Origin of the sequence: Schaalia vaccimaxillae DSM 15804 (assembly GCF_000420425.1) — a bacterium.
GTDB classification, from domain to species: Bacteria; Actinomycetota; Actinomycetes; order Actinomycetales; family Actinomycetaceae; genus Pauljensenia; species Pauljensenia vaccimaxillae.
This window is the reverse complement of sequence record NZ_ATUX01000006.1, coordinates 288,357-403,699: the sequence shown is the minus strand read 5'-3', so window position 1 is coordinate 403,699 and position 115,343 is coordinate 288,357. Positions and strand designations below refer to the sequence as shown.

Sequence of the window (115,343 nt, the reverse complement as noted above, 5' to 3'; positions counted from 1 at the left end):
GGCCCTCGTCGCTCGATTCAGAAAATCAAGGAACTCGTGTCTGATCGGAACAATGTCTTTGTGGCAGGGGGTAGACGTTGTGGGGGATGCCTGCAGGTTGGTGGTTATTGATCGGATTCCCTTCCCGCACCCCGATAATCCGGTTGCCAAAGCTCGTGCCATTGATGCCAATCGTCGAGGCTTTTCAGGATTCCAAGCCGTCTCGCTCACCCACGCTGCGTTACTCATGGCGCAGGGTGCTGGTCGTTTACTCCGGTCCAGTCAAGACAGGGGAGTGGTGGCTGTCCTGGATCGCAGACTGTTGACGAAAAGCTATGGTGCCTACATTCGGTCGTCCATGCCGAGTCTGTGGCCGACGACGGATCCTCAGGTGGTCAGAGATGCTTTGGGACGGCTGTCCCAAGATTGTTAACAATTTTGGTTTTGAGGGATCAATCCGCACATCTGTGGTGCACAATCCCTCGAAATGTTGCTCGGTTACTGTCACAATCGCCTGTGGGAGAACTTCTCAGAAGGAGGTTGCACAATGGAACCCGAGGTCAAAACCCTGTATCCGACTAAGTCAACAGGTCGGCCATCGAAGATTGCGATTGTGGGCGCCGGCGCTGTTGGAACAGCAGTGGCATATGCCTGCGCAATGCGAGGGGACGCGCGCTCAATCGTTTTGCAAGACATTAATAAGGCGAAGGTTGAGGCAGAAGCCCTGGATATCGCCCACGGCATCCAATTCACACCGTGCCAGTCAGTAGAAGGTTCAGACGATGTTGAGATTGTTCGCGGTGCTGACCTGGTCATCGTGACCGCCGGAGCAAAGCAAAAGCCGGGACAATCCAGGCTTGAATTGGCTGGATCCACCGTGGATCTCATGAAGAAAATTGTGCCGAACCTGCAAAACGTTGCACCCGACGCGGTTTTCATGTTCATTACTAACCCGGTTGATGTCGTCACCTATGCAGCTCTCAAAATTACAGGTTTGCCACGTAACCAGGTATTTGGTTCGGGTACCGTGCTCGACACTTCGCGTCTGCGCTACCTGGTGTCGCTTCAGACAGGTGTGACCACCCGAAATATCCATGCTTATGTTGCTGGCGAACATGGAGACTCCGAGGTCGCACTTTGGTCTTCTGCCGAAATTGGGAATGTGCCGCTCAAGCGCTGGGGGCCGACGTTGACCGGTGAGACTTTCGACTCTGCTCTGCGCAACCGTATTGCCAACGAGGTTGTCCAGTCTGCTTACAAAATCATTGATGGCAAGGGTGCAACGAACTACGCGATCGGTTTGGCAGCGTCGAATATTGCGGGGGCTGTCCTGCGCGACGAAAACCGTGTCCTGACGATTTCCACCCTCTTGGAAGACTGGGAGGGGATTTCGGATGTCTGCATGGCGGCCCCGACGATCGTTGGTCGCTCTGGTGCTGGTCGTGTCCTGAACCCGCCGCTGACGCTGGATGAACGCGATGGTCTGACCGCCTCGGCTGAACGGCTTCGCCAGGTTGCCCGCGATCTGGGGTTCTAAACGAGCAACTCAGTTCAAATAGTAGGGAGAGGGTACCGGTTTGACCGGTGCCCTCTCCTTCTTATCCGTGCAACAAGGAAGTAGGTCTAGGCGCAGTCCCTTTGGGAGTTTGGCCGCACTCCGTGTGAGCTGGTGTGAATCTACAAGGCTCGAAGGACTGTTACGACCTTGCCGAGGATGGTTGCTTCATCTCCGGGAATCGGAGCGTAGTTTTCATTGTGGGGCAGTAGCCATACATGTCCGTCTGAGTGTGAGAGTTCCTTAACGGTTGCCTCGCCGTCGATCATCGCGGCCACGAACTCTCCGTCATAAGCAGTGGATTGGGAGCGGACGACCACGAAATCTCCGTCGAAGATACCGGCATCAACCATTGACTCACCCGATACCTCAAGCATGAAAAGTGTCCCGTGTCCCGTCAGCCGAGTGGGCAGGCGAAGAACGTCTTCGACTTGCTGTTCAGCAGTGATAGGTGATCCTGCGGCAATGCGGCCCACCAGGGGGATGTCGGAGCCGTCCTCGTCGACGAGGGCGGCCGGCACCTCGATGGTGACCACCCGAGCTTGGGGATCCTCCGCCTTGGATGCGGTCAGTCCGATGGCAGCCAATCCCGTCTCGGTGAGTTCAAGCGCTCTGGGGAGTCCGGGCACGCGCTGAATGTAACCGGCCTGCTCTAAGGAATCCAGGTGGTGCTTGACGGTGGAGGGTGATGATAGGCCAACGAGTTCAGCGATCTCTCGTACCGATGGCGGAAAACCGCGAGCGTCAACTTTCGTGTGGATTACACGCAGAATCTCAATGTGGCGAGGTCGAAGCTGTGGTTCGTTCGTCATAGGTGCTCCTCGGTTGGGGGACGCAGATGCACATGGCCCCTGTTCCACTGATGCAGTCAGGTTATTCGAGATCTTGATCGATATGAAACACATGTTCGAGCGGGTCTCGACATTGGAATCGAATATTGCTATCGTACAGGTGTTCGACGAACGTGTGTGCGATTTTGGAAGAGGAGATCAACATGAGTGCCAATATCCTGGTGGTCGGTGGAAGTGATCCGCGTACAGTGCGTCGAACTCGCCTTGTGGCGGTGCCAGATGTGTCGGTCGACGATGTTCGAGACATTGCCAGCGCGCCCTCTGCTCGCCGTCGCCGCGATGCGCAGCGTCAAGAACTTCCCGCAATGCGACGTGAGCCTGCCAATCCCAAGGTGGAATCTCAGTACATGTCGATCCCTTTAGGGCGTGTTCTTCTTGGCGGCCTGGCAGTACTCGCCCTGAGCGTCGGTGGGGTTGGTGTCGGTTCCTTGCTCCAACCCTCCGCCTATGAAGGGCCGACTCGTGTCCACTCTGTTATGGCGGGGGAGTCCGTGTGGAGCCTGGCCCAGGCGGTTGAGACTGACCGGCCGCTAGAAGCCGTTGTTGCTGACATTGAGAGCCTTAATAACGTCCGCGGTGGACTTGGTGTCGGTGACAGAATCATTGTGCCGGTGGATTGATCTGAGTGTCTGATGGGGATCAGGTGACGATTGAGGCGTTGAACGTGTAGCGTTAGGGCGTGCATTGCCCCTTCTGTCATAACCCCGATTCGCGTGTTGTGGATACGCGAATCGCAGACGACGGCGCCTCCATTCGGCGGCGTCGTGAATGCACCTCCTGTAAGAAGCGATTCACAACGCTGGAAACATCGTCATTCCAAGTTGTTAAACGTTCGAGTGTTGTTGAACCCTTTTCTCGCGACAAAGTTGTCTCCGGCGTCAAAAAAGCCTGCCAGGGGCGTCCCGTCTCCGATGATGACCTTGCACTCCTAGCTCAACAAGTTGAGGAAGAACTGCGCTCATCTGGCGTTTCTAACGTCTCTTCGGACGAGGTTGGAAAAGCAATTCTGCCATTCCTTCGTGAACTCGATGAGATCGCCTACCTTCGCTTTGCTTCGGTCTACCGAGCCTTCAACTCACTTGAAGACTTCGAAGAAGCCATCACCACACTGCGCGGGCGCCAAGATGAGGCAGCGTCCCAAAATGGTGAAAGTTCTGCGCCTGGGGCTGAAACAAAAGGCGATGACGCGCCGCAGAAATCTCGGCAAAGAGCTTCTAAGACGCGAAAGTCTGCTACCCAGGAAGCGCTCACGCTTCTCGATACCTGACCTGCTCGCTTCTCAAAAATTCCAGCCCCGCACAGAAAACCTCAGTAAATGGGTTTCCATGCGGGGCTGAACCAAACGCAAGTTTAGTTTTGTTGATCGTCCTTACGATCTGTCAGACGGCGGAAAGTCTGAGCGGCACTGTCAGCTGCCTCCAGAATCTGTTCGCGAACTTTCTTTCGCATCACCTTGCCGAGCTGGCTGCGCGGCAACTCCGTCATCACGACGACTTGGCGCGGCAAGGCATAGTGGGACAGAGACTTTTCTGCCCACTGGCGAATATCTGCCAGAGTGACCGAAGCGCCGGCCTCCAAAACGATTGCAGCCACAATGTCTTCGCCCTGGGAGCCCGCCGGAATGCCGATCACCGCAACGTCGCGCACACCTGGCATGGACCTGACAGCGTCTTCGACCTGGCTGGGGTAAACATTGAACCCAGATGAGTTGATCATCTCTTTATGTCGATCAGCCATAAAGACGAAGCCATCACGAATCTGAACCAAATCGCCTGTGCGCAGCCAATCCTCGTGGAATGCCCCTTCAGTCTCATCGGGGCGCTGCCAATACCCATGGAATACCTGTGGGCCGCGAACAAGTAGCTCGCCAATTTCGCCATCTGCCACATCCTCGTGCGGATTTTCTGGATTCACGATCCGAATTTCGGTCGAGGGGAAGGGGATACCCAAAGCGCCTGGAGTGCGTTTAGGTGACAGGGGAGAGCCAAGAATAATGGGAGAGGCCTCGGTCATTCCATAGCCCTCAATCATGAGGCCGCCGGTTGCCTCCTCCCAACGTGAAGCCAGGTCTTTCGACAAAGGCATTGCACCTGACAAAGAGAAAGTCATTGATGACAGATCGGCATCTAACTGGCGTGCCGACTCCAAAAGCCGTTCATACATCGGCGGAACACCGACCATGAATGTGCAGGGGAGTCGCTTTTGGCTGGTGAGCAACATAGTCGTGTCGAACTTTGGGAAGAGGGCGATTGTTGCTCCCAAACGCAGGCCGCATAGGAAACTCACCGTGAAGCCGAAGGCGTGGAAGAGGGGTAGGACGCAGTAGAAGACCTCTGCTCCCTCGTGCAGTACGGGAACCCAAGAAATGGACTGTGCGACATTGGCCATCAGGTTGCGATGAGTGAGCGCCGCGGCCTTGGGGACGCCGGTCGTGCCACCGGTATGGATGAGTAAAGCAATGTCTTCGCTTTGCGCTGGGCAAGTGCCCTTCCATGGGGAACTGCGTTCAACCTCTCGATCCCAGGACTTGGCCCAAGCTGGTGGGTTTTCAGTCAATTCTTGCCTGCGAGTGCGGGCCTGAGAAATGGGAAGCGACAAAAGCATGCGTGTGGCCGTTGGCAGTCCTCTCGTTAAATCCATTGAGAAGACAGTGAATGTTGAATCGAGAAAATCCAGCTTGGATAAGGATTTCGACCACGCCACAACAACCTTGGCCTGGTGTCGGTCAAACTCTTGGCGAAGCTCCTCCGCGGGAGCCAGGGGGTTGTGCTCTACTGCGATTGCACCGAGCATCATTGTCGACAAAATTGCGACGACATGCTGAGGGCAGTTCGGCATGATGAGGGCAACTCTGTCCCCTTGGCGTACGCCGGCCTTTTCGAGGGCGGCTGCTCCTTGGCGTACTTGAACCAGGAGAGCCTCGTAGGTCGTCTGTGCGGAAAAGAAATCCAGTGCTGCTCGAGTCGGGTAACGCGAAGCGACTTCCGCGAGTAAATCCGACACCGTGGCGTCGGGGATATCAACGATCGGAGCAACGCCAGGGGCGTACTGTTCGCGCAGCGTAGTGGTCAGAGACATCTGGACCTCCGTAGGTTCAGTAGCATTACACCTACGGTACCGTAAGTTTGGTGATGTCGTTCAGAAGCTGAACAACATCGCGCCACTTCACAGGCGCATCACAGCACGGTTGACGTCAATCGAATCGTGTCTTTCATACTCCGGATCTGCTCAAGGGCGTCGGTTGGGAGCGGAGACGAAATATCGGTCAACACGTAACCAGAGGGGCCGCGCGTCCCAAGAATCTGGCCGATGATATTGACCCCGGCATCCGCGAAGGATTGGTTGACAGTGGCCAATACGCCAGGTGTATTGCGGTGAATGAGAGCAATCCTGAACAAGGCATCATCTGAAGCAGGTAGCTGAAGATTGGGCAGATTGACACTCATATCCGTTGAACCAGTTGTATGGAAGTCACCAATCTTGGACGCCACGAAGCGCCCAATATCGTACTGCGCTTCCTCCGTTGACCCGCCAATGTGAGGAGTCAAAATAACGTTGTCAAGCTTGGCCAAAGGAGACTCGAAAGGATCGCCATTAGCCTTGGGCTCCTCTGGGAAAACGTCCACTGCGGCACCGCCCAAATGGCCAGACACCAGAGCCTCGTGAAGAGCGTCAATATCAACGATGAAACCCCTGGACAGATTGATGAACAATGCGCCCGGCTTCATCATGGCGAACTCGCGCCGCCCAATGAGATTCGCGTTGGCGGGGTTGCCGTCAACATGGATGGAAACCAGATCGGCTTCACGCAAAACAGATTCAAGAGTCGGCATCTGCGTGGCATTGCCCAAAGCCAAACGTTCAGCAGTGTCGTAGAAGATGACGTTAAGTCCCATCGCCTCGGCGAGGACGGACAACTGGGTGCCGATATTGCCATAGCCGATGATGCCCAGGGTGTGCCCACGGACCTCGTGTGCCCCATCGGCGGACTTATCCCAGATACCGCGATGGAGTCTGGAGTTCTTCACTGTGACGCGCCTGGTCAAGTCGATAATTTCACCGATCGCCAACTCAACTACCGACCGGGTGTTGGAATACGGGGCATTGAAGATGCTAATACCGCGCGCCGTGGCCTCTGTGACATCAATTTGGTTTGTACCTATGCAGAAGGCACCAATCGCCTTGAGGGCTGGTCGAGCTTCGAGGACCTTCGCAGTCACGTCGGTCTTTGAACGAATACCAAGGTAGTCCACCCCGTCGAGGGCTTCGATCAACTCATCCTCGTCAAGAGCACCTTTGAAACGTTCGACCTCGATGCCGTACTTGGCGAAGACTTCGTCAGCAACTTGATGGGGATTTTCTAGGAGCAATGCGCGCGTCATGGCACCATCGTGCCAGACAACCCTGTCTGCAGGAACGAATAGCCGCTGTGCGGGACCACACGTCTAATCAACCCACTCCTGCATGCCAGCAGGCAACGAGCCCGAGTACACCACATGCACATCGTGAGTTGCACGCGTCAAAGCGACGAAAAGATCACCCGCGCCATCTTGAAGAATCTCCATTGGCTCGACCAGGACGACCGAATCAAACTCCAAACCCTTGGCTGCCGCCGCAGTTAAAACACTCACGCGCTCAGACAAACCAGAAGACCCAGTCCGGTCAGCATCCCACGCGAGCCCTCGTTCTTCGCCTACGATCAACGCAACCCGACCCGCGCCCACTCCAGACGTAGCGTCAAGGCGACTGGTGGCAGTATCGAGGCCGCTTAGTGCTGCAGCCCACAACGGATCCGAGTCGCGCGGTTCAGGTCCCACAGACCCGGCAGCAACAAAATGAGTTGAATAACAATCCTCCACATCGCGCACCGCTGTCATGGGATGGAGAACCGGCTGGCCCACCCGAGCCATCACACCTTGGGCCAACTCCGTCAAAGTTCGTGGAGTCCGGTAAGACACAGTCAGCGCATACTCATTTTCCAAAGCACGAGCAGCAGGACCCAACGCCCTCTGCCACGATTGGGGGCGACGATGCCCTCGGCGTTGATCCAGATCACCCACCACAGTGAAACTACGGGCAGGACAACGGCGTAGCAAACAACGCCAAGCCATCGGCGACAAATCCTGAGCCTCATCGACCACCACATGACCGTAGGTCCACTGACGATCCGACGCTGCCTTCTCAGCCAACGGCGTCCACTGGGCCTGAGCCCTCGTCGACTCAGCGAGCATCTGCGCTGTGACAATACCGCCGCCCAAACCCTGCGACTCAATCGCCTGCTGCGCCTTGGCTAATTCATCGGCATCCACGCGTGCGTCTTGCACCTTTGAACCCCCTGAAGGCAGCGGGCCCAAAAGCTCCTCCAACTCATCAAGAAGAGCCACGTCAGCAACCGTCCACGCGCTGCCCTTGGGGCGTACCAGCTCGGCAAGTTCATCTCGACGCAGGGGAGAACCGGCTCCGTGATTGGCTCGATCCAAGCGACGCGGATCAGCAAATAAACGCTCCAAGAGTGTGGCCGCAGACGTCGGCATCCACGCCAAGTTAATGGCCCTGCGCGCATCAACCGAATCGCGTACCTCTGACAACCACGCCTGTTTTTCTTCCGGTAAAGGCACTCCCGAAGAATCCACGTCCTGGGCGTCAACAGCCAGGCGAGATGCCAGGACATCCATGAGCTCTAACGCGAAAGAATCCCGAGCCTTGTTATGAAGACGATGAGACCGACGGGCCCGGCGCATCGCCTGCTCGACATCGGCGCGATGCAAAACAACGCGCCGGTTCCACACCGTGAGCACCTGATCGCCCTGTGGGACGCGTGGAATCTGACGCACAGCTTGCCGCAAAATCTTCTCCCACGCGGGTAACCCCTTAATGTGGGCTGCCTGCTCCGAATCCGTTCCCGTTGCGCGGATCCCCGGAACAATGTCGCCCATGGTCATTGACACGACGCCGGTTTCACCCAGAGACGGTAAAACCTGTTCGATATAGCGCAAGAAGATGCGCGAAGGGCCAATGAGTAAAACTCCGGAACGTTCAAGGCGCTCGCGGTCGGCATAAAGCAGATAGGCGATTCTGTGGAGAGCAACAGCGGTTTTCCCAGTGCCAGGGCCGCCTTGAACGACGATTAAGCCGCGTTCAGGTGCGCGCACAATACGATCCTGCTCCGCCTGGATTGTTGCGACAATGTCCCCCATGCGTCCGTCGCGCGCAGAATCCAGAGCAGACATGAGGGCTCCCTCGCCCTGCAGATCTAACTCGGCACTTCGGCTGCTTTGAGCATCCAGCAATTCATCTTCGAGGGCGATGACGCGTCGGTTGGCGGTGGTGATATGACGGCGTCGCACAACCCCTGCGGGAGCCACAGCTGTTGCTTGATAGAACGGCTGAGCAGCCGGAGCACGCCAATCGATCAGGAGCGGGTTTCCCGACGCCTCCGACAAGGAAGTTCGCCCAATGTGGCGCACATTGCCCGAAGCCATGTCCAGGCGGCCAAACACGAGTCGATCTTCGATGCCTTCTAAACGTGCCGCCACATCGCCTAGGTGCGATGAGATGGCGTCGCGTTCAGTCCAAGACTGCGCGTTGCCGACCCCGTGAGTTGCGTGGGCTCGGCGTTGCCTCTGGCGATACGACTCGCGTAACTCGTCAAGACGCTCATATGCAGCGTCGACGAAATCCTGTTCCGGCAGCTGACGATCAGCTTGGGAAGCCGCGGGCGACTGGGGCATGAACTCTCCCACCTTGTTGAATCGGGCGATCTATTGTGCCGCATACTTGAGTGGTTGCGCGCCTGAAAACGACTTGAAACGATGTTCTGCGAGATGCGCGACTCTTCGCCCTCGGCTCAATCGGCGGTCCCCAGCACGCCATCGGGACCGGGCACGGGTAGCGTGGAGACCAGACGATTAACGTCCTCGAGACTGCAGGGGGGAGGATCCTATGGATCGCACAGGGGATAGCCAGCTATTCGATCAAGGGCCGGCCTACGGTGCCAAAGCAAAGGTCCTAGTGGTGCACTTCGATGGAGCTATGGACGCTGGTATTTCTGGGCGCATGGCCGTCTCACAGATGCTGCGCTCGCTCCAAGTTGAACGAGTAGCGACTTTCGATTCCGACCTGCTCATCGATTACCGATCTCACCGTCCAGTGATGACCGTTGAACGCTGGGTTTCTACGCAAGTCGAAACACCCACGATCGCCCTCGACCTCGTCCACGATGACCTGGGCCATCCACTCCTGCTCCTTCACGGTCCCGAACCCGACGCCAAGTGGGAAACCTTCGCACGCGTTGTGGCAGACATTGCTCACGAAGCCGGCGTCGAAATTGCCGTTTCGCTCACGGGTATTCCATCGGGTGTTCCTCACACGCGCCCCGTTGCGATACACATGCAAGCTACCGAAGAATCTTTGCTGCCTGAACAGCCACAGATGGCAAATATCATGCAATTTCCTGCGCCAATGACTTCATTCCTCAAATACCGATTGGCTGAGAGGAAGATCGGGGGTATCTCGATTCTGGGTGCCGTGCCCTACTACATGGCCGAAGCTCCGTATCCGGCTGCGGCATCAGCCCTCCTGCGATCCCTATCTGATATTGCAGATCTGTCTTTGCCGGTGGGGGACTTGGAAAGAGGAGCCGCGAAAGATCAAGAGAATATCGACCAGCTCCTCGAAGCTAACCCCGAGATTCAGCACACCGTAGAGTCCCTTGAGGAACATTACGATGCTTGGACCGGCGGTGAGGGCGGCGCAGTGCCTTTAGGCGCAATGAATCAACACAATCGGTTAGGTTCAGAGGCCAAGGAGTCCAAAGATATCGGCGATGTGATTGAGGCCTATTTAGCAAATATTTCGCGTCAGCAGGACGAGGAATCCTCCGAAACGTCAGCCGCGGACGCCTCGCTAGATCAAGAACCTGTCGCTGATACCCTGGAAGCCGTCCTCAAACGAGTTGAGGAGCGTCGGCGAAACCCTGGTTCAGCGACGAATTCTGCCTCGCCTCGACACAGGGCTCCTAAGAAAGACAACACGCCAGACTGAGCGGGGAAGTAGGACTAGGCATGCAGCGCCGAGCACTGATCGTATGGATCTGTGCTTTGAGTGCATACATTATGGCGGTTGCTGCCAGGAGCTCTCTTGGAGTAGCCGGCGTCGAGGCGATGGATCGATTTTCTATCGACGCTTCAACTCTGGGAGTCTTTTCTGCTCTTCAGATTGGCGTCTACAGTGCAGCCCAATTTCCGATGGGGTTAGCCCTAGACCGCTTTGGCGCACGGATCCTCATGTCCAGCGGGGCTGCCCTGGTTGCGTGTGCGCAATTAGCGATGGCTTTGGCTGATTCCTACCCCCAGGCTCTTGCCGCACGGGTTCTGCTGGGAGTTGGCGACGCAACCGCCTATGTGTCGATCATGCGTCTGGTGACGTTGTGGTTCCCCGCGCGCCATATACCTCTGATGTCTCAGCTCACGTCAACATTAGGGCTGGTTGGTCAGTTGATTTCGTCATGGCCTTTCCTCTGGTTGCTCACTGGAGTCGGTTGGAATACGGCTTTCGTTTCGATGGCGGGCGTTGGACTGGGTGTGGCGCTTCTTGTGGTCGCCAAGGTTGCCGATACGCCTGATGGGCCGGTGAGTGTGTTGCGACGAGGGTGCGCACAACAACGAGGTTCAAGTCCAGCCAGAATCTCTGATGTTTTAATGTCGCCGTGGGCGTGGATGGGCTTCTTTACTCACTGGTTGGGTGCAGGGTCTACGGTCGTCATCACCCTGATTTGGGGCGTGCCATTCATGACTTTGGGCATGGGGATGAGCGCTTCGGCGGCCGCCACTGCGCTCGTGGTCTTTTCTGCAGCTTCAGTCCTTTTGAGTCCGCTTGTTGGTCAGCTGACTGCGCTACGTAAAAGTTGGCGGGTGCCTATGGTGTGCGCGTCGGTTGCAGCGATTGCGGGCGCGTGGGCCGTGATTTTAACCCGGCCTCAAGCTCCTGCCCCGTGGACTGCTTTCCTTCTTGTCACTATTTTGGCTCTCCCCAATGTCACGGCGACCATAGGTTTTGACTTCGTTGAACAGGGGATCGCACAGGAACGCATGGGTACCGCTATGTCGGTGACGAATACCGGCGGTTTCTTGGCGGGGATGATCGGTGTGCAGGCCATTGGTTTGTGTCTTGACGCGGTATCATCGACCGGAAAATACAACTGGGCTGACTTTCAGGTGTCCATGTGGATGCAGGCGATTATCTGGGTTGTCGGCGTTCTAGGGTTGATGATTGCCCTTAGTCAAGCCCGTCGAACGCCACAGTGGCGTAGGAACATCGATATCTCATAGTGGGATGCTTTACGCGACTAGCTTTCGTTCAGCTTAGGCCAGCCTATGAGCTCGTCAACGAGTGGGCGCATGCCTGCTCGCCACTGACCTAAGTCAGCTTGCCTCATGACTCGTGCCGGTAGGGGGAGCCTGCGAAGCAGACGGTCGAGTTCATCGACGTCGAGGGCGATGGCGCCGTCCTCGTTCTTCTTTGACGCGACTAGGACGACGTTGCCGCGCCGCCCAGACCTGCCCACTTTAGGATCTTGAATGGAACAGACGCTGTCGAAAGTTTCAGCTACCGCTGCCAGATCGATCCTTGCATCCGACCCCGCGCCGTGAGCGCAGTTGAGCAGATAGAGGCCGCCTGGGCGCAGGACGCGATAGGCGTGCTGAGCAGATTCGGAGGTTCTAAGATGCTCGGGCACGAGGGCGTCGGCGAATGCGTCGCGCACGATTACGTCGAAGCTACTCGGGCGGGCACCTTCCAGGACGGCTCTGGCATCCCCGATACGAATCTTGAGTTCAGGCGCGCGAGGAATAGGGAATTCTTCGCGGACGAGTTGGGCTAAAGCCGCATCAATTTCAACGGCATTTTGTCGTGAACGAGGGCGGCTGAGGGCCCATGCTGTGGCCAACGCGCACGCGGCACCGCCCAAGTGCAACGCTTTGACGGGCTGCGGTTGCGGGAAAGTCGCGTTGAGGGCGCACGTCATGTGCTGCATATATTCGAATTCCAAGCGGGTTGGATCATCGACATCTATGCAGGATGATTCCACGGAATCGAGTAGCAGAGTGGCTCGTGGACCATCCCACCGAATTTCTGCGACCCCTGAATCCACTGGGAATCGCTGGGATGAGGACCGAGATGCGCGCGCCATGAGGGACACTGTAGCTATAGAGCTCCAAGCGAGGCAGAGGAGGAGACATGTCGAACGCTCCCCGCGATGCGCGTGTCCGGCGGAACTGGGGCAGTGACGACACGGGTGCGAATATCTTGCACATTGACATGGATTCGTTCTTCGCGCAGGTTGAAATGCTTGAGGATCCCTCCTTGGTGGGACATCCGATTCTTGTTGGTGGCACCGGCATGCGTGGAGTCGTGACGTCTGCAACATACGAGGCTCGGGCGGCCGGCGTGCGAGCTGGTATGCCCATGGCTCGTGCCCGGGCTTTGTGTCCGCAAGCTCGTGTTGTTGCGGGGTCCAGGGGCGTGTACTCGCAGTATTCGCGGCGGGTCATGAATGTGCTGGCAGGCATCACTCCGCAGGTGGAAAAAGTCAGTATTGACGAAGCTTTCTTGGACGTGACGGGTGCTCTTCGGCGTCTCGGGTCTTCGGTTGAGATCGCCAAGATGATTCGTAGGCAGGTCAGACAAGAAGTAGGACTACCTGCATCCGTTGGTATTGCCTCAACAAAATCCGTTGCCAAGATTGCCTCATCGAATGCAAAACCCGATGGGTTGCTTTTGGTGCCGGCTGCATCCACAACCCAGTTTCTTCACGGGCTTCCCGTGGGAGCATTGTGGGGAGTGGGTGGAAAAACCCAGAAGATTCTTGACAGAGAAGGCGTTGTTACCATCGGGGATCTGGCTCACTTGCCAATTTCTCGCGCCGCCAGATTGTTAGGAAGTGCCCACGCCCATCAGCTACACGATCTTGCTTGGGGGATTGATCCGCGACCAGTTCGCCCCGCAGGACGTGAAAAATCTATGGGCACTGAGAAGACCTTTAGTCACGATGTGCGCTCACGTGCACACATCGAACGCTTCATTCTTGAGGCCTCCCATGAGTGCGCTCAGCGGCTGCGCACAGGTGACATGGTGGCGTGGACTGTTGGTATCAAAATGAGGGATGGAGACTTCCATACAATCACCAGGTCTGTCACGCTTTCTGTTCCCACAGATCTGGGGCGCGATATCGCGCAGGCAGCGCGTTCTCTCTTCGATAAGGAAGCGATGCCGACATCTGGGGTTCGCCTCTTTGGCGTACGCGTTGAATCTCTTCAACCTCGATCCAGCGGGGTTGCGGTGACACTGGATCAGGACGAGAAGCCGACCGAGGCCGAGCGCGCAATGGACCGAGTTGTTCGCAAGTTTGGACCTCAGGCGATTGCGCCGGCGTCTCTACTATCGGGCACTGACCAGCGTATTTCGCGGTTGGGGTCAGAATCGCACTAGACTGAGCGTGTCGACCCGACAAAAGGAGGTGCATTGTGGCTCTTTCTGAATATGAGAAACAGGTTCTCGCCCAAATGGAAGAGAACCTGCGCCAAGGCGATCCGGATTTGGCGTCAAAAATGACCTCCGCGCCAGCGTTTGAAACTCCGAAGAAGAGTGGCGTTGTATCAGTTCGCCGGATGGCTGCTGGTGGTGCGCTGGCAGTTGTGGGTTTGTTGGCTCTTGTTGGTGCGGTGAGTCTGGGTTACTCGGTCTGGTCGATCCTGATGGGAGTCGTTGCTTTCGCGCTCATGGTCGGGGGGATTCTGCTTGCGTTGACTCCTGTGAAAACGCAGCGCATCAATCGGCCGCTCCAGGCTCGATCTGGTGAAGGTGGTTCCGCTAAAAAAGAGGAATCGTCATCGTGGCGTAGCTTTATCGAGGATCAGGAACGGCGTTGGGATGAGAGGCGCCAGTCAGACTGACAGACTCTTTGTGCTGGTGATGCCACCAGTGAAATGACGGGCATGGCTTTGGGGCCGTGCCCGTTTTTGTGTCCTCAGATGGGCGAGTGCAAGTGCGTCGAATTTATGGAGGCGTGCGCTTGCCTAGTGCGACAGGGGCGGTAGATACCAGTTTGGTGGGCCGAGATGATTCTGGGCTTGCACCGTGGGTGCCACTTTGTGTTCCCCATCTTCCTCCACAGATGCGCTGATCGTTATTCGGCGGCGCCACTAGTTCATGGTTGAACGCTGTTGAGAGTGGCTTCAGTGGAACTTCGGGGCAGAGTGCTCGTGTAGAGAACTCAGTTTCTTGCGCAAATCGTGAAAAATCTCCCCACTTTCCTCCACCAGGAAAAGGCTAGTGTTAAAGCCGAAAGTTCAGAAAAATAGTCTGGTTATTTTCGGAGTTTCGCTGTAATTATGGCAATGGGTGGGTTAAAGTGGGGGAACGTGTTGAGCGGGGGAAGGCGGTGAAACATGTTCCTGGGTACCTACGAGCCAAAGCTCGATGACAAAGGGCGCATGTTCTTGCCTGCCCGATTCCGTGACGACATGGAGGGCGGCATCGTCCTCACCCGTGGCCAGGAACACTGCATTTATGCGTTCCCAGCAGCGGAGTTCGAAGGCATGACCGCAGAACTGCGTCGCGCACCCCTGTCGTCCAAGCAGGCGCGCGATTGGATCCGAGTCATGCTCTCGGGCGCCTACAAAGAGGTTCCCGACAAGCAGGGGCGTATCAGCGTCCCTGCGGACTTGAGGGCCTACGCAGGTCTCGATCGTGAGCTCACCGTCATTGGTGCGGGTTCGCGGGCTGAGATCTGGAACTCCGAATCTTGGCGCGAATACCTCGCAGTCCAAGAAGAGGTCTTCTCAAATACAGCAGACGAAATCATCCCCGGGATGTTCTGACCCGTACTGGCAGGTCTCCGCCCGCTGTTCCGACATCACTTCCCCGATGGCGGAGCACGGTTGGGGACCTGGCAAGACGGATCGCATCTCACGTGCGACAAGACAGTCAAGGAGGACGCATGGGCAACGAGCGCCACGCCGCCGATCTGCACATTCCCGTGCTCCTGGACGAATGTCTCGACATGCTTGCTCCCGCCCTCGACCGCCCCGAAGCTCTCCTCATCGACGCGACCCTAGGAATGGGAGGACACACCGAGGCGGCGCTCAAGCGATTCCCCAATACACGAGTGATTGGGATTGATCGCGACCCTGATGCGATCGCCCTAGCTGGTCAAAGACTGGCCACTTTTGGTGACCGTTTCATCGCCGTGCATACCACCTACGACCACATTGATGAGGTCGCCAGCCAATTCGGACGCGAACATAGCGTCGATGCCGTTCTCATGGACCTGGGGGTGTCCAGCCTCCAACTTGACGAGGTCGAGCGAGGATTTTCCTACGCTCATGACGCTCCGCTTGATATGCGGATGAATCCCACTGTCGGATTGAGCGCCGCTGAACTTCTTGCCAAGGCTGACGAGAAAGAACTAGCTCGGATTCTGCGCGTCTACGGAGAAGAAAAATTCGCCTCGCGTATCGCTCGAATCATTGTCCAAAGACGAGCAACCGACCCGCTCACCCGCACGGGACAACTCGTCGACATCGTCAAAGAAGCCATCCCCGCGCCCGCCCGGCGAACCGGCGGAAACCCAGCCAAGCGAACGTTCCAGGCGCTGCGTATTGCCGTCAATGACGAATTGCGCATCCTCGAAGACGCTGTACCCCGCGCATTAGCGTGCTTGCGAATTGGTGGCCGGCTTGTCATTGAGTCCTACCAATCACTGGAGGACCGCATTGTTAAAGACGTCTTCCGCCGCGCTTCTACCGACAACGCACCAGCGGGACTACCGGTGATCCCCGAAGAAATGCGCCCCAGCGTTCGCCTCTTGACCCGAGGCGCTGAGCGCGCCCACGAAGAAGAACTTGCCCACAACCCTCGATCCGCTTCCGTGCGACTGCGTGGAGCTGAACTGATCCGCCAATGGAAGGACCTCACATGAGTGCCGCATCTGCTGCTACGCGTCCGGCCTCGCGCCCCGAGCGCCTCCATGATGAAGCGCGACGCCTGCGGGTCATTGAAGGCGAAGGTCGGGCGACTCGGTCATTCCTGCCTGTCGCATTCCTTGCCATCGTTGTTGTTTTGGCAGCTGTGATTCTTTCCATGGTCCTGAACACTCGGATGGCACAAACTTCTTTCGAGATTCGCGAACAGCAGCTGATCCTCAATGAATTAGACGCCCAAGCTTGGACGATGCAGGCACAGATTGAAGAAGCTGCCTCGCCTGTCAAACTTAAGGAAGCAGCGCTCAATAACGGCATGGTCCCCGCGGGGCAGACAGGATTCATTACCCTGGGCACAGGTACCGTCGAAGGCGGCGCCCCCGCGCAGTGAATGAGGAGGATCGGTAGTGACGAGCAAAGTCAAACGCTCACGCTGGATTCTCGGGATCTTCTGCTTCGTGCTGAGCCTGTGCGCTCTGCGCCTCATTCAGATTCAGATCGTCCAAGGTCCGCAGTTGGCCGCCGAAGGTGAAGCGGTCCGCACCGACAAGTCTTTGGTCGCTGCCAAACGTGGCGCCATCACGGATGCGACGGGTGTTGTTCTGGCCGATTCGATCCTTACCTATGACATTGCGGCAAACCAGATCAACATCCGCTCCTACGTCCATTACGACGAGGACGGGGAAGTAGTTGGACGAGGGCCGGCAGAAGCCGCACGTCAACTCGCTGACCTACTTGACATGGACGAGGCCGAACTTGGCGGCGCCCTCGTAGGAGAGTCGACGTACCAATACATCGCACGCAATGTCGATGCTGTGACCTACCGAAAAATTAACGCGCTTAACATTTACGGAATCGAATGGGAGTCCGTCTATGAACGAACCTATCCCAACGGCAATGTCGCGGCTCCGGTGATCGGAACGGTCAACGCTGAAGGAGTGGGGTCGTCCGGATTGGAATCTCAGTACGAATCCCTACTCAAAGGAACTCCCGGAGAAGAAGCCTTCGAAATCTCGCCCAACGGGGCGATCATGCCCGGGGGCAAAAAAACCATCACCGAACCCCTCGACGGGGGATCCTTGGGCTTGACACTCCACGCTGACCTCCAGCATCTCGTCCAAGACCTCCTTGACGCCCGCGTCGAAAAGCACCAGGCCGAATGGGGAGCCATCGTCATCCAGGACATCTCTACGGCTCAAGTCCTGGTGATGGCGGACTCTGGATCCACGGTTCCCGATAACGCAAATCCTCAGCCGGTGGCAGCCGTCCAATACGCTTTCGAACCTGGCTCAGTGGGCAAAGTTTTGACCTTCGCCGCAGCGCTAGAAGCCGATACCATCACACCGACCACCACTTTCCAGGTCCCGTATTCTCTGGACTATCCGGATGCCGGTGGAGAAATTACAGACTTTCATGAGCATGAAGGACAAACCCTCACCGCCACTGGAATCCTCGCTGAATCCTCTAACACCGGAACCGTCTTAATCGGCCAAACCGTCAGTGACGAGCAGCGGTACAACATGTTCAAAGCCTTTGGGCTCGGCCAGAGCACGGGTATTGAACTGGCCGGCGAATCGGAGGGCTTGGTCTACGACTGGCATAACTGGGTCGGGCGAGACAGATACGTCAATATGTTTGGACAGGCCTACATGATGACCGCCCTGCAAGAAGCGTCAGTAATGGCCACGATCGGTAATGGTGGTGTCCGCCTGGATCCAACACTTATCAAGTCATGGACGAACGCGGATGGAACATACGGAGTGCCTGAAGAACGCGAGCCCGTTCAAGTGATGAGTGCAGACCATTCCAAGGCTCTTCTCAAAATGATGGAGTCGGTTGTCGAAGATGAGATCGGCACCGCAGGCACAGCTAAGGTTCCCGGATACCGGGTGGGCGTGAAGACTGGCACCGCTGACATTGTTGTCGGAAACGCCTCGGGCATTGTGTCAACCACCGCAGGTATTATTCCTGCCGATCAGCCTCGGCTCGCTATTTCCGTCGTGCTTTACAACCCGAAAGTTGCCTACATTTCATCTGACTCATCAGCGCCTCTCTTTGGCGACGTAGCGCTAGAAGCAGTGCGTAACTTGGGGATTCCGGCCTCGTCGCAAAAAGCCGACCTTTACCCGACCACGCCGTGAGGACCACCGATGCCAGGCAGAAAAGGGCGTAGCCCTGAAGGAGGAAATATGCAACGGTCGATTCAATGGATCGCCGAAGCAGTCAATGGAACCATCGTGGGACCCGACATCTGCGTCAATGGCACGGTTGTGACCGATTCCAGGCTTGCTGGCAAAGGATCGCTCTACATCGCGCGCCGTGGAGAACAATCAGACGGACATGACTACGTGCAGGCGGCACACCAATTGGGCGCAGTAGCCGCAATTGTCGAGAGAGACGTCCCTCTTCCCAACGGACAGGATTTTACTCAGATCATTGTCGACGACTCGACGCGGGCTCTAGGCGCTTTAGCCCACGCCCACCTCGAAGACCTACGTGCGCGAAACGGACTCGATGTCATTGCCGTGACAGGATCTGCAGGAAAGACGACCACCAAAGATCTTCTTTTTCAGATTCTGTCTGAAGACGCGGCAACTGTCGCGCCCAAGCTGTCTTTTAACAACGAGGTCGGGTTGCCTCTGACCGTACTCAGCGCCGATGAATCAACCCGCCACCTCGTCCTGGAAATGGGGGCGTCAGGCATAGGTCATATCGCGTACTTGACCAGTATCGCCTCGCCCGATGTTGCCATTGAATTAATGGTTGGACATGCCCACCTGGGGGGCTTTGGCTCAGTTGAAGGTATCGCGCGTGCGAAGGCCGAATTGATTGAAGGGGCAAGGCCAGGGGCTACGGTAATCCTCAATGCCGACGATCCCAATGTCGTAGCGATGGCAGACCGAGCAACCGGACCGGTGTCTTTCTTTTCCACCCAATCCTCCGGCCAAGCCGACATTCGAGCTGTCGACATCAAGCTTGATGACAAGGACCGCGCTACTTTCACCGTGGAGACCCCTGACGGTTTCGCGCAAGTGTCGTTAAAGATCGTTGGCGTCCACCACGTCCACAATGCATTAGCTGCAATCGCGGGCGCCCTCGCACTGGGGATGGATCTGACAACAATCGTGGGCGCACTCAATGACGCCCAAGCACTATCTCCGCATCGCATGGCAGTTCAAGACCTTGAACTCAACGGCCACCGAGTCACCTTGATCGACGATTCATACAACGCCAATGTTGATTCCATGAGAGCTGGGCTGGCGGCTTTAGCGTCGATTGGGCAGGGCCGTTCCAAAGTGGCGATGCTCTCTGAGATGCTCGAACTCGGTGAGGCGAGTGCCGATACCCACCGTCAGGTCGGCATAATGGCGGCCGAGGCCGGAGTTGAAACTCTTGTCGTGCTCGGACCTGACGCTCCTTACTATTTGGAGGGCGCGGGACCTCACGTCCTAGGGATTTCGGTCGACAGCGTTCAAGACGCAGTCGAAGCGGTGATCGACGCCCTCGTCGACGCCAGCGTCGTCCTCGTGAAAGGATCCTTCGGATCACGATCGTGGCAGGTTGCCGAAGCACTGCAAGAAAGGGGGATCAGCCGATGATCGGTCTGATCGCAGCCTTCGTCATCGCAATGGCCCTATCGATCCTGCTGACTCCGGTGCTCATTCGATTCCTCGTGTCCCACGAGTACGGTCAATTTATCCGTCAGGACGGGCCCACTCAGCACCTGACCAAACGAGGCACGCCCACCATGGGTGGCATCGTCATCATCTTCGCGGCAGTCGTTGCCTGGCTGATCGGATCGTGGATTGCTGGCGCGGGTCCCTCCTGGTCAGGTATCAGCCTGGCGATCCTCTTCGTCGGACTGGGATTCATTGGGCTACTGGATGACGGCATCAAGATCTTGCGCCACCGTTCTTTGGGCCTCAACCCCATTGGCAAGATCATCGGCCAGGTGGCCGTAGCGTCAGTCTTTGGCTGGGCAACCCTGTCTCGTCCCAACGAATTTGGTGTGACGCCAGGATCGATGGCGATCTCGCTGACCCGTCCCACCGGCGTGACTCTAGCTTTCGCAGGCGTCATCATTGGCGGCATTCTCTACCTGATTTGGACGAATTTCCTGGTAGCCGCATGGTCGAACGCCGTGAATCTGACGGATGGCTTAGATGGGTTGGCTACTGGCTGCTCAATCTTTGTTTTCGGCGCCTACACCTTCATTACGTACTTCCAAAGAATCCAGGCTTGCCACACGGTGACCGATAATGTGGCCGCCTGCTATCAGACGCGTGACCCCCTTGACTTAGCAGTGTTTTGCGCTGCCATCATCGGTGCCCTTGCTGGATTCTTGTGGTGGAATGCCTCGCCGGCCCGCATCTTCATGGGCGATACCGGAGCTCTCGCATTGGGCGGCGCAGTAGCGGGTCTGTCCATTTTGACGAACACCGAATTCCTCGCCGTTATCGTCGGTGGCCTCTTCGTTGTGATCACTCTGTCTGACGTCATCCAGATTTCTGTCTTCAAGATGACCCGTAAACGCGTGTTCAAGATGGCTCCGCTGCACCACCATTTTGAGTTACTGGGATGGCAAGAAACCACCATCGTCATTCGCTTCTGGCTGGTGGCTGCGATCTTTGCCGTCGCGGGTGCTGGTTTGTTCTACGCAGAATGGGTTTCGAGAATATGAGCCGCTTCGCCGTCATTGGTTGGGGGACTTCCGGACGTGCGGCTGCACGCGCCCTCGTCAAGAGGGGCCACGAGGTCGCCGCCTTTGACGCTACGCATCCTTCGCAACAGGCCGAAGACGTCGTTGCAAAGGTTGCGATCAGTGTGTGCGCCGACCCCAAGGCAATGGCAGAGCTTGTGATCCAAAGTGAACCCGACACAATCATTGTGTCGCCCGGTGTGCCTGGATATGCTCCCATTTTTGACCTTGCACGTCAGCGAGGAATCCAGGTATGGGGAGAAGTTGAGTTAGCGTGGCGCCTCCAAGAGGAAGGGCCTCACGCCGGTCGGCCTTGGCTGACAGTGACGGGCACCAACGGAAAAACGACAACGGTGGGAATGCTCGGGGCAATCCTGTCGGCTGCAGGCGAGGACGTCGTTGAGGTCGGAAACATTGGAACCCCGATCACCGAGGCAATTGACTCCGACGCCACGGTTTTTGCCGTCGAATTGTCCAGCTTCCAACTCCACACCTCTTTCACGGTTCAACCGGAGGCATCAGTGTGCCTCAACGTTGATTCCGATCACCTGGACTGGCACGGTTCCGTTGAAGAATACGCAGCCGATAAGGCTCGCATCTACGAAAACACCAAGGTTGCCTGCGTCTATCCAGCCGACGATCGCCAGATCGAAAAGATGGTGGAAAATGCCGACGTCCAGGAGGGCGCCAGGGCCATCGGTATCACCTTAGGTAGCCCGTATATGTCGCAACTGGGCATCGTTGAGGGTCTTCTTATTGATCGAGCCTTCGTTGAAAATCGCCGATCACAAGCACTCCAACTTGCCACCATCGCAGATCTCGAAAACGCGTACGGTGACCGTCCAACTGCGGGCGTGATGATGGATGCACTAGCTGCCGCCGCATTGGCGAGAGCCCACGGAGTGGGGCCTGAAGCTGTGGAAGAGGGATTGAGAACGTTTAGTCCGGCAGGACATCGGCGCGCCTTTGTTGCCCAGGCCGCTGATGTGACATGGATTGACGATTCGAAAGCGACCAACGCTCACGCTGCCGCAGCATCATTGTCCGCTGTGGCTCCTGGCACAGGAGTGTGGATCTTTGGCGGTGATACCAAGGGCCAAGATTTCACGGATCTGGTCACCGAAGTCGCACCAAGATTGCGGGGAGTCGTTGTCATCGGCGCTGATCGCAGTGCTCCTCTTGCAGCTTTACGAGCAGGGGCACCACAGGTGCCTTACGTTGAAGTCGATGGCCACGAGGATTGGATGTTCTCTGTGGTCAACGAGGCCGTCGCCATGTCTTTGCCAGGCGATACGGTGGTGTTTGCTCCGGCATGCGCCTCGTGGGATCAATTCGATAACTACGGACAACGAGGCGACGTTTTTGTCGACGCCGTCAAACGACTTGCGCATCAGTGGAGCGGCGGCCATGACAGCCCTGCGTGAGTGGTTGAATCGTCTCAATAGACAGCTACCCGTCGTTAAGATTCCACGAATCCGCTTTGGGTCCGAGGCCGGTCGTCCTCGCCAAACATCCCCGGTAGCGACCTACTACTTGGTGATCATCCCCGCGCTGGTTCTTATGATCTTCGGGCTCGTCATGGGTTTTTCTGCCCAAGCCGTGACCAACATTGCAGACGGCGAGAACCCCTACGTCGCATACCTGCGGCCCCTGGGCATCATCCTTGCTGCCATGGTCCTGGCAGCCGGCGTGCAGGTTCTTCCGCCCTCGCTGATCAAGAAGGCCACGATCCCACTATTCGCCTTTGCTCTCGTCTTCCAAAGTCTTGTCGCCACTCCTCTTGGTATTGCTGAGGGAGGCAACGCTAACTGGGTGAAATTGCCGGGCTTGCCGATTGTGCAGCCGTCGGAGCTTTTGAAACTGGCGCTGGTGCTCATGCTTGCGCAGACGTTGTCCTATCAGGGTGCTCGTCTGACAGATCTCAAACAGATGGGAGTACGGGCGGGAGCTCCTCTTGCTTTGGGCGTGGGGGCCATCATGCTCGGTCATGACATGGGCACCGCGATGGTCGCAGCGGTTGCTGCCCTGGGAACGATGTGGGTTGCCGGGCTACCTGGAAAATGGTTCGCCGGAATTGGTGCTGTCGCTTTTCCGACACTCATCGTCGTGGCCATGACCAACCCGACGCGTATGAGACGTATTGCCGCCGTCTTGCCGTGGAATGGGCGCGAACGTAACCTGTCTGCTCCCGAGCAGATTGATCATTCGCTGTGGGCACTTGGATCCGGTGGCCTGACGGGTTTGGGGCCGGGGGCCTCACGCGAGAAATGGGACTATCTGCAAGCTGCCCATACAGACTTCATCCTGGCAATCATCGGAGAAGAATTCGGATTGCTCGGAACCCTCGCAGTGGTGGTCTGCCTAGGACTGCTGATCTGGGGAATGGTGCGAGTCTGTCAAGAAGCGCAGAATGCTTATGCCTCTATTACAGCGGGGGGCATTGCCACATGGATTGGCATCCAGGCATGCATCAACATTATGTCGGTCACTGAGATTGGGCCAGTCATCGGTGTGCCATTGCCGTTGGTGTCCTATGGTGGTTCATCGTTCATATTCACCGCGCTTGCGGTGGGTGTTGTCGGAGCATTCGCCAGGGATCGAGCCGGCATGTGGATGATCGGCAGGCCCGATGAATCCTCAGCAGGGCGTGATCCGCGGGTCTTACCCAAGCGACGTAAAGCCCGTTGACATCACACATCTAAGGAGAGGGATCCCGATGAACAAGAAGATCGTCATGGCCGGCGGGGGAACCGCAGGACATGTCAACCCTCTCCTGGCCACAGCCCACGAACTGCGAGCACAAGGATGCGACGTCCAAGTCCTTGGTACTGCGCAAGGACTAGAATCCGACCTCGTGCCCGCTCAGGGTTTCGACCTCATTGAAATCCCGCGAGTCCCGCTGCCCAGACGCCCCTCCCTAGAATTCTTTTCTTTACCGTCACGCTGGCGTAGGGCCGTGCGCACCTGCATGCAGTCCCTGGAAGGAGCCGATGCCCTCGTTGGCTTTGGCGGATACGTGTCCACGCCGGCCTATGTCGCGGCGAAGCGTTTAGGCGTTCCCATCATCGTCCACGAGCAGAATGCGCGACCGGGCTTAGCAAATAAGGTAGGCGCTCGCAGCGCCGCCCTCGTCGCCGTAACATTCGCTTCTACTCCTCTGCGAGCCCGTCGCGGACAAACCGTTGTTACGGGCTTGCCACTACGGGAGCAGATTGCCCGCCTTGCTCGCCAGCGCAGTACTGAGGAAGGAGCACGGGCGGCTCGGGTGGAGGCATCCGCACGCCTGGGCGTCAATCCTGATCTTCGCACCGTGCTCGTCACGGGTGGGTCTTTGGGTGCCGTCCACATTAACGAGGCTGTCAGCGGCGCTGCGGCGTCTTTGCCCTCGCACGTTCAAATTGTGCATCTGACCGGTAAGGGTAAAGACGAGGACGTGCGACGTACGGTTAACGAAACGGGAGTTGCCGAACGGTGGCTTGTCGTGGATTACTTGACGACGATGGAGGATGCTTTGGCAGTTGCAGACCTGGTCGTGTGTCGATCAGGTGCGGGCACCGTTGCCGAGATGACCGCCTTAGGTCTGCCGTGTGTTTATGTGCCACTCCCGATAGGTAACGGGGAACAAAAGCTCAACGCTCAGGACCATGTTGGCGCCGGGGGAGCGCTGATGATCGAAGACGAGAAGCTGACACCCAAGGTCGTTGTTGATGACGTTTTGACACTGGTGGGTACGAGCAGACTGGCAGATATGGCAGGGGCGTCGCGAAACCTGGGACGGGTCGACGCTGCAGCAGATCTAGCCGCCAGAATCATGTCCATCGCGAATGCAAAGGAAGAGGCATGACCAATCTTGAATCCGGTGGTTTCAATCTCAACGACCGTTCCTTCCATCTCATTGGAATCGGCGGCGCCGGTATGTCGGTGGTCGCTGAACTTTTAGCATCGAGAGGAGCCCGCGTGTCTGGCTCTGACCAGGCAAATTCTCAACTGCTGTCGCGTTTAGCAGATTTAGGGGTGGAGGTTTTCGTGGGACACCACGAAGCCAATGTTGCGCCTGAGGCTACGGTGGTGGTCTCAACTGCCATCCGTGAGTCCAATCCCGAGTTAATGATTGCTCGCCAGCGAGGACAAGAGGTCATCCACAGATCGCAGGCTTTGGCGCTTGCCGCAACTGGTATGAGCTTCATTGCGGTTGCGGGAGCTCATGGAAAAACGACCACGTCAGGAATGCTTTCTGTGGCTTTACGGGAAGCGGGGGCCGATCCGTCTGTTGCGGTGGGAGGGGTGATTCCTCAATTCGGTTCTGGCGCTCATTTGGGTAAGGGCGACGTCGTTGTTGCCGAGGCTGATGAATCCGATGGTTCGTTCCTTAACTACAGCCCCTCAATTGAGATTGTGACGAATGTTGAACCGGATCATTTAGATCGTTACGCAAGCCGTGAGGCCTTCGAAGAGATCTTCGTCGAATTTGCGGATCGTCTTGTCGAAGATGGATTACTCATCGCGTGTGGCGAGGACGAGGGCGCGTCGCGTTTGGCGTCTATAGCTCGCGCTCGCGGTCATCGGGTAATGACCTACGGCAGGCCGGAGCACTGTTGGGCGACGCCAGATCTGGTCGTGCGAGATGTTGAAGTCTTGCCTGACGGGGCGAGGGCGCAGTTCACGTGGGGGGACGAGAAGGCGAAGATTTGTCTTGCTGTGCCCGGCCAGCACAATGTTCTGAATGCGGCTGCGGCGTGGGCTGCAGGCATTGAGTGCGGTGTTGACGCTGGGAAAATGGCCGCAGCCCTGTCATCTTTTACGGGAGTGGGACGTCGTTTTGAACTGAGAGGGCAGATTGGGTCTCGTCGTCTCTTTGATGATTACGCTCATCATCCCACTGAGGTTGCGGCGGCTATCGCTCAGGCTCGCGTTGTGGCAGGCCGAGGCTCGGTGGCAGTGGTATTCCAACCGCATCTGTACTCTCGGACCCGCATTTTTGCCGATCGTTTTGCTCAGGCGCTGTCTGGTGCCGACCATGTGGTGGTGACAGACGTTTACGGGGCTCGTGAGGACCCGGAACCAGGAGTGGATGCCACTTTAATTTCGAGAAAGATCAATGGCTGTCTACATATTGGCGACATGAATGAGGCCGTGCGCTACGCAGCCGGCCTCGTTGAAGAAGATGGCCTATTGATCACCATGGGAGCGGGGTCTATCACGTCGTGCGGTGATGAAGCGCTGGCGTGTTGGCGTGAACAGGGTAACGCATGAGGCCACCTGCCCCCAGGCGCCCTGAAAGGGGCAGCTCACCAGCCTCGCGTCCCGCGCGCGGACACTCCCATACGCAAGACTCTGCGAAGGGGAACGAAGTCACTCATACTGCGCGCGGTGAATCGTCCTCGCCTGCCCGCAGAGAGAAAGCTGACGGTCGTCGCAGCAGTGCTTCGGCCTCGTCCGCACGTAAATTGACGAGGCCGGTGGGCCAGTCTGACGCGGCACAGATCCTGGGGCCCGCCCAACAGCCGAGGTCGGATGCGCAGGTGACAGACCTTCGCAAAGAACGACGCAGAGCGAAGATTCGTTTACGTCTGACGCATGTGCTGACAATATTGGGCATTGCTATTTCAGTTGTTGGCGCAGCGTGGGTGGTGTTTTTCTCTTCGGTTTTTGCATTCGAACCCGCCAATGTGTCAGTCAGCGGTGTCGATAAAGACTCTGCCCTGAGCTCCGATCAGGTCGTAGCCGCCGTGGGGCGGTACTCGGGAGTTCCCTTAACTCGGTTGTCTCTGGACGATGTCGAGGCCGCTGTCGAAGAAAACATCCTCGTGGATACGGCCCAGGCGTCGCGCGCCTGGCCGACGGGCCTGGATATTGTGGTGAGTTTGCGTCAAGCGGTGATGGTGGAGGCCTCCGACCAAGGAGTGGCTTTGGTGGATGCGAAGGGTGTGGCATTTTCAACGCAGGAGGTGGCGCCAGAGGGGCTGCCGACTGTCGTTCTACCCGCGAAGGGCGACCGCGCTGAGGCTGCTCAAGATGCGTTGACTATATGGCAAACCTTGGATGCTGATACGCGATCACGAGTCGCCTCCATTGATGCAAGTGGGGCGATTGTGAGTCTGAATCTGACCAATGGTTCTTTGGCGAAGTGGGGCACGGTCGAACACAGCGAATTGAAGGCAAAGGTTCTTAAAGTTCTTATCGAACAGCGAGGAGCTTTGGTGTATGACGTGTCTTCTCCCGATCATCCGGTGACTTCATAGGACCATGCAACACTCCCGCGTGTCTGCTTGAAGCTAGCTGGCGTCCCGCCTACGTTCTTTGCGCACAAATGCAGACAAAACATCAACCTTGAACCTGAGGTTGAGGGTTGATGAACATGGGGGAGAGTAACCAATGGCGGCACCGCAGAACCACCTGGCAGTGATCAAAGTCGTCGGCGTCGGCGGCGGCGGAGTCAACGCCGTCAATCGCATGATCGAAGTCGGGCTTAAAGGCGTCGAATTTATCGCCGTCAACACTGACGCCCAGGCTCTTCTCATGTCTGATGCTGAAACGAAACTCGACATTGGACGCGACCTTACCCATGGCCTCGGGGCCGGAGCTGACCCTTCCGTTGGCCGCAAAGCAGCTGAAGATCACGTTGACGAAATCACCGCAGCCCTCGAAGGTGCTGACATGGTGTTCGTTACCGCAGGTGAAGGCGGCGGCACCGGCACTGGCGCAGCGCCTGTCGTCGCCAAAATTGCGCGCGATGGCGGCGCCCTCACCGTCGGTGTCGTCACCCGCCCCTTCTCCTTTGAAGGTAACCGTCGTGCATCCCAAGCCGAAATGGGAGTCGAAACCCTGCGCGACGAGGTCGACACCCTGATCGTCATCCCCAACGATCGTCTGCTTGAAATTTCTGACACCAACATCTCCGTCTTGGACGCTTTCCGCGCAGCCGATCAAGTCCTCTTGTCTGGTGTGCAAGGCATCACCGAGCTGATCACCACCCCGGGCCTGATCAACGTGGACTTCAACGACGTCAAATCCGTGATGAAAGATGCGGGATCTGCCCTCATGGGAATTGGCGCCGCAACCGGCGAAGACCGTGCCCTACGAGCAGTCGAAACAGCGATCTCCTCGCCGCTGCTTGAAGCCTCCATCGATGGGGCGCATGGCGTCCTTATGTTCTTCCAGGGTGGATCCGACCTTGGCCTGCAAGAAATCTTCCAGTCTTCTCAGCTTGTACGCGAAGCAGCTCACCCTGAAGCCAACATCATCTTCGGTAACGTCATCGACGACGCTCTGGGCGACGAAATCCGCGTCACCATTATTGCTGCGGGCTTTGACGACACCCCTGATATGCCGGCAGGGTCCTCGCCGATCGCAGCCCGTCCGGCAACCCCTGTCGCTCAGCAGGCTGGTCCTGCAGCCGAAGAAACTCCAACGCAGCGACGCCTCGGAGAAGTGCCATCGGCGGCTCCTGCCCACCGCGCAGAACCGAAGGTGCCGACACGCGCAGCCGCACCCGCTGCAACGCCTGCCCAACCTGAACCTGCCGTTGAGGAACCGTCTTTGGAAGTGCCTCGCGTCTTTGACGAAGAGGCCGACAAAAACGACGACCTCGATATTCCCGACTTCCTGCGCTGAGTGTGACTCGGACATTGTTGGGCGGCGCCCCGGTTCTCCTGACTCAGGCGGGCCGGGGCGCCGACCCTCTTAGATCCAACCTGGGACTGCACGTCGGCGATGATCCAAATGTTGTCCATCGCAGACGTCGTCTTCTTAGCGAGCAGCTAGAAACGGCGATCGTATGGATGGATCAAACTCATTCCCACACGGTGGCGACCGTATCTTTAACGCGTGAAGGCCCCGTCGTCGTGGACGCCTGCGGTCGACGTCCCCTTGAGGAACTCCACGAGGGCGAGTTAGGTCCCGTTGATGCCGACGCAGTCATCGTCGACGCGCGCTTGTGGAAAGGTGCTCCCGGGGCGGCTGTTATGACCGCTGACTGCGTGCCAATCCTCCTGACTGGATGCGATGGAGCCTTGATAGCTGCGGTGCATGCCGGGCGTAAAGGCCTTCAGGAAGGCATTATCAGTCGCACTGTTAGCCAAATGAGTGAACTCGGCGCCACCCGAATCCAGGCTCTGATTGGCCCGAGTATCTGTGGTAAGTGCTATGAAGTGCCAGCTCAAATGCGAGACGAAGTCGCCCAGACCCACCACGGCGCCCCCGCAACAACCTCCTGGGGAACACCCGCCCTCGACCTCGTGACAGCAGCTGCCGACGAACTGCGAGAACTCGGCTGCCGCGTCGATATTGATGGCAGATGCACCAGAGAAGATCCGACTCTTCATTCGTATCGGCGAGACTGCGCGTGTGGACGTCAAGCCAGTGTGATTGCACCCGCATAAAAGATTGACGTGAGCTATTCGGCGCGCCTGCCGCACATGTGCCGCTGCGGGCACTAATTTGTGCAGTGCCGCTTGATGGGTGAGGAGAAAACAATGAGCGAATCTTTTGGTGCACGGGCACGTAAATTCATGGGTTGGCCAGCTGCTGATGAAGAAATCATTGAGCAGGACCAATTCGAAGAATATGAAGAGATGGCTGAGGTCACTCCCATCGCCCCGGTCGAACACCTCAAGGTTGCCACCCCTGCGCGCCGTGAAACCGTCGTCGAGGCAGAAGATCTGTCCCGCATCGTCACCGTTCATCCCACCGCATACTCGGACGCCATCACTATTGGTGAAGCATTCCGTTCGGGTACCCCCGTCATCGTCAACCTCACCGACATGTCCGAGGCTGACGCGCGTCGCCTCATCGACTTCGCTGCGGGTCTGACTTTTGGCCTCCATGGCGTCATCGAGCGCGTGACCAACAGGGTTTTCCTGCTGTCTCCACGTACAGTCGAGGTGGCAGGTGACACCACCGGTGCTCGACGCGGCTCCCTGTTCAATCAGGGCTGATCTTGGTTGTCGTTTACTGGCTAGGACGGATCATCTATGCCCTGGCTGGTTTATACCTGCTGATCCTCACTCTCAGGCTCATTCTCGACTGGGTGCAAGTTTTTGCTCCTCGCTGGCGCCCAACTGGGCTGATCCTGGTAATTGCGAATATCCTTTACCGCTTGACCGACCCGCCACTGCGTGCCCTGAGGCGAGTGATCCCACCCCTTCGGTTGGCGTCAGGCTTCGCCTTGGATGTCGGCTTCCTCGTTCTATATATCGGCGTTGTGATGATCCAACGTCTTGCGGGAATGCTGACCTACCTGGGGTAGCAAAAACAGGGCCGAAGTCTGATAAATGCGGGCAGAGGTGTTGAATATTACGCAGATCGTGCTCTCATATGTCGTGATCAGTGGTGCTGATGTTAATGATTCCGCTATGCTTCGAGGTGATGTGTCAAAGGGCTGAGGCCATCCGAAGCCCGGATGTGTAGGAGACCCGATCGGTTCCTGTACATCGCACCCCTAAGACTGAGAGGCGAAGAAATGGCTCTGCTCACCACAGAGGACGTTCTCAACAAGAAATTCCAGTACGTGAAGTTCCGTGAGGGCTACGACCAGGTTGAGGTCGACGAGTTCCTTGATGAGGTCGTCTCGACGATCTACACCCTCCAGATGGAGAACACGGATCTGAAGGAGAAGCTGGAGTCCGCCGAACGTCGTATCGCCGAACTCTCCGGTGGCCAGGTTGTCGCTGAGGCTCCTGAAGCTGTTGAAGAGCCCGCAGCGGTCGTCGAAGAGGCCAGCGTTGAGATCGCCGAAGAACCTGTTGTCGACGAGCCCGTCGAGGTAGCTCCCGTGGTCGAGGCCCCGCAAGCCCCGGTCGTTCCGGAATCGGCAGAGTCAGCGACCTCCATGCTCGCCCTCGCCCAGCGCGTCCACGATGAATACGTGCGCGACGGCAAGGAAGAGTCCGATCGCATTATTGCCGAGGCGCGCGCCAAGGGCGACGAGATCGTCGCAGATGCTCAGAATCAGCACGAGACCATCCTCGCTCAGCTGGATCAGGAGCGCGGTCTGCTCGAAACTAAGATCAATGAGCTTCGCACCTTCGAGTCCGAATACCGCTCGAACCTGCGCGGTCACCTGGAGAACCTGCTCAGCGAGGTCAACTCCGGTTCTGAGAACTGATCTTCCTAAATCTTCGGTGATGGCGGCGGCGCCCAGTGCGCCGCCGCCATTGCCATGCCGACTAACTGAGGAGGGCTATGCCGACGCATGGACACCGGCGACTGGTCGCAGGTGCTGCAAAGTGGACTCTTGCACTGGGCATCATCATCACCGCTGTAGTGAGCGATCAGCTCACCAAAGTCTGGGCTCAGTCCAATCTTGAAGAAGGCCAACCCATACCTCTCGTCGGCGAGTTCCTGACCCTACAGCTAGTGCGCAATTCAGGAGCCGCCTTCTCTGTTGGGTCCTCAACAACGTGGATCTTCACCCTTTTTTCCATCGTCATTTTGATTGTTCTGGCAGTCATGGTGCGGCGTGCTAAGACTCTCCAAGCAGTGGCAGCGACCTCGCTACTCATGGGGGGAGCCATCGGTAACCTGATCGACAGAATGATCCAGCCGCCGTCCATTGGCCAAGGTCACGTTGTCGATTTCATCAATTACAACGGTTGGTTCGTCGGCAATGTCGCTGACATCTGGATTGTGTTCGCGGCCGTGTGGATGGCCTTCGCCGTCTCGTCAGAGTTCGCTGATCGAGACGAGAAGAAAACAATCTCTGATCCCAACACACCTGGATCTCAAGACCTTCACGGGACTGCAGATGAGTGAGTCTCGGCTCCTGCCCGTTCCAGATGCCCTCGTCGGAGAGCGAGTGGACGCAGCCCTATCCAGAATGCTGGGACTATCACGAAGCCAATGCGTCGCTCTCATCTCTGAGGGCCATGTCCTAATCAACGGTATGAATGCGTCGAAGTCTGATCGACTGACGGTTACAGACCTCCTGGACATCACCATTCCCGAGCCTGAAAAAACACCGCCGCCGGTGGTTGGCATGGACATCCTCTACGACGACGACGACATCGTGGTCGTCGATAAACCCGTGGGAGTAGCCGCGCACACCGGCCCGGGTTGGGAAGGCCCAACCGTGCTGGGCAATCTGGAAGCCGCCGGATACAGGATCACCACTTACGGTCCGCCCGAACGTCAAGGGATCGTCCACCGACTCGACGTTGGAACCTCTGGCGCCATGATGGTTGCCAAGTCTGAGCTCGCCTATTCGGTGATGAAAAGGGCTTTCAAAGAACGCACAGTCCGCAAGATCTATAACGCGGTGGTTGCTGGACACCCGGAGCCGCCCTCGGGCACCATTGACGCCCCCATCGGACGCCACCCCTCACGTGAATGGCGAATGGCCGTCATCGACGGCGGCAAACATGCGATCACCCACTACGACACCATCGAGTTGATGCCGGGGGCTGCCCTCCTCGACGTTCACCTTGAAACGGGACGTACTCACCAGATCAGGGTCCACATGGCAGCGGTCGGACACCCCTGCGTGGGTGACACCTTCTACGGAGCCAACTCCACCCAAGCCAGCGCCCTCGGACTCGAACGCCAGTGGCTGCACGCAGTGGAACTTGGCTTCTCACACCCACGCACAGGTATGCCCACCACGGTCCGCTCGCCCTATCCCGCGGACTTACAGTCCGCCCTCGACAAGCTACGTCACCCGGAGGCCTCGTCATGAACGCCAACCAATGGCCAGGCCATACCACCGACTCTGGCATCCACGTGCGCGTCGCAGACTCCCAAGAACTGCGTGTGAAAGGCCAAGACGTGCGGTGGGATGTGTTTGTCATCGAACAGTCCTGCCCACTCGTCCTCGAAATCGATGCGCGGGACCAACGCGACGACGTCACCCACCTCGTCGCGATTGACCAGAGCACATCCCAAGTTGTTGGTACCTGCCGCATCATCCCCGACGGCGCCCACCACTATCATCTTGGGCGCATTGCTGTGCGACGCGAATACCGGTCGCGAAAGGTTGGCGCCGCCCTCGTCCAGTCGATGCACGAGGTCGTCGCCCAGCTCACGCCGACTGGCCAGGATGCGCATGTGGTTCTCGACGCACAGGTCCAAGCCAGCGGCTTCTACGCCAAACAGGGATATGTCGAAACGACGGGCGAAATCTTCCAAGACGCAGGTATTGACCATGTCGAAATGGGACGAATCGTCCACGGCTGCGGGCACTGACGAGGACGCTCTACAGCGCTAGGATCGGACCATGGCTGATTCTTTCGTGCACCTCCACAATCACTCCGAGTATTCGATGCTCGATGGGGCCGCGAAAACAAAAGCCATGGCTGAAGAAGCCGCCCGCCTGGGCCAGCCTGCGATCGGCCTGACCGACCACGGCTACCTTTTCGGGGCTTACGACTTCTACCAGAATTGCGTCAAGGCCGGGGTCAAACCGATTATCGGCCTGGAAGCCTACGTCACCCCGGGTACCAGCCGCTTCGACCGGCAAAAGGTGTTGTGGGGAGAACCCTGGCAGCGAAGCGACGACGTATCGGCTGGTGGTTCCTACAATCACCTGACGCTCATCGCATACAACACCACCGGCATGCACAACTTGTTCCGGTTGGGCTCCTACGCATCCACCGACGGGCAATTTGGTAAGTGGCCGCGCGCCGACAAAGAACTACTCAGCCAATTCCACGAAGGGCTCATCGTGTTCACCGGCTGTCCTTCCGGTGCCGTCCAGACGCGCCTGCGCCTTGGGCAATGGGACGAAGCCGTGCGCGAAGCGGGGGAGTTACGCGATATCTTCGGCGAAGAGAACTTCTACGTCGAAATCATGGATCACGGCATCGAATTTGAACGTCGCACACAAAAGCAGCTTCTCGAGTTAGCCGAACTCATGAAGGCGCCGCTGGTGGCCACCAACGACGCCCACTACGTCAAGCAAGAAGACCGCAAAATCCAAGATGCGCTCCTGTGCATTAACTCCGGTTCGCGTATCAACGACCCGGATCGCTTCAAATTCGACGGGGACGGCTACTACATCCGCTCCTCTGAAGAGATGCGCGACATTTGGAAAGAACTTCCTCAGGCGTGCAACTCCACGTTGGAGATTGCCGAACGCTGCGACATTTCCTTCACCACCACCAACGAGGGCGCCAACTACATGCCAGCTTTCGATGTGCCCGAAGGTGAGGACGAGACCTCCTGGTTCATTAAAGAGGTTGAGAAAGGCCTGAACTATCGTTTCCCTCAAGGCATCCCTGACGATGTGCGCAAGCAAGCTGAATACGAGTCAGACGTCATCGTGCAGATGGGATTCCCCGGCTACTTCCTGACCGTGGCCGACTACATCAACTGGGCGAAAGAACAGAAGATCCGCGTGGGACCAGGTCGTGGTTCGGGTGCCGGATCCATGGTTGCCTACGCCATGAGAATCACCGAACTCAATCCCTTAGAGCACGGGCTGATTTTTGAGAGGTTCTTGAACCCCGAACGTATTTCGATGCCTGACTTCGACGTCGACTTTGACGAGCGCAGGCGCGACGAGGTCATCGAATACGTCAAGTGCAAGTACGGCGAGGACCGCATTAGCCAGGTCGTCACCTACGGCACCATTAAAACCAAACAGGCCCTCAAAGACTCTGCGCGCATCCTGGGCAAGGACTTCAAGGTGGGTGAACAGCTCACCAAAGCCCTGCCGCCAGCCATTATGGGCAAAGACATTTCTGTCCACGGCATCTTCGATGAGAATGACAAGCGCTACGCCGAAGCCGCTGAATTCCGCAAATACTATGAAGAGAACAAAGCCGAGACCCAAGAGGTTGTTGACTATGCCCTGGGCCTGGAAGGGCTGACGCGCCAGTGGGGCGTGCACGCGTGTGCAGTCATTATGAGCTCCCATACGCTCACCGACATCATCCCTGTGATGAAACGTCCCCAAGATGGCGCCATCATTACCCAATTCGATTACCCCACGTGCGAAACTCTGGGTCTGCTCAAAATGGACTTCTTGGGGCTGCGTAACCTCACCGTTATCTCAGATGCCTTGGAGAACATAGCGTTCAACGGAAAGCAAGACCCCGACCTCGAACACCTGGATACTACGGATCGCAAGACGTACGACTTGCTGTCGCGCGGAGACACCCTCGGGGTCTTCCAGCTTGATGGCGGCGGCATGCGTGACCTGCTCAAGTTGATGAAGCCCGACAACTTCGAAGATATTTCCGCTGTCGGTGCTCTTTACCGGCCCGGTCCTATGGGCGCGAACTCGCATACCAACTACGCGCTGCGAAAGAACGGTAAGCAGGAGATCACTCCGATTCACCCCGAGCTTGCTGAACCCCTTGAGGAAATCCTGGGGACCACCTACGGCCTGATTGTGTATCAGGAGCAGGTCATGCAGATAGCGCAGAAACTTGCAGGCTACTCGCTTGGCCAGGCCGATATTCTTCGAAAAGCCATGGGCAAGAAGAAGAAAGAGGTTCTTGACGAGCAATTCGTTGGTTTCGAGCAGGGGATGCTTGCCAACGGCTATTCGAAGGAATCGATTCGTGCCCTGTGGGATGTAGTCGTGCCTTTCTCCGCATACGCGTTCAACAAGGCGCACTCGGCGGCCTACGGGTTGGTGTCCTACTGGACGGCCTATCTTAAAGCCAATTTCCCTACCGAATATATGGCGGCGCTGCTGACCTCAACGAAGGACAACAAGGATAAGCGCGCCCTGTACTTGGCTGAATGCCGCCACATGGACATTACTGTTCTTCAACCTGATGTCAACCATTCGATGGGTAACTTTGCGCCTGATGGTGAAAGCATTCGCTTTGGTTTGAACGCTATTCAAAATGTTGGCGCCAATGTCGTTGAAGCCATTGTTCAAACGCGCCAGGAGAAGGGGAAATTCGCCAGCTTCCAGGACTTCCTGGACAAGGTTCCTCAGGTGGTGTGTAACAAACGTACCATCCAGTCCCTCATTAAGGCCGGTGCTTTTGACTCAATGGGGCACACACGACGAGCCATGTTGGCGCGATGCGACGAGGCCGTGGATGCGATTATCGACGTCAAGCGCAATGAAGCGATCGGCCAGTTTGACCTTTTCGGTGGACTGGGAGAGGACATGGGGACGGGTGGAACGGCGACGTTGACCGTTGATATTCCGGATATTCCAGAGTTTGAACGCAAACAGAAACTGGCACAGGAACGCGAAATGCTGGGTCTGTATGTGTCAGATCATCCGCTTCGTGGTGTTGAGGCGTCGTTGGCTCGTTATCAGGATGTTGAGATCACTCAGGTCATTAATTCCGAGGATGGGATGGCCGATCGTGTTGTCAAGATTGCGGGTCTGGTTTCGAGCGTGCAAACGAAGGTGACCAAGCAGGGTAATGCGTGGGCGATTGCCACAATTGAGGACCTGACGGGTTCTGTCGAGGTGTTGTTCTTCCCGCGCTCTTACGAGACGATTCAGTCCTACTTGTCCCAGGACATCATTGTCCAGGTGGAGGGCAAGGTGAATGTGCGTGAGGAGGGCATGAGCGTCTACGGCCAGTCCATGACGCTGCTGGATTTGTCTGATGGTGCTGATTTGCCTTTGGATATTCAGTTGCCAACTGCGCGTTGTACACCTGAACTGCTGACCGAGTTGCGAGGGGTTCTTGAGTCTTTCCCCGGGGGGTCTCCGGTTCGTTTGCATTTGCGTGAGCCTGGGCGTACGACCGTGGTGGAGTTGGATCCAAAACTGAGGGTTGCTCAGTCCAGCGCCTTCTTCTCGCATGTTAAAGCGGTCGTTGGCTTGGACGGGATTATCAGCCAGTAGTCCTGTTCCGCCCCACCCCGCCTTTCCTTTCCCGCGAAGGACGCCCATAACTTTGCCGAGGGACGCCCAAAAGTCTCGCGAGGGACGTCCATCTTGCTGGGTGTGAGTCGGCTACGGTGTCGCCTCTTCGCTGGTGAGCCTAGGGCTAGCGAATGAGTCGCACTCGTGCCCCATAGGTGCCCTCTGGGGTGTCGACCTCGACGAGAGCGTCGTCGCTGAGCTTATGCCCGCGGCGTGTCTCAACTTGACCGTTGACGAAAACGTCTCCGCCTTGGATGAGTTCGCGTGCCATGACCCCGTCTTCGGCAAGATTGGCGAACTTGAGGAATTGGCCCAGGTTAATGCCGCTGGAGACTTCAATGATCGGGACGTCAGACATGGGTTTCCTTTTATGCGAGGACGTGTGGTGGCTTAAGTATTCCACTGCCGTTGGGCTCCAGCTCTTTTGTTCATCAACTTGTGCGTCCCTCGCGAGACTTTTGTGCGTCCCTCGGCAAAGTTATGGGAGTCCTTCGCGGGGAGGTGGGCGGGGAGGGGATGGGCAAGGAAAGGGGAGTCCGAGCATTGGTCGGATTCTCGCCCAAAAGTGGCGATCACCTAGGCTAGAAGCATGAAACGCATCGATCTTCGCGGCACCAACCTGGACGCCTCCAAGCTGCGCCAAGTCCTCCCGCGCGCCGCCCTCGACACTTCCAAAGCCGTCGAGGTCGTCACACCACTCATCGCCAGGGTTGCAAACGAGGGCGCCCCTGCCGTCTACGAGTTGGCAGAGAAATTCGATCGCGTGCGTCCCGCTCATCTGCGAGTGCCTGCGCAAGCAATAAGCGACGCGTTGGACAATCTTGACCCCCAAATTCGCCAAGCACTCACCACAGCTATCGAGCACAATCGCGTGGGGCACACCCAGCAGCTTCCCGCCCCAGCCCAAGCCCAGATCGTCCCCGGAGGCACAGTTACCCAGCGGTGGCTGCCAGTGTCTCGCGTGGGGCTGTACGTGCCCGGAGGATTGGCTGTCTACCCGTCCTCGGTTGTCATGAATGTCGTGGCCGCCCAAGTCGCTGGCGTCCCCTCGATCGCCCTGGCCTCGCCTCCCCAAAAAGAATTCGGGGGACTGCCACACCCGACGATCCTCGCCGCCTGCGCCCTGCTCGGCGTTGAGGAAGTCTGGACCATCGGCGGCGCTCAAGCCATCGCAGCTTTCGCCCACGGACTGACCGACGGACAAGACCGCTTAGAACCAGTCGACGTGGTGACGGGACCCGGCAACATATACGTGGCTGCGGCAAAACGCGTCGTCCAAGGCCTCGTAGGTATTGATGCTGAAGCGGGCACCACAGAAATCGCGATCATCGCTGATGCCACGGCTACGCCAGAGTATGTGGCGGCTGACCTGGTGAGCCAGGCTGAGCACGATCCGGCCGCAGCGTCGGTACTCATCACCGACTCGGTGGAACTTGCTGACCGGGTCGACGAACTCGTCCACACCCAAGCAGAGGCCACAACCCACACCGAGCGTATCCTCACGGCTCTTGGAGGACCCCAGTCCGGCATCGTCCTCGTCGACTCGATTGATGACGCGATTGCAGTGGCAGACGCATACGCGGCAGAACACTTGGAAGTACACACCGCGAATGCCCGCGAAGATGCTCTGCGCATCAATAACGCTGGCGCAATCTTCGTCGGCTCATATACTCCCGTGCCTCTGGGCGACTACATCGCAGGCTCGAACCACGTCCTGCCCACCGGCGGCACCGCGCGCTTTGCTTCCGGACTCAATGTCACCCAATATCTGCGCAGCCAGCAGGTCGTCGAATACACGGCAGACGCACTCGCAGGCTTGTCGCAGCAACTCGACACTTTGGCGCGCGCCGAAAACTTGCCCGCACACGGAGCCGCCGCCCTCGTACGTGAAGGAAAAGGGAGCGCAGCGCAATGACAACGCCCAAACTACGAATCCCCGTGCGCGAAGACCTCGCGGGACTCGAACCCTACGGAGCACCACAGCTAGACGTTCCCGTCAGACTCAACGTCAACGAGAACCCCTACGCGCCCTCGCAAGCAGTCATTGACGATATTGCCTCGTCAGTGGCTCAGGCTGCCGCCACCTTGAACCGCTACCCGGATCGGGACTTCCCGGCCTTGCGCGCCAGCCTGTCTGCCTATCTCAAAGCTGAATCTGGCGTGGATATTGACCCGAAGAATATTTGGGCGGCCAACGGTTCAAATGAGGTGATGACGCAGATTCTCCAGGCTTTCGGCGGTCCGGGCCGCACGGTGGTCTCCTTTGCGCCCACCTACTCGATGTATCACGAGTATGCGCGCGACACGAACACCCGTTGGGTCCAAGGCGCCAGGCGCGATGATTTCTCACTGGACCTTGATGAAGTGGCCCGCACCCTAGATGCTGAGTCTCCGGCGGTACTGATCCTGGCTTCGCCCAATAACCCCACCGGCACGGCGCTCCCCGTGGACGCTCAGCGTCAGATTCTTGCAATGACGCGCCAGTCGGGACCTGTCATTGACGGCGTCAAGACCGCAACCCTCGTGGTCATCGACGAGGCTTATGGCGAGTTTCGCCGCGAAGGCGTTCCTTCGGCGTTGGAAATGCTGGGCGATCATCCTCACCTCGTGGTTTCGCGCACCATGTCGAAGGCTTTCGGTATGGCTGGGCTGCGACTGGGGTATATGGCCGCTGCTCGTCCAATCATTGACGCCATTATGCTGGTGCGCTTGCCGTACCACCTGTCCGCCGTCTCCCAAGCAACAGCCCTGGCTGCGCTACGTCACCGCGAAGAACTCATGGCACAGGTGGCGTCGCTACGCGTCGAGCGCGATCAACTGGTTGACTGGCTGCGTGCGCAAGGCCTCCAGGCCTTGGATTCGGACGCCAATTTTGTGCTTTTTGGTCAATTCGAGGACCGTGACCGCATATTCCGTGATTTGCTGGACCGAGGAGTCCTCATCCGAGTGGTTGGCCCGCAAGGCTGGTTACGAGTCAGCGTCGGAACGCCCGAAGAAACCCAAATGTTTAAGAATGCTCTCAAGGAGATCATCTAATGAGTACAGCACCGCGCATTGCAGTGATTGATCGCGTGACCTCCGAGTCGCAGATCCACGTTGAAATGAACTTGGATGGCACTGGGCGCACCGACATTTCCACAACCGTGCCCTTCTACGATCACATGCTCACGGCTTTGGGTAAGCATTCCCTCATGGACTTGACGGTGCGAGCCGAGGGTGACATTGACATCGACGTCCACCACACTGTCGAAGACACCGCGATTTGCTTGGGGCTGGCCCTGAAGCAGGCGCTGGGTGATAAAGCGGGCATCCGCCGTTTCGCCGACGCCACTGTTCCGCTCGATGAGGCGCTGGCCCGCGCCGTTGTTGACGTGGCGGGACGTCCATACATTGTTCACGAGGGCGAGCCTGCCGGCCAAGAATTCCATCTCATCGGAGGCCACTTCACCGGCTCAATGACACGCCACGTGTTCGAGTCCCTGACCTTCAATTCGGGCATCTGCTTGCACATGCAAGTTCTGGCCGGACGCGATCCTCACCATATTGTTGAAGCCCAATTCAAGGCCCTGGCGCGGGCTCTGCGTTTCGCCGTCGAACCCGACCCGCGCGTTGAAGGTATCCCGTCGACTAAGGGTGCTCTCTGAATCGCTATGTCCACAACACCTGAACCTGAGGATATTGACGCCCAGTTCCGTGACCTTGTTGCGGGCTTGGACGTGGAGGCGGGCGCAGACACTGCCGCGGTAGACGAGGACAAGACCGCAGGTGTTGAGTTGCCGTCAGAAGGCACAGCATCTGAACATGAAGCAGCTGACATGGGCGACCTCGAAGCTGAACTTGCCCAGCTTGAACAGGCCGCTAGGTCGCAGTCAGCTGACGATATTGCGGTTGATGAGTCCCTTCACCTGGAAGGTGGAAGACTGTCGGTCGCCCTCGTTCTCGCGCCCATTTCTTCGCCCGAGGCACTGCACTCTCTGCTTGGACTGACCGGAATCCGCGAGTCTGTCGTCCGCCTCAAGCCGTGGACCGGCGTGTGGCTGCGCGTCGAAACCGTTCCCACCGACGAGGACTCCCTCGAAGAACTCCTTGCTGACGTACGCCCAATGCCAGACGCTGTGGACCGCGTGGCCCGCGTTGTGTCGCGCCTATCAAAGTACGGTGCCGTCGCGCTCATGAGTTGGCTGGTCGAGGGCGAGGGCGTCGAACCGGGAGTGTCCGGCAAGATCACCGCTCAACGCTATGTCAGCGGTGAACCCGAGGAACCGATCCCTGCGGGTCTGCTGCTCGGATCAATGCCTCAGGCCACCGAAGACCTGCTGCTGGGACGCACCACGCCCGCAGACTATGACGATTCCGTATCCGCTGACGGGATCCGCCGCAAACCTGGCGGACCATTCGGCTGGTTCATGAGGAGGAAGTAAAAGATGGCTCCTAAGGTTGTGGTGCTCGAATACGGATCAGGCAATGTTCGTTCGGCGGTACGCGCTCTAGAAGCTGCCGGCGGCGAGGTCGAATTGACCGCGGATCGCAACAAAGCCTTAGAAGCAGAGGGGCTTTTTGTCCCCGGCGTCGGGGCCTTCAAAGCGGTTATGGATCAGCTTGCCCAGGTTGATGGGGCGTCCCTCATTGATCAACGCTTAGCTGGCGGGCGCCCCGTGATGGGAGTGTGCGTCGGCCTTCAAATCATGTTCGAACGCTCCGTCGAAAAAGGCGAACACGAGGGTTTAGGGCAATGGCCTGGCACAGTTGACGAGCTCGACGCGCCGGTTGTCCCGCACATGGGATGGTCCAAGGTTGAAGTGGGAGCAGGCTCCGACCTGTTCAAGGGAGTGGAAGATCAACGCTTCTACTTTGTTCACTCCTACGCGGCCACCCAAGATCCGGCCGAACTCCTCGGGCCTGGCCCCACTGCGCCGCCACTAACATCCTGGGCTCGCCACGGAAACTCCCGTTTTGTTGCAGCCGTCGAAAATGGAGCCTTAACAGGCACCCAGTTTCACCCGGAAAAATCTGGAGAAGCAGGACTCACTCTCCTGAAAAACTGGCTCGCCAGCCTATAACTACCGCCGCCGCAGAGGCGGCACTCGGCCTGAAACGCCACCGACTCAACTCAAGCGAAAGGACCCCATGTCCGCCAACCTGATCCTCCTGCCCGCAGTCGACGTTGTCGACGGCCAAGCCGTTCGCCTGACCCAGGGCGAGGCCGGAACCGAAACCAACTACGGACATCCTCTCGAAGCCGCGCGTAGTTTTGTCGAGGCCGGGGCTCAGTGGCTGCACTTGGTTGACCTCGATGCTGCATTCGGGCGGGGCTCAAATGCGCCGTTGCTGGCAGACATCACCCGTGAGCTTCCCATTAATGTCGAGCTGTCGGGTGGAATCCGTGATGACGAGTCGCTGCGCCGCGCCCTGGACGCGGGTGCCCGGCGAGTCAACCTGGGAACCGCAGCCCTTGAAGACCCGGAGTGGACCGAACGCGTTATCGCCGAGTTCGGTGACCGTATTGCTGTGGGCCTTGATGTTCGTGGAGAAACCCTGTCAGCCAGGGGGTGGACGCGAGACGGCGGCAATCTGTTTGAGACGATCGAGCGCCTTGACGCTGCCGGTTGCTCACGTTACGTCGTCACAGATGTTGCGCGCGACGGCATGCTGTCCGGACCAAACACTGAGCTTTTGCGCCGCGTATGCGAAGCTACGGACGCACCCGTTGTTGCATCCGGCGGGGTGTCCAGCCTTGAAGACATCGCAGCGCTACGCGCCTTGGTGCCAGTGGGCGTTGAAGGCGCCATCGTTGGTAAGGCCCTCTACGCCGGGCAATTCACCTTGGAGCAGGCTTTGGACGTGGCCGCTGGGGGAGCGCTGTGACCTCGCAGGAGCACCGCCCTGTTCCTGAATTGTCGCAGGAACAAAAGAACCGGTTGGCTCAGCGCCTTGCAATGATGACCCATGACCGCCAAGACGTTGGGCAAGCATTACCGCGAACAAGCTCGGCACTGCTGATTCCTGCTGATGAGGACAATGGTGCTGCTCGTTTGGAGGCGCTCGTTGAAGCCCTCGTGTTCGAACGGGTGATCGTCCCTATCGATGTTGAACCCGATCCACGTGAAACAGGAATTCATGCGGGGGAGAGTCCCGAGGGGCACAATCCTGTGGACTTTGTGCGGGTAGAAACTCCGGCTGGTGAGGCGCTCGCGGTGTATTCATCAGCCCAAACACTTGGCGCGGATCGCCCTGGAGATCGCCCGATGGCCCTGGACTTTCGCACGATTGGGCTGTCGGCGCTAGTTGAAACCGGTGGGAGGATTGTCATGGATCCGGGTGGGGCGGCGGTCGTGTTGCCCAGGCCGGCTGTGGCCGCCCTTTCCCAGGGGGACGAGTGGTTACCGGCGTGGAAGGATCACGAGCTTATTGAAGAGCTACGATCCCTGGCGGGTGCTGGCCAGGAGGGTCCTATCGCTGATGTGCGCGTGATGTACGCGGGTGATGGCCTGTTCCGAGTTGAACTCTTGGTTGACATTTCTGGCGATGCTGTCGCCATGCGGGCACGTGTGGAGGCCGCTTTACGTGCAGTTGGTTCTTCAAAACGCTTAATCGCAGCCGCCGACCGGGTGGAGTTGGCCCCCGTGCGGGCCTAAGGCGTAAGGAACCCGCAAAAATAGACACAGTCGTGGAATAGCGAGCCGAGTAAAGCCTCGGAATCCGCATGATTACGTAGCCGTAACTAGTTTGGTGGATACGACTGTGTCTGATTTTGCGGGTGAGTTACCAAAGCAGATTCCAATATCTCGCTTGTGAGGCGATCCACTGGCCTAGAAAGCCAGTGAATTGGCCGTAAGTTGCCCATTCCTGTTAGTCTTAATGTGACCGTCCGGGCGAAAGTCCGGAGTGCAAGCGGAGTCTCTCCCACCTGGGTGTCCGCCGCAGCGTTGAAAATGCAGCGGTTGTCAGTCGAAAGACATGATGAGGGGATCGGGTTCAAACGGTTAGCACACCCGTGTGCTGACCGCAACATGAGCCTCCGTGCGCATCAGGCGTAACGGAGGTTTTTCGTTGCCCTGCCGAAGTTTCTGTGGAAGGAGCCACTCATCAGCGAGACTCGCATCAACGAGCGAATCCGTGTCCCCGAGGTTCGCCTCGTTGGACCCGGAGGGGAACAGGTCGGTGTCGTTCGTGTTGAAGACGCCCTGCGACTGGCCGAAGAAGCCGGTCTGGACCTGGTCGAGGTTGCGCCCGACGCCAAGCCGCCGGTTGCCAAGCTCATGGATTACGGCAAGTTCAAGTACGAAGCCGCTCAGAAGGCTCGTGACGCCCGCCGTAACCAGGCGAATACACAGCTCAAGGAAATTCGCTTCAGGCTCAAGATTGACGACCATGATTTCGGCGTCAAGAAGGGCCACGTTGAGCGCTTCCTATCAGCTGGCGACAAGGTCAAGGTCATGATCATGTTCCGCGGACGTGAACAGTCCCGCCCAGAAGCGGGCGTGCGACTCCTGCAGCGTCTGGCGGAAGAGATCGGAGATCTCGCCATCGTTGAGTCCATGCCTCGTCAGGATGGACGAAACATGACGATGGTGCTCGCGCCCACCAAGCGCAAGGCCGACGCCGTTAATGAACAGCGCAAGCGCCGCGAAGCCGAGCGCGCTGAACGTCGCGACAAGCGCGCCGAACGCGCCAGCAAGGGCCAGTCCCGCGCAGCGGGCGACGCCGCCACGGATAACGACTGAAGACAGCAGCTTCAAGCCGCTGCCGAAGAAGAAGGATAAAGAGAGATGCCGAAGAATAAGACCCACTCCGGTGCCAAGAAGCGCTTCCGCGTGACCGGCTCGGGCAAGATCATGCGCGAGCAGGCTGGCGCCCGCCACCTGCTGGAGCACAAGTCCTCCCGCAAGACCCGCCGTCTGGCCAGCGACCAGGTTCTGGCCAACGCTGATGTCAAGCGCGTCAAGCGCCTTCTCGGCAAGTGACCGGCTCGAATTAGGAGATATGAACAGATATGGCACGTGTCAAGCGTTCTGTTAACGCCAAGAAGAAGCGTCGCACAGTCCTCGAGCAGGCCTCCGGCTATCGCGGCCAGCGCTCGCGCATGTACCGCAAGGCCAAGGAGCAGGTCACTCACTCCTTCGTCTACTCGTACCGTGACCGCAAGGCTCGCAAGGGCGATTTCCGTCGCCTGTGGATCCAGCGCATCAATGCTGCTTCCCGCGCTCAGGGTCTGACCTACAATCGCCTGATCCAGGGTCTCGGCCTTGCTGGCGTCGAGGTCGACCGTCGTATGTTGGCCGAACTGGCCGTCAACGACATTAACGCGTTCAACGCCCTCGTCCAGGTCGCCAAGGACGCTCTGCCTGCCGACGTCAACGCCCCCAAGGCCTGACCTCCAGGTGAACACTTTCGCTGGGCGCCCGCCCGTCCTCGACAATCCGCATTCAGATAGAGTGCGCAAAGTCGCTGGACTGGTCGGGCGCTCGGCGCGTTCGCGTTCAGGACTCATGCTGGTTGAAGGCCCGCAGGCTGTACGCGAACTTCTCCGCCACCGCAGTTCCGCCGTCCAGGACGTGTATATGACGGCAGCCGCCGCAGACCTACACCCTGAGATTGCTGACGAGGCGCACCGCAGCACACGGTGGGTTCACGAGGTTAGTGCCGAGGTTTCTCGTGCGATGAGCGCCGATGCGCAAGGAATGATTGCGGTGGCCAAGAAAGAGGCCATCACTTCTTCTGCCGACGCGCCCGCCGAAGGTTCGACGATCGTCATGCTTGCTCAAGGACGTGACCCCGGCAATGTTGGCACGATTATTCGCACCGCCGACGCAATGGGGGCGTGCGCCGTTATTACCGTTGCTGGCACAGTTGATGTGCGTAATCCGAAGGTCGTGCGTGCCTCAGCTGGCTCCGTCTTCCATCTGCCCATTGTTACGGAGCAATCTATGGACGAGGCCGTGGCGCTCCAACGCCAGTGGGGCTCGGTCCTGCTCGGTACTAGCGGTGGTGAGGGTACGGTGGTCCTGACCGATCTTCTTGCTGAATCTTTTTCTGGGCGTGCCAGCGCTCTGGATGTCACTCATACGTGGGTCTTTGGCAATGAAGCGAAGGGCCTTTCAGTCGAGGAAATGGACGCTTGCGACCTGCTCGTGTCTATTCCAATGAGCGGAGACGCTGAGTCCCTCAACGTAGCCTCGGCTGCTGCGATGTGTCTGTTTGCCTCGCAGTGTGTCCGGCTGAGATAGCGTCTTTTCTGCCTTTTCGGATGTCCATAGTGGCGCGCACCTACGTTCTGCCATTCTTCGATAGCCTGACTGCATGCTCATCAAAGAATTGAACGAGGGCGAGCTCGTCGCCCGTTTTGAAGAAATCTTGCCCGAGGGCGACCGCACAATGATCGGCATCGGAGACGACTGCGCTCAGATTGCCGCACCCGAAGGTAATTTCATTGTCACCACCGACGTCATCGTCGAAGACGAACACTTTCACCGCTACTGGTCTGATCCTGAGCAAATTGGCGCACGTATCGCTGCTCAAAACCTTTCCGACATTGCTGGCATGGGAGGAAGGACTTCGGGCCTGGTTGTGACTCTAGCTGTGACGGCCGACACCGAGGTCGAGTGGCTGATGGGTGTTGTCCAGGGTATTGCTGACAGGGCGCGTCAGGCCGGAGCCGGCGTGGTGGGGGGCGATCTATCCGCTGGTGAGAAGATGGTGCTGTCGGTTACTGCCTTTGGTTATTGCGAGGGCGAGCCGGTGGTTCGTGCGGGCGCCCGTCCAGGCGATGTACTCGCGGCATCTGGCAAACATGGTCTTTCTAACGCGGGCTTGGAGCTGCTCCTTGGTGGGCACGTCGATCCCAAGATTCGCGATGACGAAGGCATGGGGGAGTTTGCTGAGGCACTCAACGTCTATCGAGCTCCCGTCCCTCCCTTAGAGACGGGGCCTGCGGCGGCAAAGGCTGGAGCCACTGCAATGATGGACCTATCGGATGGCATTGCGATGGACGGCGGCCGCATGGCCCGCGCCTCGAAAGTGGTCATCGAGTTGGACCGATCCGAGCTCGAAAAGCATGCGGCTCCTTTAGCTCACATGGCGAAGGTGTGCGGCAAGGATCCGATGAGTTGGGTGTTGGGCGGGGGAGAAGATCACGGGATGCTTGCTGCTTTCCCGCCGGATATTGCCCTGCCCGAGGGGTTCCATCCGCTTGGCAAGATCCGAGCCTGTAACGAGGGGGAGTCTCCCGCTCTATTGCTTGATGGTGTAGAGGTTCGTGGCGGCTGGGATCATTTTCAAAATTGAGTGGTCCCTCATCGTAGAAAGCGTCTAGGCGCCTCTTTAGTAGTTACTCTGCGAGCCTGCCACTAACAGTGTGCACCCAACCAGTAATTGCCCCATGGCGAACCAGAGCACCGTATTGGTCCTACAGTCACGCCGCTAGGTGGATCTGCGTCAATACTCCTGAGTAAGGGAAAACCCAGGAAGAGAGCAGAACCATCTTTAATCTTGAAATATCCATGTGGTGACGAAGAATCACGCACAATGGGGGAGGCCCGCCTTTCGGCGGGCCTCCCCCATATTCTTTTCCCAGAGAGGAAAAGAATCAGATCGCGCGAACGACCTTGTCAGACTTCAAGCACTTGGTGCACACATTCAGGCGCTTTGGGGTGCCCTTGACCAGGGCGCGAACGCGCTGAATGTTCGGATTCCAACGGCGATTGGTGCGCACGTGCGAGTGCGACACGCTCTTGCCGAAGCCGGGTCCCTTACCGCACACGTCACAAACGGCAGCCACGATGATCTCCTCGGTTTTGCAATTTCGTTCCCCGCCGGAGGCGGGACGGTCTAGCAGCGGCGAATGTCACCGCAGGCAACCATGAAAGAGTAACGGAAATTCGCCTGCTACTCCAAGTCACAAGTGTCATTTAAGCGTGTCAATTCGCACACAGAACACGCCAACGACACAATGAGGTCACCGTCCGTGTTCGACTCTGGGGGAACAAACATGTCCTTGAATGCCTCAACTTTGGCGACAGCGTTGGACGCTGCAGCCGAGGAAGCCTCCAGGCTTGCCCCCTTCCTCAATGACTTGGATGGGTGGAATGGTTCCGATTGCGACACCGGATCGAACGCTCACCTCACCCTGTTAGCAATGGCGGTGTCACTGCGGTCTATGGACCCGCGCAGTTCCTTCGCTGCTGCACTCGACGTTGCTGTTGACTCAGGGATACGGCAGGGCGTTGGACACGTTGGAATCCTCTTAACTGGGCTCATGGCAACCTGGGCTCACGCCCTCGAATCTGAGCCAGCGCAACTCACGCCAATCGCTATTCGCAGAATGCTCAGCGCCTCGGCCGCCGACGAATTCTTCCGAATTGATGCCTCCACTGCCGTGCACGAAATGTTGACGTCGGCACGGACCGAACTTGCAGATATGGGACAAACCCTCCTCGACGAAGCCGATGTTGTGTCCCGCTTTTCTAGTCAAGCCCAAGTCGGTCTCATTGAAGCGACAAATGAACACACTGGCCGTATTGACGCGGGAGGAGCCGTCCTCGCCCTCGTTCTAACCTGCCTTGATTGCGCGATTCGACAGGACGCAGGAATGCTGGAATCTCTGGCTCAGATGCTTGCCGACCTCGCGCAAACGACTGAGGCAGGCACCCCCGCCCCTCAGACCCCGCCAGCCGGTCGTGACTTCACCGTCGACATCATTTGGCAGGGAGGTAGTGACGGTTTGACAGAACTCGTCGCGAACCTGTGCTCCCTCGGTGCTCGCCTGTCATATGTTGGCCGCGTTGATTTGTTCGGCCTGGGGGAGTGGCGCCTGCACGTTGATACTGCGGCTCCACTGGCTATTTTGCCCAGGACTGGCAGGACTCTTCGTTTTCAAGTGGCCGACGCCAGGCCGGATGATCAAATTGGAGTCGATGACTTAGCTGATGAGGGACTGACCCACAGAGGAATACGTTTGCTCCAACGTAGGCCCATGCGACGCGTCGAAAGAGCCAGGGTTATTGCCTGCACTCGGGCGCCCGGAATTATCGAAGATATGGCCCGCGCAGGAGCAATCGTCTTCTATGACCCTCAGCCCCAAGACGCTCCGGGCCTTTGGCAAGCGGCGGCGTCGTCTTCGACGGGCATTACTCTGATCGCTCCCTGTGACGAAGCATCCGCACAACTGGCATCTGTTGTTGCCCCCATGGTGCCTGCTGTATCGGGCAAGGATGGGTCAGTCCACCCAGGTTTGCTCATCGCCGAGACCACTGACGACTTGTCCGTGCTCCTCGTGAGCCAAGCGTGTGCTCCTCTTTTCGTTCCTCAACCGGGTGGCCGCGAGGTGGCCGCCACGATGCTGACGATGCTGCGCGATACCGCCCATTTGGCGACTTCTGATTCCGTTATCACCCGTATTCCAGACGATCTTGATCAAAGTGTGACGGCGCAAGCCGTGGCCATGATTCGAGCGGCAGGGTCCACACGCTGCAAAATTCTGCTCAATCGCGAGTGCGATGGGCCCTTAGTGACGGCCACGCTGCGCCAACTCTTGGGCTTTGACGCCCCATCCGTTGTTGATTTAGAAGTCAGAGATGGCGGACATCACGGCCCAACCCTTTTGCAGGGACTGGGGTGAGATGGATCCGTTAGGCATTCCCCTTCATTTGCGCATCCCCCAGGCAACGGCGCGCAAACTGGATGCCGTTGGCATCGTCACCGTCGGCGACCTGCTTGCGGTTGCCCCGCGACGCTACTACCACTGGGGGGCATTGACGGCGCTACGGTCGCTGCGAGATGGCGACGATGTGACGATCCTGGCTGAAGTTGTTGAAACGCGGCTCATTGCGAATAAGTCGGCCCGCGGCGGTGTGCGCCTCGAAGTGACATTGACTGACGGATTCGATCGAATTTCGGCCACCTTCTTCGCTAAAAACCAGTACAAACTCATTCCTCACGAAAAGCTCCTCAAGCCTGGAGAATCCTTCCTCTTTGCAGGAAAAGTTGGCAGCTATCGTGGAAAACTTCAGCTCACGCATCCAAGTTTTGAAGGAGCAGACGAGGACGAGAACGCGCTGCGTCGTCATGCGAGTCGTCCAATCCCCATCTATCCGGCAGGGTCTGGGCTCACCTCATGGGTGATCGCGCGTGCGGTGGCAATGGTTTTGGACGCCCTCGACGACGCTCAGGTCAACGACGTTATCGGAGAGGAACTCAGACAACGCCACGACCTGCTATCGAAAGCTCAGGCACTTCGGCTCCTGCACCAGCCCACAGTTGATGAGGACTACCAGTTAGCTCGACGCGCCCTGGCGTGGGAGGAAGCCTTCGTTCTGCAAACGGCTCTGGTTTTGGCCAGAGCTGGTGCTGACGCGCGCCAAGGCCCAGCGTGTGCGCGTCATGGAAATGCTCTTCTGACGGCATTTATCGACGCCGTGCCCTTTGAATTCACCTCTGCTCAAGCCGATGCTATTGAACAAATTGGGCAGGATCTGGAAGCGAGTCGACCCATGCAACGTCTCTTGCAAGGCGACGTAGGGTCGGGAAAAACAATTGTTGCCGTGGCTGCTCTGGCACAAGTCGTTGGGGCGGGGCACCAGGGGGCATTGGTGGCACCAACGGAGGTTCTGGCCGAACAGCATTTTTCGTCAATCCGCTCGATGATGGCCCCCGTCCTCGAAAAGTTCCCGGAACTCGACGTACGTTTGCTCACTGGAGCAACTCCGGCGGTGGAACGCAGGCAGATCGACCAGGCTTTGCGCGCCGGCGCGCCGATCATTGTCATTGGCACCCACGCGCTGCTTCAAGAGGGGATAGAGTTCGCAGATCTTGGATTGGTGGTTGTTGACGAACAACATCGCTTTGGTGTCGCGCAACGTGATCGGCTTCGCGATAGCTCGGATGGGCGCTCTGCGCATCAGCTTGTCATGACCGCAACACCCATTCCGCGAACGGTTGCCATGACGGTGTTTGGTGATCTTGATGAGACGCGCATGCGCGGCTTGCCGCCGGGGCGAACGCCCGTAGACACCTTCCTCGTCGACGCCACTCACAGTGCCTGGATGGAACGCCTGTGGGTCAGGGCGCGCGAAGAAGTTGATGCCAACCGCCGCGTCTACGTCGTTTGCCCAAGGATTGACGAGGACGAAACCGTTGAAGATGCTGATCCAGATACCCAGGCTCCGACTCGGCCGCCCTTAGCAAGTGTTGCCGGTGTTGCCCAGTATCTGCGCACATCTTCCCCATTGGCTGGCTTAGCCATTCATGAACTCACTGGCCGAACTCCTCCCGATCTCAAAGCGCAGATCATGGAGGATTTCTCTGCAGGCCGAGCTCCGGTACTTGTGTCAACAACGGTTATCGAGGTCGGGGTTGATGTCCCGGATGCAACGATGATGGTGATTGTTGATGCTCAGCAATTCGGCTTGAGTCAGCTCCACCAGCTACGAGGGCGCGTGGGACGTTCTGACCTCAAGTCTGTCTGTATGGCTGTACATCGTCACGATCTAACTGACTCGGGTCGAACACGCCTGGAAGCTTTCGCGGCAACAACTGATGGTTTCGAATTGGCTGAGGCAGATCTCAAACTGCGCAAGGAGGGCGACGTTCTGGGCTCTGACCAGTCGGGCCGGTCCAGCCATCTGCGCTTCTTGTCAGTGCGTCGCGACGTGTCGATTATCGAGGCCGCCCGATCTGAAGCAGACAGCCTGGTAGGTGATGATCCGCGGTTATCTGACCATCCTGTGCTTGCTCAGGCTATCGCGCAGATCTCTGGAGATTCCCTAGCGTGGATCGAAAGATCCTGAAGGTAACGTAAAATCGCAGTATGACAAGGATTGTTGCCGGAAAAGCCAAAGGCCGAACTCTTAAAGTTCCGGCCCGCGGTACGCGGCCAACATCTGAACGTGTCCGCGAAGCTCTCTTTTCGAGGCTCGAACACCTGGGAATGATCGAAGATGCCCGCGTCCTTGACCTGTATGCGGGTTCGGGTGCTCTCGGCCTTGAAGCAGCATCGCGGGGAGCCTCTGACGTCGTCCTCGTTGAGAAGTCTCTTGCGGCGTCACGGATTATTTCTGCCAATATTTCAACCACAGGCCTGCCCGGCCGCGTCCACACAGGCGACGTTCGCCAGTTCTTGCGCACCCGCAGTGTCGACGAGCAAAACGAAGCATTGACGGGCGACGTCGACCTCGTCCTCGTTGATCCTCCTTACGATGTGGATGAGGATCACCTGGCTCAAGTGCTCGCCAGTCTGGGGCCTTGGTTGACACCCGATGCACTGGTCGTGGTTGAACGCTCCACTCGCAGCCCGCAACCGCGTTGGCCTTCATTCTTGGTGCTCGAAGACCAGCGCAAGTGGGGAGAAACCGCTGCGTGGTTTGCTGGCCCTCCCGCGCCTACAGTCCGGGCGGCAGATAGGCTGGAAGCATGACCATCGCCCTCGTGCCCGGCTCCTTTGATCCTGTCACCATTGGACACATTGATATTATTTCGCGCGCAACTCGGATCGCAGATCGTGTAATCGTCGCGGTGGGGTCGAACCCTCGCAAGTCATACCGATTTAGTGTGAAGCAACGTGTTGCTTTCCTTGAGAAGTCCACGGCTCAGATTCCGGGAGTAGAGGTGCGCCAGATGGATGGCTCACTGATCGAATGTGTGCGCAATGTCGGCGCCGACGTGGTGATTAAAGGTGTTCGAGGCGCAGCGGACGTCGAGTTTGAAGCCAGTCAAGCCGCCTACAACTTTGAGGTTGGGGGAGTCGAGACACTCTGGCTGCCGACTCGTCCTGGGCTCGGACACGTCTCGTCGTCGGGCGTTCGTGAACTACTTGCCCTCGGATTGGACGCTTCTCGGTATGTTCCCGCCTCAATCGCGGACCTGATGACGGACAATGAAGCTTAGAAGCGACCCGTCGATCCAACGATGATGGAGGAAAAGATGGCTAACCCGGACGCAGCGACTCCCGCGCACGAAAGTGACGATCAGAGCTGGCAGGAACAGACTGTGTACGGCCCCTCCACAGTGATCGCCGCACTGGACCAGATTGAGGACCTTGTTGAGGTTGCGCGCGCAGTGCCGCTATCTGCAAACATCATGCTCAACAAAGCTGAGATTCTTGATCTCTTGGATCAAGCACGTGAGGCTTTGCCGGAGGACCTTCTGTCTGCTGACGCGGTGATCGCCGACGCTGACGCTGTTTTGGGGCGGGCTGACACGGCTGCTGAAACCACAATTGCTGAGGCCAATACGAAAGCCACGTCAACTCTGGATGCCGCGAACGAAAAGGCTGAAGAGATTGTCGCAAATGCGCGCGAAGAGGCTGAGCGTATGGTCGAACGGGCAAAGGATGAAGCCGAGGCGACTTTGGCTCAGGCACGCTCAGATGCTGAAGCGACCTTGGTTGATGCCAACAACCAGGCTCAGCGTTTGCTCTCAACTCAAAACATCACGCGCATGGCCGAGGAACGTGCACGAGAAATCGTTGCGCAGGCCCGCAAACAAGACGAGACGCTGCGTGAAGGCGCAGATGAGTATGTTGCAAAGTCGCTTGGGGAATTGGCGGGGCTGCTATCGGACTTGCAGCGCAAGACCGAAGCCGGTCGGCGCACGATTGCTGAACGCCACGGAGTGGACGTGACGGATGTTGAGCTCGATGGCTGACTCTCATCTCGTCCTCTCCCTGACAACTTTGCCGCGCCAGATTGGTGCCACTCGTCACTTTGACATTGACTGGCAAGCGCCCGACGACTTGGGCACTCCTGCGATGGCTGTGCCCGAGGGCGACGAGCTGACTTTGGGTGTCGATCTGACCAGCGTTGATGATGGGGTTCTTGTTCAGCTTTATACGGATGTCAACCTCAGTGGTGAATGCGTACGGTGCCTGGATCCTGTGGTTGCCCACCATGCCATCTCTTCGGCGGAGGTGTACTTCGAGCCGGGAAGTGCGCCTACTCAATTGGCTGCGTCAGATGGCGATGAGGATGGCGATGATCTGTTCTTGATCGGACAGCGCGACACCATCGATCTTGAAACCCAGGTTCGTGATGCGATCATCACGTTGGTAGACGAGCGCCCTTTGTGTAAACCCGATTGTCGAGGCCTGTGCGACGTCTGCGGAGAAAAGTGGGAAGAATTGCCCGCTGATCACGAGCATTTTGTGGTGGACCCGCGATTGGCGTCGCTGGCAGGACTACTCAACAGTGACGACGCGGATGCAGATAGCGACGAAGAAGAGCAGGACTGATGGCTAAAGCCAAACATCTTCCGATCCCTCCGCGCACTGACACGGTGGCCCTGTGTCAGGCATGGGGAATTGACGTCGCAGATGACCTGCTGGGTTTAGCGTTGGTTCACCGTTCCTACGCTAATGAAGCTGGTGGCATTGCGAACAACGAACGCTTGGAATTTCTTGGGGATTCGGTGCTGTCGGTGGTTGTTGCGGACCGTCTCTTTCATGACCACCCGCAGGTCGCGGAGTCAGACTTGTCGCGGATGCGCGCAGCAACGGTGTCTCAAGAACCGTTAGCAGCGGCTGCTCGCAGGCTAGGACTCGGAGACTTCATTTACTTGGGTAGGGGAGAAGCAAACGGGGGCGGAAGAGATAAATCTTCCATCTTGTCCGATACCTTTGAAGCTCTCATTGGCGCAACATATTTGACGCATGGCTTAGAGACGACTCGAAATGTCATTTTGGCGAATCTGGACTTCTTGCTCGTCGATGCTGCAAATCGAGGAGAGCACCAAGATTTCAAGACGATTCTTGTTGAATATGCGCAGGCCCATGGCTTAGGTGCCGTCCATTACGAGGTCTGTGGCGAAGGTCCTGACCATCAGCGCACTTTTACTGCGGTGGCGCTGGTTGAAGGTCTTGAAGGTCCGGTGGGTACAGGCACCGCGACGTCGAAGAAACATGCGGAAAACGCGGCGGCTGCCAACGCTATGAGCAGCTTTGAAGCATCCGAGGATTCCCCAACGCTTTGATGAAGGTTGAGTGTTCGTCGCAGATGCCTCATGCCTTCTGAACATCTCAACATTTTGCAGACACGGCGTGAGTGAGGATCGTGGACCCGGTAACATGGCCGGGTGACTGAAAACGCAATCAACCTGTCTCACATCCGCGTGATGATTGTCGACGATCATGAGATCGTTCGCCGTGGCATCGCTGAAATCGTTGACCGCGCCGACGAGCTTGAAGTTGTGGCTGAAGCCGGGTCAGTTCAAGATGCGCTGCGTCGAGCGGATCTAGTGCGTCCCGATGTGATTTTGGTGGACTTGCAACTGCCCGATGGTACGGGCATTGACATTATGGATTCTCTGGGCAAGACTCACCCGGAAATTTTGCCGATTGTTTTGACTTCCTTTGATGATGACGAGGCGTTGGCTGAGTCCTTGGATAAGGGGGCGCGCGCCTACATCCTTAAGACCGTCAGAGGCGCTGAGATTACTGACGTTATTAAAGCCGTTGCGGCTGGGCGGGTTCTTCTTGATGACCGCACATTGACGCGTCGACGTGCTGACCATGAAGATCCCACTGCTGATCTGACACCGTCTGAGCGTCGCGTACTTGAACTGATTGGCGATGGGCTGTCGAACCGTGAAATTGGTGCGAAGCTGGGTGTTGCTGAGAAGACGGTGAAGAACCACATTACGTCTCTTTTATCCAAGATGGGTCTTCAACGTCGCACCCAGGTGGCAGCGTGGGTTGCAGGACAACGAGCTGCTGCTTGGCGTAACTAAGTGTGTTGTCAGTGATTTTTTGATTAACGGTCGGCCACCCTAGGTGGCCGATCGTTTTTGCCAACCACTGGCAGATAAATGCCACCTGAGGTGTTGGTTTGCGGTATCACAGACAGATCATGGTCTTGGTGTCTACCATGGTCGCCATGTTCTCCTCAGTAGGTCTTCCCGCAGCTATTCCTTTTAGTTCTGACCAGCGCATTCGCCGCTGGCAACAGCTTCAATTCGAGCTCTTCATCCACTGGGGTGTTTACTCCACTTTCGAGGGGCGTTATGAAGGTACTGACCAAGGGATTGGTTACCCCGAGCAGATCAAAGCCTGGATGAGTATTTCCGATGAGGCTTATCTTCAAGCGGCCTCGAATATGCACGCCAGTTCGTGGGATGCGGGCACTATATGCGCCTTGGCAAAGTCAGCAGGTATGCGCTCTTTGATTGTGACAACGAAACATCACGACGGGTTTTGCATGTGGGACACGGCCACAACTTCTTTCAATATTGTCCAAGCGACACCTTTTGGACGTGACCCTTTGCGCGAGCTAGCTGAGGAATGTCATAGGCAGGGTTTGGGATTAGGCCTGTATTTCTCGATCATCGACTGGACTCAGCACGAAGCCGAACCGTACGAGAACGTGAATCCGATCAGTGATTCTTTAATCGACGAAGTCATTGAGCCGCAGCTCGATGAACTGCTGACCCAGTATGGTCCGATCACTGAGCTTTGGTTCGACATGGGCGGCCCAACCGCAGAGCAATCCGAACGTATCGCCCGTCGGGTTCATATGCATCAGCCCGATACCATGGTTAGTTCTCGTGTGTGGAATGACAAAGGTGATTTCGAGGTCGGGGGAGACAACGAAGTTCCTACCCTGGTCTTGGACGGGCATTGGGAAGCTGCTTCCTCGATCTTTCCCTTGGCATGGGGGTACTGCACCACAGACAAGTGTGATCGGTCGCCAGACAACTTACTACTTAAGGTTCGCGACCTCGTCACCCAGTTGGTGACAACGGTGTCGGGCGGGGGACAGTACGCCCTCAATGTCGGTCCGCGAGGCGATGGCGGGATCGATCCTTTTGATGCGAGTGTTTTGGGCAAGATTGGCCAATGGTTGCAGCGTCATCCCGATGCTGTCATGGGGGCGAGGGCAACTCGGCTCCCTATGCCGTCGTGGGGCAGACTCACTGTTAACGGGCAGTGTCTCTTTTTATTCCCGTCCTCTTGGGATGCTGGGGAGCTGGTTGTCCGAGGACTGGGCTCGGTTGTTGAATCTGTTGAGGTTGATGATGCTGGCCGTGCTCTGGACTTTAGACAAGATGGCACAACTCTGGTGGTGTCGCTTGATGGACAGTGCCCCGACGAAGTGCAGTCGGTGATTCGGGTGCGCTGTGAATCAGATGTCCAGTGGGTTCCTGAGCCCCTAGTCGTAGTTGACGATGATCTCGTGGCTATTAAAGAAAATGACTGGCATTGGATGAATAGTCCGAAGATGGGAAATGGGGCAGTAGCAGCTGAGGCCTTCTGTGTGGTGGGGGAATTCGGCGATGAGCACGCGGCCTATGACGTGCATCTGGTAGCCGATGTTGAGGATGAACAGCGGTATCGAATCACGGTAGGAGATTCCTGGGTGGAGTTATCGGGTCGGGAGTTGCTGTCTGGGCCTGCACTCACCCAGGTAAAGCTGCCGGTATCTTCTATCACGAGGGTGAGGGTCGAGCTGGCGGATCCGAATTATTACGCTGATCCTTTAGATCTTCAACAGATGCGTGCATTCTTGGCTCGATCGGGTGACGAACTGGCTCTGTCCAGAGTGCATGAGGCTCGAGAGTCTGCGAGGCAGTTGCTCAAGGTTAGGCAGTTGGGCCGCCAACGTGCTGGTAGCGGTGTCGCCCCCACTTTGTCGGCTGTTAGATTGTCTGCGGATTGTCTAAGAGCTGTACAGATGGCCGGTGACGCTCAGTCGAGGACGATTTTTGCTCCTTTGGGCATGCGGCTCGAGATGGAGATTGATGGGGCTGGAGATCCAGCTCCGGCACTGAATTGGTTTGTTATGCGACCAAAGAGTGCCTATTGGGAGCCCCTGGAGGCATGTGACGGAGCTGAGGCTCATGGCAGACGTGCCAATCTTCTTGTTACGGAGCAATTGGATGGGGCAGCGATCAGGGTTTCGGCCTCGAATGCTGTTGGCAGTGACCAGTCTGGACTGGTGAGGCTGAGAGTCAGTCACAACTAGGGTTACTAGCAAACCCTAAAGGTTCCCTGATTATTTAGTAACCAAAGTGTGGCCTCTACTAAAAATCGAGAAACTCAAAGTGTTCTCGCAGATGAGAACCTGGACAAAGAAGTCCACGACCTTGTGTTTCTTCGGAAGGGCAGTCCCATGACACTGAGACGAAACCTTTTGGGGGTGGCAGCGGCGTTAGCGCTAACGATGAGTTCCATCGTTCCTGCGGCAGCAGATCCTGCACCGCCGACTTCCCCTGATTCTGAGACCATTACCGGCGTCTCCGCAGTAGTTCCCAAATCCGCGGTGCAAAAGATTTCAGACTGGCAGGACCTGCAGTTTGGGCTCTTCATGCACTGGGGTGTCTACTCCATGTATGAAGGCAGGTACGAAGGGAAAGTTCAACGTATTGGATATCCAGAGCAGATCAAAGCGTGGATGAACATTTCCGATGAAGCATACTTGGCCGACGCTGCAAAGATGACCGCTGAGAAGTGGGATGCGGCTCAGGTTTGCAGGACTGCCAAAGAGGCAGGCATGAAGTATGTGATGATCACGACGAAGCATCACGACGGATTCGCTATGTGGGATACAAAGACCACCGACTTCAACATCGTGAAGAAAACTGCCTTTGGAAAGGATCCGATCAAACAACTGTCCGAGGAATGTGGCAGGATCGGCATCAAACTCGCATTCTATTTCTCAATCATCGACTGGACTCAACATGAGGCCGAACCCTATCAGAACGTCAATCAGATCAGCGAAGAGATGATGAATAATGTCATCAAACCGCAGATCGATGAACTGATGACCAACTATGGGCCGATTGCGGAATTCTGGTTCGACATGGGAGGCCCTACCAGCGATCAGTCCGAACGAATGGCAAAGTGGGTCCACGACAAACAGCCCGGTACCGTTTTCAACTCGCGCGTTTGGAATGACAAAGGAGATTTCGAGGTTGGCGGAGACAATGCGGTTCCCAGGGATTTTCGGATGGGACCGTGGGAATCGATCCTGTCAATTTTCCCCCAGTGCTGGAGTTACTGCTCGACCTTCAAAGCAGATCGATCTGAGTCGAGGATCATCCCCACCACGAGGACGGCGATCAACGGCTTAGTGACCACGATCTCTGGCGGCGGCCAATTTGCCTTCAATATTGGTCCCAAGGGTGATGGTTCATTCGACACCTTTGATCAGCAGGTTCTCGATGGTATCGGAGCATGGATGAAACGCCATCCTGATGCCATTACAGGAGCCCGTGCCACATGGTTCCCCATCCCCTCGTGGGGACGGATCACGGCTAAGGGACATGCGTTGTACCTGTTCCCGACACGTTGGCAGGATGGACAGGAAATCGAGCTACCCGGATTGGCTTCGCGTGCTACGTCTGTGACCATTGATGGTACTGGTACACCCCTTAATTTCACACAGGAAGGCACGAGCCTGAAGGTCAATCTCAGCGGAGAGTCTCCTGATGAATTACGTCCGGTCATCAAAGTTGCTCTTGATTCCGAACCGAAGTATCTTCCCAGCAACACCGTCGAACTCTCCTCTGGAACCGCAGAATTCAGCGGAGAACAAATCTACCCCCGCACAAGTCCGAAACGCTCTGCCGGTGCGATGGCTTTTGACGGATACGTTGTTGATCGTACGACCTCCTACGAAGATGTCACCCTGAAAATCAGCGGTGAGTTTGAGTCCGACAATGCACACAACGCTAAGTATCGAGTGACCTTTGGGGACCACGAGGTCGTGCTGACCGGGACAGAACTTATGGCAAGCGAGTTTGGAGATGGATTAACTCTGCCGGCCAATACCGTGACAAGGATTCGTGTTGAACGAGCCGATCCCTCGTACTATGCCGACCCAGTGCAGATTCGTAACTTGCGGATTCGTGTGGTTGCCTACGAAAAGAAGCAAGAGACCCAGGCACCCACTTTCCACACACAACCCCAGAACAACACTGCACGGGATGGAGAAGAGGTCGATTTCTTTGCAGGTGCTTCGGGTCGGCCAACGCCCGGTTACCAGTGGTACAAGGTCAGCGCTGGACAACAGCAGGGACAACCAATTGATGGTGAGACCTCTGCGATGTTATCGATTACCGCCAAACTCGCCGATGACGGAGCCTCGTATTATGCGGTGGCGACTAATCCGGCCGGGAAATCGACCTCATCATGGGCCGTTCTTAACGTCAAGCCTGCTTTCGAGAACCTTGCGTTGGGGAAAGCATCTTCACAAAGTAGCACCGCCTGGCAGGGCACGCCTGAACGTGCTAACGATGGGAATACGGACGGCCGGTGGGACAATGCATCCGTTAGTCACACTGCTCTGCAGGATTCCCCTTGGTGGCAGGTTGATTTGGGGGACCAGTACCTCATCAATGACATTAATGTGTGGAATCGCGACGCCCAGGACATGTGCGGTGCCACTGTCTCGTGCAGTGAACGACTAAAAGACTTCTGGGTGGTTATCTCTGAGGAAGATCTAGCGGGACAGGTCGATCCGGGCACATTCATCGGGATGGATGGGGTCATCGCAAAAAAGGTTGACGGAATCGGTGGATATCCGTCGTCAATCGACTTTGAAGGCGCCAAAGGTCGTTTCGTTCGGGTGATTCTACCTGGCGCTGACCGTGAGTTGACCCTTGCCGAAGTTGAAGTGTTTGGTAAGTCCCTCACTACTGATGAGGCACCGACTATCGGTGCCCTTGAACCGTTGTCGGACTCCCATGAGATGGAGACTGCCGGTGATGCGCAGTCCCGCACCGTATGGGTTCCTGAGAAAGCAATGCTCTTGGTTATGCTCGCGGCTGATCAACGGATTACAGGTTCACCTGAACCCGAACTCCAATGGTTCCTCAAGCGTGGTGGCGAATCTCAATGGACTGCCATCGAATCGGCGAACTCGGATGTGCTCATGCTGACGGTCGATAAAACCTATGACGGGGCATCGGTGATGCTTCGCGCCACGAATCGTCTGGGAAGTGCAGAATCGGGAATCATCGAAATTCATGTTAAGTCGAATCCTCCTTCTGACCCAGCACCAGATCCGGACCCCACACCAAACCCGGACCCCGTTGGGCCACCTGAGGTAGTACTGGATAAGACAACGGTGCGCCAGGGAGAGGTGGTGAATATCACTGGAAAAGGCTTTATCGCTGGCCGAACAATTACAGCGACAATCCACTCGACCCCTGTAACTATCGGAAATGCCCTAGCGGATGCCGATGGAAAAGTGGTCTTTGCCTTCCAGATTCCAAACGACTTCGAAGTCGGCTCCCATCACATCGAATTGGCGGATGGGCAGGGTGGCATCTCTGCACGGGCAGATCTGACGGTCAACGTCCGACAGTCTGTACAGACTGCACCACCTGCGAAGGATGTGCAACACGCACCTTTCGATACCGGGAAAAATGGTGGAAAAGGTAAAAGTCCGAAGACTCGAAAAGGACTTGCAGCCACAGGAACTAATACCAGTGATGTCATCGTCTTGTCCGGTGTCCTCATGGCTGCTGGACTTGCACTAACTACCAGAAGGAGAATGAGGAACAACTGACGGTGATTGCCACAACCTGCCAGTAGGCGAGGCGGGTTGGGTCAAAGTGGGCTCCGGAGAGCAATTGAGCTTAGCCGGGGCCCACTTTCATTGCCCGATGGAGTGGACTCAGATCAGGGGTGCCTGCCAGTGGAGTTCTGTGCCGGCTCCACCAATCCCTGGGCCTAGAGAGAAAGTGCCGCCGTGCATACGGGCCCTCTCTGCCATATTTCCAAGTCCAGAGTTACGGGTGCGATCGGGATCAATACCTCGACCATCATCTGCGATGCGCACCGAAACCTTGCCTTGCGAGAGCCGACCCGATACATCCACCTTCACAGCTGCAGCCGTTGAATGGGCATGGCGTCCAATGTTCGATAGCCCTTCCCTGACCACCGCCACGATGTCATCGCACAGGTCAGCGTCGACTCGACTATCTAAGTCATCGATCGCAGCGGGTTCCTCGCCCTCGTCCTCGTTGATGGGGCGCCCGTCCAAGGTGATCAGCAGGGACGGTGCATATCCCATCACCCAGCGAGTCAGTGAGGCTTCGCGTCGAATACGCTCGACCAGGCCCACCTCTTGATCTCTCTCTTTGAGGTGGTGGACGATGGCGCGAATCTGTTTAACAGCTTCGTCGATAGAGGCTAGGGACCGGTCGAGCATGTCGACGATGGAATCAGGGTCAACATTCCCAGAGGTTATGTGCTGTTTAGCTGCATCCAGATGCATCCCTGTTGCAAAGAGCTGCTGAATCGCAAAGTCGTGCAGGTCTCGGCCAATGCGGTCACGCTCGTCCAAGAGAGAAGCCACGTCCTCGGCGTGACGAGCCGACGCCAACTCCAAAGCAAGAGTGGCCTGCGAAGCCAAAGACTCAGCCAACGACAATTCTGAAATATCAAACTCGTGAGACCCAATCTTGCGCAAAAGAATGAGAACACCAGAGGAGTGACCGCGCGACCGCAATGGGGCATACAGGGCTGGGCCGAATTCAGCTAATTCCGGAACTCGCATCGTCTGGGCGCGAGCCATTGAATCGACAATCATGCCCGTGCCTTCATTTAAGACCGACATGGCTCGTCCCTGTGGAGGAAAAACCACTCCTAACAATTCGCCAGCTTTGAATCCGTCGGTAATTTCTGCGGCCCACATGTCACCGATTGAGGGCAGAACAATGATTGCTGTATCGGCCCGCGATACTTCGCGAACGGTTCTAGCAATTAATTCCAGCGCCTCTTCCTCGTCGGCGCCTTCGAGCATGGTTGTTGTCAAAGATTGAGAGGCTGAGATCCATTTCTCTGTCCGCTTAGAGTCCGCATACAAGTGCGCATTCTCCACAGCAATACCGGCAGCGGGAGCCAATGCCGACAAAACAGCAATGTCAGAAGCGGTGAAGCCTCCTGGCTTACCGGTCAGATAGAGGCGCCCGTAAACCTGTTCGTGGACGAGGACGGAAGTGCCCAGAAACGCGGGAGCATCTTCCGGTACGTCGAAGTCGGTCACATCTGAGGGAGAATTAACCAAGAGGTGAGTGTTGCGCGGAATCTCATGGATGAGGACAGCTGGGGGATCTGCTGAACTATCTCCATCGTGATGCTCAATGAGCATTGTTGTCGCGCCCCACGTATCCAGCACGGCAAGAGCGCCGTGAGGAGCTCCGGTCAATGCACAAGCACGATCAACAAAGCTACGCAGTGCGGCCTCGAGGTCGAGGGTAGCTGTCAATCCCAGTGCGGCCCGAAGAAGAGTGAGATCTGTCCGTTCCGGACTCATAAGTCCTCCTGCTGTACAGCCCATTCATACCCGGAACTACGCGAAATAATGTCACGGTGCGAACCTCGATCAACGATACGCGCCACTGATCCTTGGGGGCGGTCCAACACCACGACTTCGTCAGCCGAATCGAGGGCAGAAAGGCGATGCGTAATCACCAGCACGCCGTGATCGTCATCTCCGCTTAAGAGAGTAGTGACCAGTGCATCCGCAGTAGGACCATCCAAGTGCTCTCCGGCCTCGTCAACCAGCATTAAAGGTGCGGGAGCAGCCATAGCGCGCGCCATGAGGAGACGGCGCCGTTCTCCGCCTGACACCGTGGTGCCACCCGAGCCAACGGACGTATCCAACCCATCGGGCAACGCCTCGAGCCACGGGCCCAATCCTGCTTGAACAACGAGATTCCTGGCTTCATCCCGTGATAGATCAGCGCGAGCCACGCGCAAGTTCTCATAGACGCTAGCAGCGAAAATGTGGGCGTCCTCGGCAGTCACAGTCACATGAGAGGACACATCAGCACGGCTAGCTCCCCAAGCATCGACGCCGTTGATCGTTACTGTGCCGGACTTGGGAGGAATCAGACCTGCGAGAGTCATAGCCAGCGTCGTCTTGCCAATGCCAGACGGTCCGACGAGGGCGATGCGGCTGCCAGGTGTGATCCGCATATGAATATCCTCGGCGATGGTTGGTCCTGAAGGCCAACCGATAGCAAGATTGTCAGCGATGATGACAGAGCCTTCAGAACTTTCAGGTACCGCATGGGTGACCATTAGATCTTCATCGCCTAGTAATTCGTCGATCCGTTGCGCCGCGGCTGCTGAACGAACCAGCTGAGCTGCGGCGGGCCCCAACTCTGCTGTTCCTTCGAATGACGACAGGGGAGTGAGTACCAAGACTGCAAGCAAAACTGCCGCGAGGGCGCCCGAGGTCGTGGGAGGAATCCCTACGAGAAGCGCGCCTACCACCGCCATACCCATCGCTAAACGATCAACACCAGCGGCGATTCCAGCAATTTTTGACGAACGAGCAGTTGCTGCGGTCAAGGCATCTTCGGTTGATTCCACTGACTGTCGCATAGATGGCATCATGCCCGACACCTGTAACTCGGTTGCCCCATCCATGATTGCCATAGTCGTGGCAGAAAGTTCGGATCGTGCATGCGTTAAAGCCTGCTGGGCAACCCGTGCTGAACGCATTGATAGGAGAGGCGCCACAATCCCCGCGACGACGAGGCAGCCGGCGAGGATCAGCCCAGCAGGTACGGATATTAAAGTGATTCCACCAACAACTCCGATGCCCACAATGGCCGACATCCATGCGGGCAACAGGGTTTTGACGACGAGGTCGCCCACATCATCAACGTCTTGTCCCGTTCGCGCCAACAGATCGCCTCGGCGAAGCGTCGCGACACGATCAACTCTGCGCGAAGCAATGGCCGCATAAAGGTTTTGGCGTAGAGAATCCATTCCGCGCAGCGCAACACGATGACTCGCCAGCCTTTGGAGGTAGCGCAAGACTGCCCGAGAAACTCCGAAGAGGCGAACTCCTGTAGCTGCGACTGTCAGATACATGACCGGCGGCATTTGCGAGGCGCGTGCGATGAGCCAAGCAGAAGTGGCTCCCAGAGCAATGGCTGACCCCAAGCCCAGAGAACCCAGGATGACGGAAAGGATAAAACCGCGTCGGTCCACATCCAGCATGGCGACAATGCGACGCAGAGACTGTTTTTCTTGTCGTGTAAGGAAAAGCGTCATCGAGCGTCCTCCATCTGTGTCTCGTCCAGCAGTCCTGGAGTTGTCACCTCAACGTTCGATTCCCGTTTCTGGGTAGTGAGCTGAGGGTATGACTCAAGATCCTGTGAACTGGCAGCTTTGGAGACGATTTCGATGCGTTGGTGAGCCAAAGCAACTACTGCCTGGCGATGGGCAATTACGATGACTGTGCGTCCTTGAGCGTGAAGGGAACGGATTGCGTCCAAGACAACTTCTTCAGAGAGTGCATCCAAATGGGCAGTTGGTTCATCGAGGATGACAAGCGGACGGTCGGCCACAAGCGCTCTTGTCAGAGCAAGACGCTGACGTTGTCCAACTGATAAGCCGACGCCACCCATACCAACACGTGTATACCAGCCCTCTTTCAATGACGAGACGACTTCGGCGAATCCTGTGGCTTCGGCTGCTTTTTCAAGCCTGTCATTCAAACTTGTGACATTGAGATTTTCCAAAAGCGTTCCGGGCACAATCGTGGGGGACTGAGGCACCCAGGTGATCTGTTCCCACCAGGAGGCTCGGTCCACGTTCTTCAGATCGACTATTGACCCATCTTCCTTAATCAGTTGGATGGTTCCGCGCGTCGTGGGTTCGACTCCCAGCACAGTCATGACAGTTGTTGTTTTTCCTGCGCCCGAGGGGCCGACGAGGGCGGTGATGGAGCCGGGCTGTATCTGAGCCTGGAGACGCCAGGGAGCCCAGGCTCCGCGGGCCGCCACACTGACGTCGGCGAATCTAATGACGGTTTCGTCAATGCGAGGAGCAGGAGTCTTCCCTTGATCTTCGTGACTGCCAGCTAGGCCGGACTTGGGCGTGGACGCATAGGAAGTTTCGGATGCCTCAGATGAATCTGCGGCGGTGCCCGGTAGGGGAGTTTCGATAATGTCGAAGGCAGATTGCGCGGCGGTAATACCGTTTGCGGATGCGTGAAACTGCGTTCCAACTTGGCGTATGGGTTCAAAAACTTCCGGTGCCAACATGATGACGGCGAGGCCAATGGTCAGCGGGATGTGTCCGGACACCATGCGCATGCCGACTTCGACGGCAACGAGAGCAACCGAAAGAGTGGACAGGAATTCAAGGACGCCGCCGGACAGGAACGCCACAGACAAGGTTGACATTGTTGTGCGGGTACTGTCGTGCCCTAATTTTTTGAGGTGGGTCTTTGGCCCGTCTTCTCGGCCTAATCCACGTAAGGTAGGCAGGCCTGCCATGAGGTCGAGGAGTTGGGATCCAAGGCGTTCCATTGCTGCCAGTTTCGCCCGCGAGGACTCTTGAGTGAAGCGACCGATGAGGACCATGAATATGGGAATCAGTGGAATGACGAGGGCCGCGATCAACGCTGACCAGAAATCCAAGATGAGAATGGTCAATAGGGCCAGGGGAGTAACCGTGACAAAGAGGAAAAGCTGCGGTAAAAACTTCACGAAGTAGGGAGACAAGTCATCTAAACCGCGGGTGATGAGCGTGGTGCTGTCAGCTCCATTAACGGCTCTCCATCGTGGGCCTAGCGCTTCGGTGCGGTCGATAACTGCTGCTCGTAGCTCACGAATGGCTCGATCTGCAGCTTTGTGTGATGTGGCCTCACGCAATGTCACGGTGAGGGCCCGTAGAGTCGCCACTGCCAACAGAATCCAGATCAATGTCAGTACATCGCTCAAGGTTGCTTCGCCTGTGATGATGGGCGACACAGACCAGGAAATTAACAAGGCTTGGGTGATAACAAGGATGGCCGTGAGTAAACCCAAGCCTGCGCTGAGCACGATGTGCTTGCGGGCGGAGTGGGCGTAACGCAGGAGACGCGGATCGAATGGACGCACCCGCCTATTCTGCCAGCTTCGTGGCTGTGGTGGGTCGATGGTCCCAGTAGATGCGTTTGAGTTTGTAATCAAATGGGGGCCACCATCTTGGTAAATGTGCCGAGGTTACCTCTATGAAACGTTCCCCGGTTGAAATGGGCATTCGTCTGATCCTGCTGATGATTGGCCTCACCGTTGCCCATCTCGGTGTGGTGTTCTTCCTTCGATCGAACCTGGGAGCAGATCCTTTTAACGTCGCTGTCCAAGGCTTGTTCCGCGGACTCCACAGTGCTACAGGATGGTCATTCCTGACTCACGGACGCATCCACGTTGCCGTATGTTTCCTCATTATCGCCGCGTTGCTCTTCATCGATCGCAGCTACGTCAAGATCGGAACTTTTGTCTGCATGTTTGCAGGTGGACCTATCATCGATGGCTGGAATGCATTGCTCGCCACTCTTCTGGACGATCAAGAATCATTGCTGATGAGGGTGGATATGTTGGTTGTCGGATGTGTCCTTTTGGCTTACGGCATGTCCTTCGTTATTGAATCGGACGCAGGCACGGGCCCTAACGATCTCGTATCCGTTGTCGCAGCGGATAAGCTCCACGCCTCTTTTGCTCTTGTACGAGTCGTGACCGACGCAATCTTCATCCTTCTTGGTTTTCTATTGGGCGGCGTCGCCGGGGTTGGAACAGTGGTGTGTATGTTGATGGTTGGGCCCATTGCAGGCTTCTTTCGCCCCATTAACGCGCGGGTCATTGATTCGCTTCTGACGAAGAACAACTCGTCGTCTCAGGGTTAAGTTTTCCAAAGCTCGACACCCTCGCGGGCCAAAAAGCGGTCCCGCCCTCGTACATGAGGACGGGACCACTTGTCTGGTCGAAAGTCAGATCAGCCAGCGAGGAAGTTTTCTCCCAAGCGAATCGACTTCGGCAGCAGGCCGGTATCAGTGTCGACATCATCAACGCTGACACGGTGACGGAACACCCAGTAGGACCAGATGGTGTAGGCGATAACGACGGGCACCAGGCAGCATGCCACGATCGTCATCACCGACAGCGTCGCCTGCGAGGACGAAGCCTGGTCGATCGTCAATGAGTAGGCCGGATCAATGGATGACTTCTGAACAGCCGGTGCCATGGCTGCGAAGACCCAAGCGACGGTTCCAGCGATCGCAATCGATGAGAATGTGAAGGATTTGCCCTCAGCTCGCATCGACTGTTGCGAGAAGGCTGCCGACGCAATGATTGCCAGGGCTGCCACCACCAGCGGGATCCATGCCAGCACATTGTCGGCGTACAGGAACTGGCCGATCAACAGGCATGATGCAGCCAGAACCGTTGCAGCGACCGACAAAGGAGCTGCTAACTTGTTAGCGCGGTCACGCACAGCTCCTTCGGTTTTGAGGGCCAGGAACTGGGCGCCGTGAGCAAGACAGACGACCAAAATAGCCACTCCACCAAGCAACGTGTAGGGGGTCAAGAGTGAGAAGAACCCGCCGGTGAGCTGATGGCTAGCTGTTGCCAGCGACTCATTGACCATGTCCGTGGGGATCACCTCACCGGTGGTCTGGTCGGTGACTTCAATCTTCATGCCCTGGACGAAGTTAGTGAAGGCAACGCCCAGGAGCAGCGGCACGACGAAAGCCGAGATGGTGTGGGACCAGTCCCACACGTGACGCCACTTTTGCGTCGCAATCTTTGAACGCCATTCGAGGGCGACCACGCGAACGATGAGAGCTGCCAGGATCAAGAAAAGAGCCAGGTACATGCCCGAGAACATCGTGGCGTACCACTCGGGGAATGCCGCGAAGGTTGCGCCACCAGCAGTGAGCAACCACACCTCGTTGCCGTCCCAGTGAGGCCCGATCGTGCGAGTGGTTTGCGTGCGTTCGGCGTCATTCTTTGCGACGAAAGGCAAGAGCATGCCGACGCCGAAGTCGAAGCCTTCCAGGACGAGGTACACGGTCCACAGAACCGCGATGAGGATGAACCAGAGAATGGAAAGTGTCATTGTCGATTCTCCGCCTCTCAGTATCCGAAGGAGAGGTCATCCGATGAGCCGGACTCCTTCTCCGAATTGTCGGTCTTGGCCTTGGAAGCGATGCCTTCCTTGGTGTAGCGCTTCATCAGGAGGAACCAGATGACGCCCAGGACGCCGTAAAGCAGCGTGAACAGGATCAGAGTAGTCAGCATCTGCCATGCGGGAACCGCAGAGGAGATACCCGCCTCGGTCATCATCATTACCGAGCCAAGGGGCTCGCCATTGGCGAGTGCCTGGAGGTTGGGGACGACAACCCAGGGCTGACGGCCCATTTCCGTGAAGATCCAGCCAAAGGAGGCGGCTAGGAACGGGAGCGGGAGGTTCACCAGGGCGAAGGTGCCCAGCCACTTGTTGTCGCTCACCTGACCTTTGCGCGTGGCCCACAGGCCCCAAGCTGCAAGGAGGAAAGCAACCATACCCAGGCCAATCATCAGACGGAAAGACCAGAAAGTCACCATCTGAGGCGGACGGAAGTCGTACTGCGAGGCGTCACCGTATTTGGCGACAAAGTCCTCGTTGCCGTTGAGGGTTTCGACCATCCGATTCTGGATGTCGGCAACACCCTCGGAGGTGGCTGAGAAGTCATTGTGAGACATGAATGATGCAACGCCGGGAACACGGATGAACTGTGTTGGCTGCCTGCCATCGTCACCGAGCGGGCATTCGCCGAACTGAGCGACCGTAAACGCTGCACCGTCCGTGTCGACACACACGCCCTCGGCCGCTGCCATTTTCATCGGCTGGACCTTGACCATCTCCTGGCCTTGGATGTGGCCAGAGACTGCGGTGCCGATGCCTCCAACGAGGACGACGATGAGGCCGAAGCGAGCAATCGGGCGCCACGCATTGGCTGCCTGGGAGGTTGCCTCTGGGGAGCCTTCGCGCTGTGAACGAACCATCCACCACAGGGCGATGCCTGCGACGAATGTTCCCGCCACCAGCCATGCGGACGTAATGACGTGAGCGAATTCAGAAAGATAAACACCGGAAGTGATGAGTTCGAGGAACCCACCCATGCCATCGAGCTCAGCGCGACCGGTCTCCGGGTTATAAACGGTGCCGACAGGATGCTGCATCCAGGCGTTGGCAGCCAGGATCCACATCGCAGACAGCATCGTGCCGATAGCGACGCACCAAATGGTAGCTAGGTGCAGGCCTTTACTGAGGCGGCCCCATCCGAAAATCCACAAACCCAAGAATGTAGATTCGAGGAAGAATGCAAGGAGGGCTTCAACGGCCAGGGGAGCGCCGAAGATATCACCGACGTAGCGGGAATACTCCGACCAATTCATGCCGAACTGGAATTCCTGGACGATGCCTGTTGCCACACCGAGGGCGAAGTTGATGAGGAGCAGTTTTCCGAAGAAGCGGGTGGCTTTGAGCCATGTTTCGTTACCGGAGCGGTGCCACTTGGTTTGCATGATGGCAACCAGAAGTGACAGCCCGATGGTCAAAGGTACGAGGACGAAGTGGTAGACGGTAGTGATACCGAACTGCCATCGTCCGACCGTGACCGAGTCAAGCGCTGCTTGAGCGAGGGTCATGATTCTCGCCTTTCCTTAAATGAGGAGAGGTTGTGTTGGATGGATTATGAGCCGACATTGGCCGCTGGGACCAACGTCATGTGCTTGTGAAGAAAGATAGTCCATATGCCCCTTACTTATGGGGTGAAACAGTGGTATTGAGTCCGTTTAGTGACACACATGTCGTTTCCGTGGCTCTTGAGCCTCTAAACACGAACACACATCACAAAGGTGGGGGAGCTAACTTGTGCGACAATATTGCTAGACGGTCGTCATGGGCGCATCCCTGTGACGCGTATGCCGCGACGCATGCCGCAAGGCTCCGCGAGCTACGCCGCAACCATGCGGTTCCGAAAGTTTTCCGCCCCTAGCGGGCGAGCGCGAGGGCAGACTCAGATGCGGGAGTCGCGTCCGACAAATTGGAGAAAAGTGACTACCGATCAGACGAATCAGTTGGCGCCCGAAACGCCGGCTGCGTCCTTGCTGTTCCAGGCACCTGCATTCCAGGCTCCCAGCTTCTCAGAAGAATCTGCTGGCGAAAGAAAAGATCTCAAGGAAAAGGCCGAGACTCGCGGTCAGCGCACACGTTCCAAGCGTGCGAATATCGGCGAGCAAGATGAGACCTCGCAATCCAAGAGCTCCGATGATGCCTTGCAGCAAGACGGTGAGGAAAAGCCTCGGCGCAAACGGCGTGCCAAAGCAGTCGAAGATACGGATGCTCCTTCGGACAAGCCTGCTAAGAAGAGGACGCGTCGTTTAGCTACCCAGTCAGATCCTGAAGTCGAGACTGAGGTCAAAGATGAACAGCCCTTGGAAGCTGGGGAAGTCAACGGCGCTGAATTGGAATCTGCGTCGGTTGACTCTGAAGAAGTGGAAGGAACAACCCGTCGTCGCCGACGTCGTCGTACCCGTTCGACTTCAACTGAAGAACTGGGAGACGCCACCGACCAGGTCAAGGCCCTGAAAGGATCGACTCGCCTCGAAGCTAAGAAGCAGCGGCGGCGAGAAGGGCGCAAAGAAGGCCGCCGCCACCACGGAATCACTGAATCGGAATTCCTGGCGCGGCGTGAATCCGTTAATCGCAAAATGGTCATCCGTGATCACGAAGGTCTCAATCAGATCGCCATCGTCGAGGATGATCTGCTGGTTGAGCACTATGTTGCGCGTCGTACTCAACAGTCGATGGTGGGCAACATCTATCTGGGTCGAGTTCAGAATGTGCTGCCGTCAATGGAGGCCGCCTTCGTGGACATCGGCAGAGGGCGTAACGCCGTCCTGTACGCGGGTGAAGTGAATTGGGACGCGGTCGGTCTCGATGGCAAACCGCGACGAATTGAGTCGGCTCTTAAATCTGGCGATCCCGTCCTCGTCCAGGTCACGAAGGATCCTATCGGCCACAAGGGCGCTCGTCTGACCAGCCAGATCACTTTGGCGGGACGCTACCTCGTCCTCATTCCCAACGGGTCCATGATGGGGATCTCTCGCAAACTGCCCGATAAGGAACGTAACCGCTTAAAGAAGATTCTCAAGCAGGTGGTTCCAGCCGGTTCTGGCGTCATTGTGCGTACGGCTGCAGAAGGGGCTACGGAGCAACAGATTCTTGACGATGTGTCGCGCCTGACCAAGCAGTGGGCAGACATTGAGAAGAAGCATTCTTCCGCTAAGTCTGCGCCTGTTCTATTGCGAGGCGAACCTGAGCTCGCGGTGCGTGTTGTCCGCGATATTTTCAACGAGGACTTCTCCTCCCTGGTGGTTCAAGGTAAGACCACCTACGAGACCATCAAGGAATACGTCGACGAGCTGAGTCCTGAACTATCTGACCGTGTCGAACAGTGGGTGGGCACCGATGACGTCTTCCACGCCAACCGCATTGACGAGCAGCTCGCCAAAGGTATGGATCGTAAGGTCTGGTTGCCGTCGGGCGGCACCTTGATAATTGAGCGCACTGAAGCCATGACCGTTATCGATGTCAACACCGGCAAATTTATTGGTGCTGGTGGAACCCTCGAAGAAACGGTGACGCGCAATAACCTCGAAGCTGCAGAAGAAATCGTGCGTCAGCTGCGCCTGCGCGACATTGGCGGCATTGTCATTATTGACTTCGTTGATATGGTCCTTGAGTCCAACCGAGACCTGGTCCTACGGCGCCTCGTTGAGTGCCTGGGACGCGACCGTACCCGCCACCAAGTCACAGAGATCACCTCGCTTGGATTGGTGCAGATGACTCGTAAACGCGTCGGTGAAGGGTTGATCGAAGCGTTCTCAACGACCTGTGAAGCGTGTGAGGGCCGCGGCTTCATTGTGCACGAGCATCCGGTTGAACTCACCGGGTCTCATGACCACACGGGAAACCAACCCAAGAAGCGTCAGAAGAAGACGTCCTCGACTGAGCCTCGCAGGATTGATGACTCACCTGAGCATGAGAAAGCTAAGCAAGCCCTCTCAGCCATTGCCGCTGCGACTCATAAGGACGAGGTCGAGGCCAAGGATGTTGAAGAGACCTCCATGGTTGCGGTAGATCCTCAGACTGAACACGATTCCGTTTCAAACCAGACGGACTCAAAGCAGGCGAAAGCCTCACGTCCTCGTAAAACGCGCAAAGCCGTGACGGCAGACTCTCAGATTCTTGAGCAGAACTCCCCTGACGCAAGCGCGTCCAATGAGGACCCATCCTTGCAACAAGATTCGGCAGCAGCGGGAGCTAGCGCTGCTAGCAGTGAGGAAGTGTCCGCGCCGCCCGTCACAAAGCGCCCGCGTCGGCGTCGTAGGGCAGTCGTAGCTGAGGCCGGAGAACCGGAGAAGGTAGCGGTAGAGAACATCGTCGAATTGCCCACGAGAGTCGAGCAAAAAGACGAGGCTGTGGTGCGTAGCACCGATGACATCGCTCTGCCGGAGCCGGCGCCAGCGCCTAAAACTAAACGTCGTCGCCGCGTAGCCTCCACGGGTGTGGTTGATACCGGCTAAGCGGGCGCGAGCCGTACTTGCGGCGTGTCCAGCATTCGTGAGGTGTGGAATCGCACAGCGATTTCGGCCTCTGAAAGGCCGCTGCAAGTTGCCGAGCTGATACCCATTCGGCTAAATTTGAGCGTCGGCGCAACAAAGCGCCAACGGGATTATTATTCCCAGATTCGACTCAAGGTCGAATTGGAGCGAGTAGGTCCCGGTCCGATAACGAGAAGAGATGAGCTCCAACGTGGTCTACGCGATCGTCAAGGCAGGCGGCCGGCAGGAAAAGGTGTCCGTCGGTGACGTCGTCGTCGTCGACAAGCTGGCTGAAGAAATTGGTTCCTCCATTGAGCTTCAGCCGCTGATGCTGGTTGATGGCGAGGCCATCACCGTCGATGCTGCCAAGCTGGACAAAGTCACCGTTAAGGCTGAGGTCGTGGATTCCGCCAAGGGTCCGAAGATCTCGATCATCAAGTACAAGAACAAGTCGGGCTACCGCAAGCGCCAGGGCCACCGCCAGAAGCTGTCGGTCGTCAAGATCACTGAGATCGCCTGACGTCAAACACTCGAGCAGAAAGTAGTTTCTGATGGCACATAAGAAGGGCCTCGGCTCCTCCCGCAACGGCCGCGACTCGAACGCTCAGCGTCTGGGCGTCAAGCGCTACGGCGGCCAGCTGGTCAACGCAGGCGAAATCATCGTTCGCCAGCGCGGCACCCACTTCCACCCCGGTGACGGCGTCGGCCGTGGCAAGGACGATACCTTGTTCGCCCTGCGTGCCGGTGAGGTCGAGTTCGGCCGCAAGCGCGACCGCAAGGTCGTCAACATCGTCGAGCCGGTCTCTGCCTGAGACCGATCTCAGCAATGGGCGTCCGGCTGAAGCCGGGCGCCCATTTTGCTTAACTAGACTTCATCTTCAACCCCGGAGGGCAAACCAATGGCGGACTTCGTTGATCGTGTGACCATTCATGCGGCGGGAGGCAACGGTGGTAACGGCGTTGCCTCGATCAAACGTGAGAAGTTCAAACCTCTCGCGGGCCCTGACGGTGGAGACGGTGGAAACGGCGGCTCGGTGATCCTCGAGGTCTCCCCCCAGGTCACCACCTTGCTGACCTACCACCGCAGTCCTCATCAGCGTGCCCAAAACGGTACTCCTGGTATGGGAGACTTTCGCCAGGGGAAGAACGGCGAAGACATCATTCTGCCTGTCCCCGAAGGCACAGTCGTCAAGTCCACCCGTGGCGAGTTACTTGCGGACCTGACGGGAACAGGGGCCCGCTTCGTCGTCGCCGAGGGCGGACGTGGCGGCCTGGGCAATGCAGCTCTGGCATCCAAAGCCCGCAAGGCTCCAGGATTCGCTCTACTGGGTGAGCCGGGAGAGGAACGCGATGTTCTCCTCGAACTCAAGTCCGTTGCCGATGTGGCACTCGTTGGGTTCCCGTCGGCAGGTAAATCTTCGCTCATTGCTGCAATGTCGAGTGCACGCCCGAAGATTGCTGACTACCCGTTCACAACTCTGATTCCCAACCTTGGTGTCGTACAGGCGGGGGAGACCCGCTACACGATTGCTGACGTGCCCGGGCTCATCCCCGGCGCATCCCAAGGTAAGGGCCTTGGCTTAGACTTCCTGCGCCACATCGAACGCTGCGCAGTGATCGTACACGTCCTCGATACCGCTGTTTACGAAGCAGAACGCGACCCGGTCAAGGATTTAGAAACCATCGAGGCCGAACTTGGCGCCTACCAGGGCGACTTGGGTGAGGTTGAGGGCTACGTGCCTTTAATGCAACGACCTCGTGTCATCGTCTTGAACAAAGTCGATGTGCCCGATGGGCGTGATCTTGCTGAGATCACACACCAGGACCTTGAAAAGTTTGGTTGGCCAATCCATCAAGTCTCTGCGGTGAGCCACGAAGGACTTAAAGAGTTCTCCTTCACTTTGGCGCGTATCGTCAACGAACAGCGAGAAAAGCTCCCTGAAATTAGCGAAGCACGTCCGGTTATTCGCCCGCAGGCAGTTGGGGCACGCGACGCGATCACCGTGCGCAAGACTCGTAAAGACGGAGACGAGGTCTTCCAGGTTCGTGGGGATAAACCCGAACGCTGGGTGCGTCAAACCGACTTCGCCAACGACGAAGCTGTGGGATACCTGGCTGATCGTCTGGCAGCAGCCGGCGTCGAAGACCTCCTGATGAAGAATGGGGCGGTTGCAGGCGACACCGTTGTCATTGGTGATCTTGACGGTGGAGTGATCTTTGACTTTGAACCCACACTGACTACTGGCCCGGAGCTTTTGGGCTCTCGCGGTACCGACCTGCGCATCGATCCCTCACAACGGCCCACGCGTCGGGAGCGGCGCGAAGTCCACCACCAGGTGATGGATGCCAAGACTGCGGCCCGTGAAGAATTGTGGAACGAACGCGAAGCTGGCGTGTGGACCGACCCGAATGCTGGGGGGTCGAAGTGACGCGACGCGGCATCGCCGGCGCTAAACGCATCGTCCTCAAAATTGGCTCGTCCTCGTTGACTCGGCCAGACGGCGGACTCGACCTCAATCGCATCGACACGGTGGCTAGGCTCGCGGCCCGCTGGCGTCGCGGCGACTCAGACCATCAGATCGTTATCGTGTCCTCAGGTGCTGTGGCAGCAGGCCTTGACCCACTTGGCCTGTCGGCGCGACCTCGTGACCTCGCCTCGGTCCAGGCTGCAGCCGCAATGGGCCAAGGTTTGCTCATGGCCCAGTGGACTGCCGCGTTCCACTCTCATCACCTATCGGCCGCTCAAGTGTTGCTGACAACCGCTGATGTGATGAGGCGAGAGCATTACACGAATGTACGTGCGGCTCTAGACAAGCTCCTAAGTTTTGGCACTGTTCCAATTATCAATGAGAACGATGCAGTGACCACCCGAGAGGTGCGTTTCGGGGACAATGACCGGCTAGCTGCCTACATCGCGCAGATGGTTCAGGCAGACGCCCTCGTCCTCTTGACCGATGTCGATGGTCTATACACGGCGCCCCCGTCTCATCCGGGTGCAGAGCTGATTGAGAAGGTGTCGTCAACCGACGATCTCATGAGCGTATTGGTCACGGGGACAGGCTCCAAGGTTGGCTCGGGAGGAATGGTCACTAAGGTTCAGGCAGCAACCATGGCTGCGGGATCTGGTATTGGGGTAGTCCTAACATCAGCAGATCGAGTTGCTGACGTCCTGGAAATGCGTGACGCAGGCACCTGGTTTGAGCCCTCAGATACGAGGCCAGCATCGCGGCGCCTGTGGATCGCCCATGCCGCCACGTCGCGAGGAGAAATTGTTGTTGACGAGGGCGCGGCCGCCGCCATTACAAACGGCAAGAAGTCACTTTTGGCGGCTGGAGCGGTCCAAGTGTTGGGCCACTTTAGTGCCGGTGACGTTGTTGACGTCGTGTCGCAGACCCGCCTGATCGCCCGAGGTATTTGTGCCTACGATTCTGAAGTCTGTTCGCAGATGGCTGGTTCTTGTGCCGACGAACTGAAGAGATTAGGATGGGAAAATCCTCGTCCTTTGATTCACCGCGACGACTTGGCTCCCTTGGAATGAGACAGAGCCGGTGGGCTGATCGTGTCAAAATAATGTCTATGGACCTTGAAACCGTTGATATTTCTGCGCTCACTGACGCTGCTCGCACCGCAGCTCGCTTCTTGGCAACGGCTTCAAGTGGCCGAAAAAACCAGGCTCTTGAAGCAATCGCCACGGCGATTACGGAACGCGCCGATGAAATCCTTGCTGCAAATGCTGAGGACATGGCTCGAGGTCGAGCTGAAGGAATGACGGATGCACTGTTGGACCGTCTCGAATTGACTCAGACGCGCATTCGATCCATTGCAGGCGCGGTCCGCGAGGTTGCAGCGCTGCCTGATCCAGTTGGTCAAGTGACCCGCGGTACGACCAACGAGCTAGGTCTCCGTATCACTCAGACGAGAGTGCCGATGGGCGTTGTCGGCATGATTTATGAGGCGCGCCCCAACGTCACAATCGATGCCGCCACCCTCGCTATTAAGTCTGGCAATGCTGTGATTTTGCGTGGTGGTTCCGCTGCGGAAGCAACGAATCGCGTGAGCATTGCCGTCATGCGTGACGCTCTGGCTTCGGTTGATTTTCCAGGCGATCTCATTCAGACCGTTGATCCATGGGGCAGGGCAGGCGCCAACGCCATGATGATGGCTCGCGGTGGTATCGATGTGCTCATTCCGCGCGGATCTGCTCGCCTCATCAACGCTATTGTGGACAATGCGAAGGTGCCCGTTATCGAAACAGGTACGGGGAATTGTCACGTGTACGTGGACGAGGGCGCCGACCTCGTCCAAGCAGAAAACATCATTATGAACGCTAAGACTCAACGGATTGGTGTGTGCAATGCTGCCGAAACTTTGTTGGTCCATGCCTCAGTCGCCGAAGATTTCTTAGTGTCAGCCATTACCCGTCTGACGACAGCCGGCGTGACCATTCATGCTGACGAAGGCACGCGCGCCATCGTTGGTGATGCTGAATCCATTGACCAAAAGTTCGTGGTTGACGCCACCGAAGAGGATTGGGCAACCGAGTATCTATCTATGGATCTGGCTGTCAAAGTCGTCGACACGATTGACGACGCCATCGACCATATTTTGACGTATTCGTCCGGACATACCGAGGCTATCTGTACTCGCAGCATTAAATCCGCCAACCGGTTCCGCTCCGAACTTGATTCTGCGGTCATCGCGATTAACGCGTCGACACGGTTCACCGATGGCGGTCAGGTTGGTCTTGGTGCAGAAATTGGAATCTCTACCCAAAAGCTCCATGCGCGCGGGCCCATGGGACTCGAAGAGCTTACGACGACCTCGTGGACCATCGAAGGGGACGGGACGATCCGACCATGAGCGCCGAAGCAGGACCCACAGCTCCTGTCCATCTTGAGCCAGGAGAAAATCCGCGCCGGCGACGTTCCATCGGAATCATGGGCGGAACTTTTGACCCCATTCACCACGGTCACCTTGTTGCAGCCTCGGAAGTGATGGAGGTCTTTAACCTGGACCAGGTGGTGTTCGTGCCAGCAGCTATGCAGCCTTTCAAAGCCGGGCGGCGCGTTACTCCGGCAGAACACCGGTATTTAATGACTGTGGTTGCAACGGCCTCGAACCCGCGTTTTACCGTGTCACGGGTCGACATCGACCGCGGAGGCACCACCTACACGGTCGATACTCTTGCTGATCTTGCCAAAGAATATCCGGATTCTGATTTCTACTTCATTACCGGTGCTGATGCTCTGGCCCAGATTGCCCAGTGGAAAGATTCCGATCAGCTTTTTGAACAGGCCCACTTCATTGGCGTGACCAGACCTGGCCACATCCTAGAAGATCCTGGTTTGCCCAAGAGTGCAGTGTCATTACTGGAAGTTCCGGCTATGGCAATTTCATCAACAGACTGCCGAACCAGGGTGGCTGGGGGACAGCCAGTGTGGTACCTGGTGCCAGACGGTGTAGTCCAATACATCAAGAAGTACGATTTGTATCGGCCTCTTGGGGCTTGATCATGGGCCGTAGCGTGCCCTCGAATAGACAGGGGAACAGGTGACCTGCTCCGAGCAGACTCGTGAACTAGCAATTGCAGCCGCCCAGGCAGCATCCGACAAATTAGCGACGAATCCAGTTATGGTTGACGTGTCCAACCGGCTCGCTCTAGCTGAAGCATTCTTGATCGTTTCAGCACCAACTTCGCGCCAGGTGCGTGCCATTGGCGAAGAAATTATGGACCAGTTGGCTCGCGATCACAAGCTGCGCCCGCAACGTATCGAGGGCCGCACGGAAGCCGCCTGGATGCTTATTGACTACTTGGATCTTGTAGTCCACATTTTTGACGAAGAACAACGCGACTACTATGCCTTGGAAAAACTTTGGGGAGACGGCGTCGTCGAATCTCTCACCGACGCGGTAATACCAGCTGTTCATCCGGTAACAGGGGAGGCTTTACGTTGAGCGAATCCATACAGGTCAAAGGCGGCAAAGCCGTGGCTGGTGCCGTGGGATCAGGTTTTTCTTCAAATGAGGCGACAGCTGGGCATCGTGGGGCTTCCAGAATCGTGTTCTTGCGTCACGGACAAACAGATTTCAATGTTCAGCGTCGTTTCCAGGGGATCGTCGACCGTCCTCTTAACGAGGTTGGACGTGGCCAAGCACGTGCGGCAGCCGAGGTGCTGGCCTCTCGGATAGTGTCTCCTTCCGAGCAGATTGGCGTGTCAGTAGGGCCAGTGGAGGACTTGCCGGGAGTCAAGATCATGTCCTCTCCGCTGCTGAGGGCGCACGAGACCGCTCAAATCCTGGCTGCTGCATTTGCCAAGGCTGGATTATCTCCTGATGGACCGCATGTCGATGAGCGTCTCATTGAACGCTGTTATGGCGAATTTGAGGGTTTAACCGTCGATGAGATCAGCACCGATTTCCTGCCATTCTTGCAAGAGTGGCGGCGTACAGGTGAATCTGAGGCGGCAGGTATCGAACCGTCGAATGAATGTGGTCGGCGCATGGAAGAAGCTACTGTCGAGGCAGCTGCTACATGTCCAGACGGGGCGACGCTAGTGGTTGTGTCGCACGGGAGTGCGATTACGCGAGCCTTGGTGACCTTTATGGGGTTGGATCCTTTGACCTTTGACGCGTTAAAGGGCTTGGATAACTGTCATTGGTCTGAGCTTGTCTTCGCAGGCGGTGGGGGCTCTGGCGCCTCCGGTGACGGTTCCTGGCGCCTTGCAGCGCACAATATCGGTGCGCGTGAAGACGTGTTGGGTGCGTAACGTCCAGTGTGATCACTGGCACTGTGCTTCGATTTTGTTCTTCGGGTCGCTGGCCGCTATTGTTAACGGGTCGCCGCGACAGTGGTGAATAAATGAAGACGGGGCTATGGCGCAGTTGGTAGCGCGCTTCCATGGCATGGAAGAGGTCGGGGGTTCGAATCCCCCTAGCTCCACTGAAGGGACGCTCATTTTAATACAAAGTGGGCGTCCTTTTGTATGCCCGAAATCTGAACGAAAAGCCAGGTCAGAGAGGATTTGTTTTCGTCTGGTCTGTTGGGCGGTGCCTGCAGGTAGGGGAGTAGGGCAGCCGAATTTCGGGTACTCGTGCTGCCTGGTGCGTGCCCGTGGGCTGAGCCGCCAAATTGTGCGACTTGCGCCAAAAAGTATGGGTACGTGCCAAAAAGTATCCGAAGCGCCAAAAGGTATAGGCAGGTAGTGCGGAGCGTGGCGACTTGTTGGAAGGGGGAGGAATCCGTCGTTGCCGATCATGGGATCTTGCGGCGAGTATGCGTTGAGCGCTGCACTCATCGCACTCGGTCTTGTCGACAATGAACTTCACTCGATTGGCGTTGCGATCGCAGTCTAGATTTGGGCACCCTTTGACCCGCTAATCTTTCTCGAGAATTCTCGGAGCCATTGCTTTCGCCACCTCGGTTGTTAATTTCGACCTCTACTTCTATGCCGAGCGCATCGTTGGAGGCCGGGTCAATGAGGAGAGTCAAGTGACCTGATTCGAGATCTCGTTTGAGTGATTTGAACTCATCGAGTACAGCTGCTCTGCTTTCCCAAAGCCCCCGGCGAGGAGTTTGTCTGAAGGATCGTTCTCGACAATGGCACCCACGTTTGTGGACGATGGTTGTCTCAAGGAAGTCTCGGTAGGAGTCGAGGGCCTCTACAAACGCTATTGCTTCGCCAGATTCAGCAAACAGTGCATCTTCGAATGTCAGGGCCTTGTGGATGACTTCAAAGGATCGATGTACTGATGCCATCCTGCTCGCCCGTGCCATCGCACGATTCTTGTATTCATGTACTCCTGGTTTGCCAGGTAGCCAACATCTTCCTAGAGCTGTTCAATCGAATGGAAAGCAGCTGTAGACAAGGAAGCCAGAGCCTGAGTCCGTAAGAGATGCTGGAATTCAGGAGATTCTATTGCTGATGCCTCGCGAGCCAATAAGGCGCCTGCAAGATAGAGAGCGCGCCGGTCATTCGCTTGGCCTTGAGCGCCGCTTCCACCTGTGCGTTGATCGCATCGACTGCTTCGAGGGCGGGGACCGGGGTTCGGGAGCGAGTGAAATGCCTCGGAGCAAACCTCCGTTGTAATATGCTCAACTTCAATGAAAGCTCGCAAACCCACAGGTGAGCCAAAGAGGCCTGTGAATCCGTCCGCATCCCCTAGCTGCTCCCCGCTCAGACAGGCGGTCGGACACTCACGTCACCACCGTTCCACGCCACAGCTCATAGACGTAGGTTCGGTTCGCCATTCATTGAGTCTGGATCGGTCATTGTTACAAGTCGACTACCATTGCAACGAAATCAAGCAAAGGCCTTCACAATCCTTGTGATATCTGACACACTGAAAACCGTGAATCTCGCCGCAGTTCAAGGAGGATCAAATGTCGACTACGACTTAGATGCCGCAACCCGTCACTACTGACCCGAAGACCGACGCTGATCAGCTCTTCACCGATCTCGTCTATTCCTTTGGTACTGCATCTAAGCTCACGGCCTCGGGGTACGATGGGTCTATCGAGGCAATGAGCCTCACACGTACAAGCCCCTGCGACTGCAGTAGCTGCGCCTCGATTGTTCCAACGTCATGCGGTCAAACGTATGGCGCCGCTGCTCTATGCCCGTATTGCTGACTTCCTAGGTGTCTTTCAGAGCAAAGTCCCGGCATCAATTGGTTTTCTGATGAGAAGGAAGCAGCGGAGGAATGACCAACTGTTCTAAGTATGCTCCCTTTTCAGGGGTCTATGCACGCAGAATCAGTGCATTGTCTCACGCTGAAGCCAGGCGATTGTGCCGCGAGCTTGTATCTATTATTCACGCTCACGACCAAGTTGCGTTTGATGAAGCTCGAATGAATAATCAGCTGCTTGATATCATTCGGGCCGCCAGTCCAGATCTTTACGCTTCAATTGAAGATCAATTCTCTCCGAATTTATCAGCGAGAGACGTACCAACTCGCAGAACAGATCGAGTCATACGATCAATCGAGAACTATGCATTGCGTTGCGCAAGTCGCGCTACGCCTTTCTCTCTTTCATCCAGTATCGTTTTCGATCTAGACCAAGAGATTTCGGACCCAGAATTAGAAGAGAGACCTTCCTATATCTTCGCAGCTTTCGAAATGAGCAAAGACTCACCTAATGCTCCCGCACTCGCTGCAGATTCATGGCTCTTCAAGAACCAACTAATTACACGACTCTCACAATCTACGTATGAAGTCCCCGTTCCATGGAATGCGCATAAACATTCGCAATCGAGCGACCTATCCTATTCAAGGGTCACCCTAAATTCCACACACTTTGAAGTGTTGAATCGGGCTAACACTGGTGTTCAGATTCAAACACTAATAAGGGAATTTGTCAGCCAATATGGTGTGAGCGAGCAGCGTCTTCGAGACGTCTTACTTAGCCTCATTGAGACTGGGCTACTAATTCAGATCCGTAATCCTGAACACTTTCTCGACGAGATTCGACCTGTCACGTTAAAGACTGATTCAATTGAGTCGCTTGCGACTATGAGCATAGATCCAACAACGGTCATGGCTCGGACTCCGATGACCGAAGCAGCGCAGGTTCCAAACGACGGCAAGATCGCACGACACGTGGATACAACCATGTTATTACTCGAGCAGACGGCTCCCTCACAGATCAGCAACGCACACGATCAATGGTTAGACAAATTTGCCGAAAACTATGGATTTAATACGGCAGTCAATGCTCTCACGGTTTTCGATCCAATCGCAGGAATTGGACCAATTCAGCTCGGACTCGAAGACCAACCCTCTGGCACACTTGCCTCGCAGCCATTAGTAAGCTTTCTGTTGGATGCGCACCATCCAAACCAGCTGCAGATGAAGAAGGACTTCTACATTCTCGATTCGAAAGTAGTTCACAGAGCACTCAGAGAGCGCAGACAGGACTCGTCTGGAAGGACAATCACTCACGATTCAAGAGTCAAGGACCTCATGTTTGAGTTGTTCGAGCATCCAACGTTGGGCCTTCTGTTCTTACCAGCGATCCTCGGGGCTACCGATCCAGGTGCACTCCTTGGCTGATTCGCTTCGCTCCTCAGTTCAAATGAAGTATCGCGGATCTGGGGTCAAGGTTCTTCCGAACAGATCGAGGTCGTTCAGCTGCGCCCGTTCTTTCACAATCGACAATGTCAACAGCTTTCGGCCCAGTTTCAGCCCCCGGGACGGTACATATGCCCTCAGGTCGCCAACCCATACGATCCTTCGGCAATTTCTTTGTCCGAACTCCTATTCTGTCTCGCGGACGGGGACATGAGGATCCTAGACCGAAGAACAGGACTACCAATCCTCGTTCAATCTCAGTCAATGATTACGCTCGCACAGTTCGATCCAATCTCGAAAACAATTCTCGCTATCGCCCGCCGCGGAGAACCTGCCTACACACTTTTCCAAGAAGAGCCTTGGAGTGCAAGGGAGACGCACCGTCCCGGAGTCATTCTCGACGGTGTTGTCCTCCGACGACCTCAATGGAGGCTGCCCGCTGGAATGTTCTCCGACTACTCAGATGATGAGCCCTTCCGACGCTGGAAACAAATGGTTAATCTTCCGGATCATGTCAGAATTGGAAGGGGCGATCAAATACAGGAGTTCGACCTCTCAAACATAGATGAATACCAAGCTTTCAAACGATCAGTAGGCCCGAGGGCGTCGATCCTAGATGCCGCATTTTTCACCCTCAACACAGACGACCGTAAAGTTGAATATTTATATAGATATGTCCTAAAGTCAACGAATTCAATCCAGACTCTGATACCTTCAGAAACTTTTTCGCTGATCGATCCGAAAGACGGCGATAAAGTAGAAGAATGGCGCGCATACGAATTTACTACACCATCCGGTTTGATACCGGAGATTTCCGACTTTCGTCAGGTAATTCAATTTTTCAAAGACATGGGCGGCAAAAATTGGCACTTTCTTCACTATACCAACCCCGATGCCCATTTGAGACTGAGATTCCAGCTGCCTCCCGAGGCGAATGCGCAATCAAAGATTCTTAACGGGCTTGACGCTTTGATAGAAAGCCTCCGAGGCGAAAACTACAAAAAAGTTCGAATTGTCGAATTTTTTCCCGAATATACACGTTATACTCGAACGACATCTATCGAATCAATTTTTGAAATCTTTACCAGAAGTTCCGAGCTCGCTTTGAGTGAGCGGCTCACTCTCCAGACAACACAGAATCGCAAACAGGTCATCCTATCCGCCGCAACCTCATTTATGGAGCTTGTCCGATACTATTTTCCAGAAACTTGGGCGACAGCGATCGTTAAAGCATTCAAAAGGGGATCGTTCGAGGATCCGAAACACTTCGATAAGCAGAGAACTTCATTACGATATGAAATCGTACACGAAATCGAAGATAAAGTGCTCGAAGTTGGGCCTCGCTATAAAAATTACAATGAGATTGGCACCGACATTATACCCTCAGTTATGCATATGCACTTTAATCGCGTCGCCGGAATCGATCGGGGTGGAGAAGCTGATTACACCGCGATTATCAGGAAGTTTTCGTTATCGCGACTAGCTCGATTAAAGATGAGATGTTATTTAGAGTCATCAGACACTCCGGTGGAATCAGACTAGTGATATGAATATTGACCTGGATTTTGAAAGACTATCGGAACTCTATCTTGATCAGATCAAGCTTCGCTTGCAACCAAATTCAGACCGTTACTTATTTGACATTTCTAAGATGAATCCGAGGGCCGCAATCTCTGATCTTCTTTCTTATCCTTCGGGCGTTGGAGGCTATATATATTGTCTCCGGCTAATCGCAAGCGCAACAGGTTCGCTTGAGGCTAAAAGTCTAGCAGACCGCCTCTTTGAACTCGCACTTGTTACATATAAACAAAATCGAACAGACATTCGCGCGATTCAAGAACTATTTGCATTAGCTGATTTGAGCATCTCGCAATACGGCAAGGCCGATTCGCACTTGCAGACAATCATTTTAGAATGGATGGATACCATTTCAGTCGCTCTCTTGGATCAACTTGATCGGGAGGACTTGATTCATCGCGGCTTTGTAAGTACCGATTTGGTGTCGGGCATTTGTCGTGGAATTCTGCTTGTTGAGGGGTATTGCGCTCCTCATTCACTCGAATTACTTCAAGAGCTTCTGAAACTTGAGACTTGTGAAAGTGGCAAGCGAGTTAGAGCTTCTTTCAGCGGCGCTCCATCTCTTGTTTGGGCTGAAAAGGCGGTGGTTGCAAGCCATCGAAACTACGGAATCGTTCATGGTCTCGATGGAATTTGTACAACGCTTTGCAGCGCATTATCTCGTTATTGTACTACGGACTCGTATGACGCAGTTACCTATGAGCGAGCTTTGGATACGGTTGATGAATATTTGGAATGGCGGATCGATTCGGCCGAAATGAAGATTGGCCAAATTCCCATGACTGAAGTCTTGCTCAACGACGGATCATGCATCGATTGCTTTGCTGATGATGGGATATGGTGTTATGGCGGAGCAGGATTGCTTGGCGCATGTAATGCCCGAATTGGCCTCGATAGCGGCCCATTCGCCCTGACAGACAAATTTGTCATGTTAGCTGATCGCGTATTTCATGATCCGGTTGCGAAGTCTCTCACCTTATGTCACGGGGAATCCGGTCGCATTCTAAGTTTGCGCAATTTTAGTGACTTAATTGACTGTGCTTTTTCACAAGAGGAATTGCGCCTGGCTTTCTGTCAGCGTCTAGGGAAGCTACTCAGCAGGGGTGATTTGTCAGGATATCTCGATCCTGACCTACTGTTTTCTAACGATCCTCTTAATATTGGTGTTCTGTCCGGATTGGGAGGAGTGGTAATTGCTTATTTTGAAACATTATGCGAACGGTTGCCCCCGTCACATTTTGCAGAAAGTTGTCTATTGGCGGCTCCGTGGCTTCGGCCATATCGAACGCTCCATGTGTGAACACGAATGTTGATTCCAGAACGTCGATTTCGTACAGTGGATGAATGGCTTTTCTCTGCTCTGATTTGCACAGTTGAGGTGTGTCGCGCCTTTAGAGTTTTGAGGATTGCTTGAACTGGTAGTGTGACGGCGGGTTTACCGATGAAGTCATGGCCAGCGATTCGCATGGTGACGTGGCGCAGCGGTAGGAGTTCTTGAATTGCTTTCTTGAGTGTGAGGCCGGTTTTGCTCTGAGTTCCTCGGACTACAGCGAGGGCTGTGAACACGAAAGTGAGGTGGGCTTCGATCGCTTCTTGGGTGTGGTGGAAGATGGGGCGGGCTCGCAGGTCTGTCTTGGACATGCGGAAGGACTGCTTGACGTACCACAGGTCGTGGCAGGAACTGATCACCTCCCGACTTGCACAGTTTTTGTGTGTCATTTCGCCAGAGCATTGAGGATGTGACGCCAACTTCAAAATTTCATTCGTGCGCCGCAGCTCCGCGTTCTCCTGACGCAAACGCTTGAGTTCGGCGCTTTCCTCAGTGGAAACCCGAGGACGGACTCCGGCATCCACACGCGCTCGCATCACCCAGCGCCGAAGAGGTTCCCTCGACGTCCCCAACTTCATCGCGGTATCGGCGATCACGCGGGTTTCAGACACTCCCAGATTATCCCGCAGACGATCCTCAACAAGCCTGACAGCCCGCTCCCCAAAAACTTTTATATAGTTCCTTGGCATGCGAAATCCTCTCACAAAAACCTCGGAACAAAACCCGGGATGCTTCAACGCCGAATCCTTGCTGTGCGGGGGAACCTTGCGAGATACTAAATTATGACTATCGCTGAATGGATTGTGCTCGCGGTTCTCGTGCTAGTTGGATTTGCCATTTGGTGGCATTTCTCTCTGCGAAGGAGAATTGACAAGAGAATGCATGAAGCTCCGCCCGAAGAGCGTGAAGCTTTGATGAAAGTTCAACGAGATATTGATCGTGGCAAGGCGGCGCGCCAGGGATTCTTCTTCTAGGTACCGTAGACTGCGACTCGTCTGCAAGGAATGTCTGATGACTGGGCTTGGCCAGGATCGCGCTAACCAGAGACCTGTGGCAGCCAAATTAGTTGATCCGTCTGTGTGAGTATTCGGTAGTCACGATAGGGCGCCCAACGCATGAACTTTGGGTTCGGACACGAGAGTTCTTCTCGGAGGTCTCTTGATACCCTAGTCTGTGCTCTGTGGGGCTACTCGTTCGAGAACGAGATCCGGGTCAAGGCCGGACGCACTCACTTCGATGAGTCTTTCACCACCCTCTCAGCACAATTGAATCGAGTAGTTCTTAGTGAGTGCTGGGATCTGTGCAGAGCTCTTCCCGATCGCATCCATTATCACTTCTTTCAACTGGACTCCGAAAACAAGCCAGATAGATGTTCGGCGTTGTCTACGCTTGCAGGGCAGCGTTCTCACATTCAAGACTTGGCTATTTGAACTCGAGATCCTGTTCTCCTTCATCCTCACGTAGGTCGACCAAGAGTCCAGGTCTGTCTGCTTCATCATTAGTGCCGAATACAAGTTCGGTCGCATCGTCACGGTCGAAGTGCGTGGTTGGTGTGACGTCGGTGTTGTTGAGAACGATCAGTTGCCCGTAGTCGCCGCTGTCAACCATGTAGTCGAATAGGTTCCGTAGGAGCCCAGTCTTGGGTCTGCCTGATTCGTCTCGGCTAGTGATGAGATTGTTGCCATCGGCTTGGTGTTCGAAGCCGAGTGTTGGCGTATCGATGACGACGATTGAGGGCTTGTGGATCGCGTGCTCATGAATGTAGCGACGGAGGGCAAGGACAAGCACGGTATTGAAGAACGCTCGGTATCCCTTTCCGTGTGAGCGTTTTGATTTTCGGCCGATACGGATATCGAAGTCTGTCTGATCCAGATACGCCTGGTCTGCATCCTTGAATTGAGATTCAGCCAAGATTTCTTGCAGATACTTAGCCGTGTCAGCAAAGAAGGAAGATGGAAAGAGATCCACAGGATCGTAGTCTTCGGTCGGCGCAGGTGGGCTGGTCAGTGTCGTGATCTGGTCGATTAGTTCGTCGTGTTGAGTGTCGAGCATACGACTTTCAGTGAGCCTCGCTTGGTGTGCTTCGAGGTCAGCAATTTGACTCTTGAGAGCTGTGATTCTCGGTAGGACCGCTTCAGAAAGTCTTGTTTCCGCAGATCGCTGCTCATCGCGGAGACTGTTCAGGTGAACTTCAAGCGCGGCAATCTGGTCATTGAGTGATGACTGTACTTGCGCAAGTTCTTCGAGGTCACCCACCCGCATTTCTGCCTCTGCTTGTGCTGCCTCTTTGTAATCAGGCATTTCATGGTTAGACAGTGGGCTGCCACAAAAAGGGCAGTCTGACGGTTCGGGCAATGTTTGAATCGCCTGTTGAGCGTCAGCAACGAAAGTGAGGCGCTTGATATCGCCGATGTAGACCGACGCTAGGTCCTCATATCGGTCGGCCGCCATGGTACGAACTGACAGTTCCTGTTCGACTGCAGAGATATTTCGTGTGAGTTCCGAAAGCTCCTGCCGTGCTTGATCTTGGATGGTGTTGAGTTGAGACAGCTCGGCAGTGAGTTGTGTGATTTCAGCGGTGATATCCCGGCCATCGTCTTCCCCGCGAAATTTCTTGAGTGTTTCACGCATACGACCAACCTGATCGAGACGCTCACCGAGAAAGGGAAGCAGGATGTTCTTTCTTGATTCAACTACGGCGGGATCCTCATGCTCAGGAAGGAGCGAGAGATCGCGGTCATAAAACAATGTGAGGAATGCTGAGAGAGTGGCGAATTTCGTCGTCGTGAAGATCGATTCCTCTGATGTGATTCGCCCTTCTGATCTATGCAATGTGTCTGAAAAGCTTTTCCAGGTTAGTGGTTTTCGACTGCCGTATTGGTTGGTAAGAACTACACGTCGTTCTTTGATCCCCAAGAGACGGAGCAATAGGTCTGAGACCGTTACCCCGCTGGCTGAAGATTCCGTGGGTTGTGCAGGATATTCGTCATAGGGAATGCCGAATACTGGATCTGCGGCAACCGTGATTTTTGAAGAACCAATGGTGCGAATAAGTTTGACTTTCCCTTCGTCGGTGCGGAGGGTCATCGAGATGACGGAGTAGCCGGTTCCAGCAGAAAATGGCCTGGTTGAGCCAGCCAGCATGTACTTGATTGTCTTTGCGAGATAGGTTTTCCCGGTATCTGATGGGCCATGGATGATGTTAAACCCGGGCTTGAAGTCGACTTGTGTTGAGGCAACGCCATCTCCTGAATAGATGATGTTTTCAATCCAGAACCCGTTCTTCATCGCTCACCTTCCTCGGGAGTGCCCAGTCCCTGTCGTTCAACTTGTTTGATGACTTCATCCTCACTGTGCGAGTCAACGAAAGGGAGAATCGATTCCACGGCTCGTCGAAATTCTGAGGCATATTGGTTCATCAACTGTCGGGAGAATTGTTCCCCGGTTGTGTTGATCTTGAATCGGATTCCTGTGGGGGTTGTCTGCGGATCTATCAGTCCTCGTGTGACGGCAAAGCGGATACCCTGGTGAATTTGTTGTGTTCGGGCTGCGAGTTCTGAGGCCGAATAGATCGAATTGCCGTGAAGGTTGGTTGAGTACATCCCAAAATTTGCAGCGTTTGTTGCCATGAAATCGATCGCCACCAGCATTCGTTGTGTTCGTGCCAGGTGAGGCCTGGCGGCGAGAATCATTGTGATTCGTGATGCGAGTGACAGATCAGTGTTGTAGAGGTTACGAATTGTCATCTGCCCACCTCAACTTGTCATCGTTGACGAGCATGTGCATGATGCCGTGACGCTGTCGCATGCCAAATAGGCGCGGCGTGTTGGACACAGGGGATTTGTTCAGAGAAATTCGTGCGGCCTGTTCCAATGTGGCAAGTAGCCGCTCATACTCGGACGGATGATTCCTCTTGTATGTTGGGCGAACACCGTGGTAGGCCTCATCCTTAATTGATTCAAATTCATCTTCACCGTCGAGGCTTACGTCTTTCAGTAATTCTCGAAGTGCGTCCGCAAGGTAGTAGTCCTGGCGCGCTTCATTGAAATCTTCGAGGTAGTCGCCGCCGTGATCTTGGAGAGCCTCGAGAGAAATATCTATGCCTGATTCTCGACACAAAACTGTTGTCAGCTGTCCTGTGTACTTCTTCTCTTGATTTGCAATCTTTCGTGGGACTTTAGGTGTTGCCGGCATCCGAACACGGGAAGAACCAGCAACAAAGTCTTGACCGTCAACGTAGATGTCGGTTGATTTCAAATCAGCGAATCGTTGCCTCGTTGGAATCTCCGTCGCGAGTTCAGGAGTGGTTGCACTAATGAGGTCCGGATCCCATTGATGTGACCATGGCGATAGGTTAGTCGGCCGTATTCCAGGGATTTCGCTGGGAAAACACTTTTGTTGAAGAATCCGGTGGTGCACTGATTGACATTGCGCCACCGGATTCTTCGGTACGATCAGAAGGCGTCTTGCCGGCAAGAAAACTGAAGTTAAACTGTCGTCAAGTTTCGTGTGTGAAACGCCTGAAAATTTGGAGGACGATCGCGGTGTCTGCAGTTCAAGAAGGGGCGCATCCGCGCATTGCAGAGATAGCCTTTAACGAATCTGCATTGGCGCAGTTCGTATCCCACATTCAGGCGAATCCGGACGACCCCGATAACCTTGCGCGATTCTTACTCGAATATCCAACCGTATACATCGTGCATCATCATGATGGTGGGACGGCATGCGACGCTCAGGAATTCTCCATATATGTGGGGGAGACGAACGACATCAATCGAAGAACTATTCAACATTTAAGGCAGGATCCGAGAACTAGACATGACTGGCGTCAAATCGTTGCTCATCCGGATGCGACGATGCACATTATTGGTCACGAACTATTTAACAAGTCTTTAACTCTTGATATTGAAGACCGATTAATGACCCACCTTCTGGGTTCACGGCACGTGCGTCATCTATATAATCGGCGACCAAATCCGCAGAGGAACTATCATACGAAAGAACAGATTGATGAGATTTTCAAATCGATCTGGTCATCTCTTCACGCCCGTGATGAACAACTATTTCCTCCGGATGCTGAGGTTCGTAACTCCGCTCTATACAAAGCCTCACCATTCCATAACCTCACCATCGAACAACTCGATGCAAAAGGTCTAATTTTAGAAGCAGTTCAAACAGCGGTAGCGGCTGATCAACGAGGTCAGCTCATCTTGGTCTCTGGACAAGCTGGATCAGGTAAAACTGTACTGTTATCAAGTTTATTTCTTGACATTATGGAAATTGACCGTGGTGTCGAAGAGCTCACTACCCAACAGCCGCGCAATTACCTACTTGTTAATCACAAGGAGCAACTGACTGTCTATCAGGAAATCGCGAAGAAACTTCAGCTCTACTCAGCGGGAAAATATGGCACAGTCATGAGCCCCACGCGATTCATTAATAACTTCACCACTGAACAACCAGCTGACGTCGTCCTTGTTGATGAAGCGCACCTGCTGTGGACGCAAGGAACTCAGGGATACTCGGGTGCAGATCAACTCCAAGATCTACTCAAGCGTGCAAGAGTCGTGGTTGCTGTCATGGATCACAATCAAATTCTTAGAAACAAGCAATACCGAAATATTGGCGAGTTTGAGCAACTTCAGCAACTTGCAACAGAGCATATAGAATTACATAACCAACTCAGGATTAACGGCTCTAAAGAAACACTATCGTGGCTGCGGACCCTTATCGATCAGGGAACCATCGGGCACATCCCAGATGATGAAAACTATGATTTACGTATTTTTGATGATCCATCAAAGATGCATGAAGAAATCCGTCGTCGTGCCACCGTTTCTTCGGAATTTGATGGTCTTTCACGCATGGTTGCTTCCTATGACTGGCCTTATAAGCCCCAGCCTAACTCTGAAGGATTAGGACTGTGGAACGTAGAGATTGATGGGAAGTTTTCTGCTCCTTGGAACTACCAGCTCAAGTCCACAAATAAAAATTGGTCGAGTAAACACCAAGCCTGGGCCGAACAAGAACACACCATCGAAGAGATTGGCTCTACATTTACTATTCAAGGATTCGACCTGAACTATGTTGGTGTAATCCTTGGGCCGTCCGTGGGGTACGAGGACGGACGCTTAGTCTTTCGTCCAGAAAAAAGCCATAACAGAGATGTTCGATCTCGTCGCACACTGCGGGATGGAACCAAAGCGCATGTGGGTGAGCAGATGCTGCGCAATGAAATCAATGTGCTATTGACCCGTGGCATTCGAGGTCTTTATATCTATGCCGTGGATCAAAATTTAAGGGATGCTCTGATGGCAGCAGCGAAAGGAACTTTGCAAAATGTCAAATGAGCTCGATGAATTGATCGATCAGGTCAATACGTTCCGTGATGAGCGTGAATGGCGCCAGTTCCATACTCCCAAAGACTTAGCTCTGTCCATTAGTGTTGAGTCAGCCGAACTGCTTGAACTATTCCAGTGGCGTTCTGACCAGGAAGTAGTTGACACTCGCATGGCAGGTCTCCGAGAGGAGATTGCTGATGTCCTGATTTACACACTCATGTTAACCGACGATCTGGGTCTCGATCCTGCTCAGATCATCCGTGAAAAACTCGAGATAAATGCTCGCAAATACCCTGTGGATCGAGCGAAAGGTTCAAGTGCGAAGTACTCTGACCTGAACTAGTGGTTTAGTTGGGTAAGTGGCTTAAAGTTATTTTCTTAGCTGAGATATCTTCTGCTGCAAAATACCTAGATGGATAGGGTCTTGCGACGCTTGAAATTTGGTGGGGGAAGGCTAAATCCTTCTCCCCACCAAATTTGGGCTAGAAAATCGAGATTCACATGGAAGCTGGAGAAGTGTAGCCCTCCGAAGTAATCGGTTTCTGCTCGGTGCGATTTGCCATGAACCTGGAAAGAAGTAGATGCAAGAAGAAGGTCAGGATGAGTGCTCCAAGCCCGGAGGGGAAGTCTCCGGGAAGCGGAATCCAATATTGGAAAGCGATACCGGCGAAGGCGCCGACAATGAAGGAAAGTACGGCTGGCCAGCGTACAGCTGGTAGATCATTCGGATCGGCAGTTGAATATTCGGACCGTCTCACCAAGTAAAAATCGGCAAGAATTGGACCCGCGAGTGGAACGAATGCTGCTCCTAAGACGGTGATGAAATCTCCAAAAAACAGAGAGTAGAAGCCAAGCGAGCCAAGAAGAGTGCCAATGGCGCCAACGATGATCACAATCTTACGACGTTGTAGGCGATATCCGACTGCTTCTGCTGCGGGACCAAGGTACAGAGCATTGCAGTACAGCTCTGACATGTTTGTCGTCCAGAGAGCTAGGACCCAAAGTACGACACCGAGGATAGTCAGAATCAGACCGTTTTCGACCATCCAGGCGATGAAGTTTGACTCACCCGTAGCAATGGCTCCCGTGTATCCAATGAGATTTAGTAATGGATTTGTCAGAATGAAGCAAGCACCTGCGCCGATGAGGACATGAGTTTTTCGGCTCGCATATCTAAAAATATCTACACCCATAATCACGCCGGCAATCCATGCGCCGATAATGACTGTGATTGCAGTTCCAAGTGATAGGCCCTCACGATTATTTGCTTCGCTTAGAACATTTCCAAAACCACCGAACTCGTTAACCATGAGGATGGCTACAACAATCGCTACGACGAGAACGAAAGGCGCTGCCCCGGCAGAGATTCTCTCGATGGCAGTAATCCCTTTCCAGGCGGACCAGGTGAAAACTGCACCCCAGAATATGCAGAGAATTACATACTCGAGAGTCAGGCCGTTGATCAGAGTGATGCCGGTTAGATCTCCGACTGCGACATCAAAAATTTCGCCGACCATCCCGACGATTGATGCGAACCAACCTAGAGTAAGAAGCGCCATGATGAGCATTGGCAAAATAATGCCCTTGCGGCCGTAGGAGAAACGTGAAATCAGGGAAAGATTCATACCTGTTTTCATCGCGGCATAGCCGAGAGCGTAAGTCAGCGCAAGCAAAATACCTTCACCAAGAAGAATTGCGAAGACTGCTTGGCTAAAGGACATGCCGGCAGCGCCGCCCTGTCCTGCTAGTTGGCCTCCCACGATCAGGCCGGTTGGCACATAACCAAACCCAACCCAGATTGCAAACATTGACCACCAGGATCTACGGGCGCTGCGTGGAACCGGTTGAAGCATGAATTCTTCAGCGTCGACTTGCGGCTCTTGCTTTGAGAGCATTTGTTTTTCCGTGCTCATCAGTAGTCTGCCTTCCTTTTGTGTTTTGTTTTGAAAGTTTTTTGTGAAATATTTGGATGAGAATCTGAGTGCGAAAAAGAAGTGGTTTGTGAAATGCTTCTTTTATAAACGTCCTCGCTTGGCGAATTCTGATTCAATTTCATCCATTGTTGAACCCTTAGCTAGTAGTAGGTGCAACAGAAGACGAGATTTGCGTTCATCGAGCCAACCGGCGCCAATAAGGCCTCGGTTAAGCAGATCAACTTCGGATCCAGGATATGCATATGAGTTTCTTGTGGTTGTTCCACCGCCCGTCCTGGAAGAAAACACAACAGGAATTCCTGCTTTAATTGCCTCTTCCGCAGCGTCAGCGAGATCGATCGGAAGATGTCCAGAGCCCATCGCGGACAGAATTAATCCATTTACACCGTTAGAGGTTGCTGCGCGGATAGTATCACCATCGTCGTCAAGCCCGGCCATAATGATTGGAATACGGAGCTTGGGTGTATCAGGTACGGGTAGTGGTGATGGGCGTGTGAAGGGCGAGTATGCGACGGCAACTGAGCCTTCTACGACTTTTGCAACGGGGCCCCATGAAACTGACTTGAAAGCCGACAGTGCGTTTGCGTCAACTTTTCGGACTAAAGACGCCAGATGGGCTTCGTCGTTAAGAACGGCGAGAACACCCATGCCTGATAGACGTGAATCGACCGCTACCCGCGTTGCTGCTACTAGATTGCCTAATCCTTCTGCCCCAGCATCATCACTAGCTCTCATCGCACCGGTGATGACCAAAGGCTGCTCGCGGTCCCACAGAAGATCCAGAAGGTAAGCGACCTCCTCGAGCGTGTCAGTTCCCTGGACTATGACCACGCCGTCCGCTCCTAAAGCTATAGCTTCGTGAGCGAAATTGAAGATTTCAATAACATTGTTGACAGTGAGTTGAGGAGAGCCCAACTGGAGCAATGTCGTTGCTTTGATGTTGATGTCGGGAAGCCATTGGGCTAGTGGAGCTACGAGCTGGTGACCTTCAAGAGAGACGTTAACTGGGCCAAGGACGCTAACTGCGGACATCGAGATTGTCCCACCGGTGGTACCTATTGCAACTGTCTTGCTCATACTTCCTTGCCTTCATAATTCTGCAGGTGGTTGCACATAATGAGTCACCTGGTACGCAACGAATGTGACTGTGGACATATTACGATGTAGATGAGTTCCCCATCTGTGAATGAGAGGTTGAGATATGCCCGACCAGGCACAAGTGAAGAAGAATCATTGGTACCGCAACGATGATATCCCAGGAGTTGCAGGGCCAGATCGAGAAATTATTGGATATGGTCCGAATCCTCCCCGAATTCGTTGGGACAATGGGGCAAAGGTTGCGATCAACATTGTCATCAACTACGAAGAAGGCTCAGAGAAGACCTTCGCGATGGGGGATGCAGCGAACGACGGAATGTATGAGCTACCTTTCGAGGTGGACGACCAGCGTGATCTGGCAAAAGAATCGATGTACGAGTACGGGACTCGTGCAGGAATTTGGCGTATGTTCCGTACCTTCGATCGTTACGATGTGCCAGTCACGGTCTTTGGAGCGGCAGTGGCACTTGAACGCAACCCCGAGGTCGCAAAGAAGATCAACGAACGTGGCGACGAAATTGTTGGACATGGATACCGTTGGATCGACCATTATGAATATTCGCGCGAAGAAGAGAAAGAACTCATCCAGCTAGCAATGGATTCTTTCCAGAAGACGTTAGGCCGACAGCCTGTTGGCTGGTATTGCCGTGAGATGTCGGTGAATACTCGCGAGCTTCTGGTTGAGGATGGCCGTTTCCTTTATGACTCAGACTACTATGGTGACGATCTTCCGTTCTGGACGTTTGTCAATGAAAAACCTCATTTAGTCGTCCCATATTCGCTCGTTGTCAACGATTGTCGCTACATCATGGGTACGGGATTTGCAGCGCCTTCAGATTTTGTTGAGGTTGCTAAGCGAACATTGGATCAACTTCTGGATGATGGCGATGACTGTGGGCGCATGATGTCAATTGGAATTCATCCGCGCATTACCGGTAACCCAGCTCGCATTAATGGGCTGGCAGAGTTCATACGTTACGCCCAATCGAAGGACGATGTTGTCTTCATGACAAGGTCTGCCATTGCAGAGAAATTCATCGAACAGGTGCCAGTTCCAAAATCTCCTTCAGATCGACTGAATCAGTAAATAACTGATAGTCAGTTGTTCTAACGGATTCAGGCCCCGCTGTGCATATGCTGGCGGGGCCTGACGCGTTCAGCGCTACAAAGTCTGAGATGGTTAGGAAATCCATGCCGTGAACGCTGCGTTGCTGATGTGGTTATCGGATGGATGTCTCTCGCTCGAGTCGAGGTGAGCGAGTAGGTTAACTTTGTGTGAGTTCGAACCGATCGCTGAAGAATTTACTTCATTTATCTGAGTCAGGAATTTTAGCCGGAAGAGAGCCTCGACTTGTGCACTACATGTCAACAGTGTCGACGCTGGTGGCCTTCTTAGCCGTAGTGACAATCTCACCGTCGCTGCGCGCCGGCGCGACGTCCATCGGACCACTGCTAGGCGTGATTCAGGCAAGTCTGGGTGGGGGAGCGATTGCAGCTGGAATTCTGACAGCTCTTCCATGCATTGTTTTCTCCATCATGGGATTTGCAGCCGTTCCTTTGTCTAGACGGTTCGGACTAACGTCGACACTGGCATTAGGAATGAGCGTGTCTGTGATTGGCCTAGCAGCCCGGCCTTTCGCAAGCCATTACGGTGTTTTCCTCGCGTTGTCTTTCTTGGCACTAGTTGGGCCCGCCCTCGGTAACGTCATCGTCCCGGCGTGGGTGAAGTTTCATAAGCCGGGCCGAGCTGTCATGCTCATTACGGTTTACGGAGCGGTCCTGCCTCTGGGAGGTGCTATCGGTTCCCTTATTGCGGTTCCGATGGCTGGAGCAGATGGGCAGCATTGGCGCAGTGCTATTGGTTTTTGGGCGTTTGTAGCCCTCATTGGAGCACTCTTTTGGCTGTGGGTATGGCGTCGAGTGGGAAAAGACTTTCCTCCGGTTGTGCCAACGCCACGACATGACGACGAACCCAAAGTCGGGGTACCCAAGCTAATCGGGGAGAAGCCCCGAATCTGTGTCAAAGAACCTAGCCTCATGAAGTCGCCGACTGCGATTGCACTGATGTTGATGTTTGGTCTGCAGTCGTTGGGTGCATACGTTCAATTTGGGCAGTTACCGACAATTTTGACCTCAATGGGGATTGATGGCGCGCAAGCCGGTGCAATGATCGCTTCCATCAACGTGTGGTCGGTGCTTGGTGGCTTAGTGATGGCACCGGTCATTGACTTGACGAATCGTTCAAACACGCTGCCGTGGTTGGCACTACTCTTCGGAGCCCTTACAGCCGCCGGCTACGTGACCTTGATAATTGCTGGGCGTGATCTTGCATGGTTCTGCGTTACTCTTCTGGCAATTGGGGGATTTTCTTTCCCGCTTGCTGTGGCACTCATACCAGCACGGTCGCGTAGTGCAAATATTGCGGCTCGTCTTTCGGGGATGGTTCAGCCTGGTGCCTATCTTTTGGCGGCGATAGGCCCAGTTGTAGTGGGTGTACTGCTCGAAGCTACGGGGAGTACAGCTTTGGTACTCGGATTGTTGGCGGTAAGCGGCGGTGCTATGGGAATTGTTGGCTACAGAGCAGCTAAACCCTCCTATATTGACGACGAACTGGCCGCTAGGTAATCCGTGCGACCAGTTCGATTGGGTTGAGCCGAAATCGGCTAAAGAGAAATCAGTCGTTGACGACGGGAACACCCAAGGTTTCAGAGGCATCTGCCAAGGTGAGTAGGTTTGTTGCGTCCACGAAACCAAGTTCAGTCATCTGATCAACGGCATTTTGGGCGCGCATCCCCATTTTGCAGTGGACGGCGTAGGACCCATCTCGGTCAAGCTTGGCGATTTCTTCAGCGAAGTTCTCGCCCTTGATATCAATGTTGATTGCTCCGTCGAGGTGGCCTTCGGCGAATTCTTCGGGAGTACGGACGTCAATAATGGTTTTCTTTGTCATGCCTTTATTCTGCCTCTCCGTTTGTGATGGTGCTGATGTTTAATGCAAATAAAACAGAGGAGGGATCTCAGGCTGTTTGATTGTGGTTGGCGACGGTCAGTGTTCGCAGTCCCCAGCCAATGAGTTCCCCGACGAGGCCGATGAGGATGTATGCGGTCAGGAAGATGAGGCTGGTGGCTAGGTCGAGGATCTGAAGCATGAGTGTTTCGACTACCAGTACAGAAATTGCGCATGCAACGGCGCGCCAGAATCCAAATCCTTTACGTGACGACTCAGCCAAACAGCAGACAAATGTTGCTAGGGGAGCGAAGACGAAGAATCCGCTCAAACCTTTCTCATCATTAATAGCTGTTGCAAAGGTATCGGAGTGCAGTAAGAGTGCTTGATAGATCGCAGTGATCACAACTGTAATGAGGATTGCCAGCCAAGACTGTTTCGCGCTCATGAGCTGATCGTAGCAAGTGCGTTAATGCACGGACGCAAATTCCGTTTTGCGTTGAAAACGAGGCGCAGTACCGATAAAAATTGGCTCCCAGAAAAGATCGTCTTTTCTGGGAGCCAATTAATTCAGACGGTGACAGGCTCAGTGCTCGTCGTAGTGCTCGCCGTGGGCGGCGTGGCGATGTCCGTCGTGGATGTAGTCGACATGGTCACCGTGTTCAACGGCTTCGTGACCGCAGTCTTCGCCGTGAGTGTGCTCGGCCTTGGAGTGCTCGGCTACTGCCTCGTGCTCGTCGTAGTGGTCACCATGCAGTGCGTGGTGGTGAGTGCCGTGCACGTAGTCGACGTGGTCGCCGTGCTGGACGGCTTCGTGGCCGCAGTTCTCGCCGTGCTCGTGTTCGGCAATGGTGTGCTCTGCGTGGATGTCTTGCTCGGTCATGATTTACTCCTCAATCGTGTGTGAATGATGAGGGTCGCTCATCATTTCGGTGATATGGGTGAAGGCGTCGCCGACAACATGTGCAACATGGTGGTCGGTCAGTGAGTAGGTGATGGATTGGCCTGTGCGAGTGCCCGTGACCAGGTGAATCTGACGGAGCACTTTGAGATGCTGGGACACCAGCGGTTGCGTCATGCCGGTGAGTTCCACCAGCTCATTGACCGTGTGATCACCGTCTTCGAGGGCGCACACCAGTTGGAGGCGTGATTCATTGCCGAGTGCCTTGAAGAAGTCTGCGACCTCGTGTCGGATGTCATCGGTGGTCATGTGAACCAGTATGCAGTAGATATTAGCATATTGCAATATGTTGATTAGTTGAGAGTTGTTCTCGAACTCGATAGCACCGAGGGGCTGGCTGCTACGCACCAAAGCGGCTCAATTGCGCACAAGAAAACCGCTGCCTCTTCCCTCTCTGGGGTAGAAGCAGCGGTCTTCTGATTGGTCAATCAGCCGTTATCAGAGGCTAGAAGATCCCTGGGCATCGATCTTCTGGTTAGCAACTTGGCGCTCACACACGGCAATTCGCTCACGCAAAATACGTACCGTGCCCGCAGAGGCATCCGGATGTTCGTCAATCCAACGCTGACCTGCGCCAGCCGAGTCAAACTCCTGCGTGTATCCCGCAAGATCGGAGGGGAAGAGCAGGATTGTCATGTCTTCGGCCATGTGGAAGGTGTAGTTCGCCCAGATGTACTCCAGCGATTCGAAGTAGTCCTTGGCAAATTCGACATACGAGGACGGGTCCTTACGTGCCTGTGCCCAGAAACCAGAAATCATCGCCCAACGAGTGTCATTGGGAATCGACTGATCGCGAACGACTAACTCCCACACGCTCGACTTAACGCTCGGATCAGGCTGGGCAGCGCGCGCTGCAGCAGCATTCTGGTGACCCGTCATCGTGTCATCAACAGCTTCCATAGACGCAACCTCGGCCTCATCAGCGAAACCGCCGCGCACCAAGGACGTCAGCAGATCCCACTTAATGTCGACATCCAAGTCGAGGCCCTGCAAGGTGGCCGCGCCCTCGTACAGGTCCTTCAATGCTGAGAACTCTGCGTCAGTTGCCGCGTTACGAGCGGCAGCCGACACCAGCATTCGCTGAGCATCCGAACCTGCACCGGCCACGCGAGCCAGCAATAGCAGGCGGCGTCCCACGGACTCCTGAGCGCCTTGGCGAGCCTCGTCGGCCACGAAAGTGCGAACCGTTTCGTCAATGTGACGCAGGGTGAGGGTCAGCAACTGCATATTCGTCTCAACCGGAATCACGGCCAAAGCCAACTCCAGGTAGTCGCGAGCAGGCATCTCACCATCGCGCGTCATATCCCAGGCGTTGGCCATGATGATGCCACGGGTCAAAGAATCCGAAATCTTCGTGATATTCGCCTTTGCGAAGGCCAAAGAGTCAGCATCCATGCGAACCTTCGCATAGGCCAAGTCGCCCTCGTTAATGACGATCATGTCCGGCTTAGCGATGCCGCGCGCCGACTCAACCTCGGTCGATGCTCCGTCAACATCCAGCTCTTCGACAAAAACGCGCTCAACCTCGCCGACCTCGGTCAGCGAGTAGCCAGCAACCGCTAGACGATGGGGACGAAGCGACGAACCCTCAGAGAAGGACTCTTGCAAAACGGCCAAACGTGACAGATTCCCATCCTCGTCCACTTCGAACTCTGGACGCAGCAGCGTCACACCGGCTTCTTGGAGCCACACCTTCGACCACGCCTTCAAGTTGCGGCCAGAAGCCTTCTCCAATTCGCTCAGCAGGTCATCAAGTGTCGCATTGGCGTAGGAATGCGCGGTCAGGTACTCATGCAGACCCTTAAAGAAAGCCTCTCGACCCACGTAGGACACCAGTTGGCGCAGTACAGAAGCACCCTTGGCGTAGGTGATGCCATCGAAGTTGACCTCAACGTCGGCCAAGTCGCGGATCTCAGCGGTGATGGGGTGGGTGGTTGGCAGCTGATCCTGCTTCAGACCCCAATCCTTGCGGACCACGAAGCCGGTCCACCCCTCGGTGAATTGAGTGCCCTCAGCCAAAGCCAGGTGGCTCATGAATTCAGCGAAAGACTCGTTGAGCCACAAGTCGTTCCACCACTTCATCGTCACCAGGTCGCCAAACCACATGTGAGCCAATTCGTGCAAAATCGTGTTCGCGCGAGATTCCAACTGAGCTTCCGTGGGGCGGGTGCGGAACACGTACGCGTCGCGGAAGGTGATGCAGCCAGCGTTCTCCATGGCTCCCGCGTTGTATTCGGGCACGAAAATCTGGTCGTACTTGGTGAAGGGGTAGGCGATGCCGTACTCCTTCTCGAAGAAAGCAAAGCCCTTGCGAGTGATATCGATGATGTGATCGGCATCCAAGTGCTCAATGAGGGAAGCGCGGCAGTAGACGCCAAGCGGAATCTCACGGCCATCAGTCGAGGTCAGGGAGTCGGTCACGCCCTCGTAAGGGCCTGCAACGATGGCAGTGATGTAAGTGGACATGCGCTCTGTCTCGGCGAAACGATATGTCCACGAATCACCATTGTCCTGAGGCTCCGGCGTCGGCGCATTCGAGAAAGCCTTCCAGCCGGCGGGCACAGTGACCGTCAAAGTGAAAGAGGCCTTGAGGTCAGGCTGTTCAAAAGTCGTGTAAACCCGACGGGCGTCGGGCACCTCAAACTGGGAATAGCAGTACGCCTGTCCGTCGGCAGGATCGACAAAGCGGTGCAGCCCCTCGCCGGTGTGCATGTACTGGCAGTCAGCATCGACTTCGAGGACGTTGTGGGCGGCCAAGCCTTCCAATGCAATGCGTGAATCTTGGTGGTTGACCACGTCGATGTTGCGCCCATTCAACGTGATGGAGCGGATGTTGGTGGAAACCAGATCAGCAAATGTCGAGGCTCCTTCGATTGCATCGAACTCGATGCGGGTACGCGAGGCGAAGTCGGTGTCACCGCGAGTCAGGTCCAATTCGATGTCGTAGCGTTCGACGTGGGTAATGACTTCAGCGCGTGCAATCGCTTCGTCGCGAGTGAGATTCAGGCCCGGCATGTGGTGCTCTTCCATATCTACGTGTTCAACGTGTGGTCAGTGCATTGTCTTGATGATGAGGCTTCGCCGCCCGCAAAGCGCAGGCAAGAAGCCACTCGTGAGATTTTCGCACGTCACCGGCGAAAATGCTCAAATTCTTAGTAGTGGGTTAGCGCGGAAAGAATGTTGAGAAGATTCGTTTCTGCCGCGCACCTCACCAGATGCTCACCCGGTCAGATGGATCCAGCCACATTCCGTCGCCCTCGACCACGTCGAAAGACTGGGCGAAAGCATCCATATTCTTGAGTACCTGGTTGCACCGGAATTCCGCGGGAGAATGAGGATCAATGGCCAACATCTGCTGAGCAAACTGAGGTCGAGAAGCCGTGCGCCACACCCGTGCCCACGAATAGAAGAAACGCTGAGGGCCGGTCAAACCGTCAATGACCGGAGCTGTCTGAGCCGTCAAACCCTGCTCGGCAAGTGTGGTCAACCAGGCGTTCCATGCAATCGACAACCCGCCCAGATCCCCAATATTTTCTCCAATGGTCAGCCCACCGTTGACGTGAGGATCGGACTCGCCCTCGTCGGCTGAACCCACCAGGTCAGCCGGAGTCAGTGCGTCATACTGACTAATGAGAGCGCCGGTGCGTTCTTCAAAACGGGCGCGATCCTCATCCGTCCACCAATTTTCCAGATTGCCGTGCTTGTCAAAGCGCGAACCCGAATCGTCAAACCCGTGCCCAATCTCGTGTCCGATCACGGCACCAATCGCCCCAAAGTTCACCGCATCATCAGCGTCAGGATCAAAGAAAGGAGGTTGGAGAATGGCAGCGGGGAACACGATCTCATTCAGAGTCGGGTTGTAGTAGGCGTTGACCGTCTGAGGAGTCATGAACCACTCATCTCGGTCCACCGTCTTGCCTAGCTTTGCCCACTCGCGATCGGCCTCAAATGCTGCAACGGCTTTCATATTGTCAATGAGCGTCGCATCCGGGTCCAGCTCTAGCCCTGACATATCCTTCCACTTGGGCGGGTACCCGATCTTCGGGTTGAAAGTGGCGAGCTTAGCTAGAGCCTTGGCTTTCGTCTCCTCGCTCATCCACTCCAATTCGCGAATGGACTGTCCGTAGGCCTCCAGTAGGCGTGCGACGAGGGCGTCCATGCGGTCCTTCGACGAGGGTGGGAAATGGCGCGCCACCCAGGCGCGACCCAAAGACTCGCCTGCAACTGACTCAACGAGGCCGAGCGCACGCTTCCACCGAGGACGCAACTGCTCAGTGCCCGCCAGGATTCGCCCGTGGAAGTTGAAGTTCTCCTCAACGAAATCGCTCGACAGCAAGGATGCTCGCGCATCAATGAGGGAGGATTTCAGCCAGAGCTTGAGGTCTGCCAGGTCCGTGGTCGACCACAGCACTGCGGCTTCACGCAAAAAGTCAGGTTGGTCGACATTGATGACGAGGCTCTCTCCGGCGTTTTCACCTAGGGGTAGGCCCGCCTGGTGTGCCCACGCATTCCAATCGAATCCGGGATTGTCGGCGACCAACTGAGACCACGGTGTCGGATGATCTGAGGCCAATGGATCGCGATTGGCCACCGAATCGCGGTGATGGGAGGCCAGTGCCGTCTCTAACGACATGACGCGTTCAGCGGCGCTCAACGACTCATCTTCACTGGTAGTGACGCCCGCCAATTCCAAAAGCTTGGCAACGTGAGCCGTGTAAGCCAAGCGGATCGGCTCGTACTGATCCTCGCGGTAATAAGCCTCATCAGGAAGGCCGATGCCTGACTGGACAAAAGAGGCCATGTAGGCGGTGGAGTCGTGAGCGTCGGTCCCCACATAGGCACCGAAGATTCCTCCAACACCTTCGCGTGCAAAGCGTCCCAACAAGCCAGCAAGATCCGAGGCGCTCGCGGCTTCGTCAATTGCCTTGAGATCGCCAGCTAGGGGAGTGGCGCCGAGTATTTCAATGGTTTCTTCATCCATGAACTGGGAGTAGAAGGTGGCGAAGATGCGTGCATCCACGTCGTCGAGAGTTCCGGCCACCGCCGCCTCAGCGAGTTGGCGGCCGCGCTCTTCGGATAGGTCGCGCAATGTGTGGAAAGCCCCGTCGATTGGACGATCGGCGGGAATCTGGTGGTTGGTTAGCCATGTGCCGTTCGCGTGTCGGTAGAAGTCATCCTGGGGACGAATGTTTTCGTCAGCGTGCTGTGTTTCGAGGACGCGGGCGCGGATCGTTTCAGTCATGGGGTCAGCCTATGGGTCTGCGGGTGCGGGCGCGACTGGCTCCGCTATGGGCGCACAGCAATGCGAAGGCAAGAAAATAGGGGGGCTTGGGATCTTGGTTTTTCGGCGGAATAACACCTCAAAGTCCTCTTATGGAACTTTAGGGAAACCTAAGTTGCGCACATATGTGCACAGGTGGCCGGTTATTCGATCAAATCGATTTCCTTGTTGCACTATGGGAAAGGCGATGGGGCCGATATTCGTCCCATCTGAGCGAACGAAGGGACCGAGCTGTGAGAACCATTCACACCGACGTCGTCGTCATCGGCGGCGGATCAACCGGCGCCGGCGTCATCAGAGACGTGGCCATGCGCGGATACAAGGCCGTCCTCGTCGACCGGGCAGACATTGCCCAAGGAACCTCTGCTCGATTCCACGGTCTGCTCCACTCTGGTGGCCGATACATTGCATCTGACCCCGAATCCGCCACCGAATGTGCCGAAGAAAATACGATCGTCAAACGCATCAACGCCGACGCGATCGAGGCCACCGGCGGGCTCTTCGTGGTCACTGGTCAAGATGACGAGGAATATGCAGACCAATTCCTCGCCCGAGCAGCCGCCGCCAAAGTGCCCGCTCAAGAAATCAGCGTCTCCGAAGCCCTCAAACGCGAACCGCGCCTCGACCCGCGGACCAAGCGGGCCTTCGAAGTCCTCGACGGAGCCGTCGATGGCTGGCAAATGTGCTGGGGAGCCGTACGTTCCGCCCAAGCCTACGGAGCGCAGATCCTCACCTACCACCGAGTGACCAGCATCGAACGCGAAGGCGACCGGATTAGCGCAGTTATCGCACATGACGAACGCGGCGGTGAAGATGTCCGCATCGAATGCGGATTTGTTCTCAACTGCGGCGGCCCCTGGGCAGGCCAAATTGCCGCCATGGGAGACTGCCACGGAGTCGATGTCGTCCCCGGCGCAGGCATTATGATTGCAATGAACCACCGCATGTCCAACACCGTCATCAACCGATGTGTGTGGCCAGCAGACGGCGACATCCTTGTACCCGACCACCCCGTGTGCATCATTGGCACGACAGACTTGAAGGCAGAGGACCCAGACAAGCTGTCCATCCCAGCCGACCAAGTTCAGCAAATGCTTGACGCTGGCGAAGCAATGATCCCCGGATTCCGCAAAGCCCGCGCCCTACACGCCTGGGCAGGAGCCAGGCCGCTCGTCAAAGACTCGCGTGTTTCGGAAACCGACACCCGTCATATGGCCCGTGGCATGAGCGTCATCGACCACCACTCGCGCGACGGCGTCTTCGGTATGCTCACCATTGCAGGTGGCAAACTCACCACCTATCGGCTCATGGCCGAACGCATCGTCGACATTATGTGCAACGAACTGGGCGACGAGCGTCCTTGCCGCACTGCTGACGAGGCTGTGCCAGGGTCAGAGGACGAAAAGCTCTACACCATTGGCCACCGCCTCGAAACCCTCGAACACGAAAACGAGGCACCCTCGCATGACCAAGTCATCTGCGAGTGTGAACTCATTACCCGCAAGATGCTCGAAGACACCATGGATCAGCTACCCGGTGGCCAACTCGACGACGTTCGTCGCCAAGTGCGCCTGGGAATGGGACCGTGCCAAGGAGGATTCTGTTCCCAGCGCGCAACCGGCATCGCCCACGAACGCGGGGATATTGACTCCCAGCGTGCCAACGGTCTATTAAGGCTCTTCCTCAAGAACCGCTGGATCGGACTATGGCCCATCCTGTACGGCAAACAAGCGCGTCAAGCCGCCCTCGATAACTGGGTGCACGAAGGAACTTTGGACGTTGAGCATCTGCCGCTGCCGGAAAAGGAGGTTGTCCGATGAGAGATGCAGTTGTCATTGGAGCAGGGCTGGCGGGCCTAGCAGCTACCATTCGCCTGGCACGAGGCGGGGCATCCGTCACGCTGGTCACCAAGGGGCTGGGAGGACTTCAACTCGGCCAAGGCACCGTCGACATCCTCGGCTACAGCGCCGACTCCCGCGTTGAAGCGCCCATTGACGCGATAGCCGACCACGCGGCCTCGCGCCCCACGCACCCGTACACGCACTTCGACCCCGAATACATAGGGCAGTCTGCCGCCTGGCTTGCGCAGGTGCTGGGACCGGATGTACTGATTGGGGATCCCCGACACAACGTCGTCCTGCCCACGGCAGTTGGAGCCTTACGGCCCACCGCCCTCTACCAGCCTTCGATGGCCGCTGGCATCCCTATCTCTGGACGCGACTACGTGATCGTTGGAATCAAGCAACTCAAAGACTTCTACCCGACGCTGGTGGCAGAAAATCTCAGCCGACAAAGCACCCCGGAGGGCACTCCAATCATTGCCCGCGCTGAATCCATCAGCCTGGAAGTACGTGAGGGCGAAGTCGATACCACATCCACGAACTTTGCCAGGGCAATGGATGATCCAGCCCAGCGTGCCCGTCTCGTGCAGGCTGTTAAGCCGCTGTTGCGCGAGGGTGAAATTGTGGGTCTTCCAGCGGTACTCGGACTCAACGACACCAATGCCTGGAAAGACATTCAAAACCAGCTAGGACATGAGATCTTCGAAATTAGCTTGCAGCCTCCGTCGATCCCCGGCATGCGCATCAACCAGGCATTGATCGACCTCGTCAAATCAGAGGCGCGCTTCATCCTCGGCTCGCCGGTTGCAGGGTTTCACGCCGAGGGCGGGCGGATCGCAAGCGTCGATGTGGCCGTCGCTGGACGCATTACCACCATCGAAACCCGACATGTGGTCCTAGCAGCAGGTGGGTTTGAATCTGGAGCCCTTGACATGGACTCATACGGAACCGTGAGTGACACGGTTTTGGGCCTTCCAGTACTGGGCGCTGAAGGCCAACTGCTGCACGGAGACTTCTGGGGCAGTGAACAGCCTCTCTTCCTTGCGGGACTGGGCGTTGACGACACCATGCGCGTCCTCGACGAAGGCGGAAAACCCGCATACGACAACGTATATGCCGCCGGCGGCAACCTCGCCGGAGCCACCCGCTGGCGCGAAAAGACGGGGGAGGGCATCGCCCTTGCCTCCGCTCTGCGCGCAGCCGACGACATCCTGGGGAGGATCGCATGACCATCGAAGAAATGTCCGTTCTGGACCTGCACGACGAAGACTTCGGGCTGCGCAACACCCTCGATGCCTGCGTCAAATGCACCATCTGTGAAACACAGTGCCCGGTCATGCGAGTAACCGACCTATTCCCCGGCCCCAAGTACTCTGGCCCCCAAGCAGAGCGCTACCGCAAACCCGGGCAGATCGTCGACTCGTCCATCGACTACTGCTCCTCATGCGGCACCTGTTCGACCGTGTGCCCGCAGGGCGTCAAAGTCACCGAGATGATCCACCATGCACGCACCGATATGAAGAAGCAGAAGGGCATTCCTTTCCGCGATCAGATCATCGGACGTACTGGATTCATCGGTACAGCAATGACCCCTGTGGCTCCGATTGCGAATTGGGCGTTGGATGTCAAGCCGATTCGTTTTGCTATGGAGAAAGTCATTGGTGTTCACCGCGCGGCCCCAATGCCCAAGGCCGCAGGCCGCACCTTCGAAGGATGGTTCAAGAAGCACACGCCTTTGCCGCAGTCGGGTACCAAGGGACAAGTAATCTTCTTCCACGGGTGCGCCGGCCAATACTTTGAGGTCGAAACGTCCATCCATTCCGTGCAGGTGCTCGAGTACCTCGGCTACGAAGTGCTCGTGCCCAAGCACGGCTGCTGTGGCTTGGCCCTGCAGTCCAATGGTCTCTACGACGAAGCACGTAAGTATGTAACCAAGCTGTCCAATGATTTGCGTAGTGCGAATCGCAATGCTCCGATTATTTCGGCATCGGGATCCTGCGGTGGCATGTTGCGCCATGAGGCACGTGAAATCTTGGGAGTAGAAAGCCCGGAGCTTGAGGACGTGGGAGCGCGCACTTGGGATATCTGCGAATTCCTCATGCATCTGCATGACAAGGGAGAACTGGATCTGAACTTCCAGCCGATGGACGTGACGATTCCCTATCATGCTCCGTGTCAGCTCAAGTCTCAGGGGTTTGGTCTGCCAGCAGTTGAACTCATGCAACTGATCCCCGGTGTAACGGTTAAGGAATCGAATCAGCCGTGCTGCGGTATTGCTGGTACCTATGGAATGAAGAAAGAGAAGTACGACATTGCTCAGGCTGTGGGACAGCCGGTCTTTGACTTCATTAAGCAGGTCAACGTGGAGTTAGCGGCCTGCGATACGGAGACGTGCCGCTGGCAGCTACGCACCGCAACGGGAGCGAATGTGGTGCACCCGATCTGGCTGATCCATAAGGCCTACGGTCTGCGCTAAAACTGACCGCCTTCTCCTCCCTCGCGAGGGACGCACATAACTCTCGCGAGGGACGCCCCAACTGGGAGCCCTCGGCGTGTTGGCAAATGGTTACGATTTGAACGCGACGTGGTCAGATTGTTGCTTTGCCTGTCTGGTAAGCAGCACGATATCCACAGCATTGTTGTCGCGATGAAAAGGAAATGACTATGCCACGCGGTAAGTCCAAGCAAATATTCTCGCGAATCCTTGTATGTGTGGCTGGCCTCGTTCTCATGCTCGGTGGGTGTGGGGCAGGCAACACTAAAGACGATGTCAACGTCTCACTCTCAAACAGCGAAGATTCTCGTGCTGCAGACAGCTCTGCTTCGCAGGATTACAGATATGACAGTGAAAGCACGAGGATTCTTTCCGGGCGAGATAATGGAACTTCATTTGATCCCAATGTTGATGAGCAGAATGTTGTCACCGGCTACATGCTGATCGGTGTTGACGATCCAGATAAGATAGCTGAAGAAGCACGCAAGGTCACTGAAGAAGCCAGCGGTCGTGTCTCGTCCTCGATGCTCGCCACTGACGATCACGATGTCAAGATAGAGTTAACGCTGCGAATCCCGGCCGACAAATATGAAGAAGTCACAGCTAAATTTTCTAAATTTGGCGAAGTCGTCAAGATGGTGACGGAAACTGAAGACGTTGGAGCTGCGATCGTAGGCCTCGATGCACGTATCAAGGCCATGGAAGCTTCCATTGTGAGACTCACAGAATTGATGAACGAGGCGACCGCCACCGTGGACGCCCTCGAAGCCGAGCGAGAACTGGCAGCGAGGCAGGCTGACCTTGACGGGCTTAAAGCTCAGCGAGACTGGTACGACAGTCAAGTGTCATATTCGACTCTTAAACTGCGTATCAAGGATAAGGGTGATGGAACTATCGGCCTGACCGAGCCAGACCTGTGGCAGCAATCCTGGGAAGGATTCACCGATGGAGTGGCAGGACTCGTTGTCTTGTTGGTTATGCTCCTGCCCTGGATGATCATTATCGTTCCGCTGGGACTCGTCGTTGGCTGGCTCATCAAACATCGACGCGCTCGTCGTCAGCACAACGTTTTTGACGACAAACCCGCAACAACTTTGCAGGAATCAAGCAAGTCAGACGAGATCTGAGCATCTGATTCAAATCTCGTGTGACATCACGTCAGCCCAAATAGCTCAGCTTGAAGGAAATAATCATGACCAACACTCGCCGCGCAGTCATCACAGGAGCTTCAACCGGCATCGGTGAGGCCACCGTACGCCAGCTGATCGAGGCCGGTTGGGAGGTCGTGGCTGTCGCCCGCCGTGAGGACCGGTTGGAAGCTTTGGCCAAAGAAACCGGCTGCGAATATGTTGCAGCAGACCTATCTGACGAGGCCGCGGTCGCGCAGATGGCTGAGACAATCCTTGAAGGCGGCCCTGTCGACGCCCTCGTCAATAACGCGGGTGGCGCTCTAGGTGTCACGCATACAGCCGACGCGAAAGTTGACGAATGGGTCGGCATGTACGAGCGTAACGTCTTGACCGCCCTTCTCACGACGAGGGTGCTGTTGCCGGGAATGCGTGAGCGGGGCGGCGACGTTGTGTTTTTGACATCGACAGCCGCCCATGACACCTACCCCGGTGGGGGTGGATACGTCGCTGCCAAGCACGCCGAAAGAATCATTGCTAACACGCTGCGCCAAGAACTCGTCGGAGAACCCGTGCGGATCATCGAGATCGCACCCGGCATGGTCAAGACCCCAGAGTTTTCGCTGAATCGCTTGGGATCAGCTGACGCTGCCGACAAAGTCTACGAGGGCGTGCAGAACCCGCTGGTCGCCGAGGACGTGGCCGATGCGATCGTGTGGACGCTGACACGGCCCCGTCACGTCAATATTGATTCGATGATTATTCGGCCCGTTGCTCAAGCTACCAACACGGTCGTGGCCCGGGGAAGCGGGCTGTAACCAGAGCGAGGACCCCGATCGTACAGGTAGCCACATCGAAGTAGACCTGGACGACCAACAGGCTCCACAGCAGAAGGGTCTTGGTACTTAGTGTCCTGACGTCTGTCAGTCAACTCAAGAATAGAATCGTTGTATGAACAATCTTGAACCTCACCACGATCTAGCTTTCCTAGTCGTTGGAGGTCCAACCGTCATCATTGACATTGAAGGCGTGCGCTTCGTGACGGATCCAACCTTTGATGAGCCCACCGACTACGGCCTGCTTCGTAAAATTGCCGGTCCTTCGATTCCTTCATCCTGTGTTGCGGATGCTGATGTCGTGTTGGTGTCTCATGCCGACCACGTTGACAATCTTGACCACTCCGGCAAGACATTTGCCTTGGCCGCAAACCGCCTGCTGACAAATCCAGGATCAGCGGCGAAGCTTGGAAGCAAGGCGCAGGGCCTTGCACCTTGGGAGAGCATCAGCGTAGCCCACGACATCACGGTTACTGCGGTTCCTGCCATCCACGGGCCGGCCGATGGAGAGCCGGATGAATCCGGTTTCGTCAACTGTGAAGTCACCGGTTTTGTTATCGAAACGCCTCAGACACGGCTCTACATCACCGGAGATAACACATCCTTTGAGTGTATTGGACAGATCAAGAAGCACTTCGAGAGCTTCGACTACGTCGTGATGCATGCGGGCAGGGCAACTGTGGCAGAGAAGTTTGGGGGTCGCCCACTAAGCCTCTCGGCTGAACGAGCATCGGCAGCTGGGCAGCTCCTCGAAAGTCCTCATATTATCCCCGTCCATCAAAGCGGTTGGGCACACTTTGTCGACGGCCCAGGAGCCACCATCAAAGCTTTTAAAGATGCAGGCATCCTCGACCGGCTCGACCAAACTCCTGAAGGGCAATGGTCAGTCATCGTTTAAGTACGTTCGACTGCGACGAAGCGCTAAATCCAACCCTTGGATTTAGCGACCTCGGCGACAGCATACCGCGTCGGAGCGCTCAGCTTCGCCATCGCCGATGACAAGTAGTTGGGTGCCTATTGGAATCAACGTAGGTGGACAGTCTTGAGCCTTCGTATCTGGGCGGAGATCTGCGTGATTTTCTAACGGAGCGCTGCTGACATTTGTCGTGTGGGTTGGAAAACATGAGGGTGCTCGGGTCTCGCGATACAACCCGCAAAAACAGACACAGTCGTCAGATTGGTCCTGGTCGGCTTCACGCAGGAACCGCAGGATTACGCGGAAGTGCTGTCAGATTGGGTGGTAGCGAGGATGTGACTGTGTCTAAAACTGCGGGTGGAACCTTTGCGACAACAAACGGCCGGTGCTGCCTGGGGCAAACACCGGCCGTTAAAGCTCGAGCGGATCAGGGGACGAAGTGGCCTGCGGCCTGAATCAGCTCGTACCACTCTTGGCGAGTGAGCATCAGCTCTGAAGCAGCTGCGGCAGCGCGCAGCCTGTCGGGGCTGGTGGTGCCCATGACAACCTGGAAGTCTCCGGGGTGGCGGGTAATCCATGCCGTTGCAATGGTTGTGGGTTCGACGTCGTACTTGGCTGCGAGGCGGTCAAGCATTTCGTTGAGTTCGGGGTAGTCCTTGGAACCAACCAAGGGTTCTCCTCCGAACTTGGTCTGCATCGGTGACCATGCCTGGATTGTGATGTTGTTGATCCGGCAGTATTCGACCAGGCCGCCACCATCGCGAGTGAAGGAGTCATCGAAGCCGATCATGTTCGCGGCCAAGCCTTGGGCGACGAGGGCAGAGTGTGTCACTGACAGTTGGAGTTGGTTGGCTATGAAAGGCTGCTTGACGGCTGTCTTGAGCAGGTCGATCTGCCGAGGAGTGTGGTTGGAAACACCGAAGGCGCGGACCTTACCGGACGCTTCGAGTTCGTCGAGAGCACGTGCGACCTCTTCGGGTTGAACCAGAGCATCGGGACGGTGCAACAACAGAACATCGATGTAGTCTGTGTTGAGGGCCTTGAGAGAACCTTCGACCTCGGTGACAATGCGCTCGTACGAGAAATCGAAACCCCAGTACGGGTCAGTGACGATGCCGGCCTTCGTCTGAATGGTGATCTCAGCTCGTTCAGCAGGTGACAGCTTGAGTGCTTGGGCGAAGCGGCTTTCACAGTGATGCAGGCCTCCGTCAGGGTCGGACCAGCCGTAGATGTCCGCGTGGTCGAAGAAGTCGATACCCGCATCGCGAGCTGTCGAATAGAGTTCACGGATCTGTTCATCCGTTTTCTGGCCAATTCGCATTTGTCCGGAGATGATGTTGGGAACTTCAATGCCGGTGCTACCCAATTGGACGGTGCGCATTTTTCCTCCGCTGGGGGATATGGATGGTTGGCTCAGCTACGAGCCGTCAAGGAACATCATACGTGTTGAGCGTTTTAGAGGCTTATGTCAAGAAAACCTTATTGCAGCCACTTCGTTCACAGCCCATTTTGATAGTGATGTACCGCATGGGATGGGTGTTATATTAAGACCCTATTGTAAGGGTTAATGTCCTAGTATTAGATGGTTACCCGGACAGTGTTCCTAGGTGTTCGCGCAATGCCATATAAGGTTCAGGGATCCGAATTACTCGCTAGGAGAAGCATTTGTCTTTACATAGGTCCTGCCGCAAGTCGATAGTTTTCTTTATCTTGATGATTGTCGGCGCACTTGCTATCGCTTCTGCAGTAGTGGCGCCTGCAGCTCTTGCGCAAACCCCCCAAGTCAGTGCCGTATACAACGGGACATTTCCTAACAGGGGAGCTCCAGTCTATGACGGGATTTCTCGTGCGCTTCGTCTGAGCGTGCCGAACAAAAATGGTGGCACAGATGAATCTCAATATGCATCGTCAAACTTTACCTTTAGCTTTGGCTACGGTATGAACAACCTGTCGATTATTGATGTCGATCAGATGGCTGATCCTTCCTCAATGTCTTTCGTGGTGACTCTGACAAATACCACTCAAGAAGCTAAATCAATCCTCGTTCAGTATGAACTCCGCAATGGCCGCGAAGCTGCCCCTGTAACCGCAGGAACCCCTACAGTTGACGATCCAGACTTCACCGCATCATTGTTTGGCAATGTGCTGCCTCGGATCGAGGGGACCCTCCAGCCTGGCCAAAGTGTTAATGTCACCGTTCCATTGGCTGTTGAGAATGCTGAAGAATATGCTCAGTGGGATAATGTTTCCCCGTTTTCTGCTGGTTATACGCAGCTTCGGGAGCAAACTCTTCAGGTCCGCGATGTGAATGGTGTTGAAACCGTTCGTAATAACCTCAATCTATATTCGCGTTTCTCCAGTCGGATCTTGAATTCTGCTGGCACGGATTTTTTTACTACGGGAACTCAGTATCTGGGAACTGTCCGTGTTGGTGGCGGTTACACAACGGTCCCGACTCATATTCAACAGCTTCTACCTGACATGGTGGCAGCTGACTTCACCTCGGAGAATGTGTATCGCACAATGCCGGCTTCCTCCCAGTTTGAGGGAGTTGTTTCCAACTTCATGGCCCGGGGCGATTACGATTCTGCTTTATATACAGGAGGCATCTATTTTCTTGATACGGCGAGGATTAAAATTTCGTTAAGCGGTACGGGATGGTCGGTGAATAATCTGGTTCATCCCAACATTGGTGATACTGATCAAATCTCTGATTCTTATGCCTACCAGACGTACGGGAATGGGGTTACCATTTTCCAGGCCGACGACGAGGGCGCGGCATTGCCAACGAGGGTGGAGACCCAGGATCGTCAATACGTTGAGCTATATCAGTACATTGCCGGTCATGACATTACGATCAATGTTGGCGACCCGTACGTTGCTGAAGATACGCTCGACTGGTTTAAGACCTACGAGGGCACCACTATAGGTCTTGATGACGCTCGTGCAACCGCTGATATTTCTTGGGTAAATAACATGAAGCCAGGTAAGTATCCGGTGTTTTACACCTATACCCCTAATAGTGGTGAATCGGTGACGCTGACTCAGCATGTCACCGTGGTTGGTTCATTGCCTTTGCCTGATGTCCCCGCAGTGAATGATCCATGCGGTGCTGGCAATGCGTCGTGGATTGTCCCCGAAGATGGAGAAAACTTGACGTGGACTCTTGGACCTGATGGACACTTGATTGTTAGCATCGATATGGGCTGGTCATTTGAAAACGGTTCCACATATCATGATTTTGGCTTGGCCATCGATTCTGAAGAAATGTGTCCGGCTGAGCCCGAGCCTGATGAGCCTGCTGATCCTGAGGTTCCGGCTGAGCCGGAAGAACCGACTGAGCCAAGTGAACCCGTGACTCCGTCTGATCCGGATACACCGGCG

General features: G+C 55.9%; 98 protein-coding genes, 1 tRNA gene and 1 pseudogene (2 of these 100 cut by a window edge). 75 read left to right on the top strand and 25 right to left on the bottom strand.

The annotated features are described in order from the left end of the window. Together G439_RS0104830 and G439_RS0104825 are read left to right on the top strand one after the other, a co-directional pair. Window positions 1–412: the end of an ATP-dependent DNA helicase gene (locus tag G439_RS0104830; protein ID WP_022868057.1), read on the top strand. The gene continues 1,544 nt to the left of window position 1, outside the view; only the last 412 of its 1,956 coding nucleotides appear in the window; its start codon lies off the left edge, out of view; it ends in the stop codon at window positions 410–412. Window positions 413–526: 114 nt separating this feature from the next. Continuing rightward, window positions 527–1,516 carry an L-lactate dehydrogenase gene (locus G439_RS0104825; RefSeq protein WP_022868056.1) on the top strand — a complete coding sequence of 330 codons (990 nt, stop codon included), beginning with the start codon at window positions 527–529 and terminating at the stop codon, window positions 1,514–1,516. 140 nt (window positions 1,517–1,656) lie between these two features. Here the strand turns inward: G439_RS0104825 and lexA are convergent, their stop codons facing one another. Then, window positions 1,657–2,346, bottom strand: coding sequence for a transcriptional repressor LexA (gene lexA / locus G439_RS0104820; RefSeq protein WP_026459403.1), 690 nt, complete (start codon window positions 2,344–2,346; stop codon window positions 1,657–1,659). Between the two features lie 182 nt (window positions 2,347–2,528). Here lexA and G439_RS0104810 point away from each other — a divergent pair, with 182 nt between their 5' ends. Together G439_RS0104810 and nrdR are read left to right on the top strand one after the other, a co-directional pair. Beyond that, complete coding sequence (locus G439_RS0104810; RefSeq protein ID WP_022868054.1) at window positions 2,529–3,005, top strand: LysM peptidoglycan-binding domain-containing protein; 477 nt, start codon at window positions 2,529–2,531, stop codon at window positions 3,003–3,005. A gap of 98 nt (window positions 3,006–3,103) precedes the next feature. Next, entirely contained in the window at window positions 3,104–3,652 is a 549-nt protein-coding gene (gene nrdR, locus G439_RS0104805) for a transcriptional regulator NrdR (protein WP_481133054.1), read from the top strand. 83 nt (window positions 3,653–3,735) lie between these two features. Here nrdR and G439_RS0104800 read toward each other — a convergent pair whose 3' ends face one another. The 3 genes from G439_RS0104800 to G439_RS0104790 form a co-directional block, all read right to left on the bottom strand. Continuing rightward, window positions 3,736–5,463, bottom strand: a complete 1,728-nt coding sequence (locus G439_RS0104800) for an AMP-binding protein (RefSeq protein ID WP_022868052.1) — start codon at window positions 5,461–5,463, stop codon at window positions 3,736–3,738. A gap of 98 nt (window positions 5,464–5,561) precedes the next feature. After that, a complete protein-coding gene (serA, locus tag G439_RS0104795) occupies window positions 5,562–6,767 on the bottom strand; it encodes a phosphoglycerate dehydrogenase (protein WP_022868051.1) in 1,206 nt (401 codons plus the stop codon). 63 nt (window positions 6,768–6,830) lie between these two features. Then, window positions 6,831–9,116, bottom strand: a complete 2,286-nt coding sequence (locus G439_RS0104790; protein ID WP_022868050.1) for a HelD family protein — start codon at window positions 9,114–9,116, stop codon at window positions 6,831–6,833. A 211-nt stretch (window positions 9,117–9,327) separates the two neighbouring features. Between G439_RS0104790 and G439_RS0104785 the strand changes: the two genes are divergently transcribed. Together G439_RS0104785 and G439_RS0104780 are read left to right on the top strand one after the other, a co-directional pair. Further along, complete coding sequence (locus G439_RS0104785) at window positions 9,328–10,428, top strand: proteasome assembly chaperone family protein (protein ID WP_022868049.1); 1,101 nt, start codon at window positions 9,328–9,330, stop codon at window positions 10,426–10,428. Window positions 10,429–10,448: 20 nt separating this feature from the next. Beyond that, entirely contained in the window at window positions 10,449–11,714 is a 1,266-nt protein-coding gene (locus G439_RS0104780) for an MFS transporter (RefSeq protein WP_022868048.1), read from the top strand. Window positions 11,715–11,731: 17 nt separating this feature from the next. On the opposite strand, the gene G439_RS0104775 is transcribed toward G439_RS0104780, so the two are convergent. Next, window positions 11,732–12,592: a spermidine synthase gene (locus G439_RS0104775; protein ID WP_026459401.1), complete on the bottom strand. Its 861-nt coding sequence runs from the start codon at window positions 12,590–12,592 to the stop codon at window positions 11,732–11,734. A 29-nt stretch (window positions 12,593–12,621) separates the two neighbouring features. Between G439_RS0104775 and dinB the strand changes: the two genes are divergently transcribed. The 22 genes from dinB (at window position 12,622) to dnaE (ending at window position 36,820) form a co-directional block, all read left to right on the top strand. Further along, window positions 12,622–13,872 carry a DNA polymerase IV gene (dinB, locus tag G439_RS0104770; protein WP_022868046.1) on the top strand — a complete coding sequence of 417 codons (1,251 nt, stop codon included), beginning with the start codon at window positions 12,622–12,624 and terminating at the stop codon, window positions 13,870–13,872. A 35-nt stretch (window positions 13,873–13,907) separates the two neighbouring features. Continuing rightward, a complete protein-coding gene (locus tag G439_RS0104765) occupies window positions 13,908–14,336 on the top strand; it encodes a DUF3040 domain-containing protein (RefSeq protein ID WP_022868045.1) in 429 nt (142 codons plus the stop codon). Window positions 14,337–14,831: 495 nt separating this feature from the next. After that, window positions 14,832–15,263: a division/cell wall cluster transcriptional repressor MraZ gene (gene mraZ / locus G439_RS0104760; RefSeq protein ID WP_022868044.1), complete on the top strand. Its 432-nt coding sequence runs from the start codon at window positions 14,832–14,834 to the stop codon at window positions 15,261–15,263. 119 nt (window positions 15,264–15,382) lie between these two features. Beyond that, window positions 15,383–16,363 carry a 16S rRNA (cytosine(1402)-N(4))-methyltransferase RsmH gene (gene rsmH, locus G439_RS0104755; RefSeq protein ID WP_022868043.1) on the top strand — a complete coding sequence of 327 codons (981 nt, stop codon included), beginning with the start codon at window positions 15,383–15,385 and terminating at the stop codon, window positions 16,361–16,363. Next, window positions 16,360–16,755, top strand: a complete 396-nt coding sequence (gene ftsL / locus G439_RS0104750; RefSeq protein WP_022868042.1) for a cell division protein FtsL — start codon at window positions 16,360–16,362, stop codon at window positions 16,753–16,755. Before rsmH ends, ftsL begins: the two co-directional genes overlap by 4 nt. 16 nt (window positions 16,756–16,771) lie before the next feature. Beyond that, window positions 16,772–18,505, top strand: a complete 1,734-nt coding sequence (locus G439_RS0104745) for a peptidoglycan D,D-transpeptidase FtsI family protein (RefSeq protein ID WP_022868041.1) — start codon at window positions 16,772–16,774, stop codon at window positions 18,503–18,505. A 48-nt stretch (window positions 18,506–18,553) separates the two neighbouring features. Beyond that, window positions 18,554–19,963, top strand: a complete 1,410-nt coding sequence (locus G439_RS0104740) for a UDP-N-acetylmuramoyl-tripeptide--D-alanyl-D-alanine ligase (RefSeq protein ID WP_022868040.1) — start codon at window positions 18,554–18,556, stop codon at window positions 19,961–19,963. Then, complete coding sequence (gene mraY / locus G439_RS0104735) at window positions 19,960–21,045, top strand: phospho-N-acetylmuramoyl-pentapeptide-transferase (RefSeq protein ID WP_022868039.1); 1,086 nt, start codon at window positions 19,960–19,962, stop codon at window positions 21,043–21,045. Before G439_RS0104740 ends, mraY begins: the two co-directional genes overlap by 4 nt. After that, window positions 21,042–22,487, top strand: coding sequence for a UDP-N-acetylmuramoyl-L-alanine--D-glutamate ligase (gene murD / locus G439_RS0104730; protein WP_022868038.1), 1,446 nt, complete (start codon window positions 21,042–21,044; stop codon window positions 22,485–22,487). The genes mraY and murD overlap by 4 nt, the downstream gene beginning before the upstream one ends. Further along, window positions 22,471–23,751: an FtsW/RodA/SpoVE family cell cycle protein gene (locus G439_RS0104725; protein WP_022868037.1), complete on the top strand. Its 1,281-nt coding sequence runs from the start codon at window positions 22,471–22,473 to the stop codon at window positions 23,749–23,751. Before murD ends, G439_RS0104725 begins: the two co-directional genes overlap by 17 nt. 28 nt (window positions 23,752–23,779) lie before the next feature. Further along, on the top strand, window positions 23,780–24,907 hold the full coding sequence (gene murG, locus G439_RS0104720) for an undecaprenyldiphospho-muramoylpentapeptide beta-N-acetylglucosaminyltransferase (RefSeq protein WP_022868036.1): 1,128 nt from the start codon (window positions 23,780–23,782) through the stop codon (window positions 24,905–24,907). Beyond that, window positions 24,904–26,316: a UDP-N-acetylmuramate--L-alanine ligase gene (murC, locus tag G439_RS0104715; protein WP_022868035.1), complete on the top strand. Its 1,413-nt coding sequence runs from the start codon at window positions 24,904–24,906 to the stop codon at window positions 26,314–26,316. Before murG ends, murC begins: the two co-directional genes overlap by 4 nt. After that, window positions 26,313–27,305: a cell division protein FtsQ/DivIB gene (locus G439_RS0104710; RefSeq protein WP_022868034.1), complete on the top strand. Its 993-nt coding sequence runs from the start codon at window positions 26,313–26,315 to the stop codon at window positions 27,303–27,305. The genes murC and G439_RS0104710 overlap by 4 nt, the downstream gene beginning before the upstream one ends. Before the next feature lie 133 nt (window positions 27,306–27,438). Further along, window positions 27,439–28,677, top strand: coding sequence for a cell division protein FtsZ (gene ftsZ / locus G439_RS0104705; RefSeq protein WP_022868033.1), 1,239 nt, complete (start codon window positions 27,439–27,441; stop codon window positions 28,675–28,677). A 2-nt stretch (window positions 28,678–28,679) separates the two neighbouring features. Further along, the gene (locus tag G439_RS0104700; RefSeq protein WP_022868032.1) at window positions 28,680–29,444 is read left to right on the top strand and encodes a purine nucleoside phosphorylase YfiH/LACC1 family protein; all 765 of its coding nucleotides are present in this window, start codon (window positions 28,680–28,682) and stop codon (window positions 29,442–29,444) included. 93 nt (window positions 29,445–29,537) lie between these two features. Next, window positions 29,538–29,999: a cell division protein SepF gene (locus tag G439_RS0104695; RefSeq protein WP_022868031.1), complete on the top strand. Its 462-nt coding sequence runs from the start codon at window positions 29,538–29,540 to the stop codon at window positions 29,997–29,999. Between the two features lie 2 nt (window positions 30,000–30,001). Next, a complete protein-coding gene (locus G439_RS0104690; protein ID WP_022868030.1) occupies window positions 30,002–30,310 on the top strand; it encodes a YggT family protein in 309 nt (102 codons plus the stop codon). A gap of 213 nt (window positions 30,311–30,523) precedes the next feature. Beyond that, on the top strand, window positions 30,524–31,168 hold the full coding sequence (locus G439_RS0104685; protein ID WP_022868029.1) for a DivIVA domain-containing protein: 645 nt from the start codon (window positions 30,524–30,526) through the stop codon (window positions 31,166–31,168). A gap of 77 nt (window positions 31,169–31,245) precedes the next feature. Beyond that, entirely contained in the window at window positions 31,246–31,815 is a 570-nt protein-coding gene (gene lspA / locus G439_RS11185) for a signal peptidase II (RefSeq protein ID WP_022868028.1), read from the top strand. Continuing rightward, complete coding sequence (locus G439_RS0104675; RefSeq protein ID WP_022868027.1) at window positions 31,808–32,734, top strand: RluA family pseudouridine synthase; 927 nt, start codon at window positions 31,808–31,810, stop codon at window positions 32,732–32,734. The genes lspA and G439_RS0104675 overlap by 8 nt, the downstream gene beginning before the upstream one ends. Continuing rightward, the gene (locus G439_RS0104670) at window positions 32,731–33,240 is read left to right on the top strand and encodes a GNAT family N-acetyltransferase (RefSeq protein WP_022868026.1); all 510 of its coding nucleotides are present in this window, start codon (window positions 32,731–32,733) and stop codon (window positions 33,238–33,240) included. Before G439_RS0104675 ends, G439_RS0104670 begins: the two co-directional genes overlap by 4 nt. A gap of 31 nt (window positions 33,241–33,271) precedes the next feature. Beyond that, a complete protein-coding gene (gene dnaE, locus G439_RS0104665; protein WP_022868025.1) occupies window positions 33,272–36,820 on the top strand; it encodes a DNA polymerase III subunit alpha in 3,549 nt (1,182 codons plus the stop codon). 145 nt (window positions 36,821–36,965) lie between these two features. On the opposite strand, the gene G439_RS0104660 is transcribed toward dnaE, so the two are convergent. After that, window positions 36,966–37,199, bottom strand: a complete 234-nt coding sequence (locus G439_RS0104660; RefSeq protein WP_022868024.1) for an RNA-binding S4 domain-containing protein — start codon at window positions 37,197–37,199, stop codon at window positions 36,966–36,968. A 231-nt stretch (window positions 37,200–37,430) separates the two neighbouring features. Here G439_RS0104660 and hisD point away from each other — a divergent pair, with 231 nt between their 5' ends. From hisD to thiL, 12 genes are all read left to right on the top strand, one after another. Beyond that, a complete protein-coding gene (gene hisD / locus G439_RS0104655; RefSeq protein WP_022868023.1) occupies window positions 37,431–38,756 on the top strand; it encodes a histidinol dehydrogenase in 1,326 nt (441 codons plus the stop codon). Beyond that, on the top strand, window positions 38,753–39,877 hold the full coding sequence (locus tag G439_RS0104650) for a histidinol-phosphate transaminase (RefSeq protein ID WP_022868022.1): 1,125 nt from the start codon (window positions 38,753–38,755) through the stop codon (window positions 39,875–39,877). The genes hisD and G439_RS0104650 overlap by 4 nt, the downstream gene beginning before the upstream one ends. Continuing rightward, window positions 39,877–40,485, top strand: a complete 609-nt coding sequence (hisB, locus tag G439_RS0104645; RefSeq protein WP_022868021.1) for an imidazoleglycerol-phosphate dehydratase HisB — start codon at window positions 39,877–39,879, stop codon at window positions 40,483–40,485. The genes G439_RS0104650 and hisB overlap by 1 nt, the downstream gene beginning before the upstream one ends. Before the next feature lie 171 nt (window positions 40,486–40,656). Continuing rightward, the gene (locus G439_RS0104640; protein ID WP_026459398.1) at window positions 40,657–41,262 is read left to right on the top strand and encodes a hypothetical protein; all 606 of its coding nucleotides are present in this window, start codon (window positions 40,657–40,659) and stop codon (window positions 41,260–41,262) included. A 3-nt stretch (window positions 41,263–41,265) separates the two neighbouring features. After that, a complete protein-coding gene (hisH, locus tag G439_RS0104635; RefSeq protein ID WP_022868019.1) occupies window positions 41,266–41,901 on the top strand; it encodes an imidazole glycerol phosphate synthase subunit HisH in 636 nt (211 codons plus the stop codon). Between the two features lie 67 nt (window positions 41,902–41,968). Further along, window positions 41,969–42,706, top strand: coding sequence for a bifunctional 1-(5-phosphoribosyl)-5-((5-phosphoribosylamino)methylideneamino)imidazole-4-carboxamide isomerase/phosphoribosylanthranilate isomerase PriA (priA, locus tag G439_RS0104630; RefSeq protein ID WP_022868018.1), 738 nt, complete (start codon window positions 41,969–41,971; stop codon window positions 42,704–42,706). Next, window positions 42,703–43,476, top strand: a complete 774-nt coding sequence (locus tag G439_RS0104625) for an SseB family protein (protein ID WP_022868017.1) — start codon at window positions 42,703–42,705, stop codon at window positions 43,474–43,476. The genes priA and G439_RS0104625 overlap by 4 nt, the downstream gene beginning before the upstream one ends. A gap of 420 nt (window positions 43,477–43,896) precedes the next feature. Then, on the top strand, window positions 43,897–44,565 hold the full coding sequence (gene infC / locus G439_RS0104620) for a translation initiation factor IF-3 (RefSeq protein WP_083940785.1): 669 nt from the start codon (window positions 43,897–43,899) through the stop codon (window positions 44,563–44,565). Between the two features lie 45 nt (window positions 44,566–44,610). Next, on the top strand, window positions 44,611–44,805 hold the full coding sequence (gene rpmI / locus G439_RS0104615) for a 50S ribosomal protein L35 (RefSeq protein ID WP_022868015.1): 195 nt from the start codon (window positions 44,611–44,613) through the stop codon (window positions 44,803–44,805). A gap of 29 nt (window positions 44,806–44,834) precedes the next feature. Then, window positions 44,835–45,215, top strand: a complete 381-nt coding sequence (gene rplT, locus G439_RS0104610; RefSeq protein WP_022868014.1) for a 50S ribosomal protein L20 — start codon at window positions 44,835–44,837, stop codon at window positions 45,213–45,215. Between the two features lie 7 nt (window positions 45,216–45,222). Beyond that, complete coding sequence (locus G439_RS0104605) at window positions 45,223–46,068, top strand: TrmH family RNA methyltransferase (protein WP_022868013.1); 846 nt, start codon at window positions 45,223–45,225, stop codon at window positions 46,066–46,068. Between the two features lie 73 nt (window positions 46,069–46,141). Further along, window positions 46,142–47,125 carry a thiamine-phosphate kinase gene (thiL, locus tag G439_RS0104600; protein WP_022868012.1) on the top strand — a complete coding sequence of 328 codons (984 nt, stop codon included), beginning with the start codon at window positions 46,142–46,144 and terminating at the stop codon, window positions 47,123–47,125. 301 nt (window positions 47,126–47,426) lie between these two features. On the opposite strand, the gene rpmB is transcribed toward thiL, so the two are convergent. Beyond that, window positions 47,427–47,618, bottom strand: coding sequence for a 50S ribosomal protein L28 (gene rpmB / locus G439_RS0104595; RefSeq protein ID WP_022868011.1), 192 nt, complete (start codon window positions 47,616–47,618; stop codon window positions 47,427–47,429). A 210-nt stretch (window positions 47,619–47,828) separates the two neighbouring features. Between rpmB and G439_RS0104590 the strand changes: the two genes are divergently transcribed. The 10 genes from G439_RS0104590 to G439_RS11165 all read left to right on the top strand — a co-directional run bounded on the left by G439_RS0104590 (window position 47,829) and on the right by G439_RS11165 (window position 61,335). Beyond that, the gene (locus G439_RS0104590) at window positions 47,829–49,457 is read left to right on the top strand and encodes a hypothetical protein (RefSeq protein ID WP_026459396.1); all 1,629 of its coding nucleotides are present in this window, start codon (window positions 47,829–47,831) and stop codon (window positions 49,455–49,457) included. A 1-nt stretch (window position 49,458) separates the two neighbouring features. Next, window positions 49,459–51,624, top strand: a complete 2,166-nt coding sequence (locus G439_RS0104585) for an ATP-dependent DNA helicase RecG (RefSeq protein ID WP_022868009.1) — start codon at window positions 49,459–49,461, stop codon at window positions 51,622–51,624. A gap of 20 nt (window positions 51,625–51,644) precedes the next feature. Beyond that, window positions 51,645–52,250: a 16S rRNA (guanine(966)-N(2))-methyltransferase RsmD gene (gene rsmD / locus G439_RS11180; RefSeq protein WP_022868008.1), complete on the top strand. Its 606-nt coding sequence runs from the start codon at window positions 51,645–51,647 to the stop codon at window positions 52,248–52,250. Then, window positions 52,247–52,720, top strand: coding sequence for a pantetheine-phosphate adenylyltransferase (gene coaD / locus G439_RS0104575; RefSeq protein WP_022868007.1), 474 nt, complete (start codon window positions 52,247–52,249; stop codon window positions 52,718–52,720). Before rsmD ends, coaD begins: the two co-directional genes overlap by 4 nt. Window positions 52,721–52,756: 36 nt before the next feature. Then, window positions 52,757–53,479: a hypothetical protein gene (locus G439_RS0104570; RefSeq protein WP_026459395.1), complete on the top strand. Its 723-nt coding sequence runs from the start codon at window positions 52,757–52,759 to the stop codon at window positions 53,477–53,479. After that, window positions 53,472–54,062, top strand: coding sequence for a YceD family protein (locus G439_RS0104565; protein ID WP_022868005.1), 591 nt, complete (start codon window positions 53,472–53,474; stop codon window positions 54,060–54,062). The genes G439_RS0104570 and G439_RS0104565 overlap by 8 nt, the downstream gene beginning before the upstream one ends. Continuing rightward, entirely contained in the window at window positions 54,062–54,799 is a 738-nt protein-coding gene (rnc, locus tag G439_RS11175; protein WP_022868004.1) for a ribonuclease III, read from the top strand. Before G439_RS0104565 ends, rnc begins: the two co-directional genes overlap by 1 nt. 141 nt (window positions 54,800–54,940) lie before the next feature. Beyond that, a complete protein-coding gene (locus tag G439_RS0104555) occupies window positions 54,941–55,555 on the top strand; it encodes a response regulator (protein WP_040434703.1) in 615 nt (204 codons plus the stop codon). Between the two features lie 137 nt (window positions 55,556–55,692). Beyond that, entirely contained in the window at window positions 55,693–57,786 is a 2,094-nt protein-coding gene (locus tag G439_RS11170) for an alpha-L-fucosidase (protein ID WP_243442546.1), read from the top strand. A gap of 147 nt (window positions 57,787–57,933) precedes the next feature. After that, window positions 57,934–61,335, top strand: coding sequence for an alpha-L-fucosidase (locus G439_RS11165; RefSeq protein ID WP_083940784.1), 3,402 nt, complete (start codon window positions 57,934–57,936; stop codon window positions 61,333–61,335). Window positions 61,336–61,443: 108 nt separating this feature from the next. Here G439_RS11165 and G439_RS0104540 read toward each other — a convergent pair whose 3' ends face one another. From G439_RS0104540 to cydD, 3 genes are read right to left on the bottom strand one after another with little or no spacing between them, the layout of a single operon-like run. Further along, the gene (locus G439_RS0104540; protein ID WP_022868000.1) at window positions 61,444–63,087 is read right to left on the bottom strand and encodes a sensor histidine kinase; all 1,644 of its coding nucleotides are present in this window, start codon (window positions 63,085–63,087) and stop codon (window positions 61,444–61,446) included. Next, window positions 63,084–64,841 carry a thiol reductant ABC exporter subunit CydC gene (gene cydC, locus G439_RS0104535; RefSeq protein ID WP_022867999.1) on the bottom strand — a complete coding sequence of 586 codons (1,758 nt, stop codon included), beginning with the start codon at window positions 64,839–64,841 and terminating at the stop codon, window positions 63,084–63,086. The genes G439_RS0104540 and cydC overlap by 4 nt, the downstream gene beginning before the upstream one ends. Continuing rightward, window positions 64,838–66,676 carry a thiol reductant ABC exporter subunit CydD gene (cydD, locus tag G439_RS0104530; protein ID WP_022867998.1) on the bottom strand — a complete coding sequence of 613 codons (1,839 nt, stop codon included), beginning with the start codon at window positions 66,674–66,676 and terminating at the stop codon, window positions 64,838–64,840. Before cydD ends, cydC begins: the two co-directional genes overlap by 4 nt. 113 nt (window positions 66,677–66,789) lie before the next feature. On the opposite strand from cydD, the gene G439_RS0104525 reads away from it, so the two are divergent. Then, window positions 66,790–67,461 carry a YczE/YyaS/YitT family protein gene (locus tag G439_RS0104525; RefSeq protein WP_022867997.1) on the top strand — a complete coding sequence of 224 codons (672 nt, stop codon included), beginning with the start codon at window positions 66,790–66,792 and terminating at the stop codon, window positions 67,459–67,461. 89 nt (window positions 67,462–67,550) lie between these two features. Here the strand turns inward: G439_RS0104525 and cydB are convergent, their stop codons facing one another. Next, window positions 67,551–68,672: a cytochrome d ubiquinol oxidase subunit II gene (gene cydB / locus G439_RS0104520; RefSeq protein ID WP_022867996.1), complete on the bottom strand. Its 1,122-nt coding sequence runs from the start codon at window positions 68,670–68,672 to the stop codon at window positions 67,551–67,553. A 17-nt stretch (window positions 68,673–68,689) separates the two neighbouring features. After that, on the bottom strand, window positions 68,690–70,246 hold the full coding sequence (locus G439_RS0104515) for a cytochrome ubiquinol oxidase subunit I (RefSeq protein WP_022867995.1): 1,557 nt from the start codon (window positions 70,244–70,246) through the stop codon (window positions 68,690–68,692). A gap of 375 nt (window positions 70,247–70,621) precedes the next feature. Here G439_RS0104515 and G439_RS0104510 point away from each other — a divergent pair, with 375 nt between their 5' ends. The 13 genes from G439_RS0104510 (at window position 70,622) to G439_RS12365 (ending at window position 86,153) form a co-directional block, all read left to right on the top strand. Next, on the top strand, window positions 70,622–73,189 hold the full coding sequence (locus G439_RS0104510) for an Rne/Rng family ribonuclease (RefSeq protein WP_026459393.1): 2,568 nt from the start codon (window positions 70,622–70,624) through the stop codon (window positions 73,187–73,189). Between the two features lie 217 nt (window positions 73,190–73,406). Then, on the top strand, window positions 73,407–73,727 hold the full coding sequence (rplU, locus tag G439_RS0104505) for a 50S ribosomal protein L21 (protein ID WP_022867993.1): 321 nt from the start codon (window positions 73,407–73,409) through the stop codon (window positions 73,725–73,727). 31 nt (window positions 73,728–73,758) lie between these two features. Then, a complete protein-coding gene (gene rpmA, locus G439_RS0104500) occupies window positions 73,759–74,019 on the top strand; it encodes a 50S ribosomal protein L27 (RefSeq protein ID WP_022867992.1) in 261 nt (86 codons plus the stop codon). Between the two features lie 87 nt (window positions 74,020–74,106). Next, complete coding sequence (gene obgE / locus G439_RS0104495) at window positions 74,107–75,636, top strand: GTPase ObgE (RefSeq protein ID WP_022867991.1); 1,530 nt, start codon at window positions 74,107–74,109, stop codon at window positions 75,634–75,636. Beyond that, a complete protein-coding gene (gene proB / locus G439_RS0104490) occupies window positions 75,633–76,745 on the top strand; it encodes a glutamate 5-kinase (protein WP_040434698.1) in 1,113 nt (370 codons plus the stop codon). The genes obgE and proB overlap by 4 nt, the downstream gene beginning before the upstream one ends. A 32-nt stretch (window positions 76,746–76,777) precedes the next feature. After that, window positions 76,778–78,067, top strand: coding sequence for a glutamate-5-semialdehyde dehydrogenase (locus G439_RS0104485; protein WP_022867989.1), 1,290 nt, complete (start codon window positions 76,778–76,780; stop codon window positions 78,065–78,067). Continuing rightward, the gene (gene nadD / locus G439_RS0104480) at window positions 78,064–78,717 is read left to right on the top strand and encodes a nicotinate-nucleotide adenylyltransferase (protein ID WP_022867988.1); all 654 of its coding nucleotides are present in this window, start codon (window positions 78,064–78,066) and stop codon (window positions 78,715–78,717) included. The genes G439_RS0104485 and nadD overlap by 4 nt, the downstream gene beginning before the upstream one ends. Window positions 78,718–78,757: 40 nt before the next feature. Continuing rightward, window positions 78,758–79,162 (top strand): ribosome silencing factor, encoded by a 405-nt coding sequence (gene rsfS, locus G439_RS11160; RefSeq protein ID WP_022867987.1) that lies wholly within the window; start codon window positions 78,758–78,760, stop codon window positions 79,160–79,162. Beyond that, window positions 79,159–79,974, top strand: a complete 816-nt coding sequence (locus G439_RS0104470) for a histidine phosphatase family protein (protein WP_341532747.1) — start codon at window positions 79,159–79,161, stop codon at window positions 79,972–79,974. The genes rsfS and G439_RS0104470 overlap by 4 nt, the downstream gene beginning before the upstream one ends. Window positions 79,975–80,074: 100 nt before the next feature. Further along, a tRNA-Ala gene (locus G439_RS0104465) sits at window positions 80,075–80,147 on the top strand. Window positions 80,148–81,907: 1,760 nt separating this feature from the next. Next, window positions 81,908–83,257: a lantibiotic dehydratase gene (locus G439_RS11150; protein WP_022867981.1), complete on the top strand. Its 1,350-nt coding sequence runs from the start codon at window positions 81,908–81,910 to the stop codon at window positions 83,255–83,257. A 36-nt stretch (window positions 83,258–83,293) separates the two neighbouring features. After that, a complete protein-coding gene (locus G439_RS0104435) occupies window positions 83,294–84,817 on the top strand; it encodes a thiopeptide-type bacteriocin biosynthesis protein (protein WP_341532748.1) in 1,524 nt (507 codons plus the stop codon). A gap of 4 nt (window positions 84,818–84,821) precedes the next feature. Beyond that, entirely contained in the window at window positions 84,822–86,153 is a 1,332-nt protein-coding gene (locus tag G439_RS12365) for a lanthionine synthetase LanC family protein (RefSeq protein ID WP_083940782.1), read from the top strand. A 440-nt stretch (window positions 86,154–86,593) separates the two neighbouring features. Here the strand turns inward: G439_RS12365 and G439_RS12905 are convergent. The 4 genes and pseudogenes from G439_RS12905 to G439_RS12150 all read right to left on the bottom strand — a co-directional run. Then, window positions 86,594–86,734 (bottom strand): annotated as a pseudogene (locus G439_RS12905) (IS3-like element IS987 family transposase); the annotation flags it as partial. Between the two features lie 871 nt (window positions 86,735–87,605). Next, a complete protein-coding gene (locus G439_RS0104410) occupies window positions 87,606–89,471 on the bottom strand; it encodes an ATP-binding protein (protein ID WP_022867977.1) in 1,866 nt (621 codons plus the stop codon). Continuing rightward, window positions 89,468–89,929: an ABC-three component system middle component 2 gene (locus G439_RS0104405; RefSeq protein ID WP_022867976.1), complete on the bottom strand. Its 462-nt coding sequence runs from the start codon at window positions 89,927–89,929 to the stop codon at window positions 89,468–89,470. Before G439_RS0104405 ends, G439_RS0104410 begins: the two co-directional genes overlap by 4 nt. Continuing rightward, a complete protein-coding gene (locus G439_RS12150; RefSeq protein WP_022867975.1) occupies window positions 89,916–90,440 on the bottom strand; it encodes an ABC-three component system protein in 525 nt (174 codons plus the stop codon). The genes G439_RS0104405 and G439_RS12150 overlap by 14 nt, the downstream gene beginning before the upstream one ends. 287 nt (window positions 90,441–90,727) lie before the next feature. On the opposite strand from G439_RS12150, the gene G439_RS0104395 reads away from it, so the two are divergent. Together G439_RS0104395 and G439_RS0104390 are read left to right on the top strand one after the other, a co-directional pair. Continuing rightward, window positions 90,728–92,533, top strand: coding sequence for a DUF2075 domain-containing protein (locus tag G439_RS0104395; protein ID WP_022867974.1), 1,806 nt, complete (start codon window positions 90,728–90,730; stop codon window positions 92,531–92,533). Next, window positions 92,523–92,867, top strand: coding sequence for a nucleotide pyrophosphohydrolase (locus G439_RS0104390; protein ID WP_022867973.1), 345 nt, complete (start codon window positions 92,523–92,525; stop codon window positions 92,865–92,867). The genes G439_RS0104395 and G439_RS0104390 overlap by 11 nt, the downstream gene beginning before the upstream one ends. Before the next feature lie 154 nt (window positions 92,868–93,021). Here G439_RS0104390 and G439_RS11140 read toward each other — a convergent pair whose 3' ends face one another. Both G439_RS11140 and G439_RS0104380 read right to left on the bottom strand, forming a co-directional pair. Beyond that, complete coding sequence (locus G439_RS11140) at window positions 93,022–94,437, bottom strand: purine-cytosine permease family protein (protein ID WP_022867972.1); 1,416 nt, start codon at window positions 94,435–94,437, stop codon at window positions 93,022–93,024. A 102-nt stretch (window positions 94,438–94,539) separates the two neighbouring features. Further along, window positions 94,540–95,535, bottom strand: a complete 996-nt coding sequence (locus tag G439_RS0104380) for an asparaginase (RefSeq protein ID WP_022867971.1) — start codon at window positions 95,533–95,535, stop codon at window positions 94,540–94,542. Window positions 95,536–95,659: 124 nt separating this feature from the next. Between G439_RS0104380 and G439_RS0104375 the strand changes: the two genes are divergently transcribed. Next, complete coding sequence (locus G439_RS0104375; RefSeq protein WP_022867970.1) at window positions 95,660–96,643, top strand: polysaccharide deacetylase family protein; 984 nt, start codon at window positions 95,660–95,662, stop codon at window positions 96,641–96,643. Between the two features lie 275 nt (window positions 96,644–96,918). Further along, the gene (locus G439_RS0104370) at window positions 96,919–98,181 is read left to right on the top strand and encodes an MFS transporter (RefSeq protein WP_040434691.1); all 1,263 of its coding nucleotides are present in this window, start codon (window positions 96,919–96,921) and stop codon (window positions 98,179–98,181) included. 49 nt (window positions 98,182–98,230) lie between these two features. Here the strand turns inward: G439_RS0104370 and G439_RS11135 are convergent, their stop codons facing one another. The 6 genes from G439_RS11135 to G439_RS0104340 form a co-directional block, all read right to left on the bottom strand. Further along, on the bottom strand, window positions 98,231–98,506 hold the full coding sequence (locus tag G439_RS11135) for a rhodanese-like domain-containing protein (protein WP_022867968.1): 276 nt from the start codon (window positions 98,504–98,506) through the stop codon (window positions 98,231–98,233). Between the two features lie 67 nt (window positions 98,507–98,573). Continuing rightward, on the bottom strand, window positions 98,574–98,951 hold the full coding sequence (locus G439_RS0104360) for a hypothetical protein (RefSeq protein WP_022867967.1): 378 nt from the start codon (window positions 98,949–98,951) through the stop codon (window positions 98,574–98,576). Between the two features lie 138 nt (window positions 98,952–99,089). Then, window positions 99,090–99,386, bottom strand: coding sequence for a hypothetical protein (locus G439_RS0104355; RefSeq protein WP_022867966.1), 297 nt, complete (start codon window positions 99,384–99,386; stop codon window positions 99,090–99,092). 3 nt (window positions 99,387–99,389) lie between these two features. Beyond that, on the bottom strand, window positions 99,390–99,713 hold the full coding sequence (locus G439_RS11130; protein WP_040434688.1) for an ArsR/SmtB family transcription factor: 324 nt from the start codon (window positions 99,711–99,713) through the stop codon (window positions 99,390–99,392). Window positions 99,714–99,902: 189 nt separating this feature from the next. Continuing rightward, entirely contained in the window at window positions 99,903–102,479 is a 2,577-nt protein-coding gene (pepN, locus tag G439_RS0104345) for an aminopeptidase N (protein WP_022867964.1), read from the bottom strand. A 193-nt stretch (window positions 102,480–102,672) separates the two neighbouring features. After that, window positions 102,673–104,706, bottom strand: coding sequence for a M13 family metallopeptidase (locus tag G439_RS0104340; RefSeq protein ID WP_022867963.1), 2,034 nt, complete (start codon window positions 104,704–104,706; stop codon window positions 102,673–102,675). A 272-nt stretch (window positions 104,707–104,978) separates the two neighbouring features. On the opposite strand from G439_RS0104340, the gene glpA reads away from it, so the two are divergent. From glpA to G439_RS0104310, 6 genes are all read left to right on the top strand, one after another. Then, window positions 104,979–106,565 (top strand): anaerobic glycerol-3-phosphate dehydrogenase subunit GlpA, encoded by a 1,587-nt coding sequence (gene glpA, locus G439_RS0104335; protein ID WP_022867962.1) that lies wholly within the window; start codon window positions 104,979–104,981, stop codon window positions 106,563–106,565. Then, window positions 106,562–107,815, top strand: coding sequence for a glycerol-3-phosphate dehydrogenase subunit GlpB (gene glpB / locus G439_RS0104330; RefSeq protein ID WP_022867961.1), 1,254 nt, complete (start codon window positions 106,562–106,564; stop codon window positions 107,813–107,815). The genes glpA and glpB overlap by 4 nt, the downstream gene beginning before the upstream one ends. Continuing rightward, on the top strand, window positions 107,812–109,062 hold the full coding sequence (locus G439_RS0104325) for an anaerobic glycerol-3-phosphate dehydrogenase subunit C (RefSeq protein WP_022867960.1): 1,251 nt from the start codon (window positions 107,812–107,814) through the stop codon (window positions 109,060–109,062). Before glpB ends, G439_RS0104325 begins: the two co-directional genes overlap by 4 nt. A 188-nt stretch (window positions 109,063–109,250) precedes the next feature. Continuing rightward, window positions 109,251–110,207 carry a DUF4349 domain-containing protein gene (locus G439_RS0104320; protein ID WP_022867959.1) on the top strand — a complete coding sequence of 319 codons (957 nt, stop codon included), beginning with the start codon at window positions 109,251–109,253 and terminating at the stop codon, window positions 110,205–110,207. Between the two features lie 65 nt (window positions 110,208–110,272). Further along, a complete protein-coding gene (locus G439_RS0104315; RefSeq protein WP_022867958.1) occupies window positions 110,273–111,025 on the top strand; it encodes an SDR family NAD(P)-dependent oxidoreductase in 753 nt (250 codons plus the stop codon). Window positions 111,026–111,158: 133 nt separating this feature from the next. After that, window positions 111,159–111,941 (top strand): MBL fold metallo-hydrolase, encoded by a 783-nt coding sequence (locus G439_RS0104310; protein ID WP_022867957.1) that lies wholly within the window; start codon window positions 111,159–111,161, stop codon window positions 111,939–111,941. 445 nt (window positions 111,942–112,386) lie between these two features. Here the strand turns inward: G439_RS0104310 and G439_RS0104305 are convergent, their stop codons facing one another. Further along, a complete protein-coding gene (locus G439_RS0104305; RefSeq protein WP_022867956.1) occupies window positions 112,387–113,340 on the bottom strand; it encodes an aldo/keto reductase in 954 nt (317 codons plus the stop codon). A gap of 332 nt (window positions 113,341–113,672) precedes the next feature. Between G439_RS0104305 and G439_RS12745 the strand changes: the two genes are divergently transcribed. Continuing rightward, window positions 113,673–115,343: the 5' portion of a bacterial Ig-like domain-containing protein gene (locus G439_RS12745; protein WP_022867955.1), read on the top strand. It continues 201 nt past the right edge of the window; 1,671 of the gene's 1,872 nt are visible here — the first part of the coding sequence; the start codon lies at window positions 113,673–113,675; its stop codon lies beyond the right edge, outside the window.

Coding starts and splice junctions, on each gene's coding strand:
- ftsL (WP_022868042.1), top strand. CDS start 16,360: ATGAGTGCCGCATCTGCTGCTACGCGTCCGGCCTCGCGCCCCGAGCGC.
- glpB (WP_022867961.1), top strand. CDS start 106,562: ATGAGAGATGCAGTTGTCATTGGAGCAGGGCTGGCGGGCCTAGCAGCT.
- lspA (WP_022868028.1), top strand. CDS start 31,246: ATGCCGACGCATGGACACCGGCGACTGGTCGCAGGTGCTGCAAAGTGG.
- G439_RS0104660 (WP_022868024.1), bottom strand. CDS start 37,199: ATGTCTGACGTCCCGATCATTGAAGTCTCCAGCGGCATTAACCTGGGC.
- G439_RS11150 (WP_022867981.1), top strand. CDS start 81,908: ATGACCAACTGTTCTAAGTATGCTCCCTTTTCAGGGGTCTATGCACGC.
- G439_RS0104360 (WP_022867967.1), bottom strand. CDS start 98,951: ATGAGCGCGAAACAGTCTTGGCTGGCAATCCTCATTACAGTTGTGATC.
- G439_RS0104565 (WP_022868005.1), top strand. CDS start 53,472: ATGGCTGACTCTCATCTCGTCCTCTCCCTGACAACTTTGCCGCGCCAG.
- G439_RS0104510 (WP_026459393.1), top strand. CDS start 70,622: ATGCGGGAGTCGCGTCCGACAAATTGGAGAAAAGTGACTACCGATCAG.
- dnaE (WP_022868025.1), top strand. CDS start 33,272: ATGGCTGATTCTTTCGTGCACCTCCACAATCACTCCGAGTATTCGATG.
- G439_RS0104485 (WP_022867989.1), top strand. CDS start 76,778: ATGTCTATGGACCTTGAAACCGTTGATATTTCTGCGCTCACTGACGCT.
- ftsZ (WP_022868033.1), top strand. CDS start 27,439: ATGGCGGCACCGCAGAACCACCTGGCAGTGATCAAAGTCGTCGGCGTC.
- rpmI (WP_022868015.1), top strand. CDS start 44,611: ATGCCGAAGAATAAGACCCACTCCGGTGCCAAGAAGCGCTTCCGCGTG.
- G439_RS0104810 (WP_022868054.1), top strand. CDS start 2,529: ATGAGTGCCAATATCCTGGTGGTCGGTGGAAGTGATCCGCGTACAGTG.
- G439_RS0104320 (WP_022867959.1), top strand. CDS start 109,251: ATGCCACGCGGTAAGTCCAAGCAAATATTCTCGCGAATCCTTGTATGT.
- coaD (WP_022868007.1), top strand. CDS start 52,247: ATGACCATCGCCCTCGTGCCCGGCTCCTTTGATCCTGTCACCATTGGA.
- G439_RS0104370 (WP_040434691.1), top strand. CDS start 96,919: ATGTCAACAGTGTCGACGCTGGTGGCCTTCTTAGCCGTAGTGACAATC.
- G439_RS0104590 (WP_026459396.1), top strand. CDS start 47,829: ATGTCCTTGAATGCCTCAACTTTGGCGACAGCGTTGGACGCTGCAGCC.
- G439_RS11135 (WP_022867968.1), bottom strand. CDS start 98,506: ATGACAAAGAAAACCATTATTGACGTCCGTACTCCCGAAGAATTCGCC.
- murG (WP_022868036.1), top strand. CDS start 23,780: ATGAACAAGAAGATCGTCATGGCCGGCGGGGGAACCGCAGGACATGTC.
- G439_RS0104570 (WP_026459395.1), top strand. CDS start 52,757: ATGGCTAACCCGGACGCAGCGACTCCCGCGCACGAAAGTGACGATCAG.
- G439_RS11170 (WP_243442546.1), top strand. CDS start 55,693: ATGGTCGCCATGTTCTCCTCAGTAGGTCTTCCCGCAGCTATTCCTTTT.
- G439_RS0104340 (WP_022867963.1), bottom strand. CDS start 104,706: ATGACTGAAACGATCCGCGCCCGCGTCCTCGAAACACAGCACGCTGAC.
- G439_RS0104825 (WP_022868056.1), top strand. CDS start 527: ATGGAACCCGAGGTCAAAACCCTGTATCCGACTAAGTCAACAGGTCGG.
- G439_RS0104410 (WP_022867977.1), bottom strand. CDS start 89,471: ATGAAGAACGGGTTCTGGATTGAAAACATCATCTATTCAGGAGATGGC.
- G439_RS0104355 (WP_022867966.1), bottom strand. CDS start 99,386: ATGACCGAGCAAGACATCCACGCAGAGCACACCATTGCCGAACACGAG.
- mraZ (WP_022868044.1), top strand. CDS start 14,832: ATGTTCCTGGGTACCTACGAGCCAAAGCTCGATGACAAAGGGCGCATG.
- obgE (WP_022867991.1), top strand. CDS start 74,107: ATGGCGGACTTCGTTGATCGTGTGACCATTCATGCGGCGGGAGGCAAC.
- G439_RS0104540 (WP_022868000.1), bottom strand. CDS start 63,087: ATGAGTCCGGAACGGACAGATCTCACTCTTCTTCGGGCCGCACTGGGA.
- hisD (WP_022868023.1), top strand. CDS start 37,431: ATGAAACGCATCGATCTTCGCGGCACCAACCTGGACGCCTCCAAGCTG.
- hisB (WP_022868021.1), top strand. CDS start 39,877: ATGAGTACAGCACCGCGCATTGCAGTGATTGATCGCGTGACCTCCGAG.
- G439_RS0104710 (WP_022868034.1), top strand. CDS start 26,313: ATGAGGCCACCTGCCCCCAGGCGCCCTGAAAGGGGCAGCTCACCAGCC.
- rsmD (WP_022868008.1), top strand. CDS start 51,645: ATGACAAGGATTGTTGCCGGAAAAGCCAAAGGCCGAACTCTTAAAGTT.
- G439_RS0104310 (WP_022867957.1), top strand. CDS start 111,159: ATGAACAATCTTGAACCTCACCACGATCTAGCTTTCCTAGTCGTTGGA.
- murD (WP_022868038.1), top strand. CDS start 21,042: ATGAGCCGCTTCGCCGTCATTGGTTGGGGGACTTCCGGACGTGCGGCT.
- rplT (WP_022868014.1), top strand. CDS start 44,835: ATGGCACGTGTCAAGCGTTCTGTTAACGCCAAGAAGAAGCGTCGCACA.
- G439_RS0104780 (WP_022868048.1), top strand. CDS start 10,449: ATGCAGCGCCGAGCACTGATCGTATGGATCTGTGCTTTGAGTGCATAC.
- pepN (WP_022867964.1), bottom strand. CDS start 102,479: ATGCCGGGCCTGAATCTCACTCGCGACGAAGCGATTGCACGCGCTGAA.
- G439_RS0104380 (WP_022867971.1), bottom strand. CDS start 95,535: ATGAGCAAGACAGTTGCAATAGGTACCACCGGTGGGACAATCTCGATG.
- G439_RS0104800 (WP_022868052.1), bottom strand. CDS start 5,463: ATGTCTCTGACCACTACGCTGCGCGAACAGTACGCCCCTGGCGTTGCT.
- G439_RS0104390 (WP_022867973.1), top strand. CDS start 92,523: ATGTCAAATGAGCTCGATGAATTGATCGATCAGGTCAATACGTTCCGT.
- rnc (WP_022868004.1), top strand. CDS start 54,062: ATGGCTAAAGCCAAACATCTTCCGATCCCTCCGCGCACTGACACGGTG.
- G439_RS0104740 (WP_022868040.1), top strand. CDS start 18,554: ATGCAACGGTCGATTCAATGGATCGCCGAAGCAGTCAATGGAACCATC.
- G439_RS0104650 (WP_022868022.1), top strand. CDS start 38,753: ATGACAACGCCCAAACTACGAATCCCCGTGCGCGAAGACCTCGCGGGA.
- G439_RS0104325 (WP_022867960.1), top strand. CDS start 107,812: ATGACCATCGAAGAAATGTCCGTTCTGGACCTGCACGACGAAGACTTC.
- G439_RS0104585 (WP_022868009.1), top strand. CDS start 49,459: ATGGATCCGTTAGGCATTCCCCTTCATTTGCGCATCCCCCAGGCAACG.
- rplU (WP_022867993.1), top strand. CDS start 73,407: ATGAGCTCCAACGTGGTCTACGCGATCGTCAAGGCAGGCGGCCGGCAG.
- dinB (WP_022868046.1), top strand. CDS start 12,622: ATGTCGAACGCTCCCCGCGATGCGCGTGTCCGGCGGAACTGGGGCAGT.
- rpmA (WP_022867992.1), top strand. CDS start 73,759: ATGGCACATAAGAAGGGCCTCGGCTCCTCCCGCAACGGCCGCGACTCG.
- nadD (WP_022867988.1), top strand. CDS start 78,064: ATGAGCGCCGAAGCAGGACCCACAGCTCCTGTCCATCTTGAGCCAGGA.
- G439_RS0104675 (WP_022868027.1), top strand. CDS start 31,808: ATGAGTGAGTCTCGGCTCCTGCCCGTTCCAGATGCCCTCGTCGGAGAG.
- G439_RS0104670 (WP_022868026.1), top strand. CDS start 32,731: ATGAACGCCAACCAATGGCCAGGCCATACCACCGACTCTGGCATCCAC.
- rsmH (WP_022868043.1), top strand. CDS start 15,383: ATGGGCAACGAGCGCCACGCCGCCGATCTGCACATTCCCGTGCTCCTG.
- G439_RS0104375 (WP_022867970.1), top strand. CDS start 95,660: ATGCCCGACCAGGCACAAGTGAAGAAGAATCATTGGTACCGCAACGAT.
- G439_RS0104555 (WP_040434703.1), top strand. CDS start 54,941: ATGATTGTCGACGATCATGAGATCGTTCGCCGTGGCATCGCTGAAATC.
- G439_RS11130 (WP_040434688.1), bottom strand. CDS start 99,713: ATGACCACCGATGACATCCGACACGAGGTCGCAGACTTCTTCAAGGCA.
- thiL (WP_022868012.1), top strand. CDS start 46,142: ATGCTCATCAAAGAATTGAACGAGGGCGAGCTCGTCGCCCGTTTTGAA.
- priA (WP_022868018.1), top strand. CDS start 41,969: ATGTCCGCCAACCTGATCCTCCTGCCCGCAGTCGACGTTGTCGACGGC.
- G439_RS0104525 (WP_022867997.1), top strand. CDS start 66,790: ATGAAACGTTCCCCGGTTGAAATGGGCATTCGTCTGATCCTGCTGATG.
- G439_RS0104640 (WP_026459398.1), top strand. CDS start 40,657: ATGGGCGACCTCGAAGCTGAACTTGCCCAGCTTGAACAGGCCGCTAGG.
- G439_RS0104515 (WP_022867995.1), bottom strand. CDS start 70,246: ATGACCCTCGCTCAAGCAGCGCTTGACTCGGTCACGGTCGGACGATGG.
- G439_RS0104685 (WP_022868029.1), top strand. CDS start 30,524: ATGGCTCTGCTCACCACAGAGGACGTTCTCAACAAGAAATTCCAGTAC.
- G439_RS0104790 (WP_022868050.1), bottom strand. CDS start 9,116: ATGCCCCAGTCGCCCGCGGCTTCCCAAGCTGATCGTCAGCTGCCGGAA.
- G439_RS0104305 (WP_022867956.1), bottom strand. CDS start 113,340: ATGCGCACCGTCCAATTGGGTAGCACCGGCATTGAAGTTCCCAACATC.
- G439_RS0104725 (WP_022868037.1), top strand. CDS start 22,471: ATGACAGCCCTGCGTGAGTGGTTGAATCGTCTCAATAGACAGCTACCC.
- cydB (WP_022867996.1), bottom strand. CDS start 68,672: ATGACACTTTCCATTCTCTGGTTCATCCTCATCGCGGTTCTGTGGACC.
- G439_RS11140 (WP_022867972.1), bottom strand. CDS start 94,437: ATGAGCACGGAAAAACAAATGCTCTCAAAGCAAGAGCCGCAAGTCGAC.
- serA (WP_022868051.1), bottom strand. CDS start 6,767: ATGACGCGCGCATTGCTCCTAGAAAATCCCCATCAAGTTGCTGACGAA.
- G439_RS0104405 (WP_022867976.1), bottom strand. CDS start 89,929: ATGACAATTCGTAACCTCTACAACACTGATCTGTCACTCGCATCACGA.
- mraY (WP_022868039.1), top strand. CDS start 19,960: ATGATCGGTCTGATCGCAGCCTTCGTCATCGCAATGGCCCTATCGATC.
- lexA (WP_026459403.1), bottom strand. CDS start 2,346: ATGACGAACGAACCACAGCTTCGACCTCGCCACATTGAGATTCTGCGT.
- G439_RS0104695 (WP_022868031.1), top strand. CDS start 29,538: ATGAGCGAATCTTTTGGTGCACGGGCACGTAAATTCATGGGTTGGCCA.
- cydC (WP_022867999.1), bottom strand. CDS start 64,841: ATGACGCTTTTCCTTACACGACAAGAAAAACAGTCTCTGCGTCGCATT.
- G439_RS11165 (WP_083940784.1), top strand. CDS start 57,934: ATGACACTGAGACGAAACCTTTTGGGGGTGGCAGCGGCGTTAGCGCTA.
- G439_RS12365 (WP_083940782.1), top strand. CDS start 84,822: ATGAATATTGACCTGGATTTTGAAAGACTATCGGAACTCTATCTTGAT.
- hisH (WP_022868019.1), top strand. CDS start 41,266: ATGGCTCCTAAGGTTGTGGTGCTCGAATACGGATCAGGCAATGTTCGT.
- G439_RS0104785 (WP_022868049.1), top strand. CDS start 9,328: ATGGATCGCACAGGGGATAGCCAGCTATTCGATCAAGGGCCGGCCTAC.
- G439_RS0104315 (WP_022867958.1), top strand. CDS start 110,273: ATGACCAACACTCGCCGCGCAGTCATCACAGGAGCTTCAACCGGCATC.
- murC (WP_022868035.1), top strand. CDS start 24,904: ATGACCAATCTTGAATCCGGTGGTTTCAATCTCAACGACCGTTCCTTC.